Consider the following 88393-nt stretch of genomic DNA (forward strand, 5'->3'; position numbering starts at 1 on the left):
ATATTTGAAAAATCGTCGATATCATTTCATTTATTATGGTGCTACAAAAAAACTGCCCTTTCACAGGCAGTTTTCCTTTTTATCCAAATACTTTCTCAAGTTCATCTTTATCTTGGCTTAACCAGAAGTTCATTAAGCGTTGTGCTCCTTCTAAGTCATGAAGCTTCGCTTGACCACATTGCGTTTCATTTGCAGCTGGAATTTCTGTAATTTGAACCGCATCTTTTAATGTTAGTTCTAATAAATCAATGATTTCTCGAACTGTCGGTGTTCCGCTTACTACAAGATAGTATCCTGTTTGGCAGCCCATCGGTGAAATATCGATAATATCAAAATGCGGATAACGATCAATATATTTACGTAAATTAAATGCTAATAAATGCTCTAACGTATGAATAACATCTGGTTTCATTGCTTGTTTATTCGGTTGGCAAAAACGAATATCAAATTTATTTACAATACCGTCACTACCTACATTGTGAACTCCGCAATGTCTTACATAAGGTGCCTTTACAATCGTATGATCTAATTCAAAGCTTTCTACTGATGGCATACAACATCTCTCCCGCTTTTAATTTAATTCCGTTATATCCAATATGATATAACGGAAATGCACATTAGTAAAGTATTATGTACAGTCGTGCTATAATACTTTAAGAATATGCTGAAAAGGAGACCGTTATGAAACAGATTTTTATTGGGATTATACACTTTTATCAAAAGTTCATTTCTCCAATGACACCACCAACGTGCCGCTTTTACCCAACTTGCTCTCATTATGGATTAGAAGCGTTTCAAAAACATGGTGCCCTTAAAGGGTTTTTGCTTACATGTAAGCGTATATTAAAATGTCACCCTTTCCATCCGGGAGGATTTGATCCTGTCCCAGATAAAAAGGATGACAATATAAAGTCTTAATTATCGTAACCATTCACAACTAAATCTAATTTTCCTGTATCAGGATCTATAACAAGACCGTGAACAGGTACTTCTTCTGGAAGTAATGGATGGTTGCGAAGTATTGATACGCTATGTTCTACACTTTCTTCTACACTAGAGAACCCTTGTAGGAATCTTTCTAAATCGATTCCAGAATAACGAAGTGTATCTAATTTCTCATCTGTTACACCGCGCTCTTTCATCTTCTCAATCGTACTACTTGCTTGAATTTTTGCCATACCGCAATCGTGGTGACCAACCACACATACTTCATCAGCACCAAGTTCATATACAGCCACTAAAATACTACGCATAATACTGCCAAACGGATGTGAAATAACAGCGCCTGCTACTTTAATAATTTTCACATCACCGTTACGCATATTCATCGCTTTTGGTAATAATTCAACAAGACGTGTATCCATACAAGAGATAATTACCATTTTTTTATTCGGGAATTTTCCCGTTTCATATTCTTCGTATTTTTTTTCTTCAACGAATTTTTCATTGTATTGTAAAATCTCTTCTAATGACTTCATAGTAAAGAACCCTCTTTTCTCTCATTTACATTACTTATATAGTGTACCAAAATTTAAAAAACTCAAAAAGGATATTGGTTTATAGTAAAAATAGGATATTTTCAGATAACCGACATAATTCTTTCAAAATATACACACACCTTTGTAACAAGTCCCCCCTATTTAAAACGTATTTTCACTATAAACTGATTGTAGATAATGTAAAAAAGGAGTGAATATTCATTATGTCCGACGTTCTGTTACTGAGTCGTTTTCAATTTGCAATTACTATTTTTTATCATTTTTTATTTGTACCTTTGACAATCGGACTTGTTATTTTAGTAGCATGTATGGAAACTCAATACGCCCGCACATTGAATCCAACATACCGCAAAATGGCAAATTTCTGGGGTAAATTATTTACAATTAATTTCGTAATGGGGATTATAACCGGGATTACGATGGAATTCCAATTTGGAACAAACTGGTCTGAGTACTCCAAATATATGGGAGATATTTTCGGATCACCTCTCGCAATCGAAGCACTCGTTGCCTTCTTCTTAGAATCTACTTTCATGGGAATATGGTTATTCGGTAAAGACAAAATTTCACCAAAGTTCCGTGCCTTCTGTATGTGGATGGTTGCACTTGGAACAAATATTTCCGCCCTTTGGATTATTACAGCAAACGGCTTTATGCAAAACCCTGTTGGCTACGTCGTACGTAACGGCCGCGCTGAATTAAATGACTTCTGGGCACTCGTTACAAATCCATACGCTTGGAATATGTTCTTCCATACTGTAATTGGTTGCTATATTGTTGGTGCTTTCTTCGTTATGGCAATTAGTGCCTATCACTTATTACGTAAGAATGAAGTTGAATTCTTCAAAAAATCATTTAAGTTTGGCTTACTGTTAGGCTTATTCGCCGCAACAATTACACCGTTTATGGGACATCAATCTGGTGTATCAGCAGCTAAATATCAACCAGCTAAAGGTGCTGCGATGGAAGCTGTTTGGGAAACTGGAAAAGGACAAGGTTTCTCGATTGTTCAAATTCCTGATGTAAAAAACGAAAAGAACTTTGAATTCCTAACGATTCCAAAGTTAGGAAGCTTCTTCTATACAAATTCATTTGATGGCGAAATTGTTGGTTTAAAAGATATTCCGAAAGAAGATCGTCCAAATGTTAACCTCGTGTACTATAGCTTCCGCTTAATGGTTGCACTTGGTATGTTCTTTATGGCATTAACTTGGTATGGCTTCTATTTAAACCGAAAAGGAAAACTAGAAAACTCAAAACGTTACTTAAAAATTACAATATGGTCTGTTTTACTACCATATATCGCAATTAACGCTGGTTGGATTGTTGCCGAAGTAGGTCGTCAACCATGGACAGTTTATAAACTAATGCGTACCGCAGAATCTGTATCACCTATATCTGTTCCACAAATTTGGTTCTCATTAATTAGTTTAATCTTGTTCTACACTTTACTTTTAATCGCAGACGTATATTTAATGCTGAAGTTCGCAAAAAAAGGACCAGCAGCATTAGAAGAACCTGCTACTGAAGGAGGTGCAGCTCATGTCTCATGATATGCTTGCAATCATCTGGTTTGGTTTATGGGGCGTGATTTGGACAGTTTACTTTATTCTTGATGGGTATGCGCTTGGTAACGGAATGATTTTCCCTTTCGTTGCGAAAGACCGACAGGAACGAAATCAATTACAAGAAGCAATCGGCCCGTTCTGGGGTGGTAATGAAGTGTGGTTAATTACAGCTGGTGGCGCAACATTTGCTGCCTTCCCAGTCACATATGCAAATATGTTTAGCTACCTATATACACCACTATTTTTAGTATTACTTGCACTGTTTGCTCGTGCTGCTGGACTGGAATTCATGCATAAAGACGATTCACCAATTTGGCAAAAAACTTGTAAATGGGCATTTACAATTGGTAGTTTCCTAATTGCTTTCTTATTCGGAGTTACCTTCGCTAACCTTTATTATGGACTACAAATCGGAAAAAATGGCTATGAAGGAAATTTACTTAGCTTACTAAATCATTACGGTATTTTAGGAGGTCTGTTCTTCACTGCTATATTCGTCGTATCTGGTGCCCTTTGGGTTATGATTAAAACGACTGGTGAAGTATCTGATCGAGCTTATAAAATCGCAAGACCATTTTCAATGGCAGCTGCTATCATTTTAGCTATTTTCTATGTAGCTACTGCTAATCGTACAAACTTATTCCACAATTTCACAGAATATCCGGTACTATTCATTCTTCCGGTACTTGCCATGTTAATGAGTGTACTCGCACTTATTATGGTGTATAAACATAAAATCGGCCTTGCATTTACATTCGTTTGCTTAACAATCGCAATGTTTATGACAACTGGCTTTGCAGGCATGTTCCCAAGAATGTTACCATCTCGTATTAATGATGCTTATAGTACAACGTTATACAACGCAGCTGGTAGTCAATTAAACTTAAAAATTATGTTCTTCGTTGCAATGGTTATGGTGCCAATTGTTATTGGATATCAACTTTGGAGCTACAGTATCTTTAAAAATAAAATTCATAAAGATTCCGCTAAAGGGTATCACTAAGATGAAAAAAGACACTTCTTTTGAAGTGTCTTTTTTATACGTATGATTTTCGATAGGATGTTATATTTCAAATCTAACAACTATAATACAGAAGAATCATTAACAGCTCACAGCTAGATTGTAGCACAGGGCAAGTTCATCATTTTATGCAATTTTACATATTTCTCTATAAAGTAAATTGTATTCCCTGATCATTCACATCACTATCCCCTACATCTGCTGTACTAATCCCGCTAAATGTTTGTACTTTAATCCCTGTATTCGATGATCCCGATCCATTATAAGCTTTCGTTTTTTCAATCGGCTGGACGTTATATTTATCTCCTAAATTAATCGTTCCGTTACAGTTTTCAATAATAACCCCTTCCACAATTGACGGCATTTTGTCACCTACTTTCATTTCCTTACTTTCATTTTATGAAAAGCGCCTAAAAAAATAGCATGTTTCCATAAGAAAAAGCACTCAAACTGAGTGCTTTTTCTTATTTACCTTTTTTCTTTTTCTCACAAGCAATTCCATCGCCATCACGGTCTAAATGCTTACCATAATATGGACTATCTCTTGTAATGTCATAATATCCCGCATCGTTTGCTTCTTTACAATTAGCAAAACGTTTCGGATCTGGTTTTACTTCTGGCTTCACTTCTGGTTGTGGTTGTTTTGCTCCTGGTCTTTCTTCAAATGGTAACGTTGCATTATATAAGAACTGAACGTATTGCTCACGACTTACATGCATTTTAGGTGCGAATTTACCATCACCAGTTCCAGCCGTAATATAATTTGATTTAATTGCAGTAATCGCAGGATTCGCCCAACCATTTCTATCTACATCCGGGAAATTATGATCCCCTCTTATTTGCAATTGGAATCCCCTTGTCAAAATTTGTGCCATTTCTTCGCGAGTTAACGAATCTTTCGGTCTAAATTTCCCTGTGTTATCTCCAACGAACACACCCATCTCTGTTAAAGCAAGAATCTCTTTTTTAAACATAGTTGAACGATCCGTAACATCTTTATACGGATTGTTATACTGTTCTTTTACTACCGGTTTTAAATGACGGAACATAAGAGCTGCAACTTGTTCACGCGTTACATCATCACCAAATCCAAAAATCCCATTTCCGTATCCGGCAACAACGTTTTTATTTGCTAAATCCATAATTGCTTTATAAGACCAATGATTGTTTGGAACATCTTTAAAACCTACGCTTGCCTGCGCTGTTCCAATTGAAGTAAATGCTGTAGTTGCAACAAGTGCACCTGTTAAAATTAATTTTTTAAATCCCATACTTAAGTCTCCTTATCTTTTCCATAATAACCATTTAACAATATAACAAATTATTTAAATATAATTTGTCATATTCTGTCGAACACAAAAAAGAATCCAGCAGGATTCTTTTTTGCTAAGCATGAATGGCAATTTTGGAGACAGTTGACTTCTTCAAAAATTTATTAGGGGTAATATTTTGAAAAAGAAAGCCTTTCATATGTAGATTAACACTTCTGGAATATATAGTAAATTGATAATCTTTATACGGAAGATTGCTAATGTTTAGTATAGATAGTTTCCACTATGCAAACAGTAAAAACACTCTATACTAAACAACAAAAAGGCGCCTTCAGAGAAGACACCTTCATAAACAAACACTATAAAACAGAATTATTTATTGTTATACGATTGTTAGATACAAAAAGTAGAGGGAAATGTTTGTATTAAATTCTGCTTTATAAAGTCTGTCTATAACTTATATTTTAATCTTCTTCATTTAAAAATAAATATAATATGCATAATTACATACCTAAAAGAAAAGACACCCCATAGAGTGCCTCTTCAACCATTTTACTTTTAATATCTCGCCTTTTATACATTTTAACATATGTATTCATATATTTTATTGAGAAAATTCAAAATCCTTTTTCTTTCATTTCTAATTATAAAATCATGTAATATAAAAGATATGTCAAATTCTTATACAAATTGAGGTGTACTATATTTATGTCTTTCGGAATTATCCCTCTTATATTGTTTATTATTTTTCTTATCTCCTATCTAAAAGATCCACGAAAAATAATAAATGGGTTTTTATTTAATGCCTTTTTCTGTTTTTTCCTGCTTTTTTGTGTGATTATATCTGTGAATGCAAGTAGTGATGTCCTACGCTACATTATAATTTTACCTATTTTAGCACTTCTCATTATGCTTCCTTTCGGTTTTATTGCCTTAATGTTTGGATTATTTCTTAATGCAAGAATTTTAATGAAGCGAGAAGGACGTCGGTTCACTAACTGTTTAACACTCCTTGCTGCTTTAGGGATGTTATTCTTTATGTTACTCCCTATTATAAATCCAGCAAGTTTGGTCTCATCACATTTAGAGCCTATTTTTGCAGGTATTTCTCTTATAAGCGTATATTTCTTCATACACTTATCTAACTTCTTAAGCGCTTATTTTCTATATCAATTCAACAGACCAAGGCGTAATCAAGATTTCATCATCGTTCTTGGTAGCGGCTTAATTAATGATAAAGTACCACCTTTACTTGCAAGTCGTATTAATAAAGCAATCGACTTTTACTGGAAACAAGCAGCTGTGAATACACCACCAACAATCATTTTCTCTGGTGGCCAAGGTCCAGATGAAGGTCTTCCTGAAGCAGAAGCGATGCAAAAGTATGCTGTTGAAAAAGGAATTCCGATTGAACATACAGTGCAAGAAAATCGCTCTGTAAACACATATCAAAATATGTTGTTCTCTAAAGAAATTATGGATTCTTTAAAACCAGACGGTAAGTATAGAAGTATCTTTACAACGAATAATTTCCACCTTTTCCGCGCTGGTATATATGCAAGACAAGCTGGTCTTAATAGCCAAGGAATCGGATCAAAAACTGCATTTTATTACTGGCCTAATGCAATGATTCGCGAATATGTCGCAATCGTCGTTATGGGACGTAAGCGCCATATGAAAATATGTGGAACTATTTTAGGCTTCGCTTTATTCCTAACAGTAATTAGTTTTATTATTTCTTAATAGCTACAAAAAAAATGATCCTCTTTCATGAAAGAGGATCATTTTTTTAGTTAAACAATTAACATAAACGCATACAAGACATTAATAATTCCTGAAACGATTCCAACAATAGCAAACACTTTACTCGTACCCGTCACTTTTTTATTTAAACCTAATATAGAAAATACAATAGCTACCGTACCAACAAGCCCCCATAAATTAATAAACCAAGATATCAATCCCGTTATAAAGCCAACTAATGAAAAAACTCTATATCACTATTTGGATGACTGGCTATTACTTTTTCATAATTAAGACTCTCTCCACACTGTCCACAAAACTTATTCTCCTCGTTCGTTTCATTCCCACATTTCGTACAGTATCTCACAGAATCTCCTCCCTAATATGAACGCCCTAACTGTACATATTTATACTGTTCATTCTACTTTTTTATATCAGAATTATGCCCGCTCACTAATCATTTACAGGTGTATTTAAAATAATAATATGGTGATAATATTCCCTGCATACATCCATTAAAGGAGAATTTTTTCAAATTAAATGTTAAAATGAAATTTAGGTGTGAATTACGTAACAAATAAGAAACTAGTTTGAAACGAGGAAATTACATGGAGAAAATTATCAAAAACAAGCCCAATAAGCTAAAAATCGCTTCAAAAGCTTTGATGATTATTATTGGGGCATTTATCACAGCGTACGGATTAGAAGCAGTATTAATTCCAAATAACGTATCAGACGGTGGTGTAACTGGTTTAAGTATCGTTAGTTCAAGATTATTTGGATTGCCATTAGGAGCTCTAATCGCAGTTATTAACATTCCTTTCGTTTGGTTAGGGTATAAACAAATAGGTAAAAGCTTCGCAATTTATTCTATTATCGGGATTGCTTCATTAGCAATAGGTACCGTTGTCATGCACGGAATACCAGCTATTATTGAAGGCGATACATTATTAGTTACAGTTGTTGGTGGTATTATCATCGGTTTTGGTATGGGACTAGCATTACGTAACGGTGGAGCATTAGATGGAATCGATATGCTAGCTGTATTACTTTCTCGTAAGTTACCATTTGGAACGAGTGACCTTATTTTATTCTTAAACATGTTCGTATTTATTTTCGTATCAACAGTATTCGGCCTTCAAGGAGCTATCCTTTCGGCAATTGCTTACTTTATTGCTTCGAAAGTGATTCATATCGTTGAAGTTGGTTTAAGTGGTTCGAAAGCATTTAAAATCATTACAAAAGAGCCTGAATTAATGGTAGAAACAATTCGTGACCGTTTAGGCCGAAGTGCAACATATAACGAAGTATACGGTGGTTATTCAAGAGAGAAATTCAAAGAAATTTCTTGTGTAATTAACCGTTTAGAAGAAAGTAAAATGAAAGAACTTATTAATGAAATCGATCCACACGCCTTTATTACAGTTTATGACGTAGCAGAAGTAAAAGGCGGTAATTTCAAGAAACGTGATATTCATTAATCATTATGAATAAAGAGGGTGTGCTAACATTTTGGCACACCCTCTTCTTATACTACCGTTGTCAGTTTTTGTCGGTAAGTCGATATATTTCAATAATCGCTGATATATTTTTACTCGCTCCATCTTCCTCCCCGTTTAATCCACGCTACATACTTTTGAAAAGCCGTCACTTTATGTTGAAAGCGTAGCGGAACATATAGAAAAAGGGTACATGTACATAGTATCCATAGAATACCTACCACAAAGTGAAATTTCACCATTCTACTAATAAACAAGCTCAAGAATAATACGAGGAACATAATTACACTAAATCTTTTATACATAGTCATACTATTCCCTCCTTATGTCTTAATTGCACCAACTAAAAGGGATTTATTTCCACAACAAAAAAAAGACCGAAAAGCAAATTCCACTTTTCGGTCTCTACACTATCTTCTCTTCGTAATTTTCCCAGAACCACCGACCCTCGTTTTCGGAGGAGATGTATTCCTTGGCGGCGTTTTAATAGATGATTTCGGCTTCACATCTGATCCGCTCGAACCACCTGGTGTTTTCGTTATTTTCCCTTTGCTTCCAGTAGAAGGCGGAGGCGTGCTGCTTCCTTTTTTCGTAATACTTCCAGTATCTCCTACAGAAGATTTCGAATCTACATTATCGCCACGCTTAATGATAGATCCTTTCCCTTCCTTCGTAATTGGAGGTGGGGTTTTCTTTTCTTCTTTTGTAGGTGGTCTCTCTGGAATAACTGGTTTATGATTTTGTCTGTCATTATATCCGCGATAATCACCGGATGATGATTTTCGTGAACCGAATATATCGTTTAAAATACTTCCCATAATATATCCTTGCAAGAAGGATGGTTGGTAATTTTGACGGACAAACTCTTTATTACTTATTTCAATTAACGTATCAGATGGCTTCTCTTTATCCTTTTGCAGATTATAAATCTTATCAGAATAAACGAGGAACATTTGATTTTCGTCTTCTTTAGATGCTTGCTTCGGTTCTCTTTCATTAATGAGTTCCTTTGCGACTTCAGGAACTGACCGATTGGCGGCCCTATACACGTAAGATTCTTGTTTACCTTCTTTTGCGACAGATTCAAGTGGATAACGGTCTTGAATCGACTTTGTCTGTCCGCCCTGACAACCTGATAAGGCATATCCAGCAACAACAAGTAATATAACGATAGCAAGTATAGGGATCACGAACGATTTAATCATGGTAAACAATCGGTTTGACATGATTACGCCCCCTTACGTTGCTCTTATAATTTGTACATCAGCAGGAATAATTGCTTCTCCCTCATACATCATTGTGCGACCATTTTGCCATTCAATACGCAATAATTTTCGATTATCTGATTGGAATTCCCATACATGCTGTTCTTCTGAAGCAGAGAATGGTGTTTTCCCCATCACAACAACACGTCCGTTATATTGCTCTTCCATATGGTACTCTGTATCATCCATTTCAATTGTCGTCGGAATTTCATCAATCGAATCTAACCGACCATCAATTGGTGTATATAATTTGTAATACGTATTTTCACGGTCTTCAATTTTTAAATAACGAATATCTTTCCCGTCTTGCAGTGTTAAAACAATTTCTTTACGAGAATGCATACTCGTTTTTCCAGTTAATTCGTACATAATTAATGAAACTTCGATCATATCACCAGGAGCTAACGTTAATAAACTTTTCTCTGGTTTCGGCGGCTCTGGACTCTTCATTATATTTTTAATCCGTTTAAATAAACTCATGACCTACACCTCCTTCTCTCTTTATAAACAAGCACCTAAAATAAGTGCACCAACGATATGTAATGATCCGGCCAACATCGCATGTGCAACACTGCCTTCTTTCGTACCTTCTTCTAAATCTAAACCAGCCATTTTCCTTAACACAAATTCAATAAACATTTCTACTACTAACAAAATAACGAAAGAAACTGCTGATGCAAGTAGCGCTTGCCATAAGTCATTTGCTTTCGTAATCGATTGAGATAGGATGTATCCTTGCGCAAATAATTTCATAACGAAACGAGTTGTTACAGCTGTATTCCCATTTTTTATTTCTTTTAAATCATTGTATTTTGTAAAAATCGAATCAACCCACATAATTGCAAATAAAAGTACTGCACTTGCTCCAGTCCATACAAGCATGGCTAATACATTTGTCCATGTCATTGCAAAACCTCCTCTAAATATAATAGAAAACCGACATGAATTTGTTTAGACATGTCGGTTCATTTGTCTCTATTCTATATTATTTCTCATACTGCTTCATAATACGAGCTAATTCATCGTCAACAGCAGAATTTTTGTTTAAGCTTGCGAATTCATCATCTAATGATTTTTCTTTTTTATACACTTCACCGCTTGCTTCTGCTTCAGCCTCTAATTGAAGAGCTTTCTCTTCCATACGGCTTAAACCAGCTTTCGCTGAATTTGAATCAAATCCAGACATTGCCTGATTAATATTCTTTTGTGCTTTCGCCGCATTTACACGTGCTACAAGTGTTTCACGTTTATTTTTCAGCTCTGTTAATTGCTTACGCATTTCTTCTAGCTTCAGGCGAAGATTATCAGCAGCAGCTTTGTTTTGCTCATAGCTTGCTTTATACTCATTCATCTTTTGCTCTGCATTTTGTTTTTCTTCAAGAGCACGACGCGCAAGGTCAAGATTGCTTGCTTGAACAGCCATATGAGCTTGCTCTTCACGTTTTTTCACAAGTGCTTCTTGCTCTTCAAATAATATTTTGAATTTCTTCTCAAGTGCAATTTGAGCTGCTACACTTTTCTCAGCTTCTTGTACATCCGCTTGCATATCGCGTAAATATTGATCCGTCATCTTAACTGGATCTTCCGCTTTTTCAATTATTGAATACACATTTGACATTGTTAAATCTCTTAATCGTTTAAATACAGACATCCAAATTCCTCCTATGATATACCTCATATTTCAAATTTACTACTTGGAAAACTGAAAAATCTCCCTTTACAGTAAAGAATAGTCATTTTTACAGCCTATGTGTTTATTATAACAAAACAAAGATGTACTTACATGTTATTTCCAAAATACATCCATTATAATATGACATTCTAGATGCAATATTGTATTTCTAATATATTCTCATTATCTCCCTTTAAAATTAACTTACTTTTTTGCGATTTCACTAAATTACAGAAGTGTAATATTACTGTAAGCTAACTCGATAGTTACGTTTCCATATTTCTTATACACTAATACCAGAAGCAGCAAACAAGCTTCTCATCATTTCAGAACTAATACAAAAATGTATTTACTATAAAACATATAAAAGGAGAAATCATCATGAAAAAATTAGTAGGAATCGGATTAGCAGCAGCAATTTCATTCGGAGCATTATCAGGTTGTTCTTTATTAGGAGAAAAAGCGAACGGCTTTGTACTGTACGGATCAGAAGAGCAAGTTCAGCAAATTACAGATAAAAACAAAAAAGAAGTGAAAGAAAAAGACTTCTATAAAATGAAAATGACAACATTAGAAGGTAAAAAAGTTCTTGTCATGGATAAGAAAACTGGTGAAGAACTAGTGAAGAAAGAATTACTTAGCAAAGTGGATGCAAAAGACGATACGAAACCACTTGATAAATTACCGGCTGTAACAGCAGAACAAGGTGTATTATTCGCAAAAGAAAAAATAGAAAATGCTACAATTGATGGCGCAAAATTAAAATATGAAGGCAATACAATTATCGGAAGTGGCCGTGCATATGCAGATATGTTCGCGATTGTTGATGATGCAACTTACGGAAATGTAAAAGGTGATGAAAAATCTGTTGGGGTATTAAAATTCGATAAAGACCCTAGTAAAGAATTCCCTGGAAAGAATGGTGTAGAATCATCACAACTTGTAAAAATTAAAAAGTAATAAAAAAGCTTTGCGAAATTCGCAAAGCTTTTTTCTATTTATTATGAGCAATTTTCTCCATATCCGGACTACAAGTTTGCGACTCGCATGATTTATTTAAAGAACATGCGGCGCATTTTCCCTTTTTACTTCTCTTTACAAAATGAACTAACGTATATGCTGCATAACCAAAAATGATAGCTCCAATTATAATATTGACCATCATTATACATCTCCTTTTAGAATCCGAGTAAAGATCCAACTTGGTATATAGTAAGCGTTAATACATAAGCAACTACGAGCGGATAAGCGACTGAGAAAATCGTCCATTTCGCTGATCCAGTTTCACGTTTAATAACAGCCACCGTCGCTAAACACGGAACATATAATAAAATAAAGAACATAAATGCATAAGCTGATAACGCAGTATAATGTGCTCCCATTACATTGCCAAGCACATCTTCTTTCACCGCATAAATAATTGCCATTGTAGAAACAACAACTTCCTTCGCTAAAAATCCTGTTAAAAGAGATGCCGCAGCTTGCCACGTTCCAAAACCGAGCGGGGCAAATAATGGTGCGATAAATCCGCCAATCATCGCTAAATAACTGTCTCCCATATCAACACCAAATCCTGATGGACCTGCATAATTTAATAGCCAAATGACAACAGAACCACCGAAGATAAATGTACCTGCTTTACGAACAAATCCTTTCCCTTTCTCCCAAGTACTTAGCCATAACGTTTTCGCTTGCGGTACGCGGTAAGGCGGTAGTTCAATAACGAAAATAGACTTCTCCGCTTTTAAAATTGTAAGAGACATAATCTTTGTAACTAATAACGCAAGGACTATCCCTGCAACATATAAAGAAAACACAACAGTTGCCTGACTATGAGGGAAGAATACGCCCGCAAATAACGCATATACAGGTAAACGTGCTGAACAAGACATAAATGGTGTTACAAGAACTGTAAGTAAACGTTCTTTCTCTTGTTCAATCGTTCTCGCTGCCATAATACCTGGAACGTTACATCCAAAACCAATAATCATCGGAATGAACGCTTTTCCGTTTAAACCGAAGAATTCCATAATTCTATCCATAACAACTGCAATTCGCGCCATATATCCTGAGTCTTCTAATAATGAAATGAAAAAGAATAGTGCAAAGATTTGTGGAACGAATACTAATACAGCACCAACACCGGCAATAATGCCTTCTGTAACGAGCGCTTGAATAAAATCAGAAGCTCCGACACTCGTGAGCCCAGCCGTCACCCAATCCGTAAGCTGTCCACCAAAAAACTCATCTAACATATCAGATAACGGTGTACCAATCCACGTAAACGTAACCTGAAAAATAAAAAACATAACTGCTAAAAAGATTGGAAGTCCTAAAACTTTATGTGTAATTAACCTATCAATTTTTTCCGAAAAAGGAATTTTTCCTTCTTTCTCATGCTTCATAACATTTGTTTTTAACTTTTCAATATACGCTTCACGAGTTTTGTAAATATGCTCCTCCAACGTACAATCAAGTTTTCCCTCTAAGCGAGATCGAATGGCTATAAGCTCCTTATAAATTGGTAATGCTTTCATTTCTTTTTCTACTACTTCGTTATTACTTAAAAATTGAAGCGCTAACCATCTCGGATGCTCGTAATTCTCTTTTTCTAAAAGAGAAATTGCTTCTCCAATTCCTTCATCCAGTTGTACACCATATGAAATAATGAATGGCTTTTTCTCACTTTTGTCATTTTCTTTAAGAGTCGCAAGTAGTTCTTCACAGCCTTTTCCGCTTCTTGCAACGACAGGAACGACTGTTACACCTAATAGTTCTGATAACCTTTTTACATCAATTACAATTCCTCTTTGCTTCGCCACATCAACCATATTTAAACCAATTGAAACCGGCTTACCAAATTCAAGTAACTGCAACGTTAAATGCATATTTCGTTCAAATTGCGAGGAATCCACAATATTTAACATATGCTGAAATTCTTCTGTTAGTAGAAAGTTTGTTACAACACCCTCATCACGCGAAACTGGGTTCAAATCATATACGCCTGGTAAATCGATTAATGTCCCTTGTCTATCTTTTAATTTACCAACCTTTTTTTCTACTGTTACACCGCTCCAGTTTCCTACGTATTCATAAGAACCAGTAAGTGCATTAAATAATGATGTCTTCCCTGTATTTGGATTCCCTAGCAAAGCTACCTTATTCACGCTAATTCCACCTTTATCATTTTCGCGTCACAATGACGAATACTAATTAACTGTCCACGACACTCCAATGTACAAGGACCTTTGAACATCGCTTTCTGCTTCATGCGAAGTTCGCTTCCTTCAGAAAGACCAAAAGCCGCCAATCTTCTCTTTAGTAAATGATCTAAAGACTGAACGCTTTTTACTAACACTTTCTCACCGATTTTAATATCTACTAAGCTCATAACCTTCCCCCTCAAAAGAGAATGATAATTATTTTCAGAGAAATTATAGCACACTCTATTTCTCTTGTACTATACCCTTTTGCTTCATATTTATTAACATTTTGCTACAATTCTATTTCAATCATTGTCATAACAGATTCGTTTGCCATTCTCATCCATTTCGCTTACAATAAACAATAGCAAATAAAGAATCTCGTTATCACAGGGGGAGCCTTACCGCTGAGAGGGAACACTTCGTTCCGACCCTTAGAACCTGTTAGTTAATGCTAACGCAGGGATTGTGCAAACGTCCGAAATACATACCTCTTTTTTATTTACGTATTTCGTATCCTCCTATGATATCTATTCTTTTTTGTACAACTTGAATTTAGGGGGAGACAACATGCGTAACACCAATTTACAAGCGATGATTGAATCTGCTATTCTTGCAGCCTTCGCCATGGTCATCGACATTTTACCATTATCAATTAAACTTCCAACAGGCGGTTCCATCTCATTTGCTATGATTCCTATTTTTATTATCGCATACCGCTGGGGCTTCAAAATGGCTTTCTTAGGAGGCTTAATTTGGGGATTATTACAAATTGTAGTCGGAGATGCCATTATCGTCACACCAATTCAAGTACTCATTGAATACTTCGTTGCTTTCGCATTCATTGGATTTGCTGGTTTATTCTATCGTCCTATTCAAAAGGCACTTTTAACAACCAATGAAAATAGTGAAGAACAATCCAATTTAGGTAGCCGTAAAGACAAACCTTCTTCAAAACAGAACGAAGGAAAGAAAGTTCTTGGTTACATTATTGTTGCTACATTTATTGGTAGCTTTGCTCGCTACTTCTGTCACTTTATTGCTGGTATTATTTTCTGGGGACAATATGCACCGAAAGGTCAATCCGCTGTGCTTTATTCATTAATCGTAAACGGTAGCGTAATGATTGGTTCCTACATTCTATGTACCGTTTTACTTATATTTTTATTCCTTACTTCACCACGCTTATTCAAGAGCATCAATGCTTATCAAATAAATGCAAACAAAAAGAGCGCTTCATGAGCGCTCTTTTTTTCATATCGTAATATCAATTAAAAAAACAATAAATGCACAAAAGAAAATAAATACCATTATACTTAGCCAATTGCTATGCACGGTTCATCGACTCCTTACATAACCTCATTTTCTAACACGATTATATCGCTTGAAAATAAAGATTAGGTAAAGATAATATGAAAATAACTTAAAAAAGCGTAGATCATATTGTCTACGCTTTTTTCGGTAAATAGAAGTAAAATAATACACCATCTTCTGTATTCTTTACTCCATATTCAGCATCATGCAGTTCTAAAATATTCTTCGAAATAGCAAGCCCAAGACCTGTTCCACCTTGCGAACGCTGACGAGCTGCATCCACGCGATAAAAACGATCCCAAATTTTATCTAATTGTTCTTCTTCAATGTGAGTACCTTTATTTTCAATACATACTTTTATACGACCTTTCTCATCTATTGTAGAAATAATAATATCTTCTTTATTTGGTGTATAACGTATGGCATTCGTAATGAAATTTACGATGACTTGTTCAATCCGGCCTTGATTTGCCATCACTTCAAATGGACCTATATTTTTATGAACACAAAGTTCTTTTTTCTCTATTTCTACAGACAGATGTTCACATATATCTTCAATTACTGTATCAATATAAAATAAATCCATTTTCATTTTATATGTACCTGACTCAAATTTAGCTAACTCAAGCATATCCAAAATTAACGTATCCATTTTATCTACTTCTCGTTCCATTGCCTGAAAATAGTACTCTTTTTTATGCTCAGCTACCCCGTCTTTTAAAATAGAAATACAGCTTTTCATAATACTTAGCGGTGTTTTTAATTCATGTGAAACACCAGAAATGAATTCTTTTCGCGTTTTTTCTAACTTTCTTTCCTTTTCAATATCTTCTTCTAACTGTCCAATATGCGAATGGAGTTTATTCGATAGCACATTAATATTTTTCGATAAATCCCCAATTTCATCTTTTGAAGTAATCGGTATTCTTTCTGTAAAATCTAATTTTGCTATTTTCTTCGTCGTATCATTTATTTTTAATAACGGTTTTGCAATTTGTTTTGAATAATAAAACGAAGCTAAAAAAATAAGAACGACTACAAATGCAATGATATAGATGTAGTAATCTTGCACCATTTGTACAGCTTCATCTACGGGCTGTAAAGAAGCCATCGCATAAATATATGTTACTGATCCGTCTTTTTCTTTTATTGGTTTGATTAATAATTTATATTTAATATCATTTTTTTCATAGTCCATTGTTTGTGTTGCATACTGTATGTGCTTGCTCTCTTTTAATAATAAATCTGTTTGAAATTCTTTTATGTTATCTAAGAATATACTATTTTTATAAATTGGATTTACAAGACCTTTTACATCTGGAAACTGTACTTTCGTAACAACCCCACCTATGTAAGCATCTGGTTCTTGGGCAGCTTGCTCCTGAACAGCCGGCTTCTTTTCCTTACCTACTTGTTCCTCAGCTGCTTTCTTTTTCTCCTCATCTAATTTACTCATTTTCTCCTTAAATGCTTTTTCTAACGGTTTATTAGATCCGCTTAAAGTCTTCTTAGATAACGAGAAAGAGAATGGAATAAAACTATCTTCTTTTTTCACGCCAGAAAAAGAAATTCCTTGGCCTAGAAACTGATCTGATGATTTATTATCAATCTCTTCTATATTGACGAGATTGTATAAAGGAATTTTGAATATTTGTTGTCCAAAGCTCTTTTGTTGCCTACGATCTATCGTTACCTCAAAATAAAAATCATCTGCATGCTTTAAATTCCCGTTCTGATCTAATGTCGTAATCCACGTATTATTTTCTCTTAAAAAGTCTTGCTCCAGCTTCTGAATTCCTTCTGCACTTCCTGCATAGTTCAAATAATTCTTTTCGAAGGAATTTAAATTCACTTTAATATCTTCCACTTTTCGATTCGCATAATATTGTTTAAAAAATATCGTTTGTCCAATAAATATCGTCGCTAAAATTAACATACATAATGCTGTTGTGAGGGTAAATAATTTTAGTACAATCCCTTTTCTCATACATTCCCCTCAAATTTATAACCTGTTCGCACTACAGTTGTAATGTACTTTGCTTTCTCTCCCAATTTGTTTCTCAAATTACGAATATGGCTATTAACCGTTCGATCATCACCAGCAAATTCATATCCCCAAATTCTTGAAATCAATTGTTCTCTCGTTAAAACGATTCCTTGATTTTTCATGAAATACGCTAATATTTCAAATTCTGTATGTGTTAAATTAATGTCTGTTCTATTTACTGTAACAGTGCGCGACGGAAAATGAACGTGAATACCGTGGATTGATAATGTATCATCTTCATTCTCTAAGAGTTGCTTTGTCACTTTTCTACTTTCTAACAACCTTTTCGCTCTTGCTAATAAAATGGGCGGACTATATGGCTTCGTCACATAGTCATCTGCCCCGAGTTCAAAACCAAGTAACGTATCATCTTCATCTACACGTGCCGTTAGCATAATAATCGGAACCTCGGATGCCTTACGGATTCTTCGGCAAACGGACCACCCATCAAGTTCCGGCAACATAATATCAAGAATAACTAAATCAACCTCTTCTTCCTCAAATACAACTAAAGCTTCCTTCCCATCTCTTGCTTCAAACACCATATATTTCTCACTTAAAAAATAGTCTTTCAATATTTCACGTAATATATCTTCATCTTCAACAATTAAAATGTTTTTTGCCATAACTTATGTATCCCCCTCCCGCTTTTAGAAACTACAATTCACTTTGAATAACTAGCAGTTAACTTCGCCTCGATAATATATCTATCTGGTGCATCTCCTATATAATCAAATGGATAGCAAGTCGTCAGCGTTAATATCGGTTCTTCTTTTTTTATAATAACAGTCCGATCATCCGCATGGGTAATCCATGTCTTTTGAATTTCATATGTGTACGTTTTATTATCATACTCTAAAACAAGAGTGTCTTTTTCTTTTAACTCTCCTAACTCTGTAAATACAGTATCCCGGTGCCCACTTAGTACAGTATGTCCCCCTCCAGATGGCGTTGTCGTTAAATCACTAACGAACATTCCAACCCCTTTCTTCAACGTTGCATCATCTGCTCCCCAATATATAGAAAACTTCTTTTTTATTTTCGGTATATTTAACATTGCTACCTTTTCTCCTTCTTTATGCTCTGTTTGAGAAGAAGGTACTTGAGAAGTTACGGGTGTTTCATGTGAAAGTTGATCATGTTTTATATTGTTAAGGCTCTTTATTTCTTCTGTCGTTAATTCTTGCGCAGAGCTTTTTCCTTTATACCATTCCATAGCATAATATGATCCCATAAATAGTCCTATAGCCATCAATATAATTCCAATATAATTGAGTACCTTCATATTTCATCCCTCCATGCCAAAAATGGTAGGAATAACCTACCATTTTTAATATATGAAATTATCCCATTCTTTATAGGGCAATATTTTATTTACGCCTTAACTTTATTACGGCGATTCAAACCAAATAACGTCCCTATCCCTACAAGGCACGCGCTTAGTGCCATCATTGCTACATTATTAGATGCTGTATTTGGTAATTTTTCACCTTGTACAACTGGCGTTGCTACTTCTTTTTTTACTGCATCATTTTTTTGTTGTACTTGCGCTGCTTCTTTTTTTGCCATATCATTTTTTAACTGTTCTTGTGCTATTCTCTTTTTCTCTTCTTCACTCTTTTGCTGTATCTTAATTGCTTCTTCTTTTTTTGCTTTATCTTGCTGCACTTGCGCTGCATCTTCCTTTGTTACTGTTCCAGTATCCGCACTTGCTACTGAAGAATATCCTACTGTTAAAAGTGCCATTGCACAGATCGGTAATAGTTTCTTTTTCATTTTATTTCTCTCCTTTTATACGTTTTACATCACTTCGCATCGGATGTATCACTAGAATAAACAAGAGATATAAATATAAGATGCAGATGAAATATATTTCATTTAAAGATTTCATTGTAAAAAAATAAAAAAACATCGCAATATATACGATGTTTTTTCAGGTGTGTGTCTCAATATTTACATGTTACTTTCGCGTGATTTCGAAGTAGAATGGGCCGGAGCGATAACTAATTGTCTCGGCTCAGTTTTCTTTAAGTGATTTTTGACGTTACACTTACGACGTTGAACAACCCACGCTTTAATAGGGTTTGTCAAAATAATCTTTTGCTCTTCGTTAGGGGTCTCTTCTTCAAACCTACAACTTTCGCTCCATTTATTCCATTTCATTGTAAATTTAGAAGAAGAATGATCATCTTCTCGATCAAACAAGTGCAAAAAATCCATTTCGCCAGCTAGCATTACGGTGTTGCTAGTTGCTAAAAAAGAAAAGGTCGTCCAACGTTTCTCCATGCCCTCCTACTCCTTTTTCACATATAGAGTGCCTAAAACTTAATTTACCTAAAATATGCTTGCCTTTTACCTTACACCCATAGTTTATCCAAAACACTACTATGCAACTATCGATTTGCCTTACAACTACCTTACATTTTTGTAAGAAATAAAAAAACCTTCACTCTCTATACGTGAAGGTTTCTCATTTTTCATCTATATGATCTTTCATATGATCGACTCCAACTTCTTGCAGCTGTGACATCATACCATGGGAGATTGCGCCTAATACTAAAGTCATTCCAATTAGTGAAATCCGAATCGCTGGTACATCAATTATGTAGGCCAAACTACCAAGAACAATTGTTAAAAGTAATGCTTTTATAAATGTTGCACTTGTATACTCTTTCTTTCTCATCATAATCACCCTTCATGGAAGCGTTTTCTTAATGTAATCAGTATATCATATCATCTGACTATTTTGTGGGGATTTCTGTAAAAAACTTATATCTTCTTTGACTTTTTCCTTCCTATCCTTTACAGTCGAAATGTTCACAAGTTTTACACTGTAGGAGGACTCCAATGAATATTGAAATAAAAGACACTTTAATTTCTGAAGAACAATTACAAGAAAAAGTAAAAGAATTAGCGCTTCGAATCGAGCGTGACTTTGAAGGAGAAGAAATCGTAGTCATCGCTGTACTAAAAGGATCTTTCGTATTCGCTGCTGATTTAATTCGTCACATTAAAAACGAGGTAACAATCGACTTTATTTCTGCATCTAGCTACGGAAATCAAACAGAAACAACTGGAAAAGTTAAACTATTAAAAGATATCGACGTAAACATTACTGGAAAAAACGTAATTGTCGTAGAAGACATTATCGATTCTGGTTTAACACTTCACTTCTTAAAAGATCACTTCTTTATGCATAAACCAAAGGCACTCAAATTCTGTACGTTACTTGATAAACCTGAACGTCGTAAAGTTGACTTAAAAGCTGAATATGTTGGCTTCCAAATTCCAGACGAATTTATCGTTGGCTACGGCATTGATTGCGCAGAAAAATATCGTAACTTACCATTTATCGCTTCAGTTGTAACGAAATAATCGTATAACTTAAAAAATCGATAGTACATAAAATTTATATCGGCGATTTTTTAAATATATCGACTTACCGACAATAACTGACAATCTTAGCACCCTATTAATAGGAAGAAGCTGTTCTGAAATACATCAGAACAGCTCCTTCTTTCCATTACAAAAAACAGGGAGAGATGAAATATGACAAAGACAAAATTTGAAAAAGTACTCCTCATCGTAAATCCAAAAGCTGGACAAGGCGACTTACATACAAATTTAACGAAAATCGTACCACCTCTTGCCGCAGCTTTTCCTGACTTACACATCCTTCATACGAAAAAGCAAGGTGATGCAACAAAATATTGCCAAGAGTTTGCTAGTAAAGTAGATTTAATTATCGTCTTTGGTGGTGACGGAACAGTATTTGAATGCACAAACGGCTTAGCACCTCTTGAAACTAGACCTACACTTGCAATCATTCCAGGCGGAACTTGCAATGACTTCTCTCGTACACTCGGCGTTCCGCAAAACATTGCAGAAGCAGCAAAACTTATCACAAAGGAACACGTAAAACCAGTTGACGTCGCAAAAGCAAATGGACAACACTTCTTAAACTTCTGGGGCATTGGACTTGTCTCTGAAGTATCAAATAATATTGATGCAGAAGAAAAAGCAAAGCTTGGAAAAATCGGCTACTACTTAAGTACAATTCGGACTGTAAAAAATGCTGAAACATTCCCGGTAAAAATTACGTACGACGGACAAGTATATGAAGACGAAGCTGTTCTTGTTATGGTTGGCAACGGTGAATATCTTGGTGGTATCCCTTCCTTTATTCCGAATGTAAAATGTGATGACGGAACACTTGATATTTTCGTAGTCAAATCAACAGGTATTCAAGCATTTAAAGATTATATCGGAAAGAAACTATTTGAAGACTCAAATGAAAATGACATCTTCCACGTAAAAGCGAAATCCATTCATATTGAAACAGAGGAAGAAAAAGAAGTAGATACAGATGGAGAAAGTTCCCTTCACACACCTTGTCAAATTGAATTGTTGCAAGGGCACTTTACGATGATTTATAATCCTGCGGTTGTGTAATACAAAAAGACGAGCTAAAATGTTAGCTCGTCTTTTTTCTTAGAAAGGTTTTAGTCTACTCTTTCGTTGTTAATATGAGTTTTCGTAATCAAACTCCACCCAATTTTTCCAGTGCGTATTAGCATTCTTATTTACAATTTCACTAGAGTATACCATAGACATACTTACCTTTCATTTTCTAATAATAGTACTAAAAAATAGTAGAATGGCTGGTTTGCATGCCCTAGTTATTTTTAGGTACAATGAAGGAAAGAAGCACCTTAATATAAGGAGAGGACAACCTTTGTGCAACCAACAGTTAGTTAATTTACGCATTGATCTTGCATTTAAACAATTGTTTGGTACGAATGGTAGTGAAGATATTCTCATTGCCTTTTTAAACGCGATGTTACAAGAGTCTTTAGCGTCACCTATTGCTTCTCTACAAATAGAAGATCCACATTTACACAGGGAACATGAAGAAGATAAGTTATCTATTTTAGATATTTCAGCTACATTAGACACAGGAACAAAAGTCAATGTAGAAATACAACTCAATAATAATCACGATATGATTAAACGCAGCTTATATTATTGGGGAAGATTATACACATCTCAACTACAAAAAGGGATGCCCTACAGCGCACTTCATAAAACCATCACCATAAATTTATTAAACTTCGTAATGTTTTCCGAACAAAAATCCTTCCATACAACGAGCATATTATGGAATACTCAACAACAAAAACTATTAATTGATGACATAGAAATTCACATTGTAGAAATTCCAAATCTAACAATGCAGTGGCATGAAGAAAAGGTCAATCCATGGAAAGATCCATTTGCTAGATGGCTCTTATTACTTACCGCAAATGAGGATGAACACTTAACTAAAACATTGGAGGATATTGCTATGAACCGAGATCCTATTTTACAAAAGGCATTACATAAATGGGAACGTATGAGTCAAGATTCCTCTTTTCGTCAAGCTTATGACGCAAGAGAAAAGGTTTTAATGGATGAAGCAGCAAAATTTGCCCATGCAGAGACAGAAGGAATAAAAAGAGGAATGGAACAAGGGATTAAAAAAGGGCTTGAACAAGGCATTGAACAAGGCATTGAAAAAGGGCGAAAAGAAGGAGTTCAACAGGGGAAAATTCAAATGATTAAAAGTATGTATAATCTTGGTATACCGCTTGAAACAATTGCTAAGGCAAGTAAATTGAGTGTACATGATGTTGAACGAATTTTAGAAAATAAATAATGATAAAAAGGCGAAAGAGAACATAATTTTCACTATGTTCTCTTATGCTCTTTTTTATTTACTAACAATCCCAAAATAAGCACGAACCGTCAACAAATAATAACCAATATAAATAACGCTATACACGCCGATGCTAATTAATAACGGAACTGCAATTTCATACGGAAGTACTGTCGCTAATCCTGTTAGCGCAAATAAAGTGTGTAATATACCTACTACTAAAGGAATGAAGAAAATAAATCTCATTTGTTTTGCGATTGCTTTTTTCATTTCTTTTTTCGTGACACCGAGTTTTCGAAGAACGATGTAACGCTCACGATCTGCATGTGCTTCTGTTAATTGTTTGAAGTAAATGATAGACCCTGTTGCGAGTAAAAATACAAGTCCTAAGAACATACCACTAAACATCATTAACCCTGTTTTTTCAATACCATCACGGAATATCGTGTAAAAATCACCAAACTGTCTTTTTCCTTCTGCATCTTCTTCTGGTATTAATTTCTGTAGTTTTTCTGTTAACAGTTTACTATTTCGATCATCTTTCACATCAATATTTTTCACAGTATGAGAACCAATTGTCTTCTTCGCTTGCTCATACGCTTCATCCGGAACGACAACTACAAGTTCATATAAGTTTGTAATATTTCGTCCTTTTACATCTTTCATTTGTACTGGTGCTACTCCTCCAATGGGGAATATAACTTTTCCATTTTTATATACACCACTATCCCCATTTCTTTCACTATACATGCCATCAAATGCATACGCTTCATTCTTCTTTAAATTTATAGTTTCCTCATTTGCATATGTTGCGATTGTATTAAATGATGACTGTGCAATAAGTTCTGTTGTTCTTGATTGTAATGAAGTTCCATCACCGTATTCTCCTACTACGTTTACCGTCTCTAGTTCATATTGATGAATGACTTCATTCTTTCCTTCTTTTAAAATCTCATTCACTTTACGATCTAGTTCCATATCTTTCTTTTCGTATGAATAACTAACTGGATGATATTTCTTCGCCTGCATATATGTGTTGTAATACATCGTAACAGAAGTTCCAACCGCCGTTAACGTTACTGCACTTAATACTGCAATTGTTGCTAAAGATTTTGCATTTCCTTTAATGCGGTATAGTAATTGAGATGTCGTCACCATTTTCATTCCGTTATAAAATGAAGATTTTTTATTTCGCACTCTTTTTAATGCAAAAACAGTAAAGAACTTAAATAATAAATATGTTCCAAGTACTGTCGCTAATAAAATATAAAGTGCAAGTGGCATAAAGTTATCACTGTTTGAATTTTTAATAGCCGTTACTGACAAGAAATAACCTGATCCAATTAATAATAAAGAAATGATAGCCATTATTTTAGAATCTTTCGGCATGATTTCGCCTTCGTTATCTGCACGGAATAACTCGATTAACTTAAATTGATAAATAACGCGGTATCCTTTAAATGATGTGTATAAAATGATGAGACAAAAAATAAATGCTGTATCTATAACCGCTCCAATTGGCACTTCAAAATGAACATTTACATGTAGCTCTAACATATTTAAAAGTAGCTTTAGGAATCCTTTTGAAAGTAAACTACCAATTACAATTCCGATTACTAACGATAATAAACCCATTAACATGTTTTCATAAAAAAGCATTTTACCTATTTCTTTTTTTCGAATACCAAGTAAAGAATAAAGACCCATTTCTTTCTTACGCTTTCGTGTAAAGAAACCATTCGAATATATAATAAATATCGCAACGAAAATAATGAGCATTACACTCGCAAGCTGGAATCCTCGTCCGATGTTATCTCCAGCTTCACTTATTTGTGAATTGTATTGCAACGCCTTAAAGGTAAAATAAATGACGATGCTAAAAATCATAGAAGCAAAGTATATAAAGTAATCTTTAAAATTTCGTTTTATATTACGAAGGGCGATGCTAGATAAGCTCATTTGTCGCACCTCCAGATATGGAAGACATCACATCAATAATTTGCTGGAAGAACTGTTTTCGTGTCATCCCTTTACGATGTAATTCTTTATATAACTTTCCATCTTTAATAAATACAACGCGTTTACAATAACTTGCTGCAAACGCATCATGCGTTACCATTAAAATCGTTACAAGATCTTTTTCATTTAATGTCTTCATACTTTCTAATAAATCCGTCGCTGACTTTGAATCAAGCGCACCAGTTGGCTCATCTCCAAAAATCATACTTGGATTTGTTACAATCGCTCTTGATGCTGCGCAGCGTTGTTTTTGTCCACCTGACGCTTCATACGGATACTGATTTAAAATATGATCTATACCAAACTTCTTTGCAATTTCCTCTACGCGAGATTCTACTTCTTTCGCCTTCACTTTTGATAAAGCGAGCGGCAATGCAATATTTTCTCTTACTGTTAACGTATCTAATAAATTATAATCTTGAAAAATGAACCCTAAATGATTTCGGCGAAATAATGCCAATTCATCATCATTCATCTTCACAATATCCTTTCCATCAATTAAAATCTCACCTTTTGAAGCTGTATCAATAGTAGAAAGAACATTCAAAAGCGTCGTCTTACCAGAACCAGACGGTCCCATAATACCGACAAACTCTCCTTCTTTCACCTGCAGATGAATATCTTTCAACGCTTCAAACGTATTCCCGCCTGTATTATATATTTTCGAAATCCCTTTCGCTTCTAACATTGTTTTCATCTATCTGTACCTCCTGTTATTATTCTTGATGTTCTTTTTAAGCAACAGAATTCAGTATAGATACATTTTCTTAACAAATAGTGCTAGGGTTTCTTAATATTTTCTTAAAAAGAAATGCAATAATCATAAAAAAGTCTGCAGTTGTTACACTGCAGACTTTCAAATGTTTAATAGATTGATTAAGCTAAATATGCTTGTTGTAATGCCTCTAAGCCATCTTTATAAATTCCATGGAATAGATGAATTGCCTCTTCATCAGTAACCTCTACAGGAGTGAAGCTACCAGACCATTCAACTAATGATGTGTTAGCATCTTTACCTTCTTTAACACGAATTGTAGATAAATAATTCGTCACAGGGAACGGTGCTTGCATAATTGAATATGTGTAGTAGCGCTCTTTCTCATTAAATGCTTCTAAACGCTCTACAATCTCATCGCCATCAGGATTAGCTAAATGACGTACACGTCCGCCTTCCGTTACTTTACTGCTAGGAATATACGGTAACCAATCTGGAAGTGCATCAAAGCCTCCAATTAATTGCCATACTTGTTCAGGTGAAGCTGGAATTTCAATAGATGTAATAGTATTTGCCATCTTCATTACTCTCCTTTTTATTTAACGTTAATTGGTAGTGGTGCATTAGCTGCAACTAATTTTTGTTCACGCATTTCTTCCCAGAACGCTGCCGGAATTACTGTTTTCAATGCAGCTTGGTCTTCTGCAATTCTTTCCGGTTTACTTGCACCAGGAATAACAGCTGCAACCGCTGGGTTAGCCAGTGAAAACTGTAAAGCAGCAGCTTTAATACTGATTCCATGACGATCTGCAAGGTTTTTAATTTTATTAACTTTTGCAATGATTTCTGGTGACGCTTTTTGGTATTCGAAGTGAGCACCTCCAGCAAGAACGCCTGAGCTATATGGTCCACCAACAACAATGTCCATATTGTTGTTTACAGCAGCAGGCATTACGCGTTCTAGCGCACGCTCGTGGTCTAATAATGAATAGCGACCAGCTAGTAAAGAAACATTTGGTTTTGCTTCTTCTAAGTCCAGCATAAGTTCAATTGATTCTACTTTATTTACTCCAAGGCCCCAGCCTTTAATTACACCTTCATCACGTAATTGAGTAAGTGCACGGAATGCTCCTGTTCGAGCAATTTCAAATTGTGAAATCCACTCATCTCCATAAAAATCTTGTGCTACATCATGAATATAAACAAAATCTAGACGATCTGTTTTTAAACGTTTTAAACTATCTTCAATAGAACGAAGAGTTGCATCCGCACTGTAGTCGTTGATAATTTTATTTTTACGACCAAATTCGAAAAGTCCGCCTTTTTCACCTAAATCACGTGTAGATGGATCTTCCAATTCATCTGAAATAATTCGACCTACTTTTGTACTTAAGAAGTACTCATCACGATTTCTTTTCGATAGTGCTTCACCAAGACGAATCTCTGCTAAACCAGATCCATAAAGTGGAGCTGTATCAAAGTAACGAACACCATTATCCCAAGCAGCATCTACTGTTGCGATTGCTTCTTCTTCCGGAATATTACGGTACATATTACCTAGTGGTGCTGTACCAAAACCAAGTGTACCTTTTAATAAATCTTTCATTTAAAATCTCCTCCTAAAATCTATTTAAAAATGGTTAATGGATATCAATTAATGTGAAAAGGACTGACCTAAAGGATTCGGGTAGGCAAAGCCGTATGCACTTCAAAGCACGATAGTTATTAAAAATAACGTAGATGCTTTTTAGTTCCACACTACTCATTTCCCTCTCACGTATGTAATTATGTCTTATCTACAACGCAATAAAAAGTACGCACTTTAAAGTGTTATAGATACTAATAAGTAACAATTTTATGTTTCAACGTCTGTAGCTTCAAAATAAAATAATTAAAAATGATTTTATAAAAAAATCCCCTATTCTTGCGGAGGTAACTTTAGAAATTATCAGTGGAACATAGAAAGTTGTTATTATTTCTTCATAAAAAAAGACCACAACGAATCGAAATATATTCGTTGTGGTCTTTTACCTTATTTAAAATATTAAATTACATTTCGAACAAAAAGGAGCAGAATTCCCTTTTCTAATTTTCGCATCACATTTTGGACAATATACGTATCGCTCTTCTATCTTTTGTCGTTCTATCATATGTAAAGATACTACCCTCATACTACACATAATCCCAATTAATATAAGACTAACAATGAGTAGCATACCTCTCACTCCTCCCTTTAAATTTTACCATAAAATAACAAACCCGATTCTCTCATTAAGAATCGGGTTTATACTTACAATCCTAACTTTGCCTTCGCACCGTCAGGAATTTTATCTATCGTTACTTGCACTTTATCATGTAAAATCTTTCCCCTTGTAAGCACATGCCAGTACGAACCTTTTTGTAATTCACCTACTCCATCAATCGTTACTTCTTTTTCTTTCCCATCCTTATCGTAAGCTTTCACCGTATATTCACGGCCTTTATTTCCGCCTAACTCTTTTCCATCATTATCAATAATTGCGTAATGATTCTCTATATCAAGAAATGGGTTCATCTGATCTAATAGCTTACTCCCATTTAATAAATATGCCGCTCCTGCGACGATAACAATCATTGCTCCAAAAATAAATCTTTTCATCTATATTCCGCCTTTCATTATGTTTTTATTTATGACATTTCTAAGTATAGGACGCATTTCTTAATAAAAACTCATATGGTTTCTTAACTTTTTCTTAATGTAGAGAACATGTGAGATCACATCTAGGTACATGAAATTATATCGACGATTTTTCAAATATATCGAACACAAATCGAAATATATCAACGATTTTTTCAATATATCGACGTTTCGACAAGGAATATCGACTTACCGACAAAAACTGACAGTAGAACCGCACAACAAAAGAGGCTGTCCAAAATGTATTTTGGAACAGCCTCCGCTACTTACTCACTACTACACTTCTTTTTACGTAAAACAAACTGCCAATTAAAACGACAACTACGCCAAAATACACGCCATACTCTATCGCAACTGCTACAATCCTTTCAATATGTTGTCCAAATAAAGAACCGAGCACGAAATAAATGAGTGTCCAAACAAACCCTGTCGTATAGGAATACAAAGCATATATCCGAAATGACATGTTATTCATCCCAACTAAATATGGCACGATATGTCTTACAACTGGTATGAAGTAACTTGTGACTAACGCGTAATGGCCATACTTCTCTACCATTTGTTGCGATTTCAAAAGATATTTCGCCTTTTTCTTTTTCATTAGCTTATCAAGTACTTTCGTACCAAATATTTTCCCTAATATATAACCTAAAGATAGCCCTGATACAACACCTAAATACGTTAATACAAATGCAGGAATGACACTTAATATCCCTAGTGAAGATACAAAGCCACCACTCATCACAATCATTTCGTCTGGAATTGGCATACCGATAATCCCTAACCATAAACAGAAAAATAACGCCCAATAACCGTATTGTTCAATATAAGATAATAATTCTTGCAATTCCATTATGCATATGCTCTCCTTAGCTCTTTTTTACAGCTAAAGACGTACGCTGGTGGGAAATTGAGCCACACTTTTTCTAGTGTAATTTCAGGGAAGAAAAGCTGTATAAATCCTTTTTTCACAAGTGAATATTGAAATGTAATGAATTCCCCATTCTCATGTATCGCTTCCATTACATTGTTTAAAATGCCCTTTGAAACTTCTTCTGGCAAAGAAGTAAAAGGCAATCCTGATAAGACGTAATCAACGCATTTTATATGGAACTCTTCCATATACTTCTTTATATTTTCAGCTGAACCGTGTACAACAATGACGTTCTGCTCATCTTTAAACTTTCTCTTTAACTCTTTGCAAAACACTTCATTAATTTCAATAAGAAGAAATATTATTTCCTTCTTCTTTCTCTTCATAATTTCTTTCGTAAAGACTCCTGTACCAGGCCCTAACTCTACAATGCATTTTGCTTTATTAAAATCAATTACATCTACCATTTTCTTTGCTAATATTTTTGAACTTGGCGCAATTGCACCAGTATGTTTCGGATGTTTAATAAATTCATGTAAGAATGTTATGAGTTGCATGTAAACCTCTCCCCATTCGTTCGATAGTTTTTAACTTGTTTCTAAGTATAACTATCGTTTCTTAATAAAAATTGAGGAGATTTCTTAAGATTTTATGAAGAATGTATCATTCATTCTTATACATGAAATCTTTCGTATTACATAAATAAATACCTCTTTTATATTTATTCATTTGATATAATGAATAAATATAAAAAGGAATTTCATGGAAGGTACCATCTCTATGTCTATTTTCATACAACATATGCAGAATTTAATTTGTAAATCACCTTTCATTATTATCCAATATATGTAATCCTTTTTGCGTGAGAAAAAAATTCAAATAACAAGAAATTTATATCTTATAGAAAAAATGTAGATTTAAGTATTAATATTTCAAAACGATTGAAAAGGAGAAGATAATGAATAATTCCATCGACCTACAGCACTTATGCGATCTTGTACATAGCACTTTTCATGTACCTGTTCAATTTCTATCTACTGATAGAAAAATTGTGTATGAATCTACTTCTCATACGATTGGTAGTCCTTTTTATTCTTCTAAAGAAGAACATCTGAATGAACTTTATCAAGAAAACGCTCCTTGTAATTTTCCAATTTTCAAAGGGAATAAATATCTTGAGAATTTCATTAGCATCCATATAACAGATCATGAACATATAAAAGGAACGATTATAATCGGCCCTACTGCCTATCCAAAAGTATCAGATGAAATGGCTATTAAACTTATGAAATATTTCAACTGTCATAATAAAATGCAGCAAGGAGTAGAGTACTATCAATTTCTACCTGAGATTAAAAAAAGTACGCTAATTGATATAAGTATTTGGTTACATTACGTCATTTTCAATGAAAAATTAAATCGCGATATTGTTTGGGAAAAAAATAAATTGCTCGAAGATGTTTCTTATAAAATCGTAAATCCTGATCTATATATTTCAAAACGTCGCCGGCATGATCCGCAAAATTATGACATATCATTGGAACGTAAATTTTTTTCAGCCATTAAAGAAGGCAATAAAGAAAAAGTCATACAATATGCGTATTCCTTCCCACAAGAAGATGCGGCAATTTCATCCAAAGGAGATCAACTTAGAAACCAAAAAAATAACGGTATTATCGCAATTACACTAGCTGTTCGATATGCGATAGATGGTAATCTTCCATCAGACATTGCTTTTTCACTTGGTACTTTATATATCCAAACGATTGAAAAGCTAGATAACATGTATTCCGTAAATAGATTAATTGAAGATGCATTATGTACTTTTGCAGAACGGGTGAAAGAATATAGTGATCAAGCATATTCTAATTCCATTACTACATGCCTAAATCATATTCACAAACATATTTACGATGAAATAACTCTCAATGACCTTGCTAACCTTTTACATATTTCCCCTACTTATTTATCAAAGTTATTTAAAAAAGAAGTGGGAATTCCTTTAAGTGAATACATCCAGAGGGAACGCGTAGAAGAAGCAAAAAAATTATTAACATTAACGACTTATCCACTATCAGATATTTGTGCCTGGCTTAATTTTAATGACCAAAGTTATTTCACAAGAGTCTTCAAAAAAATTACTAGTATGACTCCTAGACAATATCGTGAAAATCATACCGTTATATAAAAACGCTTTCTTAAATGAAGGTGAAATAGTTGTCATACTAGCTCACCTTCCTCAAGCCGATTTATTGTCCTTCATCCACACTTATCTTAATAAAGTTTTAATCCTCTTCAAAAAAGTACAAGAATGACAAATAAATTACTATAAATAAGTTAATGAATTTGATAATTTTTTAGTACTAAGCAAATTCGGCTCCAAATCATCCATCATTGTTTCGTTCTATACATAAGTTGCTTACGCAATTATAAGTAACGACTACTTCCATAGTGATTAACCTTTCTATATAGAAAATATATTGTTAGGAGAATAGAAAGCATGAGTAGTACAAATATATCAAAATCGCCTCAAATGACTATTACGTCTAAACAATCTGCTGACATAAAAGAATCGCGAAAAGTATCGCCATACGATGATAGAGAAAGAATTGAAGACACTTTATTACGCTCATTCATTTCAGAAAAAGAAATATTGCTAACTTATTATAAAGATGGTTATTTCCCTACAAGTTATATGACTGTAATTGAATTAAACCCTTTGAAACGTTCTTTAATATGCATAGGTGCCTTTGACCGCAAACATACTTTTAGTTTAATCGATATAATCGATGCGCGTTAATTATTTCTATAAAACAAAAATAGCCATTCACCTCATAAAAATTAGGTAAATGGCTATTTTATTTTCTCACAGCTTCACTTATTATTTCGCACTTACAATCTTATAATAAGAACGAACTGTTAAGAAGTAATATCCAATATAAATGACGCCGTATACTCCAATACTAATTAGAAGCGGAATCATAATTTCAAATGGTAATATATTTGCTAAACCTTTTAGTGCAAATAAGCTGTGCAGAATTCCGATTACTAACGGAATAGCGAAGATAAAGCTCACTTGTTTTGCGATAGCCTTCTTCATCTCTTGCTTCGTTACACCAACTTTATGAAGGACAACGTAACGATCACGGTCAGCACTTGCTTCTGTAAGCTGCTTAAAGTAAATGATTGAGCCTGTCGCTAATAGGAAGACTAATCCTAAAAATAGTCCAATGAACATCATTAAGCCTGTCGTTTCAAGCCCCATTTGGAATCCTGTATAGAAATCATTAAATGGTTTTAAAACTTCTGATTCACCAGCTGGCATAACGCTTGCTAATTTCGCTGTTAACTCTTTACTATTCCGCTCACCTTTTACATCAATATTTTTTACAATACGCGTTTCGTTTACTTGTTTCGCTTGCTCATATGTTTGATCCGGAACGATTACAAATAGTTCATTTAAGTTTGTAACACTTCTACTATTTACACCTTTAATTGTTAACTCTTTTGATTCATTTCCAACAGGGAATACAGCTGTATTTCCTGTGTAAAGAGGACCAAAATCAAGATTTTCAATATATAAGCTATCATATACAAAAGCTTCACTCGCACTTAAATTTACAGGTTCTACATCTAAATGTTTCGCAAGTGCATTAAAGTTTGATTGAGAAATAAGCTCGTACTGCTTCGTAATATTGTAGTGCGTGTTCAGAACTTGATCCGCTCTTTCACCTTTAAATGTTCCTTTCACAGGAATCATTTCAACATCTGCTTCATATGTCACTGGATGATTATTCTTCTCTCCAGCAAGTATTTCATTTACTTTTTTATCTAATGCTTCATCTTTTTTCTCATAAGAATAACTATATGGTGCAGCCACTTTTGATTGCGTGAATGTATTGTAATACATCGTAACTGACGTACCAACCGCCGTTAATGTTACTGCACTTAAAATAGCAATTGTCGCAAGTGACTTTGCATTTCCTTTAATGCGATATAGTAACTGTGATGTCGTTACCATATTCATACCGTTATAAAACGCTGACTTATTATTTCTTGCACGTTTCAATACAAATACTGTGAAGAACATGAACAATAAATAAGTTCCTGCTACTGTCGCTAATAAAATGTATAATGCGACGACCATAAAGTCTGCATACATAACTGCTTTCATGTACATTAACGCTAAGAAATAACCTGAACCGATTAAGAAAACTGAAATTAATGCCATAATGACAGAGCCTTTTGGCATTGCTTCTCCTTCACGTTCTGCGCGGAAAAGTTCAATTAACTTAAAGCGATAAATTAAACGATATCCTTGAAGTGATGTATATAAAATAATCACAAAGAAAATAATTGCTGTATCAATAACGGCAGCCATCGGTACTTCAAAATGAACATTTAAGTTTAATCCCATCATGCTTACTAGCAGTTCAAGGAATAATTTTGAAAGGACACTACCAATCGCAATCCCGATAATTAAAGACATTAATCCCATTAACATATTTTCATAAAAGAGCATTTTACCAATCTGTTTTTTACGAATACCTAATAAGGAATATAGTCCAACTTCTTTTTTACGTTTTCTTGTAAAGAATCCGTTCGAATATATAATAAACACCGCTACGAATATAATTAGCATGACACTAGAAACTTGGAACGCTCCACTAATTTTTTTAGAAGCTTCCGCTGCTTTTTCCATTTGTGAATTATATTGCAGTGCTTTAAATGTAAAGTAAATAACGATACTAAAAATCATAGATGCAAAATATACAAAGTAGTCTTTAAAATTCCGCTGTATGTTGCGGAGGGCAATGCTAGATAAGGTCATCAGCCATACCTCCGGAAATAGCAGACATTACGTCAACGACTTGTTGGAAGAATTGTTTACGCGTTAATTCACCGCGGTGCAATTCTTTATATAACTCACCATCTTTAATGAAAATAACTCGTTTACAGTAACTTGCCGCAAATGCATCGTGCGTTACCATTAAAATTGTAGAGTTATCATATTCATTTAGCGACTTCATACTTTCAAGTAAATCTGTTGCTGATTTAGAATCAAGTGCTCCAGTCGGCTCATCCCCGAAAATCATACTTGGATTTGTAACAATCGCACGTGATGCTGCACAGCGCTGTTTCTGCCCACCAGATACTTGATATGGGAACTGACTTAAAATATGATCAATACCAAATTTCTTTGAGATTTCAAGAACGCGGCGATCGATTTCATTTGCTTTCACCTTTGATAACGCAAGAGGTAACGCAATATTCTCTTTCACCGTTAACGTATCTAATAAGTTATAATCTTGGAAAATGAACCCTAAATGATCGCGGCGGAATAACGCTAACTTATCATCATTCATTTTCACGATATCTTTTCCATCAATTAAAATCTCACCGTTCGTCGCATTATCAATTGTAGAAAGAACGTTTAGTAAAGTCGTCTTACCCGAGCCAGAAGGTCCCATAATTCCAACGAACTCACCTTCTTTTACTTGTAAGTTAATACCTTTTAACGCTGCAAATTTATTACCACCCGTGTCATACACTTTTTCAATATTTTTTGCTTCTAACACTGTTTTCATCTCGACATCCCTCATTTCATCTATTCTCTATTTTCACTATATACATTCTCTACTCTTGCCACTATCGATGTTTCTTACACAAACATGACAGTTATGTAAGCCCGGTGAGCAAAGAAATCAAAATTTAACCTAATGAATCAAAGTACTTTGTTACTATAACATTGGGATATCATGCCATCCATTCATTCTCCTTACAGGAACATTACAATTTTGTAAGGTAAAAAATGCACCCTACAAAGTTGTGCATGAAATGTCGGATGGGGCTATTTTTTTCCTGCTATTCTATTTAACAAGGAGGTCATGGTTATGGATTCACTTAAAAACATGAACGCTGCAATGCAGTATATTGAAGACAACCTTACACATGAAATTGATTTTAAAGAAGTCGCAAAAATAGCTTATTGCTCCGAATATCATTTCAAAAGAATGTTTTCTTTCCTAGCTGGCATATCACTATCAGAATATATTCGCTGTAGACGTCTTACTCTCGCTGCTTTTGAACTAAAAAATAGCGATACAAAAGTGATTGATGTCGCTATAAAATATGGCTACAATTCACCAGATTCATTCTCTCGTGCCTTTCAAAATTTGCAAGGGATAACACCTTCAGAGGCCCGAAGTAGTAGTCATTCTTTAAAAGCCTATTCACCAATGACCTTCCAATTATCCATTCAAGGAGGAAATGAAATGAACTATCGAATTGAAGAAAAAGACTCATTTCAAATTATAGGTATTACCAAACGAGTACCAATCGTTTTTAACGGTGTAAATGAAGAAATTGCTTCTATGTGGAAAAGTTTAAATCCAGAGGCTATTCAAACATTAAAGTCCCTTTCAAACATGGAACCTACTGGAATCATTAGTGCTTCTACTAACTTTTCTGAAGGAAGAATGGAGGAAAAAGGCGAACTCGATCACTACATTGGAGTAGCCACAACGAAAGATTGCCCAGAGCAATTCGCGCAACTTGAAGTCGCAACTTCAACGTGGGCTATATTTGAAGCTGTCGGTCCATTTCCTGAAACATTACAAAATGTATGGGGACGCATTTATTCCGAATGGTTCCCTTCCTCGAACTATGAACTAGCAGAAGGACCAGAAATATTGTGGAATGAACAGAAAGATATATCTTCTTCAAACTTTAAAAGTGAAATTTGGATACCAGTTTTGAAGAAGTTATAAAAAAAAAGCTACTTTTCCATGAAAGGAAAAGCAGCTTTTTTACATTTTTAGTTCTTTTTTATAAACAACATAGGAATATCCCATCGTACCAACAACCAATACAGCAACTACACTTAACAAACTAATCATTTTCCACATTCCCGGTAGAAACGCCGAAATCATAATTACAATACCGCCAATCATCATAATCTTTGATCCTAACCGATGTGTTTTTCTCCACACTTCCTCACTACTTAACGTCCACGGTGTTTTAATACCTATGAAGAAATTTGGTTTACATTGCTGCATATAATTGCCTAGTACAACAAAGAAGATACCGACAATTATGTTCACAACAATTCCAATTGGAACGTTATATCCTAAAGCATTTGCTAGTGTCATCATATTAATAGTAAATAAGAAAAATAAAATTGCTCCATTTATCCTTCCAAGTGCTTTAGGAAATTTTTTATAGTTATCGTACTTCGGATCTATCTTAGGTAATACAGTCACTACTGCATATATAAAAACCATAATTGCTACATCAAAAATCATCATTCCCATTTTTGACATATGCCCATCTACTTCGCCATCAATGTTCCAATGACTCGGAACTTCTCCCGGTAAATAAGGCCACGCGATACTCCATGCAATAATCGTTAAAGCAATTAACAGTAACGGAAATATATGCTTTCTCATTTCCCCTCTTCCCCCTTATTCGTAAACGTAAACACCCAAGTCAATAAATCTTGAAAGACAGTTGTGTTTAAAGAGTACATAACGAATTGACCTTTCTTTTCATCTTGAATAAGTTCAGCATTTTTAAGTGCGTTTAAGTGGTGTGAAATACTTGATTTTGTCATATTGAAATGTTCAGCGATCTCACCAGCGGTTAGATCACCTTCTTTTAATAAGTCTAAAATTTTTCGCCTTGTTGGATCTGCTAATGCTTTGAATGCTTGATTCAATGTCTTTCTTCCTTTCTATAATTAGACATTTAGATATTTATCTAAACGTTAAACCAATTACCATTATTTGTAAATTTTATCCAGCGCCCTTTTTACTTTTTACGCTTTTGCCCTATACTGTTTATTAGCTTATCTTTCAACATAATGAAAAGACTTGAAACACATGATACACTATATCTACAATTGTTTTTTTAGGAGGAATATACATATGTACAAAATTTTAATCGTTGAAGACGATCCAAATATTTCATCATTACTACAATCTCACATTCAAAAGTACGGTTACGACGCTGTTGTTACTGAAAACTTTGATGATATTATGGAATCGTTTAATGCAGTGAAACCACATCTTGTTTTACTTGATGTAAACTTACCGAAATTCGATGGATTCTACTGGTGCCGTCAAATTCGTCATGAATCTACTTGTCCAATTATTTTCATTTCAGCGCGTGCAGGTGAGATGGAACAAATTATGGCGATTGAAAGCGGTGCAGATGATTATATTACAAAACCGTTCCACTACGACGTTGTAATGGCGAAAATTAAAGGTCAATTACGTCGTATTTACGGTGATTATGCCCCAAATATTTCTGAACGTATCGTTGAAGTAGAAGGTTTAAAACTATTCCCAGAACGTCCAGAAATTCATTTTGGATCTGAGCAAGTTCTTTTAACGAAGAAAGAAGCTATTTTAGCAGAAATGTTATTATCTAAATTCCCTCGTACGGCGAGCCGTGAAGATTTACTAGCTGCTCTATGGGATGACGAGAGCTTCGTTGAAGAAAACACATTAAACGTAAACATTACGCGTCTTCGTAAAAAGTTCAATGAGCTTGGTATTGAAAATGCTATTGAAACAGTGCGCGGACTTGGGTATCGTTTTAACGCAACTTGGAGTGAATAAGCATGAAGCTATTTTTACGTGATCATTTTGCATTTTTTCTACTGTACGTATTAAACTTCGGTATCATCTTCGTTCTTTATGATGCAGTAGATGGATTTCAAAATAATAAATTTTACTTCGTCGTTTTAAGTTTATATTTATTCATTTGTTTCCTTGCTTATCGTTACGTTCGCAATCGTAGAATGTACCATAGATTAAGTGAGCAACCAGAGAAAATGGAAGATGCATTCATTGAAAGAGCAACTGCTCCGATGCCCCACGGCGTAAATGAACTCGTGCGTACGCAGTATCGTCTCTTCCAAAAAGAACTACAATCGTATGAAGTAAAACAACAAGAACATCAATTATTCATTAACCACTGGGTGCATCAAATGAAGACACCTGTTTCTGTTATGCAGCTTATGGTGCTCGAAATGGAAGATGAACATTTGATTCCGAAATTCAAAAAAGAATTAGAACGATTAAATCAAGGGCTTGATATGGCTTTATATATGGCAAGATTAAATAACTTCCATGAAGATTTCCATGTCGAGACGATTTCATTAAAAGATACAGTAACGAAAAATATTAACGGATTAAAAGAACTATTTATTCGTAATGGCGTTTTCCCTGTTTTAGAAGTCCATTCTGATTTAAAAGTCGCTTCTGATGCGAAATGGCTAAAATTTATCATCTATCAGTTAATGACAAATGCTGTTCGTTACTCTGGTGAGCGCGGAAAGAAAGTGTTCTTATCTGCTTACCGAAACGGAAAAGATATTATTTTAGAAGTTCGTGATGAGGGTGTTGGTATTCCGCAAGAAGATATTCGAAGAGTATTTGAACCGTTTTACACTGGAAAAAACGGCCGTACATTCGGAGAATCTACTGGTATGGGACTTTATATTGTAAGTAAAATTTGTGATTATTTAGGTCACTCTGTCAAACTTGATTCTGAAGTTGGTAAAGGAACGACGATTAAAATCATCTTCCACAACGCTGCAAATAATCAAGCAGAACATACGGAGAAGGTGACCGAAGCATGATCGTAACATATGCTAGCAAAATGTATGAGAACTTACTCTCATACATTTTTTGCAATAAAACTACTTATTTGCCTTCTAGCAGGAGGTACGTATTATGACCTTTTGGCAGTTTGCCTTTAAAAATGTAACACGTAATTCCAGAGCTTATTTTGCTTATTTCGTAAGCAGCTCGTTTTCCATCGCTGTTTTCTTTTCATTCGCTGTTTATTTATTTCATCCGAAATTACAAGAGTTCAGTATGAGCTCTGAAATTTCAGGATTAATGATTTTTTCAGAAGTTGTCATTGTCTTATTCTCTTTCTTCTTTCTTATGTATTCAATTGGATCGTTTTTAAAAGTTCGTAAAAAACAATTTGGTGTGTTAACCGTTTTAGGTATATCAAAAAAGCAATTACACCGACTCATTTTCACTGAAAATATGTTAATTGGTATTTTGTCTATCTTTTTCGGTATGCAGTTTGGACTTGTCTTTTCGCAATTTTTCTTATTAGTAACAGCGAAAATTACACATCTACCAGGGACATATTTATATCCCCCTACGAATGCTTTCATTTTAACAACGATTGTGTTTCTTGGTCTCTTTATCGCTGTATCTTCATTTACACCCATGCTAATTCGTACGAAAAAGACGGTAAACCTATTAAAAACGAATGGTAGGAAACAAAAGGAAAGAAAACCATCCATATTTATCTCTCTATTTGGTGCTATCTGTTTATTAGGTGGTTATATTTTAGCGGCAAACCCTAAATATTTCTTCTCAATAAACACGCAAGTAGGCGTTATCTATATGGTTTCAAGTGTTTTTGTGATTCCAGCACTTGTTACAATTGGGACATATTTTTTCTTTTCTCAAATTAGTTTCTTACTTATTTATATTTTAAAGAAAAGAAGAAAGTTTTATATGAAACGAATTAATATGCTTTGGATTTCGGATTTAGCAAGTCGTATTCGAACGAATATCAATATGCTTTTTATTGTAGCGATGCTATCTACAATTGCTTTCACAATGATCACTTTCTTATATGGAGTCGGAAAGTTTACAAAGCTAGATGTTGCGAGAACTTCACCTTTTCCATTTTCTTATTTTTCATATGACGCAAATCCTTTTGTTAACAAGCATTTAACTTGGCTTGAACAGCAGTTACAAAAAGAAAATTTCTCTTATAAAAAGATCAAAACTGATTTATATGAAACACCATTGAAAGAAGATGAAGGTATAACGACTTACAATGACATTTATGCAATGAAACAAAGTGACTATAATAAACTTGCCGTTTCCCTGCGAATGAAACAACTATTCATGAGTGATAACGAAGCATATGTCTTAACAGGTAGCGCTTATGTCACCTTATTCAGCGAGTTTGAGCCAAGCTACAATAGAAAGTCCATTACACTTTCTAGCACAAATACGACATTACAAGTAAAAGGCTATGAACAAGTAGGGGCCATTCCCTCCGACTTTTCATATCAAACTTTAATTTTACCTGACACTGTTGTAAACAACTTACCAAATACAACAAAGCATGTATCAGCGTACAATTATAACGTACAAAACTGGGAAAAGACGTATGAAATTGCTGATAATTTTATGAAAAAAATACAAAGAGATCGACAGGAATTCCAATACGAAGGACCCCTTATACGATCCTATGAATCAGCAGGTTCATTATATAGAATCACATCAGGAAGTGCCGCATATTTCCTAATCGGGACTTTCCTAGGAGTCATTTTCTTTATTGGAGCAGGTAGCGTTCTTTACTTCAGAATGTATACTGATTTAACGAACGAGCAAGAAAAGTATGTAACGATTTCTAAAATTGGTGTAACAGATGCAGAGATGAAACGATCTGCAACCATCCAACTTAGCATTTTATTTTTCATTCCGTACATTATGGCATCCATTCATACAATGTTTGCAACGAAAATGCTACAAGATGTAATTGGTTTATCTTTGTTCAAAGAAGTTTCAGCCGTTCTTATTATTTTTGGATTCGTTGAAATTGTATTTTTCTTCTTCATTCGTTCGCTTTACATGCAAAAATTATCACAATATACTAATACACATTAAAAAAGTTATTACATGAGAAGGTGGGATCTCTTCCCTCCTTTTCATGCTCATTATATTAGGAGGTTTAGGTGAATGACATTTTGGCAGTTTGCCTTTAAAAACGTCTCGCGGAACGCCAGAGCTTATTTCGCCTATTTTGTAAGCAGTGCGTTTTCCATTGCTATTTTTTTCTCGTTTGCAGTTTATTTATTTCATCCTAAATTGCATATGACAGACTTAAATACTGCTCTGAACATATTAATGACAATTTCAGAAGTTGTCATTGTATTCTTTTCATTTTTCTTTTTACTATATTCAATCGGTACTTTCTTAAAAGTACGAAAAAAGCAATTTGGGATTTTAACAGTACTTGGCATCTCTCAAAAACAATTAAAACGACTCATATTTATAGAAAATATGTTAATTGGTGGTCTTTCTATATTTTTTGGCATTCAACTTGGACTTGTCTTTTCACAGTTCTTTTTATTAGTTACCGCCAAGATTACACATGTACCTGGTTTATATTTATATTGGCCGACAGGTGCCATTATTTTAACTATCATCATCTTTCTTGGACTCTTTATTCTCGTATCATCTTTTACACCGATGCTCATTCGTACGAGAAAAGCTGTACGTCTTTTAAAAGAAGGAACAAAACAAAAAGAAAGAAAAGCATCTGTGCTCATCTCTCTATTTGGTGCGATATGTTTAATATCTGGATATACGTTAGCCGCAAATCCATTATATTTTCTGTCGCTAGGTGACATCATTGGGCTTTTATATGCCGTCTCTAGTATATTTGTCATCCCATCGTTTATTGCAGCTGGAACATATTTTTTCTTCTCGCAAATTAGCTTTTTACTCATTCGTATATTAAAAGCGCGAAGAACGTTTTATATGAAACGGATTAATATGCTTTGGATTTCTGATTTAGCATCACGTATTCGAACGAATATTAATATGCTCTTTATTGTGGCGATGCTATCAACGCTCGCTTTTACAATGATTACATTCCTATATGGTTTTGGGAAGTTCACAAAGTTTAATGAAATAAGGAAAAATCCTTTTCCATTTACTTATTTATCACATACTGAAAACACGTTAGGTGATGAACATTTAAACTGGTTAGAACAAAAATTTAATGAAGAACAATTTACTTATGAAAAATTTAAAACGGATATATACGAAGTATCTTTAGCTGAAGATAACACGCAGGTCTATCATGTAATGAAACAAAGTGACTATAATGTACTCGCCAATGCATTAAACTTAGATCCACTCATCGTAAAGAATAATGAATCTTATATTCTTATGAAAGAAATAGATGATCATTTCATTGGAACATTTTATGATAAAGAAAAAAGAGATAGTCTTACACTTACTCAAAACTCTTTACATTTGAAAGTGAAGGATTATAAAAGTACTAGTCCGTTCCCAAACTGGTTAGTACCGAAGTTACTCATTATATCTGATGAAAATGTAGAAGCCTTATCAACTATTTCCAAACAAATGAGTGTATATAGCTTCAAAGTGCCGAATTGGGAAAAGGCATATAATATCGGTGCTGCATTTATAACAAAAATCAGTAACGACAATGCAGCGATTCAAGCAGAACATGCACCATTCCATGCAAGTGAAGCAAGTAACTCTCTATACAAAACGAAACTAAATGTCGCTTCATTTTTCTTGATTGGAACTTTCCTTGGTGTTATTTTCTTTATTGGTGCTGGTAGTGTTCTTTACTTCCGTATGTATACTGACTTAACAAACGAGCAAGAAAAATATGTAACGATTACAAAAATTGGTTTAACAGAAGACGAAATGAAGCGATCTGCTACCATTCAACTCGCTATTTTATTCTTTGTCCCTTACATTATGGCATCCATCCATACGATGTTCGCGACAAAGATGTTACAAGAAATTTTAAATCTCTCGTTCTTCGCTGAGATTACAGTCGTACTTATGATTTTTGGAACGGTTGAAATTCTATTTTTCCTTTTAATTCGTTCCTTTTATATGCAAAAATTATCACAACACATTAAGTTTTAACAGATAGAAAGGTGATTACTATGGAAGAAGTATTACACATAAAAAACGTCTCAAAAGTGTATGAGGGAAAAGTCCCTCATACAGCTTTAAAAAATATAAATTTGCACGTAGATAAAGGTGAATTCGTTGCAATTATGGGGCCATCTGGAAGTGGTAAATCTACATTTTTAAACGTTATTTCTACAATTGATTCGCCTACTTCTGGGGAAGTCGTAATTAACGGGAAGCGACCGCACACATTTCGTAGAGAAAAATTAGCTATTTTCCGTCGCCAAGAGTTAGGATTTGTTTTTCAAAACTTTAACTTACTCGATACGTTAACGATTGGAGAAAATATCGTATTACCTTTAACGTTAGACAATGTTCCTTTAAAAGAGATGGACAAAAAACTCGATAGCATCTCAACCAAACTAGGAATTGATCATATTTTAAATAAACGTATTTTTGAAGTTTCAGGAGGACAAGCACAGCGTACTGCTGTAGCACGCGCCGTTATTCATCATCCTTCTCTCTTACTAGCTGATGAACCGACAGGGAACCTAGACTCGAAAGCAGCTATTGATGTAATGGAGTTATTTACAAAGTTAAACAAAGAAGAAGATGCAACGATTTTAATGGTTACGCATGATCCATTTGCAGCCAGTTATTGTAACCGCGTCATTTTCATTAAAGACGGCGAGCTTTATAACGAATTGCACCGCGGGCTATATCGCGAGAAGTTTTATCAAGAAATATTAGATGTTTTAGCGTTATTAGGAGGAAGACGTGGATGACATTTTGGCAATTCGCATTTAAAAATGTCTCGCGTAATTCGAAAGCATATTTCGCTTATTTTGTAAGTAGTGCTTTTTCTATAATGGTTTTCTTTTCGTTTACCGTATACGCGTATCATCCGCGCTTACAAAGTGTACAAAGCTTTCAAGAACGTGATCCTCTAATGAACTTAGCTAGTACAGCACAGCTTGTGATCGTTATGTTCTCGTTCTTCTTTCTCTTATATTCAATTGGAACTTTTTTAAATGTTCGTAAGCAGCAATTTGGGATACTCACGATTCTCGGTATCTCACAGAGACAATTAAAAAGACTTTTATTTACTGAAAACATGATAATCGGGATATTATCTATCTTTATCGGCATTCAAGGTGGTCTTGTATTTTCTAACTTTTTCTTATTAGTCACTTCGAAATTAACAAGTGCGAAAGGCCTTTATTTATATTGGCCAACAGAAGCGATTATCGTTACAACCGTAACGTTTATCATTTTATTTTTAATTGTTTCTACGTTTACACCAATGTTTATTCGTACTCGAAAAACAACGCAGCTTATTAAGGGAGTTAAAAAAGAGAAGAGCGAAAAAAAACCATCTATACTCATTTCGCTATTTGCTTTAACTTGTTTAGGCCTATGCTATTATATCGCCGGTTATCCACAAGGCTATGTAACTGAAAAAAATGTCCAAAATGGATCCGTATTCTTAATTATGCTATCTATTTTACCGCTCGTAGTAGTCGGGACATATTTATTCTTTTCACAAACATTTCTTCTCTTTATCTATATTTTAAAGAAACGAAGAAAGTTTTATTTGAAACAAATAAATATGTTATGGATTTCAGATTTAGTTTCTCGTACCCGCAGTAATATTAATGTACTCTTTATCGTTTCTATGCTATCTGCACTTGCCTTTACAATTATTATCGGGTTATTTGCAGCAAACAACCATACGAAAGCATCCATACTAGAACGATATCCAATACCCTTCACCTATACATCAGAAGGTGCTAATGCATTTGAACAAAAGCATATTACTACGATTGAAACTGAACTTACAAATGCTAATTTTCAATATAACAAATATAAGTTTACCGTTTTAAAAGATACAACTTCAAAAGAGTCAATTGCCATTATGAAAATGAGTGATTATAACGCAATTGCAAAGCAATTAAACAGACCAGAAATCACTCTCGATTCTACACAAGTTTATAGTATTTCTCGCTATTCACCAGCACTACTAAATCTCGTGTCTAACCCATTTGCGAAGCAGGACACGCTTACACTTGGTTCTAATAAAAAAGAATTTCAAATTAAAGGTTTTATTAATAAAGGAATCGCGCCACCCTTTACATTACCTCATTTAATTGTGATGCAAGATGAAGTAATTGAAAATATGATTCCTCATATTGAAACCATTACAGTTTATAACTACTTCGTAGAAAATTGGGAAAATGCAATTATCCCAACAAAGAACATATTAAAAAGCTTAGATCACGATTCAAAAACCTTGTATGAAACACATAAGGATGAAGAAAATTTCAGCCAGCCATTTCATATTGATACAGCTACGGATGAACTCCTTCACAGTAAGGAAAATGCAGTAGCTCGATTCTTTATCTGGGCATTTCTCGGCTTTATTTTCTTTATCGGTGCGGCTAGTGTTTTATACTTCCGTATGTATAACGACTTAACGACTGAAAAACAAAAATACATTACGATTACAAAGCTTGGATTAACTGAGTCAGAAATGTTTCGCTCCGCAACGATTCAATTAGGAATTTTATTTTTCGTCCCTTACATCGTTGCTGGTGTTCACACGTTATTTGCAGTTAAGTTTTTACAAAGCATGTTCGCTTTTTCTTTACTAAAAGAGTTATTAATTGTACTCACCTTTTTCGGGATTATCGAGATTATTTTCTTCTTCTTAATCCGTTCTCTGTACATTAATAAATTATCACAACACATAAAAATATGAATAAAATGGCCTTGTGCAATACGCACAAGGCCATTTTCAATAGTTTTTAATTAGCAGCAATATCCACCATAGCCGCCGCCGTAACCACCATAACCACAAGAACCGCCACCGCCGAAGCAGCTAGCACCGATGATGATTAATAAAATAAACAATACGATTAGAAGCGCAAAACCGCCGCCGCACCCATGTCTGCGGTTACAATCATCATGTCTGTGTTCACACTTTTCGCTCATTACTCTATTCCTCCTTTAGTATCATTCATAACAAGTTCACCTTGCTCTAAATGAGGGGATTCCATTTATAGTATGTTTTCAGGGCGAATAGGAAGCTTGGCTTACTTAAAAACGGGCTTGTTTTGGCAATTGGGCTTCATCAAAAAAAAGATACCTATTGAGGTATCTTTTAAAGAAACATATTCAACATAAGGGCAAAACCGAATGCAATAAATGATAACAATGTCTCCAGCACCGTCCACGTTTTAAACGTTTCTTTTACTGTCAAACCTAAATACTCTTTTACAAGCCAGAACCCTGCATCATTTACGTGAGAAAACATTAATGAACCTGCTCCGGTTGCAATAACAAGTAACTCTAAATTCACACCAGACATGTGCTGAATAACTGGTGATACAATTCCTGCTGCTGTCGTTAATGCTACTGTCGCTGAACCTGTTGCAATTCGGATTAATCCAGCTACCATGAAAGCTAATACGATTGGTGATAACGATATATGTTCTGCCATTTGTGCAATCGCTGTTCCAACGCCGCTTTCAATTAATATTTGTTTAAATCCACCGCCTGCACCGATAATTAAAATAATAGAACCGACCGGTAATAAACTATCGTCTGTTAATTTTTTAATCATCTTTTTATTAATACCTTGTCTCATGCCAAGTAAATAAAACGCTGCAAAACATGAAATGAGTAAAGCGATTACTGGACTTCCTATAAAAACTAAAAATTCAGTCATCTTTTCCGGTAATGAAATATACGGTGCAACGACTGATAAAATCATCAATACAACTGGTAATAAAATAATAAAGAATGAAACTTTACGACTCGGTAAATCAGTTGAGACAGTCGTAACTCGAATAAGCTCTGGTTCATTTTCAGGTATAACTCTTTTATGTACCCACTTTGCAAATACTGGTCCTGCAATAATAGCTGTTGGTAACGCGATAATTAATGAATATAAGAGCACCTTTCCTAAGTTCGCGTGATAAATACCGATTGCTGTCATCGCCCCTGGATGTGGTGGCACGAGCCCGTGAACAATAGATAATCCCGCAATAACAGGTAAGGCAATTAATAAGATGTTTTGCTTCGTCGTTTTTCGAATCGAGATAACGAGTGGTAATAAAATGACGATTCCCACTTCAAAAAATACTGGAATCCCTATAACAAATCCTGCAAATAACATAGCCCACAGCAATTTTTTTACACCGAAAAATCGAATAAAGAAATCTGCCACTTGCATGCCGGCCCCTGAATCGGACATCATTTTTCCTAAAATTGTACCGAGAGCTAAAATACCAACTAAATGACCTAGTACACTACCAACACCAGATTCATAGGCAGTCACTATTTTCGTTAAATTCAGTCCAGACATAATAGCTAAAAATAAACTCGCAACTGTTAAACTAATAAATGCATGCCATTTCCACCATGATACCCCTAAAATAACAATCGCGATTGCAAGTAACGTGACGATTAATAAGTATATATCCATCTCTCATTCCCCTTACTTTATAAAAAAAGAGGGAAAATCCCCTCTTTTTTATACGTCATAATTCACTACATAATGCTGCATTTCTGTATTGTAGTAGCCTTCGCTATATTCAATTACTTCGCCAACTTCATCGTAAGAATAGCGCATTCGTTTTAACAACGCTGTGCCCTCTTTTTCACCTAACGATTCTGCAACGAAACTAGGTGCCAGTCCAACAGCGAATTCATCTCTGAAGTTTTCTAAATGTATACCTCGGTCTTCAACTAAATCGTAAAGCGATTGCAAGTCAAAGTCCGATAAATCAGTGCTTGCCATTCGTGCTGAGAAATAGTGCGTATAATGAATGTACGGTGCATCATTTAACGTATATAAACGTTCAATACGAAAACTCTCTTTACCGAATAATCGAAACGGCACTGTTCCTTCTTCATTCTGAACAACTTCTGCTTTTAGCAATTTCTTCTGTACTTTATAGCCTTCTTCCACTAACACTTCTGTAAATTTCTTACCCTTTGACAGCTTTGTCGCAGAAGTATTACGGATGACTTTCGTTCCTTTACCGCTTTTCTTTTCCAAATACCCTTCTTGAGCAAGTTCTTTAATCGCATTTCGTACTGTAATTTTGCTCACTTTGAACTCTTCTTCTAACTGTGGTTCGGAAGGAATATTCGTATGAATCGCATATACACCATGCAATATTCGATCACGAATAATATTTTTTATTTGTAAATATAATGGTCCTTTTTTCCTCGTTACGTTCACCTTTACACCCACTACCTTTCTACATCACCTACTGATGCCGTCATTACCCGAAGTATATCCTTCTCTGATGACATTGGCGTATCACCGACGATTGTATGTGCAAGCATTCCAGCTGCTGACGCAAATGAAACAGCTTTCTCTGGTGCAAACTCTTCTATCTCGCCATGAATAATCCCGCTCGTATAAGCATCTCCAGCACCTATTCTATCATATACAGAAAACGTAAGTGTTTTTGCAAAAGTGAACGCACCATCTTTACATATAAACCCGCGAAGCGAGTGTGTATTATCACTATTAATAGAGCGATGTGTACCAGCAATTGTAGCGATACGATACGTTTCAGCTACCTTTGGAATTAGATCCATCAGCTGTGCCTCGCGCTCCATCTCTTCTGTTTTCATTCCTAAAACAAACATTGCATCTTTTTCGTTCATCATTACAATATCAGCTAGCCCTAACATTTCTTCATAATGCGGTTTCGCCTGCTCATATCCGTCTTCTCCCCAAAGAGATGGACGATAATTACAATCAAAAACGACAGTGCCTCCGTTTTCTTTCACTGCTTTCGCTAAAGATTTCATGTGACGACGCACAGTATCATTCATCGCAAGTGTAATCCCGCAAAAATGAACGATATCAATTTCCTTTGCGATCTCTTCAAATTGATATATTTCTTCACATGCCGTATTGAAGCTACTTTCTAGTCGATTTGAATATGTAACGCGGCTTGCACGTGCCCCAAATCCATTTTCTAAAAAGTACATGCCGACATATTTGCCGCCTCTTGAAACAAGTGATGTTTGCACACCTAACTTTTGAATATAAGATAATGCCGCATCTCCAACCGAATTTTCCGGTAAAGTTGAAATAAGAAGCCCTCCATGCCCTAGATGAGAAAGCGCAGCTGCAACGTTCACACCTGTACCAGAAAATGAGTATTTTAATGTATTTGCTTGCGACAACAATTCATATCCTGGTACTTGCAGGCGCATCATTACTTCACCGAACGCTGCAATTTTCTTACGCATATTGATCAACTAGCTTTTTCACGACTGCTAATAATTCACGAACATCTTCTACTTTCGTATTACCAGTTTCTTTATCAATAATAGAAGAGTATACATGCGGAATAACTTGCTCTACATTTGCTTCAAGCGCAATACGTACAATTGTTTCAAAGTTTTCTTTATCGATTCCGCCCGTTGGCTCTAATGCGAATCCTTCTTCCGCACAAGCTTTCGCAACTGCGCGATATTCTTCTTCATGAGCTAGACCTTTCATCGGGAAGTATTTCAATGAATTTCCGCCCATATCACGTACAAGTGCGATCGCTGTTTTAATTGGAACGATTGCTTTTTCTTCTCCAGCAGCACTAATTGGACCAGTAGAAATATTTACGTAACCTACTTTTCCTGTTGGTGATACTAAACTATTAATCCAGCTATCTTTTCCGCCAAGATTTGCACGTGTTGCCCCAACTGAAGGGAACACTTGGTTAATATGGCTACCAGGATAATGCTTCGCAATTTCAGCTACAACTGCTGCTTGACGATTATCTCCTGCTCCTAGTCCGATTGATACAGCATCATCAATTTCTTTTCCGTATGCTTTCATCGCTGTAACAGCTTCTTCTACAGTTGGGTAATCTTTTGATAACACTCCTACTACTACATAACCTTCTGCTGCTTCAAAAATATCTTTCGCATTTTCGATATTGTTCGCTAATACATTTAATGCTACGCGGCCTTTATAAAAACGTTTTTGAATGTTTGTCATTTTAGTTTCCCCCTACAATTTCTCTCATTTTTTCTTCAATCACATGTATGTCATCACCTTGAAGTGGACGTGGATCGATATCAAAGAATCCTTGTCTTACTCCGTAATCACGTGTGTAAATTGCGATTTCCCCGTCGCGTAATGCAGTCACAACGTCTTTTGCCGATTTATTTAACTCTTTCTCGTTAATATGAATACGAGCTCTAAAGATTGCTCTTCCCGCTTCATCTTGAACAATCGTTACATTTATACCGTTTAATTCTTTTAGCGGCATAAGTACTTGTAACAACTCTTTTTCTTGCTCACTCTTATCTTCTTTTACTCCGTACTCATCAAGCGCTTGAAGTAAGCCAAATGTTGTTTCTTTCCCAACTTTCATACTTCTTCCGATGCAATGCAATTGCACTTTCAGCCACTCAATATACTTTCTTTTACCGCCAACAATACCTGAAGTAGGTCCTTCAATTGCCTTTGAACCGCTATAAATGGCAAGGTCTGAATACTTCACATATTTTTGAATATCTTCTTCAGCTGCCGCATCGACGATAAGTGGGATGTTATTTCGCTGCGCTACTTCCCATGCTTCTTCAACAGAAATCATATTTTTTTGCACTGCATGATGGGATTTCACATAAAGAATCGCCGCTGTATTTTCACCAATTGCATCTTCAATATGCTCAGCTTTTCCTTCATTTGCGTAGCCAACTTCAACGAGCTTACCTCCGCCTAAATAAATCATCGTTTCAACAGGAGCACCGTATTGAACGTTATGACCTTTTAACATAATCACTTCGTTTTTCGCGATGACCTCTTGATGAAGTCTTTCACTTTTACGACGATTTCCTTCTGTAACGATACCAGCAATAGAAAGCGCAATTCCGCTCGATGCTGAGTTCACAACAACCGCTGCCTCTACATCTAGAATTCTCGCAATATGGTCTCCTGCTTTATCTACTAAATCAGCAATTTCCACATAATTTTGTCCACCATGTTTCATCGCATCCATAACTGTATCTGTCGGAGCGGATACACCTAAAATACTCATTCTACCGCTCGCATTAATTACTCTTTTTAATCCGTACTTAGCATTCAATGAATGACCCATTGATTACAACCCCTTTCGTATCAATCCTTTTTTCAGCAATGCGCTGATCCCCTTCTGAATCAATTAACGTAACCTTCTCATCTTTCACCGTAAATAAAGTTAAATTTGCAATATCTCCTTCTTGAATACGACCAAGCTCTGGTTTCTTAAGCCATTCTGCTGCATTTTTCGTAACCGCATCAATTACTTCTTCTAGCGGATAACCTAAGTAAAGGAATTTCGAAAGAACGTGAGCCATACTATACACTGGACCGTGTATACGATTCTTCCGGTAAATATCTGTACTAATTGTATGAAAGGCAATATCGTGACGCTTCGCTGCTTCTGCTACTTTAAAAGAAAAACTAGCATTACCGTGACCAACATCTAAATGCACACCGCGATTCACTGCATCTAGTAAAACAGGTAGCGGTTTGCCTTCTTCATCAAATAAATTATTTTCTTTCCCGTTTAAGTAATGTGTAATGACATCATCTTTTTCTAAAAGAGGTACAACTTCCTCAATGCGAGGAGGCGCTGAACCGATATGTACCATAATCGGCAATGATGTTTCACGGGATAAAGAGCGCGCTACATGAAGTGGTTCAATTCCACTATCACAAACGACACTTTTACTCATTCTCGCTTTTAACCCAACGATTACATCTTTATACTTTTCTACTGCTTCTATTACTTTCTCTTTATCGATCCATTCCATATTGGATAATTCATCAATTCGTTTCAAACCGATGCGAGAAATATTTAAAAAGGCAAATAAATTCGTTTTCGCCTGTTCTCTACTTTTTACTAAATCTGCAATGCGATCAGCTCCGCAGCTACCCGCATCAACGATTGTCGTTACCCCTTGCTTAACGCCAATTTTATCCACCTCATCGCCATATGGATCAAACTCTGGAAAAGCATGAACGTGCAAATCAATCCAACCACTCGATACGTAAGTACCTGAGTAATCAAGAACCTTTCCACCCTCACCAGCACCAGCTTTCGTCACCTGTGCGATTTTATTATTTTCAATTACAATGTCAATCTCTTCCCCGTTCACACGTTTCACATTACGTAGTACGAATCGCTCTGTCATTGTACTTCCACCCTTTTCTATAAGAAGCCATAAGAATACGCTTACATTAAAGTTTCATTTTATATCTCTTTCACACGTTTAGCGTAACACAAAAAAAGAAAGAAGTAAATATAACGTTATAATGTTTAAAAGTGAAATAAAAGATACTCCTCAAAATGCTGATAGTACAGGAAATTATATCAACGATTTTTCGAATATATCTATCATAACTTACAATATATCAACGATTTTTCAATTATATCTATCGTAACTCAAAATATATCAACGATTAGGCAAGGAATATCGATTTACCGACAAAAAACACCAATCCCTTTCTTATATACGAAAAGGCTGCTCCAAAACGGAACAACCTCTTTCTCTATTCCTGAATCGTCACGATAACCCCGTCCATATTGTTCCCCGAAATTTCATACTGCTTATTTGCTGGAACGTTCACTTTCATATTCCCCGAAACTTTATAATAAGAAACCGTATATTTCTTACCTTCCACATCGGTTGTGATTTCTTTTTTCTCTTTCAAGAACTCTAAGTATTCCTCTAATGTAATTTTCTTTTTTTGCATAATTGCGCTATGAGGTAAGCCGACATAACGAATGTGCCACGGTTCATATTGAATGCCTGTAATATGACTTTTATTTTTCGGATAGCGTAACACAAAGCCGTGCTTCCATACGTTTTCTGCAACCCACTTACCTTCAGGAGCTTTCTCCATTTTCTTTTGCGTTGAACCAACGTCCAGTGATAATCCTAAATTATGTTCACTGTATCCTGCCGGGAGTGCATAATCCGATCCCATTTCTTTATATAATTTACTTTGTTCTTTAAAATCTCGATACCCACTACTCATTAAGAAATTCTGTACTCCGTCTTTTCCAGCTGCATCGACAACGTTCAAAAACTTTTTCACAACATCCTTTGATAAACGAAGATTTCTATCAAATATTACATAGCCTCTTACTAATTCACTACTATGATTTACATTTATAATATCGGACCTAATACTATCTTTTTTTACTGGGTAATCTTTGTTAACTAATAATAAATCCCCTTTATAAATTTCTTCTTTTGTAATCTCCACATTTTCCATATTGGCAGCCTTTACTGCACTATCTTTTCCATCAATTTTCACATCAATTTCCTTTTGAAATAACGGTGATATATAAACGCCTACACAGATTGTGCATGCTATAAAAAAAGAAATAAATACCCACTTTTTCATTTTTAGTTCCTCCTTAACGTAACTTACGTCTAGAATAGAAAAAACTATTAAAATAAAAAGTGGGGTAAAGTTTAAATTTTTATTAAATTGTTAAGTTCTTGTCTTTTGGCAATCGTACTTCAAACATTGTTCTAACTACATTACTTTCAGCAGAAATCGTACCGTTATGCTGCTCGACAATATTTTTTGCAATAAATAGTCCCAGGCCTGTCCCGCCACGGTTCTCCGTTCTCGATTTATCACCTGTATAAAACATATCAAATAGATACGGTAAATCTTCTTCTGGAATGCTATCTCCGTAATTCATAACTTGTACGACAACTTCTTCATTATCGATATACCCATTCATATCAACAAATTGCCCATCATATCCGTATCGAACGGCATTTGTTAACAAGTTTTCAAATACTCTAGCTAGCAATTTTCCATCACCGTTAATCGGCAAATGAGGATCCACATTCAATCTAGCTTCTAACTGATGTTTTTCTAATAACGGATACAATTCCTCATCTAGCTGTATAAGCAGCTCACTTATATCAATTGGCTTTTTGTTTAGTTGTAACATGCCATAATTCATACGTGTAATTTCAAATAACTCATCGATTAAACTTTCCAGCCTTTGCGATTTCGTATATGCAATCGTGGAAAAATGTTTAATTTGTTCTTTTGTTAAGTTCTCATCTTTAAGAATTAAATCTAAATATCCTAACACGGATGTTAATGGCGTTCTTAAATCATGAGCTAAATTCACAACGAGCTGATCTTTACTACTTTCCGCAAAGTCTCCTCTTTCCACAGCTTCTTTTAACTTTTCACTCGCAACATTTATTTCACGTGCGATATTTCCAAATTCATCATTTGATGAAATTGGAACTTGTTTTGTAAAATCTCCGTTCGCAAGATGATGAATCCCATTAGAAATTTCATCAAAGTATTTTAAATACGGTTTTGTTAAAAAGAAGAAAAAGATAATAGATAACGGAATAAAGAAAATTAAAAAGAAGTTAATGTCTCCAAATTCCCTTACCATTGACCGAAATTGCGCTAAAGGCTCTTCATAGCGCACCATCGTTTTATAATACAGCTGTAATCCTTTATAAATCATATAAGTTACAGTAGCTGCGAGCACCATACTTAACGCAAATAAGGTAATCATTTTAAATCGAAAGCTTTTCATCATGTTACCCATTGAAAGTATAACCTACCCCCCACACTGTTTTTATTAACTTATCTTTTCTTTTATCTTCCCCAAGTTTTTTCCTCAACGTACGAATATGTACCATAACTGTATTTCCACCTTCATAATAATCATCTGCCCATACGTGCTGAAAAATATTTTCCACATTGTACACTTTCTTCGGATGACTCGCTAATAAATATAAAATATCGAACTCTTTCGGTGTTAACTCAATTTGCTCTCCGTACACGTTCACTGTTCTTCGTTCAGGATCAATAATAACTCCGCCTACCTCTAAAGCAGATTTGCTCTCCGCTACTTTCGGTTGATTTAATGTAAGAAATCGGCGTAATTGTGCATTTACACGTGCGACTAATTCAATCGGCGTAAAAGGTTTCGTCATATAATCATCTGCACCTAATACAAGACCTGTCACCTTATCAAAGTCCGAAGTTTTCGCACTTAAGAAAATGATCGGCATATGATGCTTCGCGCGAATTTGACGCGTCACCTCATACCCATCCATTTTCGGCATCATAATATCTAAAACCACTAAGTCGATTGGCTGCGTTTCAATAATATGAACTGCCTCTTCCCCGTCCGCTGCCTTCACAACATGGTACCCTTCTTTTTCTAAATGTATCTCAATTAAATCAGCAATTTCTGCCTCATCATCCGCTATTAAAATTGAAATGCGCTTCATTTTACTCCCCCTTTATACGCTCGATTTTAAACTAGTCTATCCAATTTGTACAATACAAAAAAGGCTACTCATTTGAGTAGCCTTAGTAAATGAAATTATATCGACGATTTTCCAATTATATCGAACACAACTTGAATTATATCGGCGATTTTCCAATTATATTAACCGTAACTCGAATTATATCAGCGATTATTGAATTATATCGACTTACCGACAATTAACGACAAAATCCTCTCGCTATTTGCGTACATCCTGATTAAAGATTCAATTCATCGCTCAAAAACAATCCGCTGCTTCGTTATTTCTTCCAATCTTCCGCGGTCAACTTTATACTCAGCATCAACGCTTTGCGGTACAATCACTTTTCCGCCCTCAAGCATCACTGTCGGCGAAATAATATCCTTCTCCCAATGTCTACTAGAAGCAGATATATCGCCTGGAATCGTAAAGTTTGACAATGAGGCAAGCGCAACATTTTGCGCTCGTGAAATCCCCATCTCTACCATACCACCGCACCAAACTGGTATGTTATGCGCCATGCAATAATTATGAATTTGAACCGATTCTGTTAATCCACCTACTCGCCCTGGTTTAATGTTAACGATTTGGCAGCTGCCAAGTGTAATCGCAACGCGCGCGTCTTCTAAACTATGGATGCTTTCGTCTAAACAAATTGGCGTTTCAATTTTCTTTTGCAGCTGTGCATGATCAAGAAAATCATAATCCGCTAGTGGCTGTTCAATCATCATCAATTGAAATTCATCTAACCGTTTTAATTTCTCTACATCAGCTAACGTATACGCTGAATTCGCATCAGCCATTAACGGGATATGCGGAAACTCTTTACGTATTTCTTTCAATAATTCGTAATCATGTCCCGGTTTTATTTTCACTTTAAAACGCTCGTATCCTTCTTCTGCGTACTTCTCAATTTGTTTTAACATAACCGGAATCGTATTGATCCCAATTACAACACCGACTTCAATTTCAGTCCTAGTTCCGCCAAGCAATGTCGCTAACGATTTCTTTTGATGCTTCGCATATAAATCCCAAACAGCCCCTTCAATTCCGGCCTTTGCCATTCGGTTTCTTTTTATATGCTGAAACAAACTCGGTATTTCATTCGGATGAGAAATTTCAGCCTTTAATAAATCAGGTAATAAAAAGTCTCGCAGTACATGCAGCGCTGTCTTCACTGTTTCTTCCGTGTACCATGGTTCAGAAAAAGCAACGACTTCACCAAATCCAATGTATCCGTCCGTATCTTCTAATTCAATGACGATACTCTCACGCGTTTCATACGTTCCGTAGCTTGCAGCAAACGGGATTACAAGTGGCATTTCCGTTATATAAAGTTTCGCTTTTTTTATCTCCACCTACACCTCCTCCACTAATTGTCTTAACTCTCGTCTTAACAATTTTTTCGAGGCGTTTCGTGGTAATTCCTCTAAGAAACTTGCTTTCTTCGGCACCTTATATTTCGCTAATTTCGCCTCGCAAAAATGAAGAATTTCTTCTTCTGTTACCTCTCCGCTTTTTACAACAAAAGCAGCGGGCACTTGTCCCCATTTATCGTCAATCATACCAACAACACCAGCTTCCGCTACCGCTGGATGAGAGAGCAACACCTCTTCAATTTGAGCCGGATATATATTCTCTCCGCCAGAAATAATTAAATCACTGCGGCGATCTAATACATATAAAAATCCTTCTTCGTCTAAATAACCGAGGTCACCAGTATGAAGCCATCCGTTTTGAATTGTTTCGCGCGTCGCATCTTCACGGTTAAAGTAACCGCCTGTTACGTTTGGTCCCTTTACTACGATTTCGCCTTCCGTACGCGGCGGCACTACGACACCATCTTTTTCAATACGAAGTTGGCACTGAAATAGTGGTTTTCCAGCTGACCCTACTTTCGTTAACATGTAATCTGCAGATAACGTACAAATTTGGGACGACGTTTCTGTCATACCGTACGTTTGATACACAGGAATTCCTTTATCTACACACGTTTCTAATAATGGTTTCGGGGCTGGTCCTCCGCCAAGTAACATGCATCGTAAAGAAGATGGATATGTCCCTTCTCCAAGTCTCTCTAATAAATCAGTTAACATTTTTGATACGACAGAAATAATCGTAACGCCTCTCGTTTGAAGTGCAGTATGAATAAAATCTGCATCATATTTCGGAACGAGTAAAATGCGCATTCCGTACATAATGTTTTTCATTAAAAGGGAAAGACCGCCAACGTGGAACATCGGCATACAAGCTAACCAGCAATCATCATCACGAAGCCCTAAATTAAGCGAAGAACCAACCGCGCTTGCCCAGTGATTGCCGTACGTTAAAATAACGCCTTTCGGTTTCCCTGTCGTCCCTGACGTATAAATAATTGTCATCGCTTCTTCTAAAGAGAATTCTTCTTGTATAGAGGCTTCCGCCTTCGGTCCATTCATCACTTCAGCAAATGAATAGACAGGAACAGCTTTAGCATCAAAATCTTGATCCGTCACTAAACAAACAACTTCAGCATCATCCATTTGCCAAAGTAGCTCTTCTCTTGAAAGACGCGTATTTAAAAGCACAGCTACTGCACCTACGTAAGATAGGGCGTGAATAACTGAAATCATCTCCATACCATTTTTCATCAGAACAGCCACCTTTTGCCCCCGTTTCACTCCTACATGCGTGAGGTGTTCACAAACAGATACTACTTTTTCATGTAGCTGCATAAAAGTAACTTTCTCTTCCTCTATTTCAATTGCAGTGCGATCTGGTGTTAAAAATGCACGTTGTATTAACCAATTTGGCATCGTCTCCATTGTTCATTCTCCTTTCATGAAAGAAAGAGACTTGATATGATATCAAGTCTCTTAGTTGTTTTGTTTCCATTTGATCCCATCTAGCTACAGCGGCTAGAACAGTCGGTCGTTTCACGCCTTCCTACGAGGCAAAAAGCGCCTCTACGTCAGGAGTTCCAACGCCCTCTTGTTCTAAACGAGCTGCTTCCGCTTTTGATCCCATCTAGCTACGCCTCCTAGCCCCTTCCGTCTAAGAACCTTCCGCACGAAAAAGTAAAAAACACTTTCTGTGCGAAAGAACCTTAGCCTACGAGGCTAAACAGTCGGCTCCGCTTTTGATCACGGGAAACGAGGGAATTGACCGAAGTCCGGACTGCGTTTTTCTTTGAACGCGTCGCGACCTTCTTTTGCTTCGTCAGTTGTGTAGTACAATAACGTTGCATCTCCAGCTAGTTGTTGAATACCAGCTAGACCGTCTGTGTCTGCGTTGAATGCAGCTTTTAGGAAACGAAGTGCCATTGGGCTGTTTGCTAAGATTTCTTGTGCCCATTGTACTGTTTCTGCTTCAAGTTGTTCTAATGGTACTACTGTATTTACTAAGCCCATATCAAGCGCTTCTTGTGCGTTATATTGACGGCATAGGTACCAAATTTCGCGAGCTTTCTTGTGGCCTACCATACGAGCTAAGTAACCAGCTCCGTATCCACCGTCAAAGCTTCCTACTTTAGGACCTGTTTGTCCGAATACAGCATTGTCTGCAGCGATTGTTAAATCACATACGATATGAAGTACGTGTCCACCACCAATTGCATAACCTGCTACCATTGCAATAACTGGTTTAGGGATTGCGCGAATTAGACGTTGTAAGTCTAATACGTTTAGACGTGGGATTTGGTCGTCACCTACATATCCACCATGACCGCGAACTTTTTGGTCGCCGCCAGAACAGAATGCACGTCCACCTTCACCTGTTAAAATGATAACGCCAACATTTGCATCATCACGAGCATGTGCAAAAGCGTTGATTAACTCCATTACCGTTTTTGGACGGAATGCGTTATGTACTTCAGGACGGTTAATCGAAATCTTTGCGATACCATTGTATGTTGAATAAATAATATCTTCGTAATTGCCTTCTTTTACCCATTCAATAGCCATTACAACTACCTCCTTGTATATTTCTGATCTCCTCTATAAGTGTGTCTTCCTTCTTAGATGAAAAAAGCATCACTGAATAGTTTTTAGAAATCCCTTTACTATTGTATCAAACTTTTCCGGTTGTTCCACATGAATTGCATGGCCAGCACCATCAATTTTGACAAATTTCGCGTCAGGGACGCATTTTTCAATGTTTTTTAATATACGAAAGAACTTTTCATCATACTCTCCGTTCATTAAAAGAACAGGCATCTTTAAGTTTTGCAGCTCATTCCACCATGAAGGCTGAGCCCCTGTTCCCATGCCGCGCAAGCTATTTGCAAGCCCTTTTGGATTGTTAGCAAGTCTTTCTTTTCGCACTGCTTCTTGTACGTTTTGTGCTAAATTTTTTTGCGTTTCAAACAGCGGAATATTTTCCCACATTGATACAAAACTTTTAATGCCTTCACGCTCAATTTTATGAGCAAGTCGCTCATCTTTTTCACAACGTTCTTTTCTATCCTCTTCACTTTCAAGCCCAGCTGTACAATTTTCTAATAAAAGAGAACGTACATATTCTGGATATAGGCATGCCATCGTAATCGCCAGTCTACCGCCCATTGAATAGCCAAGTATGTGCGCTTTTTCAATATGAAGATAGTCTAGTAGCTCTTTCATTTGCAATGCCGCATTTCGAATATCATAATGCGTCACATCTTCGGGACTTTCTGTTTTTCCATGCCCAACAATGTCTACTAAAATGACTTGAAATTGCTCGCTCCAAGAAGGAACGAAAGAACGCCACGTTTCCATGCTTCCTGTAAAACCATGAAGAAGTAGAAGTGGTTCCCCGCTTCCGACTACTTCGTATTCATACGATACACCTTGCAGCGTTACGTTCATTTTGATTCACCTTGCACCGATGTAGTAATTACGTCCTGTGTTTTCGCCCATAATTTGCGGTGCAATGTTAAGTTTTCATCACGGTTCGTACAAATTTCTACAACGTGTAAACCTTCCGCCCTTGTTCCTTTTTGTACCTCTTCGCGGAATTGCTCCCAACCATTTACACGGCTAAATGAACCACCGTACATTTTAACAACGTGTTCATAATCAAGACCAATCGGTGTTCCAAATAACGATTCGAAATGTTCCTTTTTCTCATACTGTGGTAAGAATGAGAAAATACCGCCACCGTCATTATTTACAACGACAATTGTTATATTTAATTCATGTAATTTTGCGGCTAATAATCCGTTTAAATCGTGATAAAATGATAAATCACCGATCACTAATACGAGCGGTTCACAAATAATGCTCGCTCCTAAAGCTGTCGAAATAATTCCATCAATCCCATTTACACCGCGGTTTGCCATCACTTGAATATTTTTCTCCGATGTGAAGAAGAATGAATCTGTATCACGAATTGGCATACTATTACTTGCAAATAACGTTGCCCCTTCTGGTAATACGCGGACAATATCCGTAATGACTTTCCCTTCAAATGCCGTTTCATATGTTTCCATTTCACGAAGCGTTTCCTTCGTTTTTTCGTTTATATGTTTCCACATTCCGAACCAATCATTCTTTTTCATAACTGGCATTTGTTCTATTAGTGCACTGCAAAATGCAATATCACTTGCTTGGACAACTTCTGTCGCAACAAGAGCTGGATCTCTCCATTGTCCAGATTCGTCAACAACGATATGAACGGCTTTCGTTTGTTTTTTGATGAACTGCGTCAATGCTTTCGAAACAGGCATACCACCAAAGCGAATTAAAACGTCCGGCTTCCACGTTTCCTTTAATAGCTCATTTCGTAAAAATGTATCGTAACAGTCGATTACCATCGTTTTATCGTGGTGTCCGCTACGAATGTTAGAAAGCGGATCCGCTAATATTGGATATCCCGTTTTTTCAGCTAATTCTGCCGCAAATGCTGCGAGTTCTGAATGACTATCGTCTCCACAAATAATAAGCCCCTTCTCCATATGTGAAAGGCGCCCTACAAGCGAATCTACATATTCACTCGGCATCATCACGTTCCCTTGCTGAACTACTCCTGTATATTCCCCGCGTCCTTTATCCCATAAACTTTCTAATGAGAAGTCCGGGATAAGCGGTTCACGAACTGGAAAATTAAGATGAACAGGTCCTTGCGGCGCTAAACAAGCACTTGCTATCATGCGCTGCGTTGTCATGCGAGCGTAATGATACATTGCTTCACTCGCTTCTGGAAGTGCCATCTCTGTAAATTGCTTCACAAACGTACCGTATAAATTAAATTGATTCATTGCTTGCGGTGCACCGACATCTCTTAATTCATGCGGTCTATCTGCTGTTAAGACGATAAGCGGCACCCGTGAATGAAAAGCTTCACATACAGCTGGATAATAGTTCGCTGCTGCCGTTCCTGATGTACACAATAATGCAACAGGACGTTTTTTCGCTTTTGCGATACCGAGCGCAAAAAATCCTGCTGATCTTTCATCTACATGTAAATATGTGTTCATTCCTTCATGTTGTTCCATTAGTAGAGCTATCGGCGTTGACCGTGAGCCTGGACTAATGACAACATCACATACATTTAGACGCGTCAGTTCATCCACGAACGCGCCTAAATAATATGATAATGCTTCTATATGATTGTTCATTTCATTAATTCCTCCAAAGCACCAAGCATCGGTCTAAACTTCAAACTTGTTTCTTCATATTCAAGTTGTGGTACTGAGTCAATTACAATCCCGCAACCGGCAAATAAGGATGCTTTCTCGCCATTTAATAATCCACAGCGAAGTGCAACCGCAAATTCACCATTTCCTTCATCATCTATCCAGCCAATCGGTGCACCATATAATCCTCTGTCTAACAATTCAACATCACGAATCAATTTCATCGCTTCCAAACGAGGTGTCCCGCCAAGAGCTGGTGTTGGATGTAATTCTTCTACCATTGTTAAAAGACTCGCATCGCCTTTTGCCTCTACAGGCGTATATAAATGAATTAAGTTTTTCGTTGTTAATAAGCCCGGACTTTCCGGAATATTAACGGATTCGCAGTGCTCATTTAATACCGATCTAATCATGTTCACAACATAACCGTGTTCAGCTAAATTCTTTTCATCATGAAGAAGCGCATTACTATTTTGCTTACTTTCTTCTATAGATTGACCATGACCAGTTGAACCAGCAAGACACATCGAAGTAAACTTCTCATCTTCTTTGCGAATTAATCTCTCTGGCGTCGCTCCTAAGAAGCATGCTCCTTTATAATCAAAAGAAAATACGTAACAATCCGGTTGCCCAATGCGAAGCGCTTCTAAAACAAGAGCAGAATCAATATGATGATTCATTTCTACTTTTAGCTCCCTCGCTAATACAACCTTCTGCACGTTCCCCTGCTTCATCTCATCTTGTACCTTCTCAATGGCCTTCATCCAGCCTCTCGGATCCACTTCTACTTTAGAAGTAACTGTTAATTTCGACCCTTCTAGTGCACATTTACTCTCCCCAAAAATTTTCTCTTCTAAAGAAACAATTTCGTTATAAAGAGTTTCTGCACAATCTGTTGCTGAAACGAAAGTATTCATTGTTAACCAAGCTTTTTCATTTTTTACAGTTAATAAAAATGCTGGTAGTGAAAATGTTGTATCATCAAATTCTTTCCATAAGTCTGTTTTCTCTTTTTCTTGGTCAAATGAAAATCCACCAAACAAAAGAGGACCTGTTCCAAATTCGTATCTTTCTCTTTGTACAAATGCTTTCTCTTTTACTTTATCCCACTCGTCACGAGCAGTTTGAAAGCGTTTGTGAGAAGCAGTTGCTATAGTGAAAACAGAGCCAACTCCAGCAAATATTACATGCTGAGCTGGGTCTGCAAAATAACATCTATTTTCGAATGCAATCCTTTTTCCTGCTGCATAAAACAGAAGCGGATCCATCCAGTCTATTTGTTTTACGAAGCTAACCAATATTTTTTCATCAGTTGCACGCTTAATGGCTGCACCAAGAACTTCTTGCAAGCCTATTTGTTTCGTTTGAATCACAATTGTCTCCCCCCTATGGGCGAAAAATAGTCATAATTACGCTTGATTTTAAGATACACCTCAAACGAAAGGCCTGTCAACGTTTAGCATTTCTGAGAAATTCACCTTCTCTTCCTAGAAAATAAACGTTGACACTAAATGATGCTTTTTCTACACTTAGTTGTGTACAATATGTGACCAAAGGAGGATTCAACATGGAAATGAACGTCGAAACGAATTCCTCTCCTACGGCGCCAAAGCCAAGTAAGCAAACAGGCTGGCGCATTTGGTGGAGTTTACTACGTCCCCATACATTAACAGCAGCTTTCGTTCCTGTTTTCATTGGAACAGCCTATGCAATGCAGGTCGGAGGTATAAATCAAATACATCTCCCTCTTTTCCTTATAATGCTTCTTGCTTGTCTTCTCATTCAGGCAGCAACAAACATGTTTAATGAATACTTTGATTATAAAAGAGGACTCGATCACGAAGGTTCAGTTGGTATCGGCGGCGCTATCGTTCGCGATGGCATTCAGCCAAAAACAGTACTTAACTTAGCATTTGGATTTTTCGGCATCGCAATACTATTAGGTGTTTATATTTGTATGAATTCTAGCTGGTGGCTTGCGGCAATCGGTCTTATTTGTATGGCCGTTGCTTACCTTTATACAGGTGGCCCACTTCCAATTGCCTATACACCATTTGGAGAGTTAACAGCCGGATTATTTATGGGTGTCATTATTATTGGGATTTCATTCTTTATTCAAACTGGAACTGTAACATCAGAAGTGATTTTACTATCGATTCCAAGCTCCATTTTAATTGGTGCCATTTTACTAGCTAATAACATTCGTGACTTAGATGGCGATAAAGAAAACGGTCGTAAAACGTTAGCAATTCTCGTTGGACGTGAAAGAGCCGTTGGTGTACTTGCTTCTATCTTCATCGTTTCCTACATTTGGACAATTGCTTTAATTATCGTCCACATCGTATCACCATGGATGCTTATCGTATTTTTAAGTGCACCGAAAGCATTTAAAGCGACGAAAGGCTTTATCGGCAAAAGCATCCCAATGGAAATGGTACCTGCGATGATTGCAACCGCAAAAACAAATACAATCTTCGGTCTCCTCATGGGAATCGGATTATTGCTTGGATATTTCCTTTAAAAGGAGCTGCTAATGCGGCTCCTTTTTCATATATCAATTTCAGAGGTAAAATTCATCTCATAATTCCTACCCCCAACGCTCATACTATGTAAAGAAACTGAATTGTAGGAAGGTGGACGACTATGTTAACTCCACAACAAATAAATCAATTTAAATCCGTTTTAGAAAAACAAAAACAAGAACTAGAGCAAACGATACAAACACACGAAAATGAAGATCGAGCATCTGAGCGCGATTCCGTTGGAGAATTATCTAGCTACGATAATCACCCCGCTGATATGGCAACAGAGCTATATGAACGTGAAAAAGACTTCGGACTTATTGAGCTTTGGCATAAACAGCTGGAAGCTACGAAACATGCCCTGCAAAAAATAGAAGCGGGTACGTATGGCATTTGCGAAGTGTCTGGCGAAGAAATTCCATTTGAAAGATTAGAAGCAATGCCGACTGCTACAACATGCATACAGCACACAACGAACAAATTAAATATGAATACGCGGCCAGTTGAAGAAGAAGTATTGTCTCCTTCTTTCCACAAACATGATGAAGATCATTCTGTTGAATACGATGCAGAAGATGCATGGCAAGATGTCGCAAATTATGGAACATCTGAAACGCCGTCTGATTTAGAAAGACAAGATTCAAAAAACTATAATGGCATGTATGTAAATAGCGAAGAGAATGTGGGCTACGTAGAGGATTTCGAGAATTTTATCGGTACAGATATGTATGGAAAAAATCCGCAAGTTTTCGCTACGGAAGAGCATGAAGAATATGAACAAATGCTTGATGACTTTGAAGAGCGTACTTTTAAAGGCGAATTATCTTCAAATGAATCTAGCTCTAAAGAATAAAAAAAAGCATTCCGAAAATCGGAATGCTTTTATCGCTAGCTAATTAGTTTTTTGTAACGTTAGCAGCTTGTGGTCCACGGTTACCTTCAACGATTTCGAAAGAAACTTCTTGACCTTCTTCTAAAGTTTTGAATCCGTCACCTTGGATAGCTGAGAAGTGAACGAATACATCGTCTCCACCTTCAACTTCGATGAAACCGAAACCTTTTTCGCCGTTAAACCATTTAACTTTACCTGTTTGCATGTCATGTACCTCCTAAATAAAAATGAAACTATGAATCCACATGAAAAGGTGGATATAAAGGACATGAATGTATAACAAGCTTACAGCCTTTAATTCAACGTGCTTTATTTCCGTACCACATTATGTAGCTCAATAGTGACTTCACTATATCACGCTATATCAAAAACGTCAAATGAGAACACTTTCATTCCATTATTTTTTTATAATTTTAATATAATGTTGAATTTCCATATTCATATTTTATTGGAAAATTAACAAAACTAAAGTATTCTAACGCTATTAAATTCTGTACAATATAAGTATCTATTACATACGAGGTGAAAGAAATGAAGGCACATGAAATCGAATATAAGCTATACGGCGATGATATGCAGTTCGTTGAAATTGAATTAGATCCAGAAGAAAGCGTTATCGCTGAAGCTGGTGCAATGATGATGATGGAAGATTATATCGAAATGGAAACAATCTTCGGTGATGGTTCTGGCCCATCTGGAGGTTTATTCGGAAAATTAATGGGCGCTGGTAAGCGTCTCGTTACAGGTGAAAGCATGTTTATGACTGTATTTACAAATACAGGTCACGGCAAGCGCCACGTATCCTTTGCTGCTCCTTATCCGGGTAAAATTGTTCCTGTAGATTTAACAGAATATCAAGGCAAAGTAGTTTGCCAAAAAGATGCATTTCTTTGTGCGGCAAAAGGCGTTTCTATCGGAATCGAGTTTACAAAAAAAATCGGAACTGGTTTCTTCGGCGGTGAAGGTTTCATCATGCAAAAACTCGAAGGTGATGGACTTGCTTTCATGCACGCAGGCGGAACTGTATACAAACGTGAATTAAAGCCTGGTGAAAAACTTCGCATTGATACAGGTTGTCTCGTTGCCATGACAAAAGACGTTAACTACGATGTCGAGTTCGTTGGAAAAGTAAAAACAGCTCTATTTGGCGGCGAAGGTTTATTCTTTGCCACGTTAGAAGGCCCTGGAACAGTTTGGATTCAGTCCTTAACACTTAGCCGCTTAGCAGCACGCCTGACAAGCCCAGCTGCTCAAGGCAGTGGTGAAGGTAGCGTTTTAGGTGGACTTGGTCGGTTATTAGATGGCAAAGAGTAATGTATAATAGTAGCAGGGATATAACCTAGCCGAACTTTTTGACTAGGTTATATCCCTTTTTATTTTTCCTTTCGACGAATAACATGCACTATTATGGTAACTTCTCAAATAAAGTGATACTTTAATCAACCCGACTCCTACCTACCCTCTTTGCTCCAGCCGAATTTTGAAGCGGGATAAACAAAAATAATGATAGTGTCTTTAAATGCTCAGTACAAAACTCTTGCAATCCCAAACTGTAACATTTAAGATTACGTTTATAAGGAGTGATACAAACTTGAATAGTGAATTTATGATTGCTGTGCATTGTTTAGTTTATCTGAATCATGTACCTGGAAATATGGCGAATAGTGAACAATTAGCTGATAACCTTTGTGCCAATGCAGCACGAATTCGCAAAGTCATGCGAATGTTAAAAAAGAATGGTTTAATTTCTACAAAAGAAGGAATTAACGGTGGTTATATTTTCAAGCACAATCCTAAAGATGTTACGCTTGGAGACATTTATGAACTAACTTCAACTAATTCTTTATCTTCTAATTGGAGATCTGGTGATATAGATAAAGATTGTACAATTTCTTCGGGAATAGGCGATGTAATGACTGACATATTCATCGAGGGCGATAAACATTATAAATTATTTTTAGATCAACTAAGTATACAAGATGTTATAAATAAATTATTTAAATAAAGAGTTTCATTTTGGTATAAATACTTTTACAAACTATACCGAAATGAAAGTATGTTATAAATGTAACTTTTTAAATTACATTTCACTTATTCAAAGCTCCTTACCAAAAATTATAGCTACATACGAAAGGAATGTTTATTATGTCTAACAATTTATATCAAAAAGAAAATTTACGTCATTTATCAAAATTATCTACACTGGCACCCGAACAGGCTCAAGCATTTCAAAAGTTTAGTAGACAAGTTATGACTGAAGGTGCTTTATCGAAGAAAGAAAAAGAAATTATTGCCGTTGCAGTAGCACATGCAACAGAATGTCCATATTGTATTGATGCACATACAGTAAGTGCAAAACGTGCTGGTGCATCTCTTGAAGAACTAACAGAAGCCATCTTTGTAGTCGCTTCTGTTGAAGCTGGTGGCGCAATCACACATAGTACACATATGCAAAATGCCTTAGATCCTAGTGCCGACGATGTACTATATCGCCGATCAAATTTACAAAAAGTAGCAAACCTAAAACAATTTGCACCTGAAGGCTTCTCAGCATTTATGGAGTTTAACATGGCAGCAGCGAAAGAAGGAACTCTAAGTAAAAAACTAAAAGAATTAATTGCTATCGCTATCGCACATACAACAGAATGCCCATATTGTATCGATGTGCATACAAAATCTGCAGCAAAAGCCGGAGCAACAAAAGAAGAAATTGCAGAAGCTATTTTAGTTGCAGCTGCTTTACGAGCAGGCGGTGCTTACGCTCATATGGCTAACATGATTGAAAGCTATCAAAAATAGAAGCCTTTGAAAAAGTATCCTCATGAAACGGATACTTTTTCTTTTATTATTCTTTGTCGATATATTTTAATGTAATTATTGATATGCTCGTTCTTTTCCCCCATAATCCACATCACGTAACTTTAAATTCAAGCCTTTTTTCAAAAGAATGAATCAAGTCCCTCACTGCATATATTGAATTATACCTTTTCTTAAGGAGGGCTTCCTTAATGCGTACTCCTTTATCTTTTGATAAAGATACTGCCATATTGTTAGCTTCTTGTTGTGAGTTAACGTATGAACAATATAAACAAAATGGGATTTTCGAAATACCAGATGGTTTTCAATATGTACAAGGCTTTCAAGGAAAAACAATTCAAATGACGGATTGGTTTGGATTCATACTAGAATCTGAGGATACGATTATTATAGCTTTTCGGGGTACACAAACAGATACAGACTGGATTATCGATTCACTCGTCAACCAAAAGCCATATCCATATGCTTTGAACAGCGGAAATGTCCATAACGGGTTTCTTTCTATTTATGAATCTTGCCGAGATTCTATTATGGATATGCTCGTATCATTACCGGCCCATAAGAAACTTCTTGCAACTGGTCATAGCTTAGGCGGCGCACTCGCTACACTACATATACTAGATGCGCGTATCAACACCGCCTTCGCACAGTACGGTCTGTATACATTTGCCTCTCCAAAAGTTGGCGATATTGCATTTCGCAATTATTATAAACTACAAGTAGCTAGTAGCTTTCGCTTTGTTAATTTATTTGATATCGTTCCTCTTCTCCCTCCGCGCAATGTCCATTTTAATGAACAAGACTGGGAATATGCACACGTTCATCACAACATGACTTTTACAAAAAACACAAAGTCTATTACAAATAATCATTCCATTACAACATACAAAACATGTCTGACTTCTCATTTTTAACCAGTAAACAATTGGAAATCAAATATCCTTATACTATAATAATATATGAATTTACTTTTGGATGAGGGGACCTTACATGCTAAAATTTATCTTTGCACTTTTTCTCATTGTAATTTTTTCGTTTACAGGTTTCTTTACATTTTCATACTTTGCGACAGGAGAATATGATGGAACAGGTATCATATATACCGCCATCCCATTTCTTTCTTAAGCAAAAAAAGAAAACCGAGCTTAATAAGATTAAGCTCGGTTTTTTAAGCCATTATATTCCTCTTTTAAAAGTGAATACACTTTAGCATCCCTATACGTATTATCCATTTTTACACTTTGTCTCAATATGCCTTCATATACCATTTTCAATTTTTGCATCACACGTTCAGAAGCTATATTCTCTGCGTCACATCTTCCTTCCATACGGTTTATATTCAGCTCCTGAAAGCCTATTTCAATGAGTTCTTCTAAAGCTTCCACAATAAGTCCTTTCCCCCAATACGCTGGGCTAATTACAGCTCCAATCGATGCACTATTATGTGGCATGAGCCATATTCCACATGTTCCAATCACTTTTTGAGTATCCTTCAGCATAATAGACCATATAAGAGCTTTACCTTCTCGTATCGTTGCAAGCATATTTTCTATTAAACTATGCGTTTCCTCTTTCATTTTATGTACTTCCCGGGGTACATATATAGCTGCTTCTGGATTCGAATACACTTCAAACAAATCATCTACATGCGAATACTGTATCTTCGTTAATATTAATCTATCTGTTTTTAAATCAAGTTCCTCACACATATCTCCCATACATCATTTACCTCACTTCAACTTAATAAAGAAAAGTCCCTTCAAAAGGGACCTTCACTTAATACTGTTTAACCGCATTACCAATACCCCAAATCTCATTACTATACTGTAAAATCGTTCGATCGCTAGCAAAATGACCAGATTGTGCAATATTTAAAATTGACATTTCTAGCCACTTCGTTCGGTTTTCATAAGCTCTACCAACAGCTTCTTGCCTTTCCGCATATGGACCAAAATCTCGCAGAACGAAATATTCATCATTTTGAATAACGAGAGAATCATAAATCGCTTCAAATTCAGCCCCCGAATGTGCAAAGAAACCATTCGTTAACTGATCTACTACTTTTTTAATGTGCCCATTATGGTGATAATAATCACTTGCACGATATCCACCATTTTGATAGTAATGAAGAACCTCTTCGGCCGTTAAACCGAAAATGAAACAGTTATCATCACCGACCCGATCTTTTATTTCAATATTAGCTCCGTCTAGCGTACCGAGTGTAATCACACCATTCATCATAAATTTCATATTCCCTGTTCCTGAAGCTTCTTTACTCGCAGTGGAAATTTGCTCACTTACATCCGCCGCTGGGAATATATCTTCCGCTAGAGACACTCGGTAGTTTTCTAGAAAGATAACTTTCATATATTGACTTACGTACGGATCATTATTCACTTTCCTTGCGAGTTCATTAATTAATTTAATAATTTTTTTCGCATAGTAATAGCCAGGTGATGCTTTCGCTCCAAAGATAAAAGTACGCGGATAAAATGTAAAACTAGCATCCTCTTTCAAACGGTTATACAAATATAAAATATGAAGAACATTTAATAATTGTCGCTTGTAAGCATGCAGTCTTTTTACTTGCACATCAAAAATAGAATTTGGATCAATTGTAATCCCCATTGTATGATGAATACGCTCTGCTAAAATCTCTTTACGCTCTTGTTTTACCTCTGCAAATTTCTCTTGGAAACTCGCATCGTATTGAACTAATTGTAGTTCTTGAAGCTTAATCGGTTCTTTCTTCCACTCTGTTCCAATCGCCTCTGAAATAAGGTTCGTCAGCTGCGGATTCGCCTTCATTAACCAGCGTCTATGAGCGATTCCATTCGTTTTATTATTAAACTTATCTGGATAAAACTCATAAAATAATCGCATTTCACGTTGCTTTAAAATTTCCGTATGAATTTTTGCTACACCGTTGACACTATGGCTACCGACAATTGCTAAATGAGCCATTTTCACAAGATCATGCGCAATAATCGCCATCTCTTCAATGCGATGCCATTCATAAGGATAACGTTCCCAAAGTTCATGACAGAAACGTTCATTAATCTCTTCAATAATCATATATATTCTCGGTAATAACGGTTTAAAAATGTGAATTGGCCACTTCTCAAGCGCTTCTGATAACGTCGTATGATTCGTATAAGAAATCGTCTGTGTCGTTATATGCCAAGCTTCTTCCCATGCTAGTTTTTCTTCATCTAATAAAATACGCATCAGTTCTGGAATCGCCAAAACTGGATGTGTATCATTAATATGAATCGCAATTTTCTCATGTAATTGACGAAGGTCACCATATCTTTCTCTATGCAAACGAACGATATTTTGCAAACTTGCTGATACGAGGAAATACTGTTGTTTCAAACGAAGGATTTTCCCCTCATCATGCGTATCATCTGGATATAAAAACTCCGATACTGCCTCTGTTTCACGCTTATATTTCAAAATATCTTTGCAATTTTGCGGGAAAGGAACTGGTTCAGCATTCCAAAGTCTGAGTGTATTTACAGTACTCGTCTCATAACCTACTACCGGAACATCATATGGGACTGCCATAATCACTTCTGCATTCGTATGCCTGAACTCTAAACGTCCATCAATGTAGAGCGGTTCAACATTGCCGAAATAACTTACTTCTACAGCTTGATCATACCTTCTTACTTCCCATACGTTTTCATGGAGTAGCCACTGTTCTGGAAACTCAACTTGATAACCATCCACAATTTTTTGATCAAATAAACCATGTTTGTAACGAATTCCGCAGCCATGACCTGGTAAGTCTAAAGATGCAAGTGAATCAAGGAAACAGGCTGCTAATCGTCCGAGTCCACCATTTCCAAGACCTGCATCTGCTTCCACCTCTTCTAACTGTTGCAAAGAAATCCCAAGCTCAGAAAGTCCTTGCTCACATACATCCCTGATGCCTAAATTTAATATGTTACTTCCAAGCAAACGCCCAAGTAAAAACTCAATGGATAAGTAATACATTTGCTTTCGCTCTCCAGATCGATAACTTTCGTTCGTGGCAATCCATTGACTATTCATATACTCACGTACCATGTACCCAAGCGTATTGTATTGATCACGAGTTGTAGAGTCTTTGAAACTTTTACCATACATCGTCTCTAACTTTTCTAGAAAAGCTGATTTGAAACTTTCAACATGAGTAAACATTTTTTCACCACCTACACGTTATTCCATGAGACTTTTATACAATTTCTTATAAGCAAGAGCTGATTTCTCCCAGCTATAATCTTCCGTCATCGCTTGCTTTACAAGCTGCTCCCATACCGGTTTATCATGATAAAATTCAATCGCCCGGCGAACCGTATGCAACATGTCATGTGCATTAAAGTTCGTGAAACTGAAACCATTTCCTTCTCCAGTTTCTTCATCATAAGATTGTACAGTATCATTTAATCCGCCTGTTTCTCTTACAATTGGAATTGTACCGTACGCTAATGCGATAAGTTGTCCAAGACCACACGGTTCAAACAGTGATGGCATTAAGAATAAATCACTTCCCGCATACACTTGGTGAGCTAACTCTTCATTAAATCCGATATACACTTTTACCTTCTCAGGATACTCATATGCCATCCACTCGAAGAATTGTTCATATTCAGAATCACCTGATCCTAAAATAATACATTGTACATCTTCCTCCATTATTTCGCGGAATACAGTACGTACTAAATCAAGACCTTTTTGCTTCGTTAATCTCGTTACCATTGAAATAATCGGTGTATCTTCTTTTTCTGGCAAACCAAAATAACGCTGCAATGCGCGTTTATTTTCATTCTTGTCATATAATGACTCCGCATCATACTGAGCAGTAATATACGAATCCGTTTCTGGATTATATACGCTCGTATCAATTCCGTTTACAATGCCGCTAAGCTTATCATTATATTTTCGTAACAACCCATCTAACTTCTCACCGAAAAACTCATATTGAATTTCTTCTTTGTATGTCGGGCTAACCGCTGTAATTTGATCAGAAGCAATAATGCCACCCTTCATAAAGTTCACATTCCCATAAAATTCTAACTGCTCACTATGAAAATATTCATCACCAAGTTCTAGCAAGTCGTACATCACTTCAGGAGGAAATACACCTTGGAACTGCAAGTTATGAATCGTATACACCGTTTTAATATGCTCATATAATGGGTTATCTTGATACTTTTCACGCAGTAAGAAATTCACCATAGCTGTATGCCAATCGTGGCTATGAAGCACATCCACTTCAAAATCAAGATGCGGAATACACTCTAAAACAGCTTTTGAAAAATAAGAAAAACGCTCTCCATCATCATAATGACCATATAGAGAATCCCTCTTAAAATAATATTCATTATCTATTAAGTAATACGTAATCCCGTCTTGCTCACCTTTTAAAATTCCGCAATATTGATTTCTCCACCCAAGCGGGATGTTAATTACTTTATGTAGCGTACATCCATCCCTTAATTGTTTCGGAATAAGACTATAATTCGGGAGTATAATGCGAACTTCCACACCTAATTTTTTCAGCTCTTTTGGGAGCGCACCTGCTACATCAGCTAATCCTCCCGATTTAACAAATGGTACACATTCTGATACTGCAAATAAAATATTCACTTGTTGTCCCACTGCACGAAAAGCTTATACTACTTCCCTTGCAGCTTCCTCCCTTCGAGTTTTCATTTGAATTAAAACTTTAATCAGTGGAGGAAAAACCCCCACTGATTTCTTAAGAATAACTATTAATCGTACTGTTTTGAACGCTTCCTTTTTCTACAACGTATGGCTTATCGGCGTTTCCTTTTAAGACAACACCGTCACCAATTTTCACATCTTTATCAATAATAACACCGTCTATTATACAGTTATCTCCAATTTGGCTCTTTTGCATAATAATGCTATTACGAACAATTGAACCTTTCCCAATTTTAACAGAACGGGAGACAACACTATTTTCTACTTCACCTTCAATAATACTGCCGTTTGCAATCATTGTATTTTTCACAGCTGCACCCTTTAAATAACGAGTTGGTGGTTCATCTTTTACTTTCGTAAAGATTGGTGCTTCTTTCTTAAATACTTGCTTCCAAATAGCAGGTTGCAAAATTTCCAAGCTATGTTTATAGTAACTTTCAATCGAATCAATAATAGCTACATATCCTGTATGCTCATACGTAGCAATATGCAGTGATTTCCCGCGCTTTTCTCTCACTACATCGAATAAGCTATATTGCTCCATATCTTTATATGCCTCAAATAAGTCTAACAATAATTGTTTCTTTAACACGTATGTTTGAAGCGAAACCCCTTCATGGCAAACTTCCGTAATATCAGCTGCCGTATGTATATGTCGCTCTAACACCGCTTGAAAATTTAATGCCGTTACGAGATGGCTATTCGTAATAACGACGTACTCTTCTCTGCTTCTTAGAAAATAATCAATATGTCTTCTAAAATGTGCAAAAGATCCAAATTCATCTTGGTCACATTGGCAATTTGGCGGGAATAAAAACAGTCCGTCTCGTTTTCTATCTAAATCCCACTGTTTGCCTGAACCAACGTGGTCCATTAGTGAACGGTTTTTATGGCTTGTAAAAACTGCCACACTATGAATATTAGAATTCACCATATTTGAAAGCATGAAATCAATGAGTCGATAACGGCCCCCAAACGGTAACGCCGCTAGTGAACGATGCCCTGTTACTTTCTTTAAGGAAGGAAAACTTCCCGTTGCATTAATAATTCCTAACATTTTTTCTCCCATTCATTTCATCCCCCTTTTCTATTTCCCTTCAGCAATAAGTACTACATCGTCAACATTCTTTTCTGGACGAATGATTGTTCCATCTTCAATAATCATTTCCGATCCAACGATTGCTCTTTCAATCACAACATTTTTTCCAATCTTCGCCCCTGGCATAACGACAGAATCAATAACCATACTACCTTCTTCCACCGTCACCCCTTGGAATAAGACAGAATGCTTCACATCCCCTTCAATGACGCATCCTTCGTTAATAAGTGACTCTTCTACTTTTGCCTTTTCAGCAATATATTGAGGCGGTTCGTTTGGATTAACAGAATAAATACGCCAGTCACGGTCGTTTAAATTCAGTGATGTTTCATCGCGAAGTAAATCCATATTCGCTTCCCATAAGCTCTTCACCGTTCCAACATCTTTCCAATATCCTTCAAACGGATACGCCATTAACTTCTTCCCTTCATCTAATAAAAGCGGAAGTACATCTTTTCCGAAATCATTACTAGATTCAGGATTTCTTGCATCCATCTCTAAATACTCTTTCAAAATGGCCCAGTTAAAAATATAAATTCCCATTGATGCAAGATTACTTCTTGGAAATTGCGGTTTCTCTTCAAATTCAACAATCTCCATCTCTTCGTTCGTATTCATAATGCCAAAGCGACTCGCTTCATCCCAAGGCACTTCAATAACAGAAATCGAAACGTCCGCTTCTTTCTCAATATGGTAATCTAACATTTTACTGTAATCCATTTTATAAATATGGTCGCCTGATAGAATCAGAACATATTCTGGTTCGTACTGACTTAAATAGTTTAAGTTTTGATAAATGGCACTTGCCGTACCTGTGTACCACTTCACACCTGAAGACTCCGCATAAGGAGGTAATACTGTGACTCCACCGCTTACTCGGTCTAAATCCCACGCATTGCCAATTCCGATATAATTATGAAGTTCCAATGGTTGATATTGCGTCAAAATCCCAACCGTTTCAATACCAGAATTCGCGCAGTTACTTAGCGTAAAATCAATAATGCGATATTTACCACCAAATGGAACAGCTGGCTTGGCTAAATTTTTTGTTAATGCACTTAATCGACTACCTTTTCCCCCTGCTAGTAACATTGCTACGCACTTTTGTTTTTGAGCCATCTTGTTTTTTGCTCCCCTTTCTCGTCTTCACTGGTCGTAATATGGATACGCCAAATGGTGGAATTGTAATTTCTACATGTGCCGCTTGATTATGATACGGTTCTTGAATCGCCTTCAGACGTTTCTTATTCACTTGCCCCGAGCCGCCATATTGCTCAGCATCACTATTTAAAATCTCGTTATAATACTCGAAATCTGGTACACCTACTTTATAGTTTTCATATGTAGCTTTCGTAAAATTACATACGACAACTAACGCATCTTCTTGTTTATCCCCTTGGCGGATAAACGAGAAAATACTTTGCTCATTATTATTAGCATCAATCCACTGAAATCCTTCAGGCGAATGATCAAGCTGCCAAAGTGGTTTGGAGCGCTTATACAATGCTATGAGCTCTTTAAAGTAATCATGCATATAACGATGCATTTCAAAATCATGTAAATTCCAATCTAAATCCTCAAGGTCTTTCCACTCATCAAACTGCCCAAATTCTCCTCCCATGAAAAGTAATTTCTTTCCTGGGTGAGTAAAGAAATATCCATATAACAAACGAAGTTGAGCAAACTTATCCCAGTAATCTCCTGGCATTTTATTTAATAACGACTTTTTCCCATGAACGACTTCATCGTGAGAAAGCGGTAATATAAAGTTTTCAGAGTAAGCATATAGTATAGAGAACGTCATTTTCTCATGAATATACTTCCTGTACTCAGGCGCACACTCCATATACTTCAGCACATCATTCATCCAGCCCATATTCCATTTGTAATTGAATCCAAGCCCACCTTCATACGTTGGAGCTGTTACAAGTGGCCAAGCTGTTGAATCTTCTGCAGTCATAAGAAAATCTTCATCTTCTGCAAACACCGCTTCATTTAACTCTCGTAAAAATGCAACAGCGTGCTCATTACTTTGCTCTTGCCCTTCTTTATTCCAATACAACATATTCGCAACTGCATCCACCCTGAAACCGTCAATATGGAAATATCTCATCCAAAATAACGCATTTGAAATTAAGAAATTACGTACTTCCCTCTTTCCTAAATCAAAATTAACAGTTCCCCATACTGGATTTTCTTGCACATCTTTATCTTTATATTCATAAGTCGGTGTCCCATCAAACAAATATAAACCGTGAGCATCTTTACAAAAATGCCCCGGCACCCAATCTAAAATGACACCGATTCCATATTTATGACATTCATCGACAAAATGCATCAAATCATGTGGCGTGCCGAATCTACTCGTTGCTGCATAATATCCCGTCCCTTGGTATCCCCAAGAACGATCATATGGATGCTCAACAAGCGGCATAATTTCAATATGTGTAAATTGATGTTCCACCACATAAGGAATGAGTTCTTCTGCCATTTCCCTGTAAGAATATAGCGTTCCGTCTTCTTTCTTTTTCCAAGAACCGAAATGTAATTCATAAACCGTCAGCGCTTCTTTATAAACCGATTTTTTCTTTTTCTTACGGCTCCAGCTTTTATCATTCCATTCGTATCCCTTTATATCAAAAACTACAGATGCCGTATTTGGTCTTACTTCTGCATATACTGCGTAAGGATCTGCTTTTAAAATAACGTCACCATCCATTGTTTCAATCGCATACTTATATATCTCATTCTCTTCAATATGCGGTACAAACAAGGACCAAATCCCCTCTTCTGTCACTTGTAGCATCTTATGTTGCTCATAATCCCATTCATTAAAATCTCCAACAACACTCATTGCTTTCGCATGAGGAGCCCATACTGTAAATCGTACACCTCGCATCTCATCTTCCGTCACAACATGTGCGCCAAAGATGTTATAACTGTCATAGTACTTTTCTGTATGAAACTCATCTCGTTTCACTTCTTCACAATTTATTACACTCAATATGTTCACCTCACTAAGATGACAGAATTTTTTATACTTTACCAATTCTGCGAAAAACTGAAATATCCTTGTTAATTTATAAAAAATATACGTTTTTTTCTTAAAAATATTGTTTTTTTTTCAAATTTTTATATAAAATATCGAATTTTGACGAATATTCATTGAAAACGCTTCATTTCCTGCTACCCTTTTATCCTATTATTTATTTCTCAATCCCTATTTTATTAGATTCATACTGTTTTTTACGCTATTTTTCACTTAAATTCGTAGTAATATAATCTGTCATAAAAAAATGTTTCTCAACATTTTTTGTCACAATTTCATTGAAATGGAAAATTCATAAGCATATACTCGTTCTCAATAAAGAACAACAACTTTTCGTAACTATAATTCATAGCGGACTACTATGTTTACTTATTTATCCTTGTTACGAACGGTCGCCATAAAAATTTAACTAGGGGGCTTTCTTATGTCATTAAAACAAAAGGTTGGAATGGGAGTTGTCACAGCTTCACTTGGCTTATCCCTTACATTCGGCGGTGTATTCGCCTATTTCAGTGATTCTGAAACATCGAATAATTCATTTCAAGCGGGAACACTAGACCTTTCTATTAATCCAAGTGTAATCGTTGATGTGAAAGATTTAAAACCTGGTGATTTTATTGAAAGAAATTTCAAGCTTGAAAATAAAGGAACATTGGATATTGCAAAAGTAGCACTTGAAACATCCTATGAAGTTACAGATGCAAAGAAAAATAATGATGGTGAAGATTTAGGCGATCACATCATCGTTAAATTTTTAGTGAATGATGGAAAGCCATCTAATCCAAACGATGATCATGAAATTTTGTGGGAAACAAAACTATCATAATTAAAAACTATGAAACCTGAGGATGTAGCTACATCTCTAGAACGCTATAACTTAATAGATGGTATTAAATCCGGTGAAACAGATTCCTTACACGTTCTCTTCTCCTTTGAAGACAACGACCAAGATCAAAATAAATTCCAAGGTGATTCCTTACAACTAAACTGGACATTCCATGCAGAGCAAACACCAGGCACGGAGAAATAATTTTTAAAATATAAATTATCGGAGGCTTATACATGAAAAAGAAAAATCATTTTGTTACTGGAATTGTAACGGCTGGCGTTCTGTTTTCAACTGCTCTTCCGTTCAATGTACTTGCTGAAAATCCTATTAACCAAATTGACTCTTCAAACGCCCAGTCTTTACTATCAAAACTTTCTAAAGAACAGCGTCAGGCATTACAAACGTTAGATGCCAATCCTGGTTTTACGATTTCGCCAGATATTAATACAAGTAGTTCCGAACCAGTAAATATCATTGTAGAATTTCAAACTGCTCCAGTAAAGATTAATGAATTAAAGCAAAAAGAAAAAGGGTTACAAGCTGCTCCTGAAAATATAAAAGCACGTATTGATCAAGAACATGAAGAATTCCAAAAAGGACTAAAACGTCTTCATCAATTCAGCCCATCAGTAAAATCAGGGAATTTCCAGTCTGTACAAATTAAACGTTCTTATAAACATGCGATAAATGGGGTTGCGCTGACATTACCTGCAAATACAGTTGAAGAATTGTTACGGATTGGCGTTGTAAAACGTATTTGGAAAGATTACGAAGTGAAATTAAATTTACCAAAACAAGCAGAGCAGAAAGCACCTCAAAAACTAACAGATAGTATTCCGCAAATTGGGGTAGATAAGTTACATAGTGAGGGCATTACCGGAAAAGGAATTAAAGTTGGTGTATTAGACACAGGTATTGATTATAATCACCCTGACTTAAAAGACGTGTATAAAGGCTATCGCGCAAAATCGGGTGAAGATTCTAGTAAGGTAGATCCAAACTCCGTAAAAGGTTGGGACTTTATTAATAACGATGCAGATCCGATGGAAACAACGTATACAGAGTGGCAACAATCTGGCGCTCCTGAATTTGATGATCGTGGTTCTTCCTTCTATACTGCGCATGGTACTCACGTAGCAGGTATCGTTTCTGCTCAAAAGAAAAATAAATCAGATTCCGCAGTAAAAGGTGTTGCACCTGACATCGAACTGTATAACTATCGTGTACTCGGTCCATATGGAAGCGGCGATAGTTCTGGTATTATTGCTGCAATCGATAAGTCTATTTCTGACGGTATGAACGTCATTAACTTATCGTTAGGTGACGATAGCAACAATCCGCTTGATCCAACGTCTATCGCTGTCAATAACGCAATGCTTTCGGGCGTTGTTACAGTCGTTGCTGCCGGGAACTCTGGCCCAAATCCAGCGACACTCGGATCACCAGGCGCTTCTCCATTTGCTATTACAGTTGGAGCAAGTGATAGCTCTATTTCATTACCGAAACTATCTGGTCATGCTGGGCAATTACAATTCCCTAACCTAATTTTATTCGGCAAAAACTTCACTGATAAAATAGAGGATTTCAAAGGACAATCCCTCCCTATTGAATCTGTAGGAATTGGTACTCCTGACGAGTTTAGTAAAAAGGATGTAAAAGGAAAAATCGCTCTCGTTACACGTGGTACAATCTCGTTTGATGAAAAAATTGCAAATGCGAAACAAGCTGGTGCAAAAGCAGTTATTATTTATAACAATGTGGATGGAGAAATTCCTTATTACATTGGCGAAAGTACAAAATACATTCCAGCATTCCGCCTAACGAAAGAAGATGGCGAAAAACTAAAAGCTCAAATTGAACAAGGCAAAACATCCTTAACTTTCGATGAAATCAACTACATTCAAACAGAAGGCGATCATCTTGCAGACTTTAGCTCACGCGGCCCTGTTACATCAAATGATGATATTAAACCTGATATTACAGCGCCTGGTGTTGCGGTACTTTCAACAGTACCTGAATATATTAACGACCCGCAAGAAGGTGAAAACTACGATGTTTCCTATGAACGTATGCAAGGAACATCCATGGCATCTCCTCATATCGCTGGCGTTGCTGCTCTTATTTTGCAAGAACATCCAGAATACTCTCCATTCGATGTAAAGGCATCTCTTATGAACACAGCTGATGATTTAAAAGAAAAGTATTCCGTATATGAAGTGGGAGCTGGACGAGTAGATGCTTATAACTCTGTTCATACGGAAACAAGTTTTAAAGTGTTAGATACGACAAAAACAATTGTCAATGATGAAGTGATTGAAGTACCAGAAGAAACTGGATCCATTGCATTCGGTAAATACTATCAAAAAGACGGGGAATCAATTGAACAAACACGAAAAATTAAAATTGAAAACCGCAATAAACAAGAGAAGAAAGAATTTAAAACGGAAATTTCTTATACACCAGCTTCTTCTGCTATTAACGATGCTACCGCAAACGGTGTAAAAGTTTCTACTTCTGAAACAATTACGATTGATGCTAGTAAATCAGATGAAATTGAAGCAAAAATTAATATTCCTGCTGGTGCAAAGCAAGGCCGATATGAAGGATATATTCATATTACAAACACGAAAAACAAAGAAGAAACGTATCAAATTCCGTTCTCTATTCGTGTATCAGAGCCTGGTATTGAAAATGCACTATTATCAAGAAAAACAATCTCAACTGATACATCTACATTCAACCCATACCGTGAATCATATGTTCACGGGGCGTTCCAATTAAATAGCGAACTTGAAACGTTAGATCTTATCGTGAAAGATTCAAAAACAAATAAAGCGCTTGGCTTCCTTGGGACGTTAAACACGAGTGGACTACAAACGGATGTTTATTACTACTTAGATGCATTCTTTAGCGGAAAAGTATATCCTTTTACAAATGATCCTGCAAAACCAATTGGTGATGAGAAAATTGATTTACCAGAAGGAGATTACACAATTGAATTTGTTGGCTACGATAAAGCCGGGAAAGCACGTGTGAAAGGTGATTATGTCGTAATTGATAATACACCACCAGAAGTAAAATTAACTGGATTAAAGCCTGGTATTTATGAATTAAATGAAGAAAATTACACAGTAGAAGATGGTAAAAAAGCACTCTGGATTAAAGGAAATGTGTATGATTCAAACGTTGACTACTTAAAAGGAAAAGGGTTAAACATTACGCAAGAAGCGAACGGAGTTATGTACTATGACTACTCTCCATACTTGCATAAATTTTTACCTATTACTGAAAATGGTGACTTTAAAGTTGGCATTACTCCTGAATCCTTTAAGGTGGAAGGTCCAATGAATACAGGCGTATATATTTTCGATTATGCAACTGCTGGTCCTGACTATCCAAGCGGTGTAAATAACTATTGGTTCATCCCACAAGGTGCTCAATATGCGAAAGCTAGTTATGATAAAAAAGAATTATATAAAGATGATGAATTCACTGTGACACTAAACGCGAAACATGTAAAACAATTCGTTGCAGGAGAATTTAACGTAAAATTCCTAGAGAAGAACTTCAAATTTGCAAATGCGAAATTGAATCCTGCTTTTGAAAAACTCCTTTCTGAGAAAGGGATAACTGCAAAAGTAAATGAACCAAAACTAGAAGAAGGTTCTGTTACAGTAGGCGGTGCTATCGATGATAAAAACTTCGCCGGATTAGATGGTGACTTCCCGTTCATTGATGTAACTTTCAAGGTAGAAAATGATGAATTTTATGAAGCAAATGCTCAATTAGATTTACCAGTGTTCGTTTACTGGAAACAAGGTGAATCAGAGCCAAACAGAATGCGTGTGCTTCAAGATCAAACATTCTCAGTTATGTCTTTAAACTCAAAAGTAGAAGGAAATATTAAACCTGGTGCATTCTTAAATGAACGTGGATATTTAGATGAAAAATTCGATTATACAAAGCTTGGTGTAAAAGTATATGCAACGGATTCTTACCGTCATAAGTTTGAAGGCTCACTTGATAAATACGGTTACTTCAAATTGAATGGACTTCCTGTTAATAAACGTGACTACAACTTGTACGTAGAAGTTCCAGGGCATTTAACAAGCCGTCTAACAACAAAATTAGGTACTGAAAAAGATGGTAAGCTACTTGGCCAATATTACTATGCACGCTTTGATGAAAACCTTGCTGGCGATGTAAATGGAGATAAAGTAATTGATATAAAAGATGCAGAAATTATCGCTAACAACTATGGTAAAAAAGGACTGTCTTTAAAAGACGGTGACCTTAACAAAGATGGCATTGTCGACGAAAAAGATATTCGTTTCGTTGAAAAGAACTTCTTGAAAAAAGGACCGGATGCATCTAAATCACAAACACCTGTTGAAAAATCAAAAAGCGGTACACTGGCAGATATTTTAAAGAAATTAGGATTAACACCTAAAAAATAATAATAAAGAGCACTCTATATAAAGTAGAGTGCTCTTTTCTATAAACGATCCTTATCCAGCAAAAGGGGTATATTGGGGATATACAAGGGAAACCGGAAAAGGAATTTATATTAAATTATATAAAAACTCAGAGGTAGGAAGCAGTTTCCCGCCTCTGAGTTATTTAGCAATTATTATAGTACTGGTGCCATTGTTTCTTTTAATACTTTTACAGAATGAGCGAATTTCGCTTTTTCATCTTCATTTAGCTCAAGTTCTACGATTTCACGTACACCTTCGCGGTTAATAACAGCTGGAACACCTACGAAAGCATCTTTCTCACCGTATTGTCCTTCAAGGTATGCAGATACAGTTAATACACTGTTCTCGTTGCTTAAGATTGATTTAGTTACACGAAGTAGTGACATACCGATTCCGTAGTAAGTTGCACCTTTACGCTCGATGATATGGTAAGCGGCATCACGTACGTTTTCGAAGATTTTATCTAAGTCTTCTTGTTTGTACTGTTCGTTGTTAGCTAAGATTGTTTCTAGTTTTTGTACACCGATAGTAGCGTGGCTCCATACTGGAAGTTCAGTGTCACCGTGTTCACCAACAATGTAAGCATGAACGTTACGTGGATCTACATCTAAGTAGTCACCTAACATGTAACGGAAACGAGCAGAGTCTAAAGTAGTACCAGAACCAATTACGCGCTCTTTTGGTAGACCAGATTCTTTCCAAGTTACGTAAGTTAAAATGTCAACTGGGTTAGTTGCGATTAAGAAGATTCCATCGAATCCGCTATCCATAATACCGCGAACGATTTGTTTAAAGATCTTTGTATTTTTCTCAACTAAGTCTAAACGAGTTTCACCTGGCTTTTGTGGTAATCCAGCAGTGATAACTACTAAATCTGCATCTTTACAATCTGCATAGCTACCGCTCCAAACTTTTGTTGGTGATGGAGAGAATGGTACCGCATGGCTTAAGTCCATTGCTTCCCCTTCTGCTTTTGCTTCATTAACATCTACAAGTACAAATTCCTCAGCTACACCTTGGTTGATCATTGAGTAAGCGTAACTACAACCTACAGCTCCTGTTCCTACTAATACTACACGATTGATACCTTTTTTCATGTTAATTTCCCCTCTCTATTGTTCACATCTATTTTTTTATGATTGTTTAAGTAATTAATTAAAATACTAATTTAATGTTGTTTAACTTCTTTACATTCATATTGTAGCACGTATCATTGTGAATTACTTCACAAATTATGACCTAATTGTGAACTTTTTCACATAAAGTGTAAAGTTATTGGAATAGGTGTGGAATCCATTTCAATGGAGGCGTTTTCTTTAGATTGTGAAAGGATTTTTCTTGTGGTTTTTGTCAGTAAGTGAAATTATATCGGCGATTTTTAGAATATATCGACCGTAACTCCAAATATATCAGCGATTTTTGCAATATATCGACTTACCGACAAAACCCGACAACGTTAACAGCATATAAAACGCCATCCTTTCTGTATATTTCTACAAAAGAATAGCGTTTTTTGATTATATGGATACAAATTTATCTTAGCTGGATAGCAATGTTTTTTCCATACACTTCAAGTTAACATACCATGACTTATTAACATTCAATAGACATGGAAACCTAGTCAAGCTCTTCAATTATTGTAGCAACACTGTCGTTTTCAAATCTTCAGCACCTCCATTTTTTAATGTATCATTTAGACCACTAAGATACGCGGGCTCAATTGTTAAGGATTTTGGAGGATTATCCATCGGTGGAAGAGCTAAAACAATATGGTGTCCGTATAGTCCCGTGCTACCAACTTGCAAGCTAACTCCTTCGTAGATTTTTCCTTTATCATCAGTGACAGTATAATCAAGTGCTGGCCAGCTATCATTAATTTCCATTTCTTTTGGATAATCAAAGGTCAAATCAATCCTCGTTGAAAGTGAAGAAAAGGTTATTTGATCTACTGTTAATGCATAGAGATTATCTTTCGTTAATGTTTTTATATTAGGAGTAAATTTACGAATCTCACTTTCAACTTTTGTAAGAGGAAATGCTACGTTCCATGTTCCTGTTTTTCCAAATAAATCTTCTCCATGGACGGAAACATCAATTTTATCACCAAATTCATCGTAATTAGCCAGAGTGAATTCATGCTGCTCAATAACGGTGTTTCGTCCTTTTGACTTCTGTGAAGTAGAACCAATTGCGGATCTGACTTCTTTCCCATTAATGGTTACATAACTAAGTCCAGCTTTCTCTTCATTACTATTGGAAATAGTATTTTCTCCTTTGTATTCCACTGTGATTACTAAACGTCCACCATCGTAAACAGCTTCTTTCACATTCATCGTTAAACCACTATGGTTATCTTGTCTCTCAATTGATGTAGCAAGCTCATCCTTTTCAATTTTGTCAGAAGCAATATCATTAAATTGTGCATAAATCGGGCCTATAACTGGAACACTCGATAATGTCTTTGCCATAGTAGGAGAAATGAATCCAAAACCTAAGAGAGAAACACATATTCCACAAGCAACAAGACTAGAATACTTGATTGTTTTTTTTCTACGGTATTGATTTTTCTTAGCTTGAAGCATGGCTGTTTTTTCTCTTTGAATTAATCGGTCTTCTGGTATAGGAATATCATTGATATGGTGATTAAATTCATCTTTATTCATAACTATATCCCTCCTTTAAAATGGGGCGTAAGGCTTGCTTTGCTCGATGTAATTGAGATTTTACCGTTCCTTCTGGAGAATTAAGAACCTCAGCAATTTCCTTAATAGATAAATCGTGATAATACCTTAATAAAATAATAGTTTTGTAAGTAGGATCTAAGAAATTAAATGCCTCGGTTAAATCCAATGATTGTTCTAATGTATTCATGCTCTCTTCTGTACATAAATTAGCAAATATTTCATCATTCGCAACAAATTGTCTAGAAGATTTTCTTACAAAATCAATGGATTTAAAAACAAGAATTTTGATAATCCAACTTTGAAATTTCTCCGGCTTTTTTAATTTTCTCAGTGAAAGATATGCTTCATAAATTGTTTCTTGGTATATATCCAGTGCATCTTGTTCATTTCTTACATAAGAATAGGCTGTTCGATATAATTTGGGGCGAACAAAAGTAATGAGTTGTTCAAATGCTTGATCACTTCCTCTTGTTGCTTGTTTTACTAGATAGGCTATGTCCATTTTTATTTCTTCCTCCCTTTACTAATATAGTCGAATGAGAGAATAAAAAGGTTGCAAAAATAAGTGCATAGACATAAATCTTCTACGATTTATTGCAATGATTAATACCCAGCATTAAAAAAAAGACACCAGAAACCCAGATAGAAATAGATGTTTCTATAATAAGCTTTTCATACTCCATCGCTCTCTCCTTTCTATTAGTTAGACGATTCAAATAGAAAAAAGTATACAAGAAATCCATAAAAAAAAGCAGACTATCCAAAGTCCACTTTTACACAACAAAAAAGAGATAGCAGATTATGCTATCTCTTTTAGTATGACCCGTACGGGATTCGAACCCGTGTTACCGCCGTGAAAGGGCGGTGTCTTAACCACTTGACCAACGGGCCAGTTACTGGCAGAGAAGAAGGGATTCGAACCCTCGCACCGCGTTAGCGATCTACTCCCTTAGCAGGGGAGCCCCTTGAGCCACTTGGGTACTTCTCTATAAATATGGCTCCGCAGGTAGGACTCGAACCTACGACCGATCGGTTAACAGCCGATAGCTCTACCACTGAGCTACTGCGGAACAATTATGGTGGGCCTAAATGGACTCGAACCATCGACCTCACGCTTATCAGGCGTGCGCTCTAACCAGCTGAGCTATAGGCCCATAATTGAAAAGCGGGTGAAGAGAATCGAACTCTCGACCAGAGCTTGGAAGGCTCTTGTTTTACCACTAAACTACACCCGCATTAAATTGTAAATGGTGAGCCATGAAGGACTCGAACCTTCGACCCTCTGATTAAAAGTCAGATGCTCTACCAACTGAGCTAATGGCTCATTTTGAAAGTGGTGCCGACTAGAGGACTTGAACCCCCAACCTACTGATTACAAGTCAGTTGCTCTACCAATTGAGCTAAGTCGGCTTGCGATTTCAAAATGGTGGCTCGGGACGGAATCGAACCGCCGACACGAGGATTTTCAGTCCTCTGCTCTACCGACTGAGCTACCGAGCCTTTATGTAAAAATGGCGGTCCCGACCGGGGTCGAACCGGCGATCTCCTGCGTGACAGGCAGGCATGTTAACCACTACACCACG

At 36.0% G+C, this 88393-nt stretch carries 83 protein-coding genes, 9 tRNA genes, 3 pseudogenes and 1 riboswitch; of the genes and pseudogenes, 28 read left to right on the forward strand and 67 right to left on the reverse strand.

Annotated features, from left to right (window positions below; all coding sequences use genetic code 11):
- Positions 1–79: 79 nt before the first annotated feature.
- A complete protein-coding gene (luxS, locus tag V7S50_RS08660; protein ID WP_001141371.1) occupies positions 80–553 on the reverse strand; it encodes an S-ribosylhomocysteine lyase LuxS in 474 nt (157 codons plus the stop codon).
- A 128-nt stretch (positions 554–681) separates the two neighbouring features.
- Between luxS and yidD the strand changes: the two genes are divergently transcribed.
- A complete protein-coding gene (gene yidD, locus V7S50_RS08665; protein WP_063223642.1) occupies positions 682–918 on the forward strand; it encodes a membrane protein insertion efficiency factor YidD in 237 nt (78 codons plus the stop codon).
- Here the strand turns inward: yidD and V7S50_RS08670 are convergent.
- The gene (locus tag V7S50_RS08670; RefSeq protein WP_000838170.1) at positions 915–1478 is read right to left on the reverse strand and encodes a beta-class carbonic anhydrase; all 564 of its coding nucleotides are present in this window, start codon (positions 1476–1478) and stop codon (positions 915–917) included. The genes yidD and V7S50_RS08670 overlap by 4 nt on opposite strands.
- A gap of 224 nt (positions 1479–1702) precedes the next feature.
- Between V7S50_RS08670 and cydA the strand changes: the two genes are divergently transcribed.
- Positions 1703–3052: a cytochrome ubiquinol oxidase subunit I gene (gene cydA / locus V7S50_RS08675; RefSeq protein WP_063223643.1), complete on the forward strand. Its 1350-nt coding sequence runs from the start codon at positions 1703–1705 to the stop codon at positions 3050–3052.
- Positions 3042–4070 (forward strand): cytochrome d ubiquinol oxidase subunit II, encoded by a 1029-nt coding sequence (gene cydB / locus V7S50_RS08680; RefSeq protein ID WP_063223644.1) that lies wholly within the window; start codon positions 3042–3044, stop codon positions 4068–4070. Before cydA ends, cydB begins: the two co-directional genes overlap by 11 nt.
- A gap of 166 nt (positions 4071–4236) precedes the next feature.
- Here the strand turns inward: cydB and V7S50_RS08685 are convergent, their stop codons facing one another.
- Together V7S50_RS08685 and V7S50_RS08690 are read right to left on the reverse strand one after the other, a co-directional pair.
- Positions 4237–4470: a spore germination protein gene (locus V7S50_RS08685; protein WP_277930088.1), complete on the reverse strand. Its 234-nt coding sequence runs from the start codon at positions 4468–4470 to the stop codon at positions 4237–4239.
- Positions 4471–4552: 82 nt separating this feature from the next.
- Positions 4553–5359, reverse strand: coding sequence for an S-layer homology domain-containing protein (locus V7S50_RS08690; RefSeq protein ID WP_242252370.1), 807 nt, complete (start codon positions 5357–5359; stop codon positions 4553–4555).
- 708 nt (positions 5360–6067) lie between these two features.
- Here V7S50_RS08690 and V7S50_RS08695 point away from each other — a divergent pair.
- Positions 6068–7102, forward strand: a complete 1035-nt coding sequence (locus V7S50_RS08695; RefSeq protein WP_242252369.1) for a YdcF family protein — start codon at positions 6068–6070, stop codon at positions 7100–7102.
- Positions 7103–7152: 50 nt separating this feature from the next.
- Here V7S50_RS08695 and V7S50_RS08700 read toward each other — a convergent pair.
- Positions 7153–7469 (reverse strand): annotated as a pseudogene (locus V7S50_RS08700) (zinc-ribbon domain-containing protein).
- A 241-nt stretch (positions 7470–7710) separates the two neighbouring features.
- Here V7S50_RS08700 and V7S50_RS08705 point away from each other — a divergent pair.
- Positions 7711–8583: a YitT family protein gene (locus tag V7S50_RS08705; RefSeq protein ID WP_000411240.1), complete on the forward strand. Its 873-nt coding sequence runs from the start codon at positions 7711–7713 to the stop codon at positions 8581–8583.
- Positions 8584–8693: 110 nt separating this feature from the next.
- On the opposite strand, the gene V7S50_RS08710 is transcribed toward V7S50_RS08705, so the two are convergent.
- The 5 genes from V7S50_RS08710 to V7S50_RS08730 all read right to left on the reverse strand — a co-directional run bounded on the left by V7S50_RS08710 (position 8694) and on the right by V7S50_RS08730 (position 11517).
- Complete coding sequence (locus tag V7S50_RS08710) at positions 8694–8912, reverse strand: hypothetical protein (RefSeq protein ID WP_242252364.1); 219 nt, start codon at positions 8910–8912, stop codon at positions 8694–8696.
- Between the two features lie 99 nt (positions 8913–9011).
- The gene (locus V7S50_RS08715; RefSeq protein ID WP_063223650.1) at positions 9012–9827 is read right to left on the reverse strand and encodes a DUF4247 domain-containing protein; all 816 of its coding nucleotides are present in this window, start codon (positions 9825–9827) and stop codon (positions 9012–9014) included.
- Positions 9828–9839: 12 nt separating this feature from the next.
- Positions 9840–10346 carry a DUF4178 domain-containing protein gene (locus V7S50_RS08720; protein WP_060632659.1) on the reverse strand — a complete coding sequence of 169 codons (507 nt, stop codon included), beginning with the start codon at positions 10344–10346 and terminating at the stop codon, positions 9840–9842.
- Positions 10347–10367: 21 nt separating this feature from the next.
- Positions 10368–10772 carry a DUF350 domain-containing protein gene (locus V7S50_RS08725; protein WP_002067791.1) on the reverse strand — a complete coding sequence of 135 codons (405 nt, stop codon included), beginning with the start codon at positions 10770–10772 and terminating at the stop codon, positions 10368–10370.
- A gap of 79 nt (positions 10773–10851) precedes the next feature.
- A complete protein-coding gene (locus V7S50_RS08730) occupies positions 10852–11517 on the reverse strand; it encodes a PspA/IM30 family protein (RefSeq protein ID WP_000110279.1) in 666 nt (221 codons plus the stop codon).
- A gap of 402 nt (positions 11518–11919) precedes the next feature.
- Between V7S50_RS08730 and V7S50_RS08735 the strand changes: the two genes are divergently transcribed.
- The gene (locus V7S50_RS08735) at positions 11920–12498 is read left to right on the forward strand and encodes a lipoprotein BA_5634 family protein (RefSeq protein ID WP_242252363.1); all 579 of its coding nucleotides are present in this window, start codon (positions 11920–11922) and stop codon (positions 12496–12498) included.
- Positions 12499–12532: 34 nt separating this feature from the next.
- Here V7S50_RS08735 and V7S50_RS08740 read toward each other — a convergent pair whose 3' ends face one another.
- The 3 genes from V7S50_RS08740 to V7S50_RS08750 are packed head-to-tail and all read right to left on the reverse strand — an operon-like array spanning position 12533 to position 14929.
- Positions 12533–12703 (reverse strand): FeoB-associated Cys-rich membrane protein, encoded by a 171-nt coding sequence (locus tag V7S50_RS08740; RefSeq protein WP_242252361.1) that lies wholly within the window; start codon positions 12701–12703, stop codon positions 12533–12535.
- A gap of 13 nt (positions 12704–12716) precedes the next feature.
- Positions 12717–14705, reverse strand: a complete 1989-nt coding sequence (feoB, locus tag V7S50_RS08745) for a ferrous iron transport protein B (protein WP_242252360.1) — start codon at positions 14703–14705, stop codon at positions 12717–12719.
- On the reverse strand, positions 14702–14929 hold the full coding sequence (locus tag V7S50_RS08750) for a FeoA family protein (protein WP_000060518.1): 228 nt from the start codon (positions 14927–14929) through the stop codon (positions 14702–14704). The genes feoB and V7S50_RS08750 overlap by 4 nt, the downstream gene beginning before the upstream one ends.
- 194 nt (positions 14930–15123) lie before the next feature.
- Positions 15124–15225, forward strand: a riboswitch (TPP riboswitch).
- Between the two features lie 86 nt (positions 15226–15311).
- Between V7S50_RS08750 and thiT the strand changes: the two genes are divergently transcribed.
- Positions 15312–15983 (forward strand): energy-coupled thiamine transporter ThiT, encoded by a 672-nt coding sequence (gene thiT / locus V7S50_RS08755; protein WP_063223654.1) that lies wholly within the window; start codon positions 15312–15314, stop codon positions 15981–15983.
- 205 nt (positions 15984–16188) lie between these two features.
- Here the strand turns inward: thiT and V7S50_RS08760 are convergent, their stop codons facing one another.
- The 6 genes from V7S50_RS08760 to V7S50_RS08785 all read right to left on the reverse strand — a co-directional run bounded on the left by V7S50_RS08760 (position 16189) and on the right by V7S50_RS08785 (position 20788).
- A complete protein-coding gene (locus tag V7S50_RS08760; RefSeq protein ID WP_242252359.1) occupies positions 16189–18042 on the reverse strand; it encodes a sensor histidine kinase in 1854 nt (617 codons plus the stop codon).
- Complete coding sequence (locus V7S50_RS08765) at positions 18039–18728, reverse strand: response regulator transcription factor (protein WP_242252358.1); 690 nt, start codon at positions 18726–18728, stop codon at positions 18039–18041. The genes V7S50_RS08760 and V7S50_RS08765 overlap by 4 nt, the downstream gene beginning before the upstream one ends.
- 38 nt (positions 18729–18766) lie before the next feature.
- Positions 18767–19387: a class D sortase gene (locus V7S50_RS08770; protein ID WP_242252357.1), complete on the reverse strand. Its 621-nt coding sequence runs from the start codon at positions 19385–19387 to the stop codon at positions 18767–18769.
- An 89-nt stretch (positions 19388–19476) separates the two neighbouring features.
- The gene (locus V7S50_RS08775) at positions 19477–19878 is read right to left on the reverse strand and encodes an LPXTG cell wall anchor domain-containing protein (protein WP_242252356.1); all 402 of its coding nucleotides are present in this window, start codon (positions 19876–19878) and stop codon (positions 19477–19479) included.
- A 177-nt stretch (positions 19879–20055) separates the two neighbouring features.
- On the reverse strand, positions 20056–20388 hold the full coding sequence (locus tag V7S50_RS08780) for a hypothetical protein (RefSeq protein WP_063224330.1): 333 nt from the start codon (positions 20386–20388) through the stop codon (positions 20056–20058).
- Positions 20389–20572: 184 nt separating this feature from the next.
- Complete coding sequence (locus tag V7S50_RS08785) at positions 20573–20788, reverse strand: hypothetical protein (protein ID WP_242252355.1); 216 nt, start codon at positions 20786–20788, stop codon at positions 20573–20575.
- 161 nt (positions 20789–20949) lie between these two features.
- On the opposite strand from V7S50_RS08785, the gene hpt reads away from it, so the two are divergent.
- Entirely contained in the window at positions 20950–21477 is a 528-nt protein-coding gene (gene hpt, locus V7S50_RS08790) for a hypoxanthine phosphoribosyltransferase (protein WP_242252354.1), read from the forward strand.
- Between the two features lie 174 nt (positions 21478–21651).
- On the forward strand, positions 21652–22554 hold the full coding sequence (locus V7S50_RS08795; protein ID WP_000167907.1) for a diacylglycerol/lipid kinase family protein: 903 nt from the start codon (positions 21652–21654) through the stop codon (positions 22552–22554).
- Between the two features lie 69 nt (positions 22555–22623).
- On the opposite strand, the pseudogene V7S50_RS34040 reads toward V7S50_RS08795, so the two are convergent.
- Positions 22624–22698 (reverse strand): annotated as a pseudogene (locus V7S50_RS34040) (DUF7003 family protein); the annotation flags it as partial.
- Between the two features lie 139 nt (positions 22699–22837).
- Here V7S50_RS34040 and V7S50_RS08800 point away from each other — a divergent pair.
- Positions 22838–23797 carry an Rpn family recombination-promoting nuclease/putative transposase gene (locus tag V7S50_RS08800; protein WP_242252353.1) on the forward strand — a complete coding sequence of 320 codons (960 nt, stop codon included), beginning with the start codon at positions 22838–22840 and terminating at the stop codon, positions 23795–23797.
- Positions 23798–23851: 54 nt separating this feature from the next.
- Here V7S50_RS08800 and V7S50_RS08805 read toward each other — a convergent pair whose 3' ends face one another.
- The 8 genes from V7S50_RS08805 to V7S50_RS08840 form a co-directional block, all read right to left on the reverse strand.
- The gene (locus V7S50_RS08805) at positions 23852–25756 is read right to left on the reverse strand and encodes an ABC transporter permease (protein ID WP_242252351.1); all 1905 of its coding nucleotides are present in this window, start codon (positions 25754–25756) and stop codon (positions 23852–23854) included.
- On the reverse strand, positions 25743–26513 hold the full coding sequence (locus tag V7S50_RS08810; protein WP_242252349.1) for an ABC transporter ATP-binding protein: 771 nt from the start codon (positions 26511–26513) through the stop codon (positions 25743–25745). The genes V7S50_RS08805 and V7S50_RS08810 overlap by 14 nt, the downstream gene beginning before the upstream one ends.
- A 179-nt stretch (positions 26514–26692) precedes the next feature.
- Positions 26693–27109, reverse strand: coding sequence for an SRPBCC family protein (locus V7S50_RS08815; RefSeq protein ID WP_242252348.1), 417 nt, complete (start codon positions 27107–27109; stop codon positions 26693–26695).
- Positions 27110–27126: 17 nt separating this feature from the next.
- Positions 27127–28137: an aldo/keto reductase gene (locus V7S50_RS08820; RefSeq protein WP_242252346.1), complete on the reverse strand. Its 1011-nt coding sequence runs from the start codon at positions 28135–28137 to the stop codon at positions 27127–27129.
- A 430-nt stretch (positions 28138–28567) separates the two neighbouring features.
- A complete protein-coding gene (locus V7S50_RS08825) occupies positions 28568–28747 on the reverse strand; it encodes a hypothetical protein (RefSeq protein ID WP_029440251.1) in 180 nt (59 codons plus the stop codon).
- A 74-nt stretch (positions 28748–28821) separates the two neighbouring features.
- Positions 28822–29169, reverse strand: coding sequence for a YxeA family protein (locus tag V7S50_RS08830; RefSeq protein ID WP_242252344.1), 348 nt, complete (start codon positions 29167–29169; stop codon positions 28822–28824).
- A 301-nt stretch (positions 29170–29470) separates the two neighbouring features.
- Positions 29471–30061 (reverse strand): DedA family protein, encoded by a 591-nt coding sequence (locus V7S50_RS08835; protein ID WP_242252343.1) that lies wholly within the window; start codon positions 30059–30061, stop codon positions 29471–29473.
- Positions 30061–30639, reverse strand: a complete 579-nt coding sequence (locus tag V7S50_RS08840) for a class I SAM-dependent methyltransferase (protein WP_242252342.1) — start codon at positions 30637–30639, stop codon at positions 30061–30063. Before V7S50_RS08840 ends, V7S50_RS08835 begins: the two co-directional genes overlap by 1 nt.
- Before the next feature lie 401 nt (positions 30640–31040).
- Between V7S50_RS08840 and V7S50_RS08845 the strand changes: the two genes are divergently transcribed.
- Positions 31041–32270 (forward strand): helix-turn-helix domain-containing protein, encoded by a 1230-nt coding sequence (locus tag V7S50_RS08845; protein WP_063224337.1) that lies wholly within the window; start codon positions 31041–31043, stop codon positions 32268–32270.
- Positions 32271–32582: 312 nt separating this feature from the next.
- Positions 32583–32882, forward strand: a complete 300-nt coding sequence (locus tag V7S50_RS08850) for a YolD-like family protein (RefSeq protein ID WP_242252341.1) — start codon at positions 32583–32585, stop codon at positions 32880–32882.
- Positions 32883–32963: 81 nt separating this feature from the next.
- On the opposite strand, the gene V7S50_RS08855 is transcribed toward V7S50_RS08850, so the two are convergent.
- Together V7S50_RS08855 and V7S50_RS08860 are read right to left on the reverse strand one after the other, a co-directional pair.
- Positions 32964–34913 (reverse strand): ABC transporter permease, encoded by a 1950-nt coding sequence (locus tag V7S50_RS08855; RefSeq protein ID WP_242252340.1) that lies wholly within the window; start codon positions 34911–34913, stop codon positions 32964–32966.
- A complete protein-coding gene (locus V7S50_RS08860; protein WP_242252339.1) occupies positions 34900–35670 on the reverse strand; it encodes an ABC transporter ATP-binding protein in 771 nt (256 codons plus the stop codon). The genes V7S50_RS08855 and V7S50_RS08860 overlap by 14 nt, the downstream gene beginning before the upstream one ends.
- Positions 35671–35976: 306 nt before the next feature.
- Here V7S50_RS08860 and V7S50_RS08865 point away from each other — a divergent pair, with 306 nt between their 5' ends.
- Entirely contained in the window at positions 35977–36852 is an 876-nt protein-coding gene (locus V7S50_RS08865; protein ID WP_242252338.1) for an AraC family transcriptional regulator, read from the forward strand.
- A gap of 39 nt (positions 36853–36891) precedes the next feature.
- Here the strand turns inward: V7S50_RS08865 and V7S50_RS08870 are convergent, their stop codons facing one another.
- Together V7S50_RS08870 and V7S50_RS08875 are read right to left on the reverse strand one after the other, a co-directional pair.
- Complete coding sequence (locus V7S50_RS08870) at positions 36892–37530, reverse strand: SdpI family protein (RefSeq protein WP_242252337.1); 639 nt, start codon at positions 37528–37530, stop codon at positions 36892–36894.
- Positions 37527–37799 carry an autorepressor SdpR family transcription factor gene (locus tag V7S50_RS08875; RefSeq protein WP_242252336.1) on the reverse strand — a complete coding sequence of 91 codons (273 nt, stop codon included), beginning with the start codon at positions 37797–37799 and terminating at the stop codon, positions 37527–37529. The genes V7S50_RS08870 and V7S50_RS08875 overlap by 4 nt, the downstream gene beginning before the upstream one ends.
- Positions 37800–38007: 208 nt before the next feature.
- Between V7S50_RS08875 and V7S50_RS08880 the strand changes: the two genes are divergently transcribed.
- The 6 genes from V7S50_RS08880 (at position 38008) to V7S50_RS08905 (ending at position 46570) form a co-directional block, all read left to right on the forward strand.
- Positions 38008–38703: a response regulator transcription factor gene (locus V7S50_RS08880; RefSeq protein WP_000276732.1), complete on the forward strand. Its 696-nt coding sequence runs from the start codon at positions 38008–38010 to the stop codon at positions 38701–38703.
- 2 nt (positions 38704–38705) lie between these two features.
- Complete coding sequence (locus tag V7S50_RS08885) at positions 38706–39728, forward strand: sensor histidine kinase (RefSeq protein ID WP_000765345.1); 1023 nt, start codon at positions 38706–38708, stop codon at positions 39726–39728.
- A gap of 94 nt (positions 39729–39822) precedes the next feature.
- Entirely contained in the window at positions 39823–41796 is a 1974-nt protein-coding gene (locus V7S50_RS08890; RefSeq protein ID WP_242252335.1) for an FtsX-like permease family protein, read from the forward strand.
- 72 nt (positions 41797–41868) lie between these two features.
- The gene (locus tag V7S50_RS08895; protein ID WP_242252333.1) at positions 41869–43824 is read left to right on the forward strand and encodes an ABC transporter permease; all 1956 of its coding nucleotides are present in this window, start codon (positions 41869–41871) and stop codon (positions 43822–43824) included.
- A gap of 20 nt (positions 43825–43844) precedes the next feature.
- Positions 43845–44597, forward strand: coding sequence for an ABC transporter ATP-binding protein (locus V7S50_RS08900; protein ID WP_063224346.1), 753 nt, complete (start codon positions 43845–43847; stop codon positions 44595–44597).
- Entirely contained in the window at positions 44594–46570 is a 1977-nt protein-coding gene (locus tag V7S50_RS08905; protein WP_242252331.1) for an FtsX-like permease family protein, read from the forward strand. The genes V7S50_RS08900 and V7S50_RS08905 overlap by 4 nt, the downstream gene beginning before the upstream one ends.
- 50 nt (positions 46571–46620) lie before the next feature.
- On the opposite strand, the gene V7S50_RS08910 is transcribed toward V7S50_RS08905, so the two are convergent.
- From V7S50_RS08910 to V7S50_RS08985, 16 genes are all read right to left on the reverse strand, one after another.
- Positions 46621–46803 carry a YjcZ family sporulation protein gene (locus tag V7S50_RS08910; protein ID WP_063224348.1) on the reverse strand — a complete coding sequence of 61 codons (183 nt, stop codon included), beginning with the start codon at positions 46801–46803 and terminating at the stop codon, positions 46621–46623.
- A gap of 169 nt (positions 46804–46972) precedes the next feature.
- Positions 46973–48298 (reverse strand): gluconate permease GntP, encoded by a 1326-nt coding sequence (gene gntP / locus V7S50_RS08915; protein ID WP_242252329.1) that lies wholly within the window; start codon positions 48296–48298, stop codon positions 46973–46975.
- Between the two features lie 48 nt (positions 48299–48346).
- Positions 48347–49072: a GntR family transcriptional regulator gene (locus tag V7S50_RS08920; RefSeq protein WP_242252328.1), complete on the reverse strand. Its 726-nt coding sequence runs from the start codon at positions 49070–49072 to the stop codon at positions 48347–48349.
- Positions 49072–50088, reverse strand: coding sequence for a sugar kinase (locus V7S50_RS08925; RefSeq protein ID WP_242252326.1), 1017 nt, complete (start codon positions 50086–50088; stop codon positions 49072–49074). The genes V7S50_RS08920 and V7S50_RS08925 overlap by 1 nt, the downstream gene beginning before the upstream one ends.
- Entirely contained in the window at positions 50081–50836 is a 756-nt protein-coding gene (gene dagF / locus V7S50_RS08930) for a 2-dehydro-3-deoxy-phosphogluconate aldolase (protein WP_044793624.1), read from the reverse strand. The genes V7S50_RS08925 and dagF overlap by 8 nt, the downstream gene beginning before the upstream one ends.
- A gap of 1 nt (position 50837) precedes the next feature.
- Positions 50838–51941 carry a DgaE family pyridoxal phosphate-dependent ammonia lyase gene (locus tag V7S50_RS08935; RefSeq protein WP_242252324.1) on the reverse strand — a complete coding sequence of 368 codons (1104 nt, stop codon included), beginning with the start codon at positions 51939–51941 and terminating at the stop codon, positions 50838–50840.
- The gene (locus tag V7S50_RS08940; RefSeq protein WP_242252323.1) at positions 51919–53019 is read right to left on the reverse strand and encodes an amidohydrolase/deacetylase family metallohydrolase; all 1101 of its coding nucleotides are present in this window, start codon (positions 53017–53019) and stop codon (positions 51919–51921) included. Before V7S50_RS08940 ends, V7S50_RS08935 begins: the two co-directional genes overlap by 23 nt.
- 358 nt (positions 53020–53377) lie before the next feature.
- Positions 53378–54238, reverse strand: a complete 861-nt coding sequence (locus V7S50_RS08945; protein ID WP_242252322.1) for a M15 family metallopeptidase — start codon at positions 54236–54238, stop codon at positions 53378–53380.
- An 82-nt stretch (positions 54239–54320) separates the two neighbouring features.
- Positions 54321–55427: a sensor histidine kinase gene (locus tag V7S50_RS08950; RefSeq protein ID WP_098555303.1), complete on the reverse strand. Its 1107-nt coding sequence runs from the start codon at positions 55425–55427 to the stop codon at positions 54321–54323.
- The gene (locus V7S50_RS08955; protein ID WP_063224356.1) at positions 55420–56118 is read right to left on the reverse strand and encodes a response regulator transcription factor; all 699 of its coding nucleotides are present in this window, start codon (positions 56116–56118) and stop codon (positions 55420–55422) included. The genes V7S50_RS08950 and V7S50_RS08955 overlap by 8 nt, the downstream gene beginning before the upstream one ends.
- A gap of 269 nt (positions 56119–56387) precedes the next feature.
- Positions 56388–57494, reverse strand: coding sequence for an o-succinylbenzoate synthase (gene menC, locus V7S50_RS08960; RefSeq protein WP_242252321.1), 1107 nt, complete (start codon positions 57492–57494; stop codon positions 56388–56390).
- Positions 57495–58940 (reverse strand): o-succinylbenzoate--CoA ligase, encoded by a 1446-nt coding sequence (locus V7S50_RS08965; RefSeq protein ID WP_242252320.1) that lies wholly within the window; start codon positions 58938–58940, stop codon positions 57495–57497.
- A gap of 318 nt (positions 58941–59258) precedes the next feature.
- Positions 59259–60077, reverse strand: coding sequence for a 1,4-dihydroxy-2-naphthoyl-CoA synthase (gene menB / locus V7S50_RS08970; RefSeq protein WP_060632697.1), 819 nt, complete (start codon positions 60075–60077; stop codon positions 59259–59261).
- Between the two features lie 69 nt (positions 60078–60146).
- Complete coding sequence (gene menH, locus V7S50_RS08975) at positions 60147–60959, reverse strand: 2-succinyl-6-hydroxy-2,4-cyclohexadiene-1-carboxylate synthase (protein ID WP_242252319.1); 813 nt, start codon at positions 60957–60959, stop codon at positions 60147–60149.
- Positions 60956–62710, reverse strand: a complete 1755-nt coding sequence (gene menD, locus V7S50_RS08980) for a 2-succinyl-5-enolpyruvyl-6-hydroxy-3-cyclohexene-1-carboxylic-acid synthase (RefSeq protein WP_242252318.1) — start codon at positions 62708–62710, stop codon at positions 60956–60958. Before menD ends, menH begins: the two co-directional genes overlap by 4 nt.
- Positions 62707–64101: an isochorismate synthase gene (locus V7S50_RS08985; RefSeq protein ID WP_242252317.1), complete on the reverse strand. Its 1395-nt coding sequence runs from the start codon at positions 64099–64101 to the stop codon at positions 62707–62709. The genes menD and V7S50_RS08985 overlap by 4 nt, the downstream gene beginning before the upstream one ends.
- 194 nt (positions 64102–64295) lie before the next feature.
- Between V7S50_RS08985 and V7S50_RS08990 the strand changes: the two genes are divergently transcribed.
- Both V7S50_RS08990 and V7S50_RS08995 read left to right on the forward strand, forming a co-directional pair.
- Positions 64296–65249: a 1,4-dihydroxy-2-naphthoate polyprenyltransferase gene (locus tag V7S50_RS08990; RefSeq protein ID WP_242252316.1), complete on the forward strand. Its 954-nt coding sequence runs from the start codon at positions 64296–64298 to the stop codon at positions 65247–65249.
- Positions 65250–65371: 122 nt separating this feature from the next.
- On the forward strand, positions 65372–66103 hold the full coding sequence (locus V7S50_RS08995) for a yteA family sporulation protein (RefSeq protein WP_242252315.1): 732 nt from the start codon (positions 65372–65374) through the stop codon (positions 66101–66103).
- Positions 66104–66146: 43 nt separating this feature from the next.
- On the opposite strand, the gene cspD is transcribed toward V7S50_RS08995, so the two are convergent.
- Complete coding sequence (cspD, locus tag V7S50_RS09000) at positions 66147–66347, reverse strand: cold-shock protein CspD (RefSeq protein WP_001193049.1); 201 nt, start codon at positions 66345–66347, stop codon at positions 66147–66149.
- Between the two features lie 326 nt (positions 66348–66673).
- Between cspD and V7S50_RS09005 the strand changes: the two genes are divergently transcribed.
- The 5 genes from V7S50_RS09005 (at position 66674) to V7S50_RS09025 (ending at position 70084) form a co-directional block, all read left to right on the forward strand.
- Entirely contained in the window at positions 66674–67456 is a 783-nt protein-coding gene (locus V7S50_RS09005) for a TIGR00266 family protein (RefSeq protein WP_063224364.1), read from the forward strand.
- Positions 67457–67733: 277 nt separating this feature from the next.
- The gene (locus V7S50_RS09010; protein WP_242252313.1) at positions 67734–68147 is read left to right on the forward strand and encodes an RrF2 family transcriptional regulator; all 414 of its coding nucleotides are present in this window, start codon (positions 67734–67736) and stop codon (positions 68145–68147) included.
- A 140-nt stretch (positions 68148–68287) separates the two neighbouring features.
- Complete coding sequence (locus V7S50_RS09015) at positions 68288–68941, forward strand: carboxymuconolactone decarboxylase family protein (RefSeq protein ID WP_242252312.1); 654 nt, start codon at positions 68288–68290, stop codon at positions 68939–68941.
- A gap of 209 nt (positions 68942–69150) precedes the next feature.
- Positions 69151–69873 (forward strand): lipase family protein, encoded by a 723-nt coding sequence (locus tag V7S50_RS09020; protein ID WP_242252311.1) that lies wholly within the window; start codon positions 69151–69153, stop codon positions 69871–69873.
- Between the two features lie 76 nt (positions 69874–69949).
- Positions 69950–70084 (forward strand): hypothetical protein, encoded by a 135-nt coding sequence (locus tag V7S50_RS09025; RefSeq protein WP_000911067.1) that lies wholly within the window; start codon positions 69950–69952, stop codon positions 70082–70084.
- 29 nt (positions 70085–70113) lie between these two features.
- Here V7S50_RS09025 and V7S50_RS09030 read toward each other — a convergent pair whose 3' ends face one another.
- The 6 genes from V7S50_RS09030 to glgB form a co-directional block, all read right to left on the reverse strand.
- A complete protein-coding gene (locus V7S50_RS09030) occupies positions 70114–70677 on the reverse strand; it encodes a GNAT family N-acetyltransferase (protein ID WP_252209180.1) in 564 nt (187 codons plus the stop codon).
- A 58-nt stretch (positions 70678–70735) separates the two neighbouring features.
- On the reverse strand, positions 70736–73144 hold the full coding sequence (glgP, locus tag V7S50_RS09035) for a glycogen phosphorylase (protein WP_242252309.1): 2409 nt from the start codon (positions 73142–73144) through the stop codon (positions 70736–70738).
- An 18-nt stretch (positions 73145–73162) separates the two neighbouring features.
- Complete coding sequence (glgA, locus tag V7S50_RS09040; RefSeq protein WP_242252630.1) at positions 73163–74593, reverse strand: glycogen synthase GlgA; 1431 nt, start codon at positions 74591–74593, stop codon at positions 73163–73165.
- Between the two features lie 112 nt (positions 74594–74705).
- Entirely contained in the window at positions 74706–75740 is a 1035-nt protein-coding gene (gene glgD, locus V7S50_RS09045; protein WP_242252308.1) for a glucose-1-phosphate adenylyltransferase subunit GlgD, read from the reverse strand.
- Between the two features lie 18 nt (positions 75741–75758).
- The gene (gene glgC, locus V7S50_RS09050; RefSeq protein ID WP_199678107.1) at positions 75759–76889 is read right to left on the reverse strand and encodes a glucose-1-phosphate adenylyltransferase; all 1131 of its coding nucleotides are present in this window, start codon (positions 76887–76889) and stop codon (positions 75759–75761) included.
- Positions 76837–78774 carry a 1,4-alpha-glucan branching protein GlgB gene (glgB, locus tag V7S50_RS09055; protein WP_242252307.1) on the reverse strand — a complete coding sequence of 646 codons (1938 nt, stop codon included), beginning with the start codon at positions 78772–78774 and terminating at the stop codon, positions 76837–76839. Before glgB ends, glgC begins: the two co-directional genes overlap by 53 nt.
- A gap of 469 nt (positions 78775–79243) precedes the next feature.
- Here glgB and V7S50_RS09060 point away from each other — a divergent pair.
- A pseudogene (locus V7S50_RS09060) lies at positions 79244–79849 on the forward strand (TasA family protein).
- 32 nt (positions 79850–79881) lie between these two features.
- Positions 79882–84105, forward strand: a complete 4224-nt coding sequence (locus V7S50_RS09065; protein WP_252209181.1) for a S8 family serine peptidase — start codon at positions 79882–79884, stop codon at positions 84103–84105.
- 173 nt (positions 84106–84278) lie between these two features.
- Here V7S50_RS09065 and V7S50_RS09070 read toward each other — a convergent pair whose 3' ends face one another.
- The 12 genes from V7S50_RS09070 to V7S50_RS09125 all read right to left on the reverse strand — a co-directional run bounded on the left by V7S50_RS09070 (position 84279) and on the right by V7S50_RS09125 (position 88392).
- A complete protein-coding gene (locus V7S50_RS09070) occupies positions 84279–85223 on the reverse strand; it encodes an L-lactate dehydrogenase (protein WP_336375987.1) in 945 nt (314 codons plus the stop codon).
- A gap of 537 nt (positions 85224–85760) precedes the next feature.
- Positions 85761–86789 carry a DUF4179 domain-containing protein gene (locus V7S50_RS09075; RefSeq protein WP_242252305.1) on the reverse strand — a complete coding sequence of 343 codons (1029 nt, stop codon included), beginning with the start codon at positions 86787–86789 and terminating at the stop codon, positions 85761–85763.
- The gene (locus V7S50_RS09080; protein ID WP_242252304.1) at positions 86782–87312 is read right to left on the reverse strand and encodes a sigma-70 family RNA polymerase sigma factor; all 531 of its coding nucleotides are present in this window, start codon (positions 87310–87312) and stop codon (positions 86782–86784) included. The genes V7S50_RS09075 and V7S50_RS09080 overlap by 8 nt, the downstream gene beginning before the upstream one ends.
- Before the next feature lie 317 nt (positions 87313–87629).
- Positions 87630–87701, reverse strand: a tRNA-Glu gene (locus tag V7S50_RS09085).
- Between the two features lie 6 nt (positions 87702–87707).
- Positions 87708–87798, reverse strand: a tRNA-Ser gene (locus V7S50_RS09090).
- A gap of 7 nt (positions 87799–87805) precedes the next feature.
- Positions 87806–87880: transfer RNA gene (locus V7S50_RS09095), tRNA-Asn, on the reverse strand.
- Positions 87881–87887: 7 nt separating this feature from the next.
- Positions 87888–87964: transfer RNA gene (locus V7S50_RS09100), tRNA-Ile, on the reverse strand.
- A gap of 10 nt (positions 87965–87974) precedes the next feature.
- Positions 87975–88045 (reverse strand) — tRNA-Gly (locus V7S50_RS09105).
- 13 nt (positions 88046–88058) lie between these two features.
- Positions 88059–88134 (reverse strand) — tRNA-Lys (locus tag V7S50_RS09110).
- Between the two features lie 10 nt (positions 88135–88144).
- A tRNA-Thr gene (locus V7S50_RS09115) sits at positions 88145–88220 on the reverse strand.
- Between the two features lie 14 nt (positions 88221–88234).
- A tRNA-Phe gene (locus tag V7S50_RS09120) sits at positions 88235–88310 on the reverse strand.
- Positions 88311–88322: 12 nt separating this feature from the next.
- A tRNA-Asp gene (locus V7S50_RS09125) sits at positions 88323–88392 on the reverse strand.
- Between the last annotated feature and the right edge of the window lies 1 nt (position 88393).

Source organism: Bacillus sp. CCNWLW194 (genome assembly GCF_037120585.1).
GTDB classification, from domain to species: domain Bacteria; phylum Bacillota; class Bacilli; order Bacillales; family Bacillaceae_G; genus Bacillus_A; species Bacillus_A basilensis.

Bases quoted from the DNA above. Each gene is read 5' to 3' on its own strand.
- luxS (WP_001141371.1), bottom strand. From the start codon at position 553: ATGCCATCAGTAGAAAGCTTTGAATTAGATCATACGATTGTAAAGGCA.
- yidD (WP_063223642.1), top strand. From the start codon at position 682: ATGAAACAGATTTTTATTGGGATTATACACTTTTATCAAAAGTTCATT.
- V7S50_RS08670 (WP_000838170.1), bottom strand. From the start codon at position 1,478: ATGAAGTCATTAGAAGAGATTTTACAATACAATGAAAAATTCGTTGAA.
- cydA (WP_063223643.1), top strand. From the start codon at position 1,703: ATGTCCGACGTTCTGTTACTGAGTCGTTTTCAATTTGCAATTACTATT.
- cydB (WP_063223644.1), top strand. From the start codon at position 3,042: ATGTCTCATGATATGCTTGCAATCATCTGGTTTGGTTTATGGGGCGTG.
- V7S50_RS08685 (WP_277930088.1), bottom strand. From the start codon at position 4,470: ATGAAAGTAGGTGACAAAATGCCGTCAATTGTGGAAGGGGTTATTATT.
- V7S50_RS08690 (WP_242252370.1), bottom strand. From the start codon at position 5,359: ATGGGATTTAAAAAATTAATTTTAACAGGTGCACTTGTTGCAACTACA.
- V7S50_RS08695 (WP_242252369.1), top strand. From the start codon at position 6,068: ATGTCTTTCGGAATTATCCCTCTTATATTGTTTATTATTTTTCTTATC.
- V7S50_RS08705 (WP_000411240.1), top strand. From the start codon at position 7,711: ATGGAGAAAATTATCAAAAACAAGCCCAATAAGCTAAAAATCGCTTCA.
- V7S50_RS08710 (WP_242252364.1), bottom strand. From the start codon at position 8,912: ATGACTATGTATAAAAGATTTAGTGTAATTATGTTCCTCGTATTATTC.
- V7S50_RS08715 (WP_063223650.1), bottom strand. From the start codon at position 9,827: ATGTCAAACCGATTGTTTACCATGATTAAATCGTTCGTGATCCCTATA.
- V7S50_RS08720 (WP_060632659.1), bottom strand. From the start codon at position 10,346: ATGAGTTTATTTAAACGGATTAAAAATATAATGAAGAGTCCAGAGCCG.
- V7S50_RS08725 (WP_002067791.1), bottom strand. From the start codon at position 10,772: ATGACATGGACAAATGTATTAGCCATGCTTGTATGGACTGGAGCAAGT.
- V7S50_RS08730 (WP_000110279.1), bottom strand. From the start codon at position 11,517: ATGTCTGTATTTAAACGATTAAGAGATTTAACAATGTCAAATGTGTAT.
- V7S50_RS08735 (WP_242252363.1), top strand. From the start codon at position 11,920: ATGAAAAAATTAGTAGGAATCGGATTAGCAGCAGCAATTTCATTCGGA.
- V7S50_RS08740 (WP_242252361.1), bottom strand. From the start codon at position 12,703: ATGATGGTCAATATTATAATTGGAGCTATCATTTTTGGTTATGCAGCA.
- V7S50_RS08750 (WP_000060518.1), bottom strand. From the start codon at position 14,929: ATGAGCTTAGTAGATATTAAAATCGGTGAGAAAGTGTTAGTAAAAAGC.
- thiT (WP_063223654.1), top strand. From the start codon at position 15,312: ATGCGTAACACCAATTTACAAGCGATGATTGAATCTGCTATTCTTGCA.
- V7S50_RS08760 (WP_242252359.1), bottom strand. From the start codon at position 18,042: ATGAGAAAAGGGATTGTACTAAAATTATTTACCCTCACAACAGCATTA.
- V7S50_RS08765 (WP_242252358.1), bottom strand. From the start codon at position 18,728: ATGGCAAAAAACATTTTAATTGTTGAAGATGAAGATATATTACGTGAA.
- V7S50_RS08770 (WP_242252357.1), bottom strand. From the start codon at position 19,387: ATGAAGGTACTCAATTATATTGGAATTATATTGATGGCTATAGGACTA.
- V7S50_RS08775 (WP_242252356.1), bottom strand. From the start codon at position 19,878: ATGAAAAAGAAACTATTACCGATCTGTGCAATGGCACTTTTAACAGTA.
- V7S50_RS08780 (WP_063224330.1), bottom strand. From the start codon at position 20,388: ATGGAGAAACGTTGGACGACCTTTTCTTTTTTAGCAACTAGCAACACC.
- V7S50_RS08785 (WP_242252355.1), bottom strand. From the start codon at position 20,788: ATGATGAGAAAGAAAGAGTATACAAGTGCAACATTTATAAAAGCATTA.
- hpt (WP_242252354.1), top strand. From the start codon at position 20,950: ATGAATATTGAAATAAAAGACACTTTAATTTCTGAAGAACAATTACAA.
- V7S50_RS08795 (WP_000167907.1), top strand. From the start codon at position 21,652: ATGACAAAGACAAAATTTGAAAAAGTACTCCTCATCGTAAATCCAAAA.
- V7S50_RS08805 (WP_242252351.1), bottom strand. From the start codon at position 25,756: ATGAGCTTATCTAGCATCGCCCTTCGTAATATAAAACGAAATTTTAAA.
- V7S50_RS08810 (WP_242252349.1), bottom strand. From the start codon at position 26,513: ATGAAAACAATGTTAGAAGCGAAAGGGATTTCGAAAATATATAATACA.
- V7S50_RS08815 (WP_242252348.1), bottom strand. From the start codon at position 27,109: ATGGCAAATACTATTACATCTATTGAAATTCCAGCTTCACCTGAACAA.
- V7S50_RS08820 (WP_242252346.1), bottom strand. From the start codon at position 28,137: ATGAAAGATTTATTAAAAGGTACACTTGGTTTTGGTACAGCACCACTA.
- V7S50_RS08825 (WP_029440251.1), bottom strand. From the start codon at position 28,747: ATGCTACTCATTGTTAGTCTTATATTAATTGGGATTATGTGTAGTATG.
- V7S50_RS08830 (WP_242252344.1), bottom strand. From the start codon at position 29,169: ATGAAAAGATTTATTTTTGGAGCAATGATTGTTATCGTCGCAGGAGCG.
- V7S50_RS08835 (WP_242252343.1), bottom strand. From the start codon at position 30,061: ATGGAATTGCAAGAATTATTATCTTATATTGAACAATACGGTTATTGG.
- V7S50_RS08840 (WP_242252342.1), bottom strand. From the start codon at position 30,639: ATGCAACTCATAACATTCTTACATGAATTTATTAAACATCCGAAACAT.
- V7S50_RS08845 (WP_063224337.1), top strand. From the start codon at position 31,041: ATGAATAATTCCATCGACCTACAGCACTTATGCGATCTTGTACATAGC.
- V7S50_RS08850 (WP_242252341.1), top strand. From the start codon at position 32,583: ATGAGTAGTACAAATATATCAAAATCGCCTCAAATGACTATTACGTCT.
- V7S50_RS08855 (WP_242252340.1), bottom strand. From the start codon at position 34,913: ATGACCTTATCTAGCATTGCCCTCCGCAACATACAGCGGAATTTTAAA.
- V7S50_RS08860 (WP_242252339.1), bottom strand. From the start codon at position 35,670: ATGAAAACAGTGTTAGAAGCAAAAAATATTGAAAAAGTGTATGACACG.
- V7S50_RS08865 (WP_242252338.1), top strand. From the start codon at position 35,977: ATGGATTCACTTAAAAACATGAACGCTGCAATGCAGTATATTGAAGAC.
- V7S50_RS08870 (WP_242252337.1), bottom strand. From the start codon at position 37,530: ATGAGAAAGCATATATTTCCGTTACTGTTAATTGCTTTAACGATTATT.
- V7S50_RS08880 (WP_000276732.1), top strand. From the start codon at position 38,008: ATGTACAAAATTTTAATCGTTGAAGACGATCCAAATATTTCATCATTA.
- V7S50_RS08885 (WP_000765345.1), top strand. From the start codon at position 38,706: ATGAAGCTATTTTTACGTGATCATTTTGCATTTTTTCTACTGTACGTA.
- V7S50_RS08890 (WP_242252335.1), top strand. From the start codon at position 39,823: ATGACCTTTTGGCAGTTTGCCTTTAAAAATGTAACACGTAATTCCAGA.
- V7S50_RS08895 (WP_242252333.1), top strand. From the start codon at position 41,869: ATGACATTTTGGCAGTTTGCCTTTAAAAACGTCTCGCGGAACGCCAGA.
- V7S50_RS08900 (WP_063224346.1), top strand. From the start codon at position 43,845: ATGGAAGAAGTATTACACATAAAAAACGTCTCAAAAGTGTATGAGGGA.
- V7S50_RS08905 (WP_242252331.1), top strand. From the start codon at position 44,594: ATGACATTTTGGCAATTCGCATTTAAAAATGTCTCGCGTAATTCGAAA.
- V7S50_RS08910 (WP_063224348.1), bottom strand. From the start codon at position 46,803: ATGAGCGAAAAGTGTGAACACAGACATGATGATTGTAACCGCAGACAT.
- gntP (WP_242252329.1), bottom strand. From the start codon at position 48,298: ATGGATATATACTTATTAATCGTCACGTTACTTGCAATCGCGATTGTT.
- V7S50_RS08925 (WP_242252326.1), bottom strand. From the start codon at position 50,088: ATGCGTAAGAAAATTGCAGCGTTCGGTGAAGTAATGATGCGCCTGCAA.
- dagF (WP_044793624.1), bottom strand. From the start codon at position 50,836: ATGACAAACATTCAAAAACGTTTTTATAAAGGCCGCGTAGCATTAAAT.
- V7S50_RS08935 (WP_242252324.1), bottom strand. From the start codon at position 51,941: ATGGGTCATTCATTGAATGCTAAGTACGGATTAAAAAGAGTAATTAAT.
- V7S50_RS08940 (WP_242252323.1), bottom strand. From the start codon at position 53,019: ATGACAGAGCGATTCGTACTACGTAATGTGAAACGTGTGAACGGGGAA.
- V7S50_RS08945 (WP_242252322.1), bottom strand. From the start codon at position 54,238: ATGAAAAAGTGGGTATTTATTTCTTTTTTTATAGCATGCACAATCTGT.
- V7S50_RS08950 (WP_098555303.1), bottom strand. From the start codon at position 55,427: ATGGGTAACATGATGAAAAGCTTTCGATTTAAAATGATTACCTTATTT.
- V7S50_RS08955 (WP_063224356.1), bottom strand. From the start codon at position 56,118: ATGAAGCGCATTTCAATTTTAATAGCGGATGATGAGGCAGAAATTGCT.
- V7S50_RS08965 (WP_242252320.1), bottom strand. From the start codon at position 58,940: ATGGAGACGATGCCAAATTGGTTAATACAACGTGCATTTTTAACACCA.
- menB (WP_060632697.1), bottom strand. From the start codon at position 60,077: ATGGCTATTGAATGGGTAAAAGAAGGCAATTACGAAGATATTATTTAT.
- menH (WP_242252319.1), bottom strand. From the start codon at position 60,959: ATGAACGTAACGCTGCAAGGTGTATCGTATGAATACGAAGTAGTCGGA.
- menD (WP_242252318.1), bottom strand. From the start codon at position 62,710: ATGAACAATCATATAGAAGCATTATCATATTATTTAGGCGCGTTCGTG.
- V7S50_RS08990 (WP_242252316.1), top strand. From the start codon at position 64,296: ATGGAAATGAACGTCGAAACGAATTCCTCTCCTACGGCGCCAAAGCCA.
- V7S50_RS08995 (WP_242252315.1), top strand. From the start codon at position 65,372: ATGTTAACTCCACAACAAATAAATCAATTTAAATCCGTTTTAGAAAAA.
- cspD (WP_001193049.1), bottom strand. From the start codon at position 66,347: ATGCAAACAGGTAAAGTTAAATGGTTTAACGGCGAAAAAGGTTTCGGT.
- V7S50_RS09005 (WP_063224364.1), top strand. From the start codon at position 66,674: ATGAAGGCACATGAAATCGAATATAAGCTATACGGCGATGATATGCAG.
- V7S50_RS09015 (WP_242252312.1), top strand. From the start codon at position 68,288: ATGTCTAACAATTTATATCAAAAAGAAAATTTACGTCATTTATCAAAA.
- V7S50_RS09020 (WP_242252311.1), top strand. From the start codon at position 69,151: ATGCGTACTCCTTTATCTTTTGATAAAGATACTGCCATATTGTTAGCT.
- V7S50_RS09025 (WP_000911067.1), top strand. From the start codon at position 69,950: ATGCTAAAATTTATCTTTGCACTTTTTCTCATTGTAATTTTTTCGTTT.
- V7S50_RS09030 (WP_252209180.1), bottom strand. From the start codon at position 70,677: ATGGGAGATATGTGTGAGGAACTTGATTTAAAAACAGATAGATTAATA.
- glgP (WP_242252309.1), bottom strand. From the start codon at position 73,144: ATGTTTACTCATGTTGAAAGTTTCAAATCAGCTTTTCTAGAAAAGTTA.
- glgD (WP_242252308.1), bottom strand. From the start codon at position 75,740: ATGGGAGAAAAAATGTTAGGAATTATTAATGCAACGGGAAGTTTTCCT.
- glgC (WP_199678107.1), bottom strand. From the start codon at position 76,889: ATGGCTCAAAAACAAAAGTGCGTAGCAATGTTACTAGCAGGGGGAAAA.
- V7S50_RS09065 (WP_252209181.1), top strand. From the start codon at position 79,882: ATGAAAAAGAAAAATCATTTTGTTACTGGAATTGTAACGGCTGGCGTT.
- V7S50_RS09070 (WP_336375987.1), bottom strand. From the start codon at position 85,223: ATGAAAAAAGGTATCAATCGTGTAGTATTAGTAGGAACAGGAGCTGTA.
- V7S50_RS09075 (WP_242252305.1), bottom strand. From the start codon at position 86,789: ATGAATAAAGATGAATTTAATCACCATATCAATGATATTCCTATACCA.
- V7S50_RS09080 (WP_242252304.1), bottom strand. From the start codon at position 87,312: ATGGACATAGCCTATCTAGTAAAACAAGCAACAAGAGGAAGTGATCAA.